The following is a 114,108-nucleotide window of genomic DNA, read 5'->3' as shown; positions in this document are numbered from 1 at the left end:
CTGTCCGTGCTGTACGAGTAGGCATCAGCCATCCTTGTCGCTGGGGAACTCTTGACTCCTGCAGAGTATCCAGCGGCGGTCGACTTCGAACCGATGCCAGGTCAGGCGCCCGGGTCGACGGCGATCACCGACAGGACGTTGCCCGACGGATCGGCGAACCACGCGATGTCGGGGCCGTTCCCCCGCATGACACCCTTGTCGTCCTGCGGCGCCCCGTCGTATCGGACGAACTCGACACCTCGCGCCGTGAGGTCGGCGACCGTGGCGTCGATGTCGCGCGTCGGGATGTTCAGCACGGTGTGCGTGGCCGGTACGTGATCCGGCTTGGGGTAGGCGAGCATGCTGGTGCGTCGGTCGATGCGAATCCACGAGGTACCCATCTCGGACGGCAGTACGCGCATGCCCAGGACATCGCGGTAGAAGCGCGTGGTGTCCTCCATGTCTCGGACCGCGATGCCGGGGAACGGCGTCGTCGGAGCACCCATCTGCGCTTCCATCTCGTCCCGCAGCCGGATCAGCTGGATCCAGTTGCCGTCGGGATCCTTCGCGGTGGCGAACAGGTCCCCGTCGCGGCTCTCGAGGGGACTCACCCACTCGCCGCCGAGCGCGTCGATCCGACCGGCGACGGCCTCCGGATCGTCCGGTTCCACGTTCAGGACGACGCGCGCACCCTCCCGATTCGGGCCCGTCACCTCGTCACGCTTGTCGAACATGACGAAGAAGCCGTCGAGGTCGATCACGGTGTACGGGCCCATCGGCATCGGCGGCGCCTCGAACACCTCCCCGTACCATCGGGCGAGCGCGTCGGGATCGGGGCTGGACAGGAGCATCGAGTTCACGGTTGCAGTAGCCATACCGATACAGACCGGGCGGCGCGGCCGAACTCATCACGGGATCCGTTCCACACAGAACGGGCGGGACCCGTGAGGGTCCCGCCCGTTGCCGTGCGTACGTACTACTCGGAGCTCTCGCCCGACTTCGCCAGGTCGACGGTCAACTCGTCGGGAAGGCTGATCGGCTTCTTCTCGCCGCGGAAGGTGAAGACTGCGTCCTCGCCCTGTCCTTCGCCGTCCCAGTTGTCGACGTCGACCAGCACGATCTGACCCGGCTCGATCTCGCCGAACAGGATCTTCTCGGACAGCTGATCCTCGATCTCGCGCTGGATGGTGCGACGCAGCGGCCGCGCACCCAACACCGGGTCGAATCCACGCTTGGCCAGAAGCGACTTGCCCTTGTCCGTGACCTCGATGGCCATGTCCTTGTTCTTGAGCGCAACTTCCACTCGCGCCAGCATGAGATCGACCATCTGGATGATCTCGTCCTTGGTGAGCTGGTGGAAGACGACGATGTCGTCGATGCGGTTCAGGAACTCGGGGCGGAAGTGCTTCTTCAGCTCGTCGTGCACCTTGAGCTTCATGCGCTCGTAGTTCGAGCCACTGCCCTCACCCGAGGAGAAGCCCAGTCCGACGGCCTTGGAGATGTCCGAGGTACCGAGGTTCGAGGTGAAGATCAGCACGGTGTTCTTGAAGTCGACCGTACGACCCTGACCGTCGGTGAGACGGCCGTCCTCGAGCACCTGCAGGAGCGTGTTGTAGATCTCCTGGTGTGCCTTCTCGATCTCGTCGAACAGGACCACGGAGAACGGCTTGCGGCGCACCTTCTCGGTGAGCTGGCCACCCTCTTCGTAGCCCACGTATCCGGGGGGCGCACCGAACAGACGCGATGCGGTGAACCGGTCGTGGAACTCGCCCATGTCGATCTGGATGAGCGCGTCGTCCTCGCCGAACAGGAAGTTCGCCAGAGCCTTCGACAGCTCGGTCTTACCCACACCGGACGGGCCGGCGAAGATGAACGAGCCGGACGGACGCTTCGGGTCCTTCAGTCCTGCGCGAGTACGACGGATGGCCTTGGAAACCGCCTTGACCGCCTCGACCTGGCCGATGATGCGCTTGTGGAGTTCGTCCTCCATGCGCAGGAGACGCGTGGTCTCCTCCTCGGTCAGCTTGAACACGGGGATGCCGGTCCAGTTGCCCAGGACCTCGGCGATCTCGTTGTCGTCGACCTCGGCGATGACGTCGAGGTCTCCGCTACGCCACTGCTTCTCGCGCTCGGCGCGCTGCGCGACGAGCTGCTTCTCCTTGTCGCGCAGGTTGGCGGCCTTCTCGAAGTCCTGCGCGTCGATCGCGGACTCCTTCTCCCGACGAGCATCGGCGATCTTGTCGTCGAAGTCGCGCAGGTCCGGCGGCGCCGTCATCCGACGGATGCGCATGCGCGCGCCCGCCTCGTCGATGAGGTCGATCGCCTTGTCCGGCAGGAAGCGGTCGTTGATGTACCGGTCGGCCAGAGTCGCGGCTGCCACGAGTGCGCTGTCGGTGATCGAGACGCGGTGATGCGCCTCGTACCGGTCGCGCAGACCCTTGAGGATCTCGATCGTGTGATCGACCGACGGCTCGCCGACCTGCACCGGCTGGAAGCGACGCTCGAGGGCCGCGTCCTTCTCGATGTACTTGCGGTACTCGTCGAGCGTGGTGGCACCGATGGTCTGGAGCTCACCACGAGCGAGCTTCGGCTTCAGGATGGAGGCCGCGTCGATCGCGCCCTCGGCAGCACCCGCACCGACGAGAGTGTGCAGCTCGTCGATGAACAGGATGATGTCGCCGCGGGTGTTGATCTCCTTGAGCACCTTCTTCAGGCGCTCCTCGAAGTCACCGCGGTACCGGCTGCCGGCGACGAGCGAGCCCAGGTCCAGCGTGTAGAGCTGCTTGTCCTTGAGCGTCTCGGGCACCTCGCCATTGACGATGGCCTGCGCGAGGCCCTCGACGACGGCGGTCTTGCCGACACCGGGCTCACCGATGAGCACCGGGTTGTTCTTGGTGCGGCGGCTCAGCACCTGCATGACGCGCTCGATCTCCTTCGCGCGTCCGATGACCGGGTCGAGCTTGCCCTCGAGTGCGGCCTGCGTCAGGTTGCGGCCGAACTGGTCGAGCACCAGCGACGTGGACGGTGTGCCCGCCTCGCCGCGGCTGCTGCCGGACTCGCTGGGCTCCTTGCCCTGGTATCCGGACAGGAGCTGGATGACCTGCTGGCGCACGCGGTTGAGGTCGGCGCCGAGCTTGACCAGCACCTGCGCCGCCACGCCCTCGCCCTCACGGATGAGGCCCAACAGGATGTGCTCCGTGCCGATGTAGTTGTGTCCGAGCTGCAGCGCCTCACGCAGGCTGAGCTCGAGGACCTTCTTGGCACGCGGAGTGAACGGGATGTGCCCGGACGGTGCCTGCTGGCCCTGGCCGATGATCTCCTCGACCTGGCTGCGCACACCTTCGAGGGAGATCCCGAGCGACTCCAGAGACTTCGCCGCCACGCCTTCACCCTCATGGATGAGACCCAGCAGGATGTGCTCCGTGCCGATGTAGTTGTGGTTGAGCATCCGGGCCTCTTCTTGGGCCAGGACGACGACGCGCCGTGCGCGGTCGGTGAACCTCTCGAACATCGCTCTCCCTCACACTGATGACGGGGCAGGCGTCGGACCCTCTAGTCCGAACCTCGAGCCCGACTCTCACTCTAGTTGCCGTGACCTTCGAGTGCCGCTCCGCCGGCGAAGTTCATCCGACGGCGAACGGTGGCTTCCATGCCCTCGGCGCGTCGTTCGGGACGTCACCGGCACCCTGGTATGCAGTCACAACGCACTGCACCGGAGATTCGTTACCACCGGCAGCGGCGGATTCGCCGTTCCCGCCTTCGCCCGCAGCGAACGGCCTACTCCGGATCGGCACGCACGGCAATGGGTCGGCGTGATGAGACGTGACGGACATTTCGCCCATCCATTGGAGTCATTGTCATTCAATCGAATGACAATGACTCCGACAGACAGGACAGAATCACGAAGAAAGTTCCCAGGCCCGCACGATCTCGGACGATATGCGGCCCCGCGCACTGATCTCGAAACCTTGCGCGCGCGCCCATTCCCGTATTGCAGCGCTGCGCGCTCGATCGGCCGCGCCGCGTGTCCGCGTGCCCCCGGACGAGCTCGCGGCCGATCCTCCCCCGGTCGTCCGCGTCGACACCCGCCGCGCGTGCTGGATCCACTGATCCATGACTTTCCGCAGCTCATCGGCGTTCGAGTTGGACAGATCCAACTCGAACCACGTGCCGTCCAACCCGATCGACACCGTCTCGTCAGCCGGCACGTTGTCGACGTCGTCGACCAGCGTGACCGTCACCTTCTTGACCATTCGACGCATTCCCCCCTCCGAACACAGCGACACTTTTCGCCGAGCGAGGTCGATAATAGCGCGCATTACCGAGGCAATGCAGCGTACCGAGTGGAATGTTTCTATTCGCCGTCAGCCGCGGTCGGGACGTACCAATGGAAAGAGGATGGTCTCGCGAATACCCAACCCGGTGAGCGCCATCAGAAGGCGGTCGATGCCCATTCCGGTACCCGTTGTGGGGGGCATCGCGTACTCCATGGCGGTGAGGAAGTCCTCGTCGAGAACCATGGCCTCGTCGTCGCCGGCCGACGCCAGCCGGGCCTGATCGACGAACCGCTCACGCTGCACGACGGGATCGACGAGCTCCGAGTAGCCGGTGGCGAGCTCGAAGCCCCGGACGTAGAGGTCCCACTTCTCCACCACACCGGGCATGCTGCGATGGGCGCGGACCAGTGGCGACGTCTCCACGGGGAAGTTGCGGACGAACGTCGGAGTGTGCAGCTGGTCCCCGCAGCTGTGCTCCCACAGCTCCTCGACCAGTTTGCCGTGGCCCCACCCCTTGTCCCTCGGCACGGCGAGACCCACCCGATCGGCCAGCGCGCGCAGGTCGCCCGGGCTCGTCTCCGGTGTCACCTCGGTGCCGACGGCGGCCGACAACGACGGGTACATCTCGATGGTGGTCCACTCGCCCGCGAAGTCGTACGCGGAACCGTCCGCGAGAGTCACCTGCAGCGACCCGTACACAGCCTGGACGACTTCCTGCACGAGCTCGCGCGTCATCACCGCGGAGTCGTCGTACGTGCCGTAGGCCTCGTACGTCTCGAGCATCGCGAACTCCGGGGAGTGCGTGGAGTCGATGCCCTCGTTGCGGAAGTTGCGGTTGATCTCGAAGACCCGGTCGATGCCGCCCACGACCGCCCGCTTGAGGAACAGTTCGGGGGCGATGCGGAGGAACAGGTCGATGTCGAGCGCATTCGAGTGCGTCGTGAACGGCCGGGCCGCGGCGCCGCCGTGCAGCGTCTGGAGCATCGGGGTCTCGATCTCCAGGAATCCACGGCGCTCGAGCCCGTCACGCAGTGCACGCAGCGCGGCGACGCGGCGGCGGGCGTTCTCCCGCGCCTCGGGGCGCACGATGAGGTCGACGTACCGCTGGCGTACGCGGGACTCCTCGTTCATCTCCTTGTGGGCCACGGGCAGAGGCCGCAGCGACTTGGACGCCATCTGCCACTCGTCCGCCATCACGCTCAGCTCGCCGCGTCGGGAGCTGATCACCTCGCCGTGCACGAAGATCATGTCGCCGAGATCGACGTCCGACTTCCACAGCGCCAACGCGTCCTCGCCGACACCGGCGAGGGAGATCATGGCCTGGAGCTGCGTGCCGTCCCCGTCCTGCAGCGTCGCGAAACAGAGCTTGCCGGTGTTACGCAGGAAGATGACGCGACCGGCCACCCCCACCTGCTCACCGGTGTGCGTGTCCGGCTCGAGCGCGGGATGCGCCGCCCGGACCTCGGCCAGCGAGTGTGTCCTCGCGACGGACACCGGATAGGCCTCGCGCCCCGACTCCAGCAGCCGGGCGCGCTTCTCGCGGCGGATGCGCACCTGTTCCGGAGTGTCGTCGGTGGGAACGGCGGCGGGGTCGGTGTCTGCGCGTGGTGTCTCGGTCACGACTGCCCAGCCTATAGAGAGGTCAGTGCGCGACGAGAGTGCGCCCTTCACGCAGGCAGTGCCGCGCACGTCCCACGACGCCGGTGAGTCCGGCGTCGACGATGGCGCGGTATCCACCGATGACGTCGGAGGCTCGCGTGAGCCCCAGTTCCTGCAGTGCCGCGGCGGCGAGCGAGGAGGTGTAGCCCTCGGAGCACAGGACGATCCACTCGACGTCGTGGTCCACCGCGATGGCCAGGCGTGCACTGCTCGTGGGGTCGCATCGCCACTCGAGGACGTTGCGCTCGATGGCCAGCGCCCCGGGCATCGTCCCCTCCAGCGCGCGCTGGGCCTGGGGGCGGATGTCGACGAGCACCGCGCCGCGGGCGACGGCATCGGCCAGCTCGGAGACATCCGTGCGGCGGTACGTGGACCGTGCGCGCTCGAGCATGTCGTCGATGCTCGATCGGGTGGTGGGTCGAGTCGTCATCACGCATCTCCCTCGGGCAGGTCGGTCAGGACGGACCGGGTGCGGCGCAGAGCACCACGCTCGCCGATCTCGTAGTAGGACATGGCCGTCAACGGCGGCGAGTACGCGTGCACGCTCAGCGTCGGACCGCTCGCGGTCGCCGGGTCCGGTGTCGACGTCGGGGCGTGCGTGACGTCGTGGACCCAGCCCAGCGGGAAGGACGCCTGATCGCCCGCGTCGAGGCGTCGGTGATGCAGACCTTCACCGTTCCAACGGTATTCGCTGAGCGACCCGCTCAGCACGGTCAGTGCGCCGAGCGATCCGGCGTGGTCGTGAAGTTCGGTGGACTTGTCCGGCACCCAGCTGATGAGCCACAGGTCGACCAGATCGTCCGAATGCAGACGGGCACACCACCGTTCACCGGTAGGGAACACACCACCGGGTGGGAGGAGAGCATCATGGCGACCGTCGAGCACATCGGCCGCACCTTGATCGGTGAGGCGCAGCAGGTCGGCGGGACGCAGAGAGGTGGGGGCGACAGCAGAGAGCACGACAGGACTCCAGGGAGGTGTGATGACAGTCAGGGCAGGCGTCAGCCCCGACAACACTCCCGAGCACCCGTGCGATCAGTCACCCAGAAAGTGTGGCACACAGTTCGGCGGTGCGCCACCTCGACCTTCGTGGCCTCGATCAGCGCCGACGAGTCTGATTGCGCTCGTATACCAGCCGGAGTCCCGCCAACGTGAGGTCCGGCTCGATGCGATCGATCGACGAGGAGTCGTCCATGACGAGGGACGCCGTGTCGCCGGTGGCCACCACGACGACGTCGTCGCCGTCGAAGCCGGGCACCTCGCGGCAGACCCGGTCGACGATGCCGTCGACGAGACCGGCGAAGCCGAAGATCGCACCCGACTGCATGGCCTCGACGGTGTTCTTGCCGAGAACGCCTCGGGGCCGGACCAGTTCGACCTTGCGCAGCGCCGCGGAGCGTGACGCGAGCGCGTCCATGGAGATCTCGAGTCCGGGCGCGATCGATCCACCCAGGAACTCCCCCTTGGCCGACACGACGTCGACGCACGTGGACGTCCCGAAGTCGACGATGATGCACGGGGCGTCGTACAGGTGGTGAGCCGCGAGGCTGTTGACGATACGATCGGCGCCCACCTCCTTCGGATTGTCCACCAGCAGAGGAACTCCCGTGCGCACACCGGGCTCGACCACCACATGGGGAACGTGCGACCAGTATCGCCCCAGCATCGTCCGGATCTCGCGCAGGACCGACGGGACCGTCGACAGCGCCGCGACACCCGTGATGGTCTCCACGTCGGGACCGAGGAGACCGCGGAACGTCAACGCGAGCTCGTCCGCCGTCATCGAGGCGTCCGTCCGCATCCGGCGTTGCCGCGTGAGCCGCGCGTGGTCACCGCTGCCGGTGAACACGCCCAACACGATGTTGGTGTTGCGGACGTCGACGGTGAGCAGCATCAGACCGAGACCGTGTCACGCGTGTCCGCGGTGAGAGTGCGCGGCGAGATCAGCCCGGACCCGGCCGGGCTGTCCGCCGGATCGGTGCCCACCTGGACGGGGCGATTGTCGGCGTCGACGAACACCACGTTCGGGGCGTACTCGGCGACCTCGGCGGGATCGAGGATGCCGTAGGCGATGATGATCACCAGGTCGCCCGGATGCACCAGATGCGCTGCGGCGCCGTTGATCCCGACCACACCCGAACCGCGCTGTCCCGCGATGACGTAGGTCTCGAGCCGAGCACCGTTGTCGATGTCCACGATGGTCACCTGCTCACCCTCGAGCAGCGCGGCCGCGTCGAGCAGGTCCTGATCGATGGTCACCGACCCCACGTAGTGCAGATCGGCGTGGGTCACGGTGGCGCGGTGGATCTTCGAGGTCATCATCGTGCGGAGCATGGTGGGTCCTTTGATGGTCGGGCCGGTCGGCTGGTTGGTGCGCACGTCAGGAGTGGCCGAGATGGCGTTGTCCGGCTGCGGATTCCGGATCGCGACCCTGGAATCCGGTACCGAGAGCGACGCCCACGTTGTCGAGCAGACGCGTGGTGCCCACGCGGGCGGCGACCAGCAACCGGCCGTCGCCCTCCTCGGGTGCGTCACGGAGATCGGCTCCGCGTACCTCGAGGTAGTCGACGTCGACCTCCGGCACCGTGTCGAGGACCGACTGCGCCGCTGCGAGAACGGCATCCGAACCACCCTCGGCAGCATGGGTGCCGGCGATCAGCGCTGCCGACAGGGCCACCGCGAGGGACCGCTGGTGCTCGTCGAGGAACCGGTTGCGCGAGGACAGGGCGAGACCGTCGGACTCGCGCACGATGGGGACACCGCGGATCTCGACGTCGATGTTCAGGTCACGTACCATCTGGTCGATGAGGACCAGCTGCTGGTAGTCCTTCTCACCGAAGTAGGCCGTGGTGGGTGCGACGATGCCGAGCAACTTGGCGACCACCGTCAGCATCCCGGCGAAATGGCCGGGCCGCGAAGCGCCTTCGAGTTCGGCACCGAGCGGACCGGGGTGCACCGTCGTCCGCGGTCCGTGCGGGTACATGTCCTGCACACTCGGAACGAAGGCGAGTTCCACCCCGGCTGCGCGCAGCACGTCGAGGTCGGCGTCGAGGGTGCGCGGGTACGCGTCGAGATCCTCCCCCGCCCCGAACTGCAACGGGTTGACGAAGATCGACACCACGACGACGGCGCCGCTCCGCTTCGCCATCTCCACGAGCTGGACGTGACCGGCGTGCAGCGCGCCCATGGTGGGCACGAGCGCGACTCTGCGCCCCGCCGAGCGCAGGGCTCGGGTGACCGACCGGACGACATCGGGTGCGTGATGCACCGTCAGCTCACCCGGTGTGTACGCGCCGTCGAGTGCACTCACGGCTGCCTCCTCATTCGTTGTCCCGCAGGACGTTCATGACGTCGTCACCCGCGTCGGCCCGCTCGGCCGTGCGCAGTGACATCGCGCGATAGCCCGCGGCGATCCGCGGGTCGAGATCGGTCAACGCGTCCAGATGCCTGGACACCGTCGCCCCGTCGCCGCGCGCCACCGGACCGGTCAGCGCGCCCTGCCCACTGCGCAGCACGTTGTCCAACGCCGCCGACAGCAGTGGCGCGAGAACCCGCTCCGCCACACCACCGGGACGCTGCTCCACGGGCTGCTGACCGGGAAGCTCCTCGTGCGCCAACGCGTCGCGCAGCGCATCGAGGGCGTCGACGACCAGGGTGACCAGGTGATTCGATCCGTGGGCGAGCGCCGCGTGGTACAGCGTGCGCGCCTCCTCGGGCACACCCACGGGCTCGCCGCCGATCTCGAGCACCAGTCCCTGTGCGATCGCGACGCCGATCTCGTCGGCCGCCGTGATGCCGAAGCACGCGGTCGCCAGTCGATCGGTGTCCTCGGGTTTGCCGCTGAAGGTCATCGCGGGGTGCACGGCCATCGTCACCACACCGCGGCCCGCCAACGGCGCGAGGATGCCGACACCGTTGGCGCCGGACGTGTGCAGCACGAGAGTTCCGGGCGACACCGCATCGGTGCGCGCCAACCCGCGTACCAGCGCGTCCAGCTCCTGATCCGGCACCGCCAGGATCAGCAGTTCGCTGCGCCGCGCCACATCCGTGGCCGGCATGATCTCCGCGTCGGGAAGGCGGGTCTCGGCGCGACGCCGGGACGCGTCGGAGACCGCGGCGCAGCCGAACACGACGTGACCGACGCGTTCGAGCGCCTCACCCAGCGCGGTACCGACCCGGCCTGCGGACACGACGCCGACGGACAGCCGCGCCGGGGCGGGGTCGGACGTGACTCGATCGGGGGACAAGAAGGGTCCTCTCGGGGATACAGTTCCAGTCCCGCTCCGCGGGTACCGGACTCATCGACGCCCACACTAGTGTCCGGCGTCGACCGACCGCCATGCGACGCCGATCACACCCGAGGCGGGGTGTCTATTCGGCGCGGCGGCGCCGGCGACCCGATCCTGTCGACGCGTCCGCAGTGCCCATTCCCGCGAGGATCTCCGCAACGGAGCGCCCGCTCGAATGTGCTCCCGATCCGGCGTCGACCGGTGCGTCGGACTCGTCGTCCGGCTCCGCAGCGCGCCGTCGACCGCCCGACTGCGCGGGTGCGGCGGGCGCGGGTTCCGGGAACTCGGGCTCGGGCAGTTCCGGCTCGGGTTCGGGTTCGACGTCCAGAGTCGGCAGCGGATCGGGTTCGGGCTGCGGCTCGGGTTCGGGGAGCGGCTCGGGCTCCGGCAGGGGTTCGGGCTCGGGTTCGGGCTCCGGCAGCGGTTCCGGCTCGGGAAAGGGTTCCGGCTCGGGAAAGGGTTCCGGCTCGGGCGTGACGGGGATGCTGTCGGCACGGTGACTCGACGGGTTCCACTCGGGGGTGCGCGACGACTGCTGTGCGGGTGCCGGCTGTGCGGGTGCCGGATGGAAGGTGCCGTCATGATCGAACTCGCCGCCGATGACCGACGTCTCCGCCGTGACCGGGTCGTCGAAAGGAGTGGCGAAACCCGGCCGAGAGTAGGTCGGATCCGGGGCGAAGCTCGGCGGGCGGGTGCGCGATCCCGGAACGTAGAGACCCGACGGCGCCGGCTCGTAGCCGCTGTAGGAACGCTCGGCCAGCTCCCGCATCCGCATCGCCTCGCCGGCGATGGCAGCACGGTCGTCCGGCAACTCACCGTCGAACAGCATCTCGAGGCTGCGGCGCAGAGACGCGAGTTCGGCTCGGAGAGCACGCATCTCGTCTCCGTCGGCACCGATCTCGGCGCGCACCCGCGACTCGACGCCGAGCTCGTACTCGCGACGCGCGGCGATCTCCCGCTCGAGCTGGAGTTCGTAGACGGTCTGCAGATCGCGCGCCTTCATCTGATCCACCGCGGCGTCGCGGCGGTACTTCGTCATCGCGAACGCGCCGAGAACGGCGGCCCACAGCGCTGCCACGATGCCCACCCGCAGCAGCGGAACGCTGTCGCTGAGGATCATGAGAACGCTGGCCACCACGCCCAGCAGAACCAGACCGGCGAGAGCCGTGTGGTTGCCGCCGCGTTTCGTGCGACGGTTCGCCTTGCTCCTGCCGGTGTCCGTCATGAATCCCAGGGTAACGGCTCGGGCGGCTGTCGCACTTCACCATGCACGGACGGGGTGTCCGAGGACGGCCGCGATCGCGTCAGTGGGCGGGCTCGTCGGCTCCGTCGTCCGGTGTCCGGCAGCAGTGCTCGAGCCACAGGGCAGCGGCCGCGGCGACGATCCCGGCGACGAGGCCGACGAGCGCTCCGGGCGTGTCCTCCGAGGCCGCGCGCACCGAGGACCGCAGGGGCAGCAGATGAATCAGCAGTCCGGCCCACACTCCCGCCGCCCCTGCACCGACGAGGGCCGCGGCCTTCGCCAGCGCGACGGCGCGCGCGACCGTGATCGGATGCAGCTGGCCGGGCCCGGGGCCGATCCTGCGGGTACGCAAGCGGGACCGCACCAGCAGACCCACCACCACGAGGACGCCCGCCACCGGAAACAGCGACGCACCGGCGAAGGCCGAGATGGGCGGAACCGAACCGTAGAACGAGGACGCGAGGATCCAGGTGGCCACCACGGCGAACGCTGCGAGCGCGACGAGGTCGCGCACGCGCGTCGGGCTCACGTGGAGTCACCGCCGGCCCGCCCGCAGTGCACCGGGTCCCACAGACGCGTCTCGGTGCGGCGCACACCGGCACGTTCGGACTCGGGCAGCTCGGCCAGCAGGTCGCGCACCGGCCGGCCACGCAGCACGGCGTCGGGATCGGCGTCCAGCCACGGTGCGAGGACGAAGGCACGCTCGTGCGCCAGAGGGTGCGGAAGGATCAGCTCGGGGTCGTCGCTGACGACGTCGTCGCACACCACGATGTCCACGTCGACGGTCCGCGGTCCCCAGCGCTGCACTCGCTCGCGGTGAGCGGCCGCCTCCAACTGCTGTCCCCGTCGCAACCAACCCCGGCAGTCGGTGTGCTCGTCGTCCACGATCACGACGGCGTTGAGGAAGTCCTGCTGGTCGATGCCGCCCCACGGGGCGGTCGCGAACACGGTCGACACCGCGACGACGGCGTCACCGAGACCCTCGACGACGGCCCGCAAGTGCTGTTCGCTGTCACCGATGTTGCTCCCGATCGAGAGCACCGCGCGGGTCACGCAGACCTCGATCGGGTCACCACGACGGCCACGTCGGTGAAGGTCAGGGGGATCGGAGCCGACGGCTTGTGCAGGGTCACCTCGACGCGTTCCACGCGCGGATCCGTCAGGACACCGTCGGCGATCTCGCTCGCGACCGTCTCGATGAGATCGCGACTCGGACCCGCGATCACCGCGGCGGCGGCCTCGGCCAGCTCGCCGTAGTGCGCCGTCTTCGTCAGGTCGTCCGATGCCGCGGCCGGGGCGAGATCCATGTGGACGACGAGGTCGACGAGGAAGTCCTGTCCGTCTCGCTTCTCGTGGTCGAAGACACCGTGATTGCCACGCACGGTCAATCCGCGCAGCTCGATGCGATCGGTCATGTCGTGCCTTTCGGTTCGGTCGGGCCGTGCCACTGCCGGTGCACGGCGAGAGCGTCGAGAGTGCCGACGGCATCGTGGACGCGCACCCCCCAGGCGCCCGCCGCCGCGGACAGCACCGAGATCGCGGCCGTCGCAGCGTCGCGGCCGTGCGCGGGGCGAGGTCGGCCGTCACGGGCGAGCAGAGTGCCGAGGAATCGTTTGCGGGACGCACCCACCAGCACGGGAATGCCCGTGTCGACGAGACGGTCGAGTCGGCGGAGCAGCGCCCAGTTGTGCTCCGCGTTCTTGGCGAAGCCGAGTCCCGGATCGAGGACGATGCGCGAGCTGTCCACCCCGGCGGCCACGGCCGCGTCGACCTGACGGAGCAGTCCGCTGCGCACGTCCTCGACGATGTCGCCGTACTCGTGCTCCTCGGCGGCACCGGGTCGGTGGGTCCAGTCGACGGTGGAACGCCAGTGCATGAGCACCCAGGCAACGCCGGCATCAGCCACGACCCCCGCCATGTCGGGATCGGCGCGGCCACCGGAGACGTCGTTGACGATGGACACGCCCGCACCGATCGCCGCGGTCGCCACGGACGCCCGCATCGTGTCGACGCTGACACACACACCGTGGGAGACCAGCTCGGCGATCACCGGTGTGACGCGCTCCGCCTCGACGGACGGATCGACGCGGTCGGCTCCGGGGCGCGTCGATTCGCCCCCCACGTCGACGATGTCGACACCCGCGGCGTGCAGTTCGAGGCCGTGCCGCACCGCGGCGTCGACGTCGAGGTAGTGGCCGCCGTCCGAGAACGAGTCGGCCGTGACGTTGACGACGCCCATCACCACGGGCCCGTCGGCATGCGGAAGCGTGAACACGAGCGGCGCCTACTTGCGAAGAATGAGATCCAGCGCCTCGGACCGGGACACCGCGCTGGACTGGAACACACCGCGCACGGCGGAGGTGGTGGTGCTGGCGCCCGGCTTACGGATTCCCCGCATCGCCATGCAGAGATGCTCGGCCTCCATCACCACGATGACTCCGCGCGGCTCGAGCTTGCGCATCATCGCGTCGGCGACCTGCGACGTGAGACGTTCCTGCACCTGCGGCCGCTTCGCGTACAGGTCGACGACCCGCGCCAGCTTCGACAGGCCCGTCACCCGGCCCGACTTGCCCGGGATGTAGCCGACGTGCGCGACGCCGTGGAAGGACACCAGGTGGTGCTCGCACGTCGAGTACATCGGGATGTCCCGAACGAGGACGAGTTCGCGGTGCGCCTCGTCGAACGTCGTTCCCAGCACCTCGTCGGGATCGACGAACAGTCCGCCGAACATTTCCCGGTACGCGCGTGCCACTCGAGCGGGCGTGTCCTTCAGCCCCTCGCGTTCAGGGTCCTCGCCCACCGCGAGCAGCAGCTCCCGGACAGCCGCCTCGGCGCGCTCCTGATCGAACGTCCGACCGGACACCACGGACACAGGCTCGTCGATCGACTGATCGGCTTGGTTGACGGACACGGGAGGTCCCTTCGCTGACGGACGCGCTGCCGATGGATCCGGGCAGTCGGAGGTGAGGTGCGGGCGGGTGCGGCCGCACGGACGAGAGGGTCGGACGAGCGACTCTAGCGCGCTTCCGGCCCCTCCCACCGCTGGGTGTTCGGCGGCAGCTGGGGATCCTCGGCCTCGTCACGCGGAGGCTGATACTGCCCCTCCGGGTTCTGCGGGTTGCGGTAGCGCGGCTCGGGCTGAGCCGGCTCCCCCACATCCGAGCCGGGGTACTGCCCGTACGGCTGCGGCTCCTGGTACGGCTCCTGGTAGGGCTGCGGTTCCTGGTACGCCTGCGGTTCCCGATAAGGCTGGGGTTCCTGGTACGGCTGGGGCTCGTCGTAGCCGCGCGGTTCCTGGTACCCACGCGGACCCTGGTAGCCCTGCGGGTCACCCTGACCCTGTGGCTGCCCGTAGCCCTGGGGCTGCCCGTAGCCCTGGGGCTGCCCGTAGCCCTGGGGCTGCCCGTAGCCCTGGGGCTGCCCGTAACCCTGCGGCTGCCCATAGCCCTGCGGCTGGCCGTAACCCTGCGGCTGCCCATACCCCTGCGGCTCCGGATAGCGCGGTGCCTCGTTCTCGCGAGGGGGCCAACCCGGTGCGGACCAGCCGGCGGGTGCGCCGTAGTCGGGCATCGACGAGCCGGGACGGCCGCCGCGATGTGCGCCACCCTGCCCGTTCGGGGTCGACCCGTTCTGGCCCTGCCCGTTCTGACCGTTGCCGTTCTGACCGTTGCCGTTCTGACCGTGCCCGTTTTGGGCATGGCCGTTCTGCGCCTGACCGTTCTGGGACTGGCCGGCGTAGCTCGGCTCCTTGACGATCGAGACGGGAGGCCACGGCTCCCCGCGCTCGGTCGCGAGCTCGCGCGGCGTCTTCACCGGCGGCTTGGACGACGGAACTCGATCACCGAAGTCGTTGAACGCGGTGATGCGGGGACGCTTCTCGACGCCGGTGAAGATCTTCTCCAGATCCTTGCGCGTCAGCGTCTCGCGCTCGAGCAGCTCGGTCGCCAGGATGTCGAGGACGTCGCGGTAATCGTTCAGGATGGCCCACGCCTCGGTGTGCGCGGCCTCGATGAGGTTGCGCACCTCCCCGTCGATCTCCCGGGCGACCTCGTGCGAGTAGTCGGACTGAACACCCATCGAGCGGCCCAGGAACGGATCGCCCTGCTCCTGGCCGTACCGGACTGCGCCGAGCTTGCTGCTCATGCCGTACTCGGTGACCATGGCGCGAGCGATCTTGGTGGCCTGGTCGATGTCGGACGACGCTCCCGTGGTCGGCTCGTGGAAGACGAGCTCCTCGGCAGCGCGGCCGCCCATCGCCATGACGAGGCGCGCGATCATCTCGGAGCGCGTCATCAGACCCTTGTCATCCTCCGGCACCGTCATCGCATGACCACCGGTGCGGCCGCGGGCGAGGATGGTGACCTTGTAGATCGGCTCGATGTCAGGCATCGCCCACGCGGCGAGGGTGTGACCACCCTCGTGGTACGCCGTGATCTTGCGTTCGTGCTCACTGATGATGCGGCTCTTGCGGCGAGGTCCGCCGATGACGCGGTCCACCGACTCCTCGAGGGCAGCCTCGGTGACCACGGTGCCGTTCTCACGAGCGGTCAGCAGTGCGGCCTCGTTGATGACGTTCGCGAGATCCGCGCCCGACATACCGACGGTGCGCTTCGCCAGACCTTCGAGGTCGGCGTCCTGCGCGATCGGCTTGCCCTTCGAGTGCACCGCGAGAATCGCGCGGCGTCCTGCGAGGTCGGGGGCACCGACCGGGATCTGCCTGTCGAAACGACCCGGGCGCAGCAGTGCGGGATCGAGGATGTCGGGGCGGTTGGTCGCGGCGATGAGGATGACGCCGGTGCGCTCACCGAAGCCGTCCATCTCGACGAGCAACTGGTTGAGCGTCTGCTCGCGCTCGTCGTGTCCGCCGCCCAGTCCGGCTCCGCGCTGGCGACCGACGGCGTCGATCTCGTCGACGAAGATGATGCAGGGGCTGTTCTGTTTGGCCTGCTCGAACAGGTCGCGCACACGGGAGGCACCGACACCGACGAACATCTCGACGAAGTCCGAACCGGAGATGGTGAAGAACGGCACGCCGGCCTCACCGGCGACGGCGCGGGCGAGCAGCGTCTTACCGGTTCCGGGAGGGCCGTAGAGCAGCACGCCGCGGGGGATCTTCGCCCCGAGGGCCTGGTAGCGGGCCGGGTTCTGCAGGAAGTCCTTGATCTCGTACAGCTCTTCGACCGCTTCGTTCGCGCCTGCCACGTCGGCGAATGTCGTCTTCGGCATGTCCTTGGTGAGCTGCTTCGCCTTGGACTTGCCGAAGCCCATGACGCCGCCACGCCCACCGCCCTGCATGCGCGACATCACGAAGATGAAGATGCCCAGCAGGATGATCATCGGCAGCAGGAACACCAGGATCGACGTGAACCAGCTGTCCTGCGTCACCTCGGTGTCGTAGCTCTCGGCACCCGAGGCGGCGACCTTGTCGAAGATCTGCTGCGACGCGGCGTCCGGGTACTGCGAGATGATCTGCGTCTCGTTGCCGGTGGCGTCGTTGCCGCTCTTCAGCGTCAGACGAACCTGCTGCTCACGGTCGTCGATCTGCGCGGTCTGCACGTTCTGGTCGTCGAGCTGCGCGACGGCGACCGACGTGTCGACGCTCTTCCACCCCCGCGTGTCGTCGCCGAAGTAGCTGAAGGCGAAGATCACCAACAGGATGCCGGCGACTATCGCCAGGTTGCGGAACAAAGTCTTGCGGTTCATACAGCGTCGCCCTCGATGGCAGTCGGACTCACAGGCAGGTGGTCATGGTTCGCGTCGGTCGGCCGGCAGCAGTTCTCGATCGTTGCCGGTTGCGCACCGGACAAGCCAGGTTACCGCGGATGCGGACGGCCGGGCGGCGCGCACATCTCGGTCAACGCGCCGACACGCGGTGAGGTTCCCGCGCCCAGCCGCGCGTGACGAGTGTTACCGGTCGGCCGCGGTGCGTGGCCAGGGCCGATGCTGTTCGATCTGTGCCGCGAGCGCCAGCAGTCGGCGCTCGGACCCGGGCGGGCCCGCCAGCTGTACGGCCAGCGGAGTCCCCGACTCGGGATGGAGTCCCGCGGGCACGCTCACGGCCGGCCACCCCAGCAGGTTCCACGGTGCCGCGAAGGGCGCGTACCGGATGTTGGCCGCCATGTTGGCCGCCCAACCGCGCTCGCTCCACCGGTCCGCACGGATCGGCGGCGCGGCGAGCGCCGGCGTCAGCACCACGTCGACACTCTCGAAGTACGAGCGCATGCGCCGCGTGAGCGTCTCGGTCTGCGACGGCCGCACGAACCGTGCCGCTCGCCGACCCACGGCGATGTGGCGACGGGTTCGCTTCTGCAGCGCCGACACGTCGAGCCCGGCGGCGTCCGCGGCTCCGCCGGCCGTCCAGCGGGCGAGCTGCCCGAGTGGGCTCGCCGGGTAGGGCAGCGCTGCCGTGCTGGTGCGGTGCCCGATCCGCTCGAGCTCCCGGGCGACGTCGAGTGCGGCCTGCCGGAAATGGGGATCCACTCGCACGACGGGCGACGGCGACTCCACGGCGACCCCGATACGCGTGGTCTCGGGAGCGTCGACGTAGGCGAGATCCGGATCGTCCGCCATGACCGACAGCAGGAGCGCCGCGTCGGCGACGGTCGTGGTCAACGGACCGTTCTCCGCCATGCCGAACCACGAGCCGTTGCCCAGCCGGGACGGGACGAGGCCGAGCCCCGGCTTGATGCCGACCAGTCCGCAGTTCGCGGCGGGGATCCGGATGGACCCCATGCCGTCGTTGCCGTGGGCGACGGGCACCATCCCGGAGGCGACCGCGGCGGCGGCGCCACCGGACGATCCGCCCGGGGTGAGGTCACGGTTCCACGGATTGCGCGCGATGCCGTCGGCACCGTCCGTCGCGCCCCACAGGCACAGCTCGGGAACCGAGGTGAGACCGACGACCACGGCGCCCGCGCCGCGCAGGCGCGCGACCACCGGGTGATCCGCGGCGGCAAGCGTGTCGGACGTCGCGAGCGATCCGTTGCGCATCGGGTAGCCCGTCACCGGGACGTTGTCCTTGATCGCCACCGGGACGCCGGCGAGCGGCAGGGCGCGCAGATCCGCTCGGACGGCGACGGCGTCCGCTTCCCGGAGCACCTCGTCGGGACGCACCACGACGAACGCGTGGAGGTCGTCGTTGCGAGCGGCGATGCGGTCCAACGCTTCTCGGGCGACAGCGGCAGGTTGGACCCGCCCGTTCCGGACGTCGTCCGCGATGTACGTGGCGGTGGGGCCGACCTGTTCCCGCGACATTCGATCAGCCTCCGTAGACCCGTGGTTCCAGCAGTCCGATGTAGGGCAGGTCGCGGTATCGCTCGTCGTAGTCGAGCCCGTAGCCGACGACGAACTCGTTCGGGATGTCGAAGCCGACGTTCGCGACGTCGACGTCCACCTTCACCGCGTCGGGCTTGCGGAGCAGGGTGACCACCTCGAGCGAGGCGGGCTGGCGCGTGGCGAGGTTCTTCATCAACCACGACAGCGTCAGACCGGAGTCGATGATGTCCTCCACGATGAGGACGTGGCGACCGTGGATGTCGCGGTCGAGGTCCTTCAGGATGCGGACGACGCCCGACGAGGACGTCGACGAACCGTACGAACTGACCGCCATGAACTCGAGCTGACTCGGGATCGGCAGTGCGCGTGCGAAATCCGTCATGAACATGATGGCGCCCTTGAGGACTCCGACGAGCAGCAGATCACCCTCGGGAGCCCCCACCGGATAGCGAGCGGCGATCTCCTCGGCCAGCTCGGCGATACGCTTGTCGATCTCCTCTCGGGAGATCAGGATCGATGCGATGTCGCCCTCGTACACGGGTGTCCCTTCACTCGCTCGCGGCCCGGCCGGTCCACCGAACCAGGTCGAGCTTGCCACGTCGTCTCTCGACGACCAACCTCTCGACCGGGCCGCCCCCGGCCACCGCGACGCCGCCCTGCCCGCGCCACGCGCCGACGAGATCGTCCACGGCGCGCACCTGCGCCTCGTTGCGCAACGGCACTCCCCGGTCGGCCAGCCACTCGCGGATCACCCGCCGTCGCAGTGCACCCGGTACCGCCACGAGGGCGGACACCTCCAGCGCGTCGCCGACGCGGGCGGACACCGCGATGTCCGCGGCGAGTGCGTCGAGAACGGCGCCGTCCTCGCGCAGCTGGTCGGCGGTGCGCGCGAGCGCGCCGGCGACACCGCCGTGCAGGACGTCCTCCAACAGTGGAAGCACTTCGCCGCGGAGTCGGACCCGGACGAAGGACGGGTCGAGGTTGTGCGGGTCGTCCCACGCGGCGAGACCCAGTTCGGCACACGCGCCGACGGTGGACTCGCGGCGCACGGTCAACAGCGGCCGACCGCGCGGCGGGTCCCAGGCCGCCATCCCCCGCAGCGATCGGGAACCGGATCCGCGGGCGAGTCCGAGCAGGACGGTCTCGGCCTGGTCGTCCAGCGTGTGGCCCAGCAGGATCGGCCGATCACCGCGGACCGCGTCCAGAGCGGCGTACCGGGCCCGACGAGCTGCGGCCTCGGGTCCGCCCGCCCCGGTCACCGACACGGTCCTCACCTCGGCGCGGGAACACCCGAGGTCTCGTGCCTGCTCGGCGGCCCTGCGCGCCACCTCGGCCGAGCCCGCCTGCAACCCGTGGTCGACGACCACGGCGTGCACCTGCGCGCCCTCGGCCACACAGGCAGCGGTGAGCGCCAGCGAGTCCGCGCCACCCGACAGACCGACGACGACGGCGCGCTCCGGGCAGTGCTCCCCGAACCAGGCGCGCACCGCCCGCCGCACCGTGAGCAGGTGCGGGCCCTCCGGCATCGGGCGGGCCCCGGTCATGCCGGGAGGCCGGTCATCCCAGAACTCGCTGCGTCCACTTCTCCGGCGCCTCGATCTCGGAGAGCAGCGGCAACGTGTCCGCGTCGGTCCACACCGTGTTGAAACGCTCCATGCCCACCTGTCCGACGACGGCGTCGACGAACGCCTTGCCGCGGACGTACTGCGCCATCTTCGCGTCCATCCCGAGCAGCGCGCGGATCACGCGCTGCACCGGGTTCTGCTTCCGCGTCCGACGGGCGTCGAAGGCCTTGCGGATCGCCGAGACCGACGGCACCACCGCGGGACCCACCGCGTCCATCACATGGTCGGCATGGCCCTCGAGCAGCGTTCCGAGCACCAGCAGACGGTCGAGCGCCTCCTGCTGCGCGGGTGCCTGCGTCGCCCGGAGCAGACCGATGATGCCGCCGTCGCCACCGTCCTGCCCGCGGGACCGCACGGCCGCCGCGAGGCGTCCCACGACGTCGGCCAGGGGCTCGTCCGCGCCGCCCTGCAGCGTGGTGACGTTGTCCTTCATGTAGCCCGCGAGCCACGGCGACGACGAGAACTGCACGCGGTGCGTCACCTCGTGCAGACACACCCACAGTCGGAAGTCGCTGGGCCGCAAGCGAAGCGATCGCTCCACGGAGACGATGTTCGGCGCCACCAGCAGCAGCGTGCCGTCCGGCCCGGTGAAGGGGTCGTACTGCCCGAGAATGGCCGTCGACAGGAACGCCAGCATCGCGCCCGCCTGCACGCCGCCCGGTTTGCCGCCGAGGAACGAACTGTCGTCGCCGTCGGAGTCGCTGACCAGGTGCCGCATCGACTCGGACGCCGCGGCGATCCACTCCGGCCGATCGAGCACGCGCGCCGCCGGGACCGGCAGACCGTCGGCGAGTCCCGTGACCTCGCGGACGGGGCCCTCGGCGCGTACCGACGCGTCGGCGAGCTCGCGCAGCGCGGCATCCGCGGTGTACCGCGACGTCTTCGGCCCCCGCGGTGCGAGCCGGGCACCCGTCCGGGCCGCCAGACCCCAATCGATCACACCCGTGTCGGACATGCCCTCACCCCTGTTCTGTCTCGGAATCGACCGGTCAGGTGCAGCCGCAGGAGCGGAGCGTCGACGCGAGTGCGTCCAGGGCCGGACGACCGATCTCGGGCGGCCGGTCGTTGGACATCAACGCGAACGTCAACACCCGGCCGCTCTCGTCGGTCACGTATCCGGCCAACGCACTGGCGGTCGAGAGCGTTCCCGTCTTGGCGCGCAGCCACCCCGCGGCCGTGCGGTCACCCGACGCGTAGCGGGCGGCGAGCGTGCCCGTGGCACCGGCGACGGGCAGGTAGTCGAGCATCGGCCGCAGGTTCTCGGTACCGGACCCGGCGGCCCGAGTGACGAGTGCGCCGAGGACCCGGGCGGGAATGAGGTTGTCGACGGAGAGTCCGCTGGTGTCCTCGAGCGTGACTCCGGTGACGTCGACGCCGTTCTTCTGCAGTGTCTCCAGGACGGCGTCGGTGGCCCCGTCGAACGACGCAGGCCGACCCACCTCCTCGGCGATCTCACGACCGACGGCCTCCGCGAGCACGTTGTCCGAGAATCCCAGCATCTGCCCGAGCCGCTGCCGCAGAGGCGCGGACTGCACCGTCGCGAGGGATCCGGCACCGGACTGCGCACGACCGTCCGTCACGACGGCCGGGTCCAGACCGAGAGCGCGCGCCAACGCCCGACCGGCGTCGAGACCGGGAGTGGCGCTGCGCGGCGACTCGTCGACCGTCGGCACCGAGCGACCACCGTCGAGAGTGATCGGTTCGATGGGAGCGATGTATCCGGCGGCCACGTCGCCGGGGAACCAGCCCTGCGCCTGCTCCGGTCCCGAGTACGCGCCGCCGTCCACGGCGATGGAGGTGACGGTGGTGCCGGACCTGCGGATCTGCTCGGCGAGGTCGTCGATGCGGGCTCCCCCGTCGTAGAACCCGGGTCGTCCGAGCGGCTCCGCCGTGAGCGTGGGGTCGCCGTCACCGACGAGCACCACCTGACCGGCCGCATCGCCCGCCACGACCTTGGTGGTCACGCGGTGGTCGGCGGGCAGCGCCATCATGGCGGCCGCAGCCGTGAGGATCTTGGTGGTCGACGCCGGCGTCATGGGAGTGTCCGCATCGGCGCTCCACAGCACCTCACCGGTGATCGCGTCCGCGACGGATCCGGTGAAGCGGCCGAGATCGGGGTTGCGCAGGGGTGCGGCGAGCACCGCCTCGAGACCCGCCGCGCTCGGCTTCGGCGCGTCGGGCGAGACCGGAACCACCTGTGGGGCGGGCAGAACCGGCGACGGCTCGGGCGAGGTCGCCACGGGCGTCGAGTCCTCGGAGAGCGTCGGGGTGATCAGCGCGACGCCGACGATCGCCAGCACGAGCACCACGACCGAGGCCGCGATCAGCAGCACGCGCGTGCGTAACGGCGTGCCGGACGGCCGCTTCCCTGAGCTCACGTCTCTCCTCCACTCGCGGGTCCGTGGCCGTTCTCCGGCGATGCACCTCTCCTCGCACCCTATCGACGCGGCCGGTTACTGTCTGACCACCGGCGCGTCCTTCGATGCGCCCGACAGACGACTGCACGACAGTACGTGGCCGCCGAGCAGCTAGCCGGGCCACCGAGCAAAGGACAGTGGACGTGAAGTTCGACGTGACCATCGAGATCCCCAAGGGTCAGCGCAACAAGTACGAGGTCGATCACGAGTCCGGGCGAGTACGCCTGGACCGCTACCTCTACACGGCGATGGGCTACCCCGCGGACTACGGCTTCATCGAGAACACCCTCGGTGAGGACGGCGATCCGCTCGACGCGTTCGTCCTGCTGCCGGAGTCCGTGTTCCCCGGCGTCATCGTCGAGGCCCGCCCCGTGGCGATGTTCAAGATGGTCGACGAGGCCGGCGGCGACGACAAGGTGCTGTGCGTACCGGCGGGCGATCCGCGGTGGGACCACATCCAGGATCTCTCGGACGTCTCGCAGTTCGAGCTCGACGCGATCGAGCACTTCTTCCTGCACTACAAGGATCTCGAGCCGAACAAGCACGTCACCGGATCCAACTGGGTCGGTCGCGCCGAGGCCGAGGCGGAGTTCGAGGCATCGGTCGAGCGACTGAAGAACCAGGGCGACCACTAGAGAACTTCGGAAACCCGGATGCGGTGCTGTCCGCTGATAGCATCGCATCCGCGGTCCCCCGGGCCGTGTCAGGACGACGAGCCACGACGTAAGGGTGCGGTACCACCGATGAGTGACGCTGTGAGCGACCGGAGAAATCCCACGTCCGAGGCGGTCTCGACGACGACGCAGTTCCCGTCTCTGCCGGTGACCGTCGTGCTCGACCGCATTCCGTTGGCCGTCCTCGCCGTCGAGCCCGGCGGCACGGTCGTCTTCGCCAACGAGGCCTTCGACGAGCTGATGGGCTTCGACGAGGAGTCCCCTCGGTCGAACGAGACCCTGACACTGCAGGACATTTTCCCGGCCAACGAACCGCTCGGAGTCAACATCGCCGAGACGTTCCTGACCACCGTCGCCACCCGCGCCGACTCGCTCTGGCGCATGACGGACTCGAAGGGCGACATCCTCCAGGTCCGGGCGAGCAAGTCGATCCTGCGCCGCGCGGAGGACTCGGTGGTGCTCGTCGTCCTCGAGGACTTCACCGATCAGTTGTGGAACGACCCGAAGAGCGCCTTCCGCTGATCGGGCCGTTCCACCGGGGTCCCTCTACTTGCCCTGGAATCTCTACTTGCCCTGGAATGACGCGGGGCGCTTCTCGAAGACCGAGGTGATGGCCTCCGTCAGATCCTCGGACGGCAGGAACGCGGCGTTCCACGCGGCGACGTAGCGCAGCGAATCCTGCACTGCCGCAACGCGACCGTGGTCGAGAACCGCCTTGATCCCGTGCACCACGAGGGGCGGGTTCGCCGCGATCTCGGTGGCCGTGGCATGCGCTGCGGCGAGCACAGTCTCCGCGTCGTCGAACACGTCGTTCACGAGGCCGATCTGCTGCGCCCGGGCACTGTCGATGTCCTTGCCGGTCAACGCGAGTTCGCGAAGATGACCGTCGCCGATGATGGCGGGCAGACGGGCGAACGACCCCATGTCCGCCACGATGGCGACCTTCACCTCGCGCACACTGAACTTCGCGTCCGCGCTGGCGTAACGGATGTCGGCCGCCGAGATGAGATCGATCCCACCACCGATGCACCACCCCTGCACAGCGGCCACCACGGGCTTGCGGCAGTCGGCCACCGCGTTGATCGACGCCTGCATGCGCTTGATCATGTCGTGGAACGTGCTGCGCGGACCGGCCTGCGCCTTGTCCCCCATGACCGCACCGAAATCGCCCGCCATGGCGGGCAGGTCGAGGCCGTAGCTGAAGTTGCGGCCCGAGCCGGCGAGCACGATCGCGCGTACCTCCGGATCCGCGTCCAGCGCGGAGAAGACGAGGGGCAGCTCCGACCAGAAGTCGGGCCCCATCGCATTGCCCTTGTTCGGGCCGATGAGAGTCACCGTCGCGACATGGGCGTCGGTCGTCACCGTGAAGGCTTTCCACGCATCCGTGAGTGTCATCGGGTCAGGATAGCCAGCGCTCCCGCTCACCGGATGTCCCGGCGGCGTGGACTGACTATCCTGCGACCATGACGCGGATCCACCATCCCGCTGCGGCACACGTGTCGGACGTTCTGATCGCCCGAGGTCATCACGGCGTGATCGTGACGCAGTCGGAGCCGACGCACACAGCGCGTCAGGCTGCGGCGGTGAGCGGGGCCCCGCTCGGTGCCATCTGCAAGTCGCTGGTGTTCCTGCTCGACGACGACCCGGTGCTGCTGCTGGTGTCGGGTGCGCACAACGTGGACCTCGATGCCACCGGTCGACGTCTCGAGGGCACGCTGACCCGCGCACCGATCGACGTGGTCGAACACGCCACCGGGCAACCGGTGGGCGGGATCGCGCCCGTGGGCCACCCGACGAATCTGCCGACGTTCGTCGACACGGCGCTGGAACGCTTCGATCGGCTGTGGGCAGCAGCTGGGCACCCCGCGACCCTCTTCCGCACGACCTACCCCGAGCTGCTGCGGATCACCGCCGGGCTCGCTGTGGACATGGGCCCCGAGACCCGCGGGGGCTGAGCCTCAGGAGGCGCGCAGGCGCCGAACCTCGAGGGCGGGCACCACCTCGGTGGTGATTGCCCGGACGACGGACTCCCGCGTCTGCTCCACCACCGGACGCAGGGTCACGCCGTCCGCCACGTCGACCGTCACGATGTCGGCGACGAGGCCCACGAGACCCGACGCCGTACCGACGTACTGCAGCGTGCCGGGGCGAGGCTTGCTGTCCGATGCCAGCACCTCGCGGCGCGCGGTCCGGGCGTCGGCGGCGATGTGCACGTCGATGTCCACCACGACACGAGCTCCGGGGTGCTCGGCCTTGAGGGTCGCGTAGCGGCTCTGGGCCTCGGAGAGATCGGCGGCGGAGAAGCGGACGACGTCCGGAGAGGTACCGGAGACGCCGTCGAGGAAGACGAGGGAGTCGGAAGAGACCGTGGTCATGAGTTGTCCAGTCAGTCGTGGGTGCAGCGGAGGCTGTGAGGTGACGTGAGTCGCACGATCACCGGACCGGACAGGCGCTGGAGGTGGCACGGCAGAGATCGACGTGTCGTCGACCCCACAACCTGCTCCTCGTCATGATGCTGATGCTAACGATCCGGTGGTGACGCGATCCCGCAGTGAGAGGCACGTCACACGCACCGCCTCCACGAACCGGTCGACATCGTCGGCGGTGGTCCCCAGCCCGATGCTCGCTCGCACGGCACCGTCGGCCGCGCCCACCCGCGAGAGCAGGGGATGGGCGCAGAACTTCCCGGCCCGCACCGCGATGCCGTGATCGTCGGCCAGCGCGGTGGCGAGTGCACCCGCGTCGACACCGTCGACGGTGAAGGACACGATGCCGACGATGTCGGTGGAATCGCTCCACAGACGGAGCACCGACACACCGGCCAGAGCGGTGAGTCCGCCGAGCAGGGCGTCCGTGCACTCCTGATCGTGGGCAGCGATGGCGCCGTGGCCGATCGCGCCGATCTCGTCGCACGCCGCGGCTATCGCGACGGCACCGAGCAGATTGGGGGTGCCGGCCTCGTGCCGCGCCGGCGACGGCGCCCAGTCGATGTCGACCGACGCACCGAGGACGGACACGCGCCGGGTCGCTCCACCACCCGCGAGGTACGGCTCGGCCACGTCGAGCCAGTCACGCCGTCCCACGAGCACTCCCGCACCGAAGGGCGCATACAGCTTGTGACCGCTGAAGGCCAGGTAGTCGATACCCGCCGCAGTGATGTCCACGGCGCGGTGCGGAACGAGTTGTGCCCCGTCGACGAGGATGCGGGCACCGTGTCGGTGCGCCAGATCCGCGAGTCGATCGAGAGGCAGGACCTCGCCGGTCACGTTGGAGGCACCCGTGACGGCAAGCAGCGCAGCAGGTCTCGACGCGAGTTCGTCGTCGAGCCGAATCAGCGTCTCCTCGACCGAGTCCGCCGATCGCACCACCCGGCGGTTCCGCCACGGCAGCAGATTCGCGTGATGCTCGATGTCGAGCACCACCGTGTCTCCGGGAACGCAGCGCGCCAGGAGATTCAGCGCGTCCGTGGTGTTGCGCGTGAACACGACGACGTCGTCGGAATCCGCACCGCAGAAGCGGTGCACGGTGTTCCGGGCGGACTCGTACTCACGCGTGCAGAACTGCGACTTGTGACCGGCACCGCGATGCACACTCGCGCAGTGCGGCAACACCTCTCGCACTCGATCGACCACCGCGTCGAGCGCGGGAGCGCTGGCCGCGTAGTCGAGATCGATGCTGCGAGTCGTCCGGCCGTCGGCACACGTCACCTGCCGGCCGCGGCCGTGCACGGATGCGATGGGGCGCTGCAGAACTGTGGTCATGATGAATCCCTCCGTCGAGGGATCGACGCACGGCACGAGGGCCGCGATCTGACGAGAGGCGTCGATCCGCGCTTGCCGCCTCCGTCGTCGGAGCGCGGCCAGGTCGTCACCCGGAGCACCCCACCGCGGAGGAGGGTTGCCGACCAGCGAGCCGGGGCTTGATGCTGGTACTCGTGACCTGGAAGCAGGATGGCAAACGGTCGGCCGCGTTGTCAACCGCTCCGCCGCACGCGCGCCGGGTCGGCGGAGTTGTTCACCAACCCGCAAACTGAGCGTGCAATAACGTGTCGTCACACCCGCCAGCGTTCCGTCGTCCCTGTTCGATGCGAGAGGCCGTTCGTCTTGTCACTGCAGACCCGTGTTCCCGAGGCCTACCTCCGTTCCTCCGTGGCGGCCCCGGTGCGCACCCTCGTCGACATCCTCGAGGACACCGCGCGGGCGTTTCCCGATGCGCCGGCCATCGACGACGGCGACACCACCATCAGTTACAGCGAACTGCTCGACAACATCGACGAGGGTGCTCGGTGGCTGTCCCGGCACGGCGTCTGCGCCGGCGATCGCGTCGGGGTCCGCATGCCGTCGGGCAGTTATTCGCTCTACGCGGCCATCCTGTCGGTCATCGCCGCAGGAGCGGCCTACGTCCCGGTGGACGTCGACGACCCGGACGAGCGCGCCGAGCTGGTGTTCTCGGAGGCCGGTGTCACCGCGATCATCGCGGACGGCGGTGTCACCCGAACCGACACCGCGGGCACCGGGCGCCCGGTCGGCCGTCCGACACCCGATGACGACGCCTGGGTGATCTTCACCTCGGGCTCGACCGGCAAGCCCAAGGGCGTCGCGGTGAGCAATCGCAACGCGGCGGCATTCGTGGACGCCGAGGCACGACTGTTCCTGCAGGACCGACCGATCGGCCCGGGTGATCGGGTGTTGGCGGGGCTCTCCGTGGCGTTCGACGCGTCGTGCGAGGAGATGTGGCTCGCCTGGCGTAGCGGCGCCTGCCTCGTTCCCGCGCCTCGGTCCCTCGTGCGCAGCGGCATGGACCTCGGCCCCTGGCTCGTCGCCCGCGACATCAGCGTGGTGTCGACGGTGCCGACTCTCGCGGCGCTGTGGCCTCGCGAGGCGCTCGAGGACGTCCGGTTGCTCATCTTCGGCGGCGAGGCATGCCCGCCGGATCTCGCTGAACGACTGGCTGTTCCGGGCCGCGAGGTCTGGAACACCTACGGCCCCACCGAGGCCACCGTCGTCGCCTGCGCCGCTCTCATGGACGGTGTGGGACCGGTGCGCATCGGGCTGCCGCTCGACGGGTGGGACCTCGCCGTCGTGGGCCCGGACGAGGAGCCGGTCGCGGTGGGTGAGGTGGGCGAGCTCGTCATCGGTGGCGTCGGCCTCGCGCGCTACCTCGATCCGGTGAAGGACGCCGAGAAGTACGCGCCCATGGCGACTCTCGGATGGGACCGTGCCTACCGCAGCGGCGATCTCGTGCGGCTGGAACTCGAGGGGCTGCTCTTCCAGGGCCGCGCCGACGATCAGGTGAAGGTCGGCGGGCGCCGCATCGAACTGGGCGAGGTGGACAACGCCCTGCAGGCCCTCCCCGGTGTGAGCGGCGCGGCCGCCGCAGTGCGCACCACCGGCTCCGGAACACCCGTGCTGGTGGGCTATCTCGCCAGCACCGACCCGGACTTCGACCTCGTCCGCGCGCGCGAGCTCCTCGCGGAACAGCTTCCCGCCGCGATGGTTCCACGTCTCGCACTCGTCGACGAACTACCCACCCGCACGTCCGGCAAGGTCGACCGCGCGGCTCTGCCGTGGCCGCTGCCCAAGCGCGGCTCGACTCCGGACGACGCCTCTCTCGCCGGGACCGCCGGCTGGGTGGCCGAGCTGTGGAGCGACGTGCTGGGCGCCGAGATCGGATCCCTGGACGCGGACTTCTTCGCCGCCGGTGGCGGATCGCTCTCGGCCGCACTGCTCGTGACCCGATTGCGCGAGCGTTTCCCCGAGATCACGGTCGCGCAGCTCTACGACCATCCGCGACTCGGCTCGCTCGTCGCGTTGCTCGACTCGCTCGTCCCCCCGCCGGTGACCGAGAAGCGCATCGTCGTCCCCACACCCCGGAGGGCTCAGGTGGCGCAGGTCCTCGCGACCCTGCCGCTGACCACGCTGACCGGGCTGCAGTGGGTGACCTGGCTCGGCATCATGGCGAACACGTTCAGCTGGTTCGCTCCCCGCCCCTGGCTGCCGACGGTGTCGTGGTGGTGGCTTCTGCTCGGGTTCCTTCTGTTCGTGACGCCCGTGGGCCGGATGGCGATCTCCGTCGCCGGATCGCGGCTCCTCATGCGCGGCGTCACGGAGGGCGCCCATCCGCGCGGCGGCAGCGTGCACCTGCGGCTGTGGACCGCCAACCGGTTGACCGACGCCAGCGGCGCCTCGAACCTGTCGGGCGCGCCGTGGATGGTCTACTACGCCCGCGCGCTCGGCGCGACGGTCGGACGCGACGTCGATCTGCACACCCTGCCCCCGGTCACCGGCATGCTGACTCTCGGTGACGGCTGCTCACTCGAGCCGGAGGTCGACCTGTCCGGCTACTGGATCGACGGCGACGTCGTGCACATCGGCTCGATCGAGGTCGGCGCCGGTGCGACGGTGGGCGCGCGGTCGACCCTGCTCCCCGGAGCCAGGATCGGACGCCGGGCCGAGATCACCGCGGGGTCGGCCGTCTCCGGGAAGGTCAAGGCCGGTCAGCAGTGGTCCGGCTCGCCCGCCGCGAAGGTCGGCAAGGCGATGCACCCGTGGCCGGACGAGGCGCCGCCGCGCGGTCGCGGCTGGGTGCCCGTCTACGGCGTGACATCGCTGTTGCTGTCGGGCCTCCCCCTCCTGTCCATTGCCGCGGGTCTGCTGCTCGTCGCCGTCGGAGTCGCGCACGCGACCACGCTGCCCGGCGCGATCGGCCTCGGGCTGGCGCTGCTCGCTCCCGCCACCGCGGTGTCGTTGCTGGTCTTCGCGGCGGTCACGCTCGTGTCCGTGCGGTTGCTGTCGATCGGGCTGATTCCCGGCCACCACGCGGTGCGCAGTCGCATCGGCTGGCAGGTGTGGGCCACCGAACGCCTGATGGACTCGGCCCGCACGTTCCTCTTCCCGCTCTACGCGAGTCTGCTCACGCCGGGATGGCTCCGGCTGCTCGGCGCGACCATCGGCAAGGACGTGGAGGCGTCGACGGTGCTGATGGTCCCGAAGTTCACGACGGTGGGCGACGGTGCGTTCCTGGCGGACGACACCATGATCGCCAGTTACGAGCTCGGCGGCGGCTGGATGCTGCTCGGCGAGGCGAAGGTGGGCAAGCGCGCGTTCCTCGGCAACTCCGGCATGGCGGCCGCGGGTCGACGCGTGCCGAAGAACGGCCTCGTCGCCGTGCTGTCGGCCGCCCCCGCCAAGGCGAAGTCGGGTTCATCGTGGCTCGGCAGCCCGCCGGTGCGCCTGCGCCGGGCCCCGAACTCGTCCGACACCACCCGGACCTTCGATCCGCCGCGGCGACTCAAGATCGCCCGCGCCGTGGTCGAGACCTGTCGACTCGTGCCCGTCGTCGTGTCGTTCGGCATCGGGTTCGGCGTGCTCGCCGCCCTGACCTGGATCGCCGGATCGCTGGGCTACTGGGCCGCCGCGTTGCTCAGCGGCGTCGTGTTGCTGATCGCCGGCGCCGTCGCCGCCGGGATCTCCGCCGTCGCCAAGTGGTCGCTCGTCGGTCGGATCGGCGCGGTCGAACATCCTCTGTGGAGTTCCTTCGTGTGGCGCAACGAAGTGGCCGACACGTTCGTCGAGGTCGTCGCCGCCCCGTGGTTCGCCCGCGCCGCCGAGGGAACCCCGGTGCTGAACCTGTGGCTGCGCTGGCTCGGCGCCCACATCGGGAAGGGAGTCTGGTGTGAGACCTACTGGCTGCCGGAGGCCGATCTCATCACCCTCGGCGACGGTGCCACCGTCAACAGAGGGTGCGTCGTGCAGACACATCTGTTCCATGATCGGATCATGAGCATGGACACGGTGAGTTTGGGGGCGGGAGCCACGCTGGGCCCGCATTGCGTCGCACTGCCCGCTGCGGGAATCGGGGCAGGTGCCACGGTCGGACCGGCCTCGCTGGTGATGCGCGGCGACACCGTCCCCGAGTCGAGCCGGTGGCAGGGCAACCCCATCGCACCCTGGACCGAGAAGTGATGCCGGACTCTCCCATCGACCCGTACCTGCCGCAGAACGGCAACCGGGGGTACTCGGTCGAGCGGTATGCCCTCGACCTCGAGTACAAGGTGCAGTCGAACCGCCTGTCCGGCAAGGCCGTCGTGCACGCGGTGGCCACCCGGTCGATCACCAAGTTCTCACTCGACATGGGTCCGGCTCTCACCCCGTCCAAGGTCAGTGTCGCCGGCATGCGCGGCGTCCGGTTCACCCATCGGGGCGGCAAGCTGACGGTCACGCTGCAGCGCGCCATCGACGAGGGCGCCTCCTTCACGGCCACCGTCGCCTACAGCGGCAACCCCGCACCGATCCGCAGCGTGTGGGGCGAGGTCGGGTGGGAGGAGCTCACCGACGGCGCCCTCGTCGCGAGCCAACCCAACGGCGCCGCATCGTGGTTCCCGTGCGACGACCATCCCAGTTCCAAAGCGGCGTACACCATCTCGATCACCGCCGACTCCCCGTACCACGTCGTCTCGAACGGCACACTGACGCGGAAGTACGTGAAGTCCTCGCGCACCACGTGGGTGTACGACCAGCCGGAACCGATGGCCTCGTACCTCGCGACCGTGCAGATCGGCCAGTACGAGAAGCACCGGGTCAGCGACTCCCCCGTGCCGATCGACGCGGTCCTGCCGGCGCGTCTGCGCGAGAACTTCGATCACGACTTCGGCCGTCAGCAGCAGATGATGGAGACGTTCGTCGAGTCGTTCGGCCCCTATCCGTTCGAGTCGTACTCCGTCGTCGTCACCGACGACGAGTTGGAGATCCCCGTCGAGGCACAGACGCTGTCGATCTTCGGTGCCAATCACTGTGACGGCGACCGCGAGTACGAGCGACTCGTCGCTCACGAACTGGCGCATCAGTGGTTCGGCAACAGCCTCACCATCGCTCGGTGGAGCGACATCTGGTTGCACGAGGGCTTCGCCTGCTACTCCGAGTGGATCTGGTCGGAGAGTTCGGGCGGGCCGTCCGCGCACCAGGAAGCCACCCGCGCGCACAGCCGCCTGTCGTCCCTGCCGCAGGACATCGTCCTGGGAGATCCGGGACCGGAGGACATGTTCGACGACCGCGTGTACAAGCGCGGAGCCCTTGCCCTGCACGCACTTCGGCGCACCATCGGCAACGCGGCGTTCTTCGATCTGATCCGTGAGTGGACCACGACCTTCCGCCACGCCACCGTGGCGACGTCGGACTTCGTCGGGTTGGCGAAGCAGTACGGCAGTACCGACGAGTTCTGGGAGTCCTGGCTCGAGAAGAAGCGGCTACCCCGACTGCCCTGACGGCAGGTGCGACCGCGTTCTCGTCGCGACGAGCGCCAATGAGATCGCGGCGAGAACCGCACCGGCCGTGAACAGTTCGGGGTAGGTGATCGCGCCGGGGAACTCCTGCACGAGCAGCGCCAGGATCGCCGGCACCGCGAAGCCGAGGTAGGTCACGGAGTAGAACACCGCGGTGAGTCCGGCCAGATCACGCGGTCCCGCGATGCGCTGCACCTCCTGCAGGCCCGACACCATCGCCATGCCGTAGCCGCACCCGAGCACCGCGGCGGCGAGCAGCGCCATCGGGATCGTCAACACGTCGGCGGCCACCGAGACCAGCACCATGCCGACGACGATGATCCCCAGCGCGACCAGGACTGCGCGCGCACTCGACGCGGTGTCGATACGTCGGCCGACGGCCTGGACGGCGAAGCCGGACGACAGCGCGACCACGCCGAGCAGGGCGGAGAACGCGATGGGGAACGCGCCGGAGTGGTCGGCCATCAGACCGGGCAGCACTGCGTACGCGACGCTGGCCGCGCCGAAGACCCACGGCGCCATGGGAAGAACGACGGACACGAACCGACGGTGGCCCGCCGACGGGATGCGCAGATCGGACAGCAGCGAGGCGTCGTCCACCGCACGAGCCCGCGTCTCGGGCACCCCGAGCAGGGCCACGGTGGCCAGCGCGGCCAACGCGACGTGCACCAGGTACGGCAGCACCTCGGGCCATGGCGCCCACTGCGCGAGCACGCCGGCAACCCCTGCGCCCGTGGCGAATCCGCCCGTGAGCGACATCGCGGCGCGGCGGGCGCCCGAGCCGTCCGCGGACAGCTCCTTCAACCAACTGCCGCCGACGGCCATACCCAGCCCCAACGCGATGCCGCTGAGCACGCGGCCGGTCGCGAGGATCGGGGCCGTGTGAGCACCGAGGGCGATGACGAGAGATCCGGCGGCAGCGACGGCCGGCGCGGGCACCATGAGCGGCCGCCGTCCGTAGCGATCCGAGAGCGGGCCGCCGATCAACAGGGCCGGCACGATGCCGACGACGTACGCGAAGAGGAACACGTCGACGACGACGGGCGAGAAGCCGTGACCCTCGCGGTACATCACGAGGAGCGGCGTGAACTCGTTGCCGCCCCAGGCGACGGCGAGCATGCCGAGAGCCACGGGAAGCCAGGTGCGGGTGGTGGTCGTGCGGTCGAGAACGGTCATGGTGGGGTCCTTCAGCGGATTCCGTCGGGCAGGCCGGAGGCTGGTCGCGAGGCACGCGGCAGCGCGTGCGTGGCTGCCATGTGGAGGGAGAGGGTGTCGTCGTACGCGGTGACGTCGCCCTGCTCGACGAGTGCGGTGAGACGGGTGTGGTCGTCGATGATCGACGCCAACACGTCCGGATTGCGCGCCACGGAGTTCGCGGTCATGCGGCGCTGCCGGTCGCGCAATCCTGAGTAGAAGGTCGACAGCAGAGGGTTGTCCCCGTGCGTGACGACGATGGTGTGGAAGTCTGCGTCCTCGGCAGCGAAGCCGAGGGAGTCGCCCGCCTCCGCGAGAACGCGCTGCCGGTCGAGGCTCTCCCGCATCTGAGCGGCGGCGGAGGTCCGGCTGCCCGGATCCTGTGCGAACGCCTCGAGCGATCCGGTCTCGACGAGTCGACGGGCGGCGACGAGATGAGTGGCCTCGTCGGGTGCGACGGGAACCACGAGGGCCCCGCGCTTGGGGTAGAGCCGCATCCATCCTTCGGCCGCGAGTCTGAGGAAGGCCTCACGGACCGGGGTGCGGCTGGTGCCGGTGCGCTCGGCGATCTGCCCCTCGCTGATCAGCTCCCCGCCCGGCAGCTCGCCGGAGACGATGAGCTCTTTCACCGTCGCGTACGCCCGGTCGGACGACGTCTCGGTTGCATCTGTGTTGCGCACATCTTGTATCTAAGCAGTCGCCGCGCGCTGTGACCAGGTACGTGTGACGGGCATTACGCGGTACGCGCTGCTCGCCGCACCGCAGTTCGCCACCCGCACCCCCGATCGGGGGTGCACCGAACGATCCGTGGAGCGCGGGCGCAGCGCCCGGTTCTCTGCACACCGTGGACGGTGCGCGCGGCGACGAGCGGCGCGCCCGGCGAAGCTCGAGCGCACCGCAGTTCCCCACCCGCACCCGCGATCGGAGGTGCACCGAACGATTCCCGGAGCGCGGGCGCAGCGCCCGGTTCTCTGCGCACGGTGGAAGGTGCGCGCGGCGACGAGCGGTGCGCCCGGCGAAGCTCGAGCACGCCGCAGTTCCCCACCCGCACCCGCGATCGGAGGTGCACCGACCGATCCGCGGAGCGCGGGCCCGGCCCTACAGAACCGAGGTGTACCGACCGATCCGCGGAGCGCGGGCGCAGCGCCCGGTTCTCTGCGCACCGTGGAAGGTGCGCGCGGCGACGAGCGGTGCCCCCGGCGAAGCTCGAGCACGCCGCAGTCCCCCACCCCCGCCCTACAGAACCGAGGTGTCGAGGTCCAGCGTCGTACGGTCCAGGTTCTCGAGCAGGTCGAACTGCGGGCCCGTCTTGGGGAGCTCGTACCGGAAGAAGTACCGCGCCGCGACACGCTTGCCGTCGTAGAAGGCGCCCTCCTTGTCGCCGATCGCCCGGAGCTGGTCGAGCCAGAGCCACGCGACGACCACGTGACCGGTCGCCTCGAGATACGCGGACGAGTTGGCCAGCGCCACCTCGGCGTCGCCCTGACCCCACAGCGTGCCGGTGACGGCCACGAGGCGATCCACTGCCGCTCGCAGGGCGTCGGCGTACTCACCCGACATCGCGTCGATGGTCTCCGTGATGGTCTCGACGAGAAGCTGGAGCCCTCGGCCGCCCTGCGCGACAACCTTGCGCCCGAGGAGATCGAGGCCCTGGATGCCGTTCGTTCCCTCGTGGATGGGGTTGAGACGGTTGTCGCGGTAGAACTGCTCGACGTTGTAGTCGCGGGTGTAGCCGTACCCACCGTGTACCTGGATCGCGAGGTTGTTGGCCTCGAGGCACCACTGCGACGGCCACGCCTTGGCGATGGGGGTGAGCACGTCGAGGAGGAACCCGGCACGATCCGCCGCGTCCTGCTCGCCGGTGATCTGCTCATCGACCAGTCGGGAGCAGTACAGACCCAGGGCCAGACCGCCCTCGACGTAGGACTTCTGCGCGAGCAGCATGCGGCGGACGTCGGAGTGGTCGATGATCGGCACCTGCGGGGCAGCCGGATCCTTGTCACCCACGGGCCGGCCCTGTGCACGGTCCCGCGCGTAGGCCACCGAGTGCAGGTAACCGGTGTAGCCCAGCGCGGTCGCACCCATGCCGACGCCGATGCGCGCCTCGTTCATCATCTTGAACATGTACGACAGGCCCTTGTGCGGCTCGCCGACGAGATAGCCTGTGGCACCGCCGTTCTCGCCGAACGCGAGGAGCGTGTTGGTGGTGCCGCGGTACCCCATCTTGTGGTTCAGGCCCACGAGGTTCACGTCGTTCCGCTCGCCCAGCGACCCGTCCGCGTTCACCAGCGTCTTGGGTACGACGAAGAGCGAAATGCCCTTCACGCCCGCCGGACCACCGGGGATCTTGGCGAGGACGAGGTGCACGATGTTCTCACCGAGTTCGTGTTCGCCGCCCGAGATCCACATCTTGGTTCCGGTCACCGCATAGGTGCCGTCACCCTGCTCGACGGCCTTGGTGGTGATGTACGCGAGCGACGATCCGGCGCCGGGCTCGGACAGACACATGGTCCCGTGGAAACGGCCTTCGAGCATGGGCCGGACATAGGCGTCGACCAAGTCCTCGCTGCCGTACTCGATGAGGAGATTGGCGTTGCCGATGGTGAGGAAGGGATAGGTCGCGGTGCCGGTGTTCGCGGCCTGGAACCACGCGAGCGACGCCTTCGACACCGTGGTCGGCAGCTGCATGCCGCCGAGCGAGTCGTCGAACTGCCCGGAGATGAGGCCGGCGTCGTTGAACACCGTCAGCGCTTGCTCGACCTCGGGAATCAGGACGACCTTGCCGTCCTCGCCGACGTGCGGCTCGTTCGCGTCGGCCTTCTTGTTGTGCGGTGCGAAGTGCTTCACCGCGATCTGCTCGCTGAGCTCCATCACCGCGTCGAACGTCTCGCGGGAATGGTCGGAGAAGCGCTTCCGCTCGGTCAACGACTCGACGTCGAGCCATTCGTAGAGGAGGAACTCGAGATCGCGACGAGACAGAACGAGGTGCGCGGGAACATCGGCAGCAGAGGACATGCTTCGAGACTAATACCGCCTAGTAGTTCTGTGTCTCGAGCTCGAGCAGAAGCTGCTTGGCAGCCTCACCGCCGGCGTAGCGACCGGGCGTCCCGTCGGACCGCACCACCCGATGACACGGGATGACCAGGGGCAGCGGATTGCGCGCGCAGGCCGATCCCACGGCGCGCACGGCCTTCGGGCTGGCCGTCTCCGCGGCCACGGCAGCGTAGCTTCGGGTCTCGCCGTAGGGGATGCGCTGGAGATGCGTCAGGACGTCGCGACGGAACCCGGCAGCGAGGCGCAGATCGAGGTCGACGTCGACGACGCGGGACGTCCCGGCGAAGAACGCGTCGAGCCCGCGTACCACCGGGTCGAGCCGGGCCGGCGCTCGGAGCACCCGCGGACTGATGCGGGTGGCCAGCGTCTGCAGGACCGTGTCGTGGTTCTCGACGTCGAAGGCCACGCGCACGACGCCTCGCTCGGTGGCCGCCACGAGGAGCGTGCCGACGGGTGAGTCGAGGGTGCGGTACGCGACGTCGAGCAGTCCTTCCTCGGCGGCGCGGTGCGTCAGCCGCTCGTGGAGCGCGGTCAGATCGGCGGCGGTGGTCACAGCAGCTCACTCCTCGTGGTCGTGCGGCGCAGGGTCGCGATGCCGTCGGCACACGCTCGACGGGCGGCTGTGGTCGAATTCCCCAGCAGCGCAGCGACGTCCGCATGGGGCAGGCCCCCGATGTGGTGGTACGCGACGGCCAGTCGCTGAGTGTCGGGCAGGGCCGCGACCGCCGACCACAGGGCGTGGTTCTCGTCGGGCACCGTCGCGGCGACGTCCGGAACGGAGTCGGTGGGTACGGGCCGACGAGCTGCCGCCCGATGAACGTCGACAGCCTTGCGGTGCGCGATGGTCACCAGCCAGGCCTGCACGTTCGCGTCCTCGGGCAGGTCGGGGTACGCGCGGAGTGCGGCGAGGAAGGTCTCGGACCACGCGTCGTCGGCGTCGACGGGACCGACCACGGCGCGACAGACCCGCAGCACCACGGGGCCGTGGGTGGCCACGACGGTCTCGAACGGAAGCATCACGATCAGTAAACGCGTGGGGCACCCAAAACGTGAGAATGTGCGGGATGTCGGGTGCAGCCGGCCGTGTGCACACCCCCTGCGTCAACCGCACACCCCCACCAGCCTGCGGCAACGGGTGTTCACTTGACGTCAGCCGTGTGCACACCCCTTCCGGCCGGGCGACACACCTTCAGGCAAGGCACCGCGGCGCGAGGTGCAGCGAGCTGTGTGCACACCCCCTGCGTCAACCGCACACACCCTCCGGCCTGCAGCAACGGGTGTTCACCACACGTCAGCCGTGTGCACACCCCTTCCAGCCACCGCAACAGCGCGCGCACCCGGCACTCAGCAGGGGCTGGGTACCCGATCGGCGTAGGACCGGTCGAGCCCGCGCTGCACCATCCACAGTGCGCGGGGGTCGGTGGTCAGTTCCATGTGCCCGGCGGTGTTGCTCGGGCAGCCGTCCTGCACCCAGACGTTGTCCACGGTCGCTCCCGGACCTGCGGCGAGAAAAGTGTTCTCGGGCGGCGTGGAGACGGTGTCCGCGCGGGTGGCGATCGCGGTGTAGTCGACTCCCGGGACTGTGTCGCCGCCCGCGTTGAGCACGTCGAGGAACGGCGAGCCGACCATCTGCTGGACGAACGACGGTCCGACGGCCGCGGAGGCGACCTCGCCGACCGGCAGTCCGAACTGCTGCGCGAGTGATCCGATGAGCTGCCCTGCCGAGAACGTGGTGCCGTGATTGGTGGCGCCGAGGGTGACGAGGGTGTGCACGGCGTCGGCTCCGCCCTCGAACTTCAGGTACTGACGGGCCACGACACCGCCCTGAGAGTGCCCGACGACGTCCACATCGGCTGCGCCGGTGCGTGATCGGACGTCGTCGACGAAGGCACGCAGTTCTCGCGCGGACGCGGCGATGTCGTCGCCGCCGTAGGTCTGCAGCAGGTTCTCGCCGGGTTCGGCGCGGTAGCCGTACTCGAGAGTGAAGACGCAGTAGCCCTCCGCCTCGAGCTGCGGGGTGAGGGTGGACCAGGTGTCCGGGCCGTCGACCCAGGTGCCGTGCACCAGCACGACGGGACGGGGATGCTCGGGCGAGCACGAGCCGGCGGCGGTGTCGGCCGCGGCCGGACCGGCGCCGAGAGGTGCGGTGCCCACGGCCACGGCGAGTGCCGTCGCCGCCGTCAGAAGTGCCCGTCTCATGCCCTGATCGTATCCGAGCGTGGTACTGATGTGACGGACGGGACTCGTCAGTCGCCTTCCGGTCCGAGCGAGATCCCGCGGCCGATCAACCACAGTTCGGGATCCACGTGCTTGTCCGCGACGACGGTCTCGAAGTGCAGGTGCGGCCCGGTGGAATCGCCGCGGTTCCCCATCGTCGCGATCTGCTGCCCCGCCGCGACGCGCTGACCGGCCACCGCGACCAGGGTGTCCACGTGTCCGTAGATGGACACGGTGCCGTCGTCGTGTCGCACGCGCACCCACAGCCCGAAGCCGCTCGCAGGGCCTGCTTCGATCACCTGACCGTCGGCCACCGACAGAATCGGGGTGCCGATCGGACCGGCGATGTCGATGCCGTTGTGCATCGTCCCCCAGCGCGGGCCGAAACCGGAGGTGTACGTACCGCGAGCCGGTGAGGCGTAGCTGCCGATGCGGGCGCCGATCACGGCCGGCGGCAACTCGTACAGTCGGCGATCCTTCTCCTCGGCGCTGGCCGCCGTCGAGAGCACGGCGATGGCGGCCGCGTACTCCTCCTCCGCCGTGGCGCGGTTGACTTTCGCGATCTGGCGCAGCGGGCCCAGGTTGCGCTCCGGTTCCGTCAGGAAGCTCGGCCGCAGATCCGCAGCGGCAACGGCGGCCGCCCCGACGGCCGGCTCCTCGGCCGTCGGCCGGGTCAGGTGGAACACGAGCACCGCGACGGCGAGCACCAGCACGATGGCCAGTGCCTGCGCCGAGACCGTCCGCACCGGAACGGTCGCAGGCGTCGTCACGGGCGGCCGATCGGCCGCCTGTGAGCGCGAGAGCAACTGAACCACCGGAGGAACGCTACCGCTCGGTAGGTCCTCCCGGACCGAGATTCACCGCGCTGGTCGACGCATCAGTCCCCGAGGCGGAGCGGGGCGATGCTCTCGAAGACGTCACCCGGCCCGGGATTGTCCGGGTGCGTCCTTCCGCCGAGGTGGTTCATGACTCCCCACACCGCGTTCAGCGCGGTCTGGATGGCGCCCTCGGCCCATCCCGCCGTCCACGAGATGTCGTCGCCGGCGAGGAAGATCCCGCGATGCCGGGGGGCGAGTTCGTCCTGCACGAAGTGCGAGAACAAGCGTTCCTGATAGCGGTAGTGGCCGGGCAGGTTGGCCTTGAAGGCACCCATGAAGTGGCGCTCGGTCTCCCACGACAGCGTCACCGGAGCGGAGACGATGTGGCTGCGGAAGTCCACGCCGGGATAGATCTCCTCGAGCGACCCGAGCATCAGCGTCAACCGCTCGTCGGGTGAGAGCGGCAGCAGCTTCAGCGAGTCGTCACTCCACGTGTACGACAGACAGATCACGCCGGGCCTATCGTCGCCGTGATCGAGGAGATACGTTCCCCGACTCAAGCGGTCGGTGAGGGTCATGCTGACCAGTTCCCTGCCCGTCTCGGGGTCGATGTCCTTCCAGAACGGCCGGTCCACGAGCACGAACACCTTGGTCGACCCCATGTAGTGAGTGCGCTCGACGGCCGTCCAGTGGTCGATGGGCAGCAGGTCGTCGTCGGTGTCGATGGTGTTGAGGAGCATCCAGCTCTGCGCGGTCACGACGACCGTGTCGAACTCGTCCGTCCGGCCCGACGAGTCGGTCACCGCGAAGGTGTGGCCGCCGGTGGCGTCGTCGGTCCGTCGCCGGATCTCGGTGACACCCGGGCGCGGTGTTCCGCCGTGCAGCGACGCGACCGAGGTGCCCGCCGGCCAGTGCGCCGCGTCCGACACGGCCTCCGACCACAGACCACGCGGCAGGCGGCTGGATCCGCCGACGATGCCGCGGTGGTGGTCGTCCGCCTCCGTGGCCACGACGCGCAGGATCTCGAGTATCGAGTTCGGGAAGTCGGTGTCCCAGCCACCGGTGCCGAAACCGACCTGCCCGAACAACTCTCGACGTGCGAACGACGCGAAGTGGGGTGATCCGACGAGGAACCCGTAGAACGTCGTGTCGTCGAGTCGCACCACGAGGTCGTTCCAGATGCGCTTCACCGCCGCCGCGTCCCGGGCGCGGATGGCGCGCTGAAGAGGAACGAGTTCCGACTGTTCCTCGAGCGTGCGCTGCCAGGCCCTGGCCACCTCGGCGTACTCGTCGGGGAGATCGGTCAGCTGCCGCGCGTAGTGACTGGTGCCCTTGAGATCTATGACGGTGCTGGGCGTCGCCTCGGCGAGTGGGTTGGGGAACGGAGTGGTCTCGATACCGAGGTGGTCGAGGTAGTGGAACAGCGCGGTGGACGACGGCGGGAACCGCATCGCGCCCATCTCGGCGACCGTGTCCGCATGCCCCTCGAACGGGACCGAGTGCATGCGGCCGCCGATCCACCCCGCCTCGTACACCACGGGTTCCAGTCCCATCCGCAGCAGCTCACGGGCGGCGACGGTGCCCGCCAGGCCTGCCCCGACGATGGCGACGCGGGTGCCGCGGCGCTCCGGAGGGACCGACCCGAGCCCGGCCGGATGCGCGAGGAAATCGTCGTAGGCGAAGGGGAAGTCGGGGCCGAACATGGTGACCGGCTGCTCACGGTCCCCTGCTGATCGCTCGTGGACCGAGCTGTCGGGAGTGACGGGCGTGGTCATGGAGTCGTCTCGATTCTGGTTCTGTCGTGGCGGAAGGGCAGGGACGGCGTCAGGACCCACAGCACCGTGGTGTCGACCTCCGCGCGGAAGCTGTGCCGACGACGAGGGTCGAAGGTGATCGCGTCACCGTCGTCGAGCTGCACGGTGCGCTCGTCGAGCGTCAGGATCAGCCGACCGGTGAGCACCAGGACGAACCCGACCTCGGCCGGCAGTTCGTACGACTCGTCGCCGCTGCCTCCCCCGCGCTCGATCCTGCCGTGGATGACCTGCACGCGATGTTCGCCCGGCGGGGTCAGCAGGTACTCCGACTGGGCATGACCCCCGAGGGCGATCGGGGGGTACTCGCCGGCGCGGACGACGTCGCCGTGCGGAACGTCGTCGAACAGCGACCCCATGGGAATCTCGAGCGCGTCGCACCAGCGCACCAGGACGGCGACGGACGCGGACGCGCGGTCGTTCTCGACCTTGGACAGGTACCCCTTGGTCACACCGACGGTCGACGCGAGCGCGTCGAGAGTGAGACGACGGGCGGCCCGGGCGGCCCGCAGCCGGTTTCCGATGGTGGACACGCCGCGATCATGCCCTGCTCCGCGTCAGGAAACAAGTGTTGACCAACCGCCCGAAGTGAGGAAACATCGCTGTTCATGACCGACATCAGGGGACCTCTCGACGGCTCGCGCTACCCGCGATACATGGAACCGTCGACCTTCGCGCGGCTGCCGCGACTCGACGAGGTCTCCCGGGCGGACGTGAGCATCGTCGGAGTCCCCTTCGACTCGGGCGTGAGCTACCGGCCGGGCGCGCGCTTCGGTCCCGGCCACATCCGCGCGTCGTCCAAGCTGCTCCGGCCGTACAACCCCGCGCTGGACGTGTCGCCGTTCGCGCACCGCCAGGTGGCCGATGCCGGCGACATCGCGGTCAATCCGTTCGATATCGCCGAGGCGCTGACGACCGTCGAGCAGGCGATCACCGATCTGCGCGAGGACGGCAGCACGGTCCTCACTCTCGGTGGCGATCACACGATCGCGCTGCCGATCCTGCGCGCGCTGCACCGCGACCACGGGCCGATCGCCGTGCTGCACTTCGACGCCCACCTCGACACGTGGGACACGTACTTCGGTGCGCCCTTCACGCACGGGACACCGTTCCGACGGGCCAGCGAGGAGGGGCTGATCGACCTCGAGCGGTCACAGCACATCGGGATCCGCGGACCGCTGTACGGCAAGAAGGACCTCGAGGACGACGCAGTCCTGGGGTTCCAGATCATCCGGTCCGACGACTACGAGACGGACGGGGTGGCCTCGATCGTCGAGCGGATGCGCCGCCGTCTCGACACGGGCCCGGTGTACGTCTCCGTGGACATCGACGTCCTCGACCCGGCCCACGCCCCGGGTACCGGCACGCCCGAGGCGGGCGGCATGACGTCACGGGAACTGCTGAACACCTTGCGCGGGCTGGTGGGAGCGAACATCGTCGGTGCGGACATCGTCGAGGTCGCGCCCGCGTACGACCACGCGGAGATCACCGGCATCGCCGCGTCCCACGTGGCCTACGAGCTGCTGTCGGTGCTCGCGCTGGGATCGTAGGTCCGCGCCGCGCCCTTCTCGGAGCGATGAGCCCGGACGCGCCACACGATCAGCGCGATCACCACCACCGCGACCACGATGATCGCCGCGTCCCGTCCCACCGTCTTCGCGACCTGTTCGTACGAGTTGCCGGCGACGAACCCGAGCACCACGAACCCCGTCCCCCAGACGAGCCCACCGAGTGCGTTGTACGCGAGGAACTTCGGGTACGGCATACGCGACATTCCCGCCAACGCCGGCATCACCGCTCGGAAGAAGGCGACGAACCGGCCGAGGAAGACGGCCGTTCCGCCCTTGCGTGCCAACAGGTCCCGTGCCTTGTCGAGTTTGTCGCGTCGCTTGTCCAGAATCTTCATGGCCAACAGTCGGGGGCCGAAGTGCTTGCCGATCTCGAAGCCCACCGAGTCACCCAGCACGGCCGCGACGACCACGACCGCCGCCATCGCGACGACACTCACGTGGTCCTGACTCGCCGCGACACCGCCGATGACCGCGGCCGTCTCTCCCGGGATCACGAAACCGACGAAGATCGCGTCCTCGAGGAACACCAGCAGGAAGACGATGAGGAACACCCAGATCGGTGCGATGTCCAGCAGGCGCTCCATCACGGAAGTCATACGACCATGATGGCCCACAACCAGTGAATCGAGGTTCGATGTGGCTCCACGCAATCCGCACGCCATCGCGGACGGCATGATCGTGCGCAGTGTCACACGCCCGGATCGGGTCTTCCGGGTCAGCGGCGATCCCGGCGGGGCTCGGGTCAACTTCGTGGCACTGTCGCCGGGCACACGCACCGTGGTGAACGGCAGCCCTCGCAACTACCGCCCCGAGGCACCGGCCGAGGAGTTCGAGCGACTCGCGGACGCCGGGCGGGACGACGCGATCGAGGACGTCCGTCGGACCGAGCCGGCCGACGATGAATCGGCGGGTATGAGCGCCGTGGCGGACGTGCCGAGCGACGACGATTCCGTCGCCACACTGTGCGTACGCATGCAGGATGCCGTCGCGCGCGTCGCCGACGGCGAGTGCGACCCGGACGACGCCGCCGCGATCGTCAGCGCCGCGGCCGCGCTCAACGCCGCCGTGATCGAAGCGCACGCACGCCGCGGCTGAGCCCACCACACGAAGAACCCCACCGGTGCGCAGGCACACAGTGGGGGTCTCCGAGACATCGGCGGGCTTCTTCACTCGACGGCTCTGGCACTTCGTGATGTCCGGACAACACGAGTACCTGTTGCTTGCGATACCCGCTGGCCACCGAACTCAACCGGAGTCGCTGCCGGGGTCCCCGCGCCGTGCGATGATTCTCAACCGTGGAGAGCAGGGACAGCGCCGTGGCGGCGACAGCGGACTCGGAGCGCGCAGAGGCGGACGAGTCGACGTCGCGTGCGGCGGAGTTGGTCACCGAGGTGGCCACCGGGTCGGTCGCTCCCCGTCGACTCGCTGCCATGCTGAGCGCGGTCGGCGGCAGCGTCCGCGACGACGACCATCTGGCGGTGCTGCTCAAGCGCACCGCGGAGATCGCACACGAGGCCGTCGACGGTGCGTCGAGCGTCGGTGTGAGCATCCTGTTCGGCGGCCTGACGTACACGGCCGTGCACACCGACGACCGCACGCTCGAGGTCGACCGCCATCAGTACGAGATCGGTGAGGGTCCGTGCCTCGAGGCCGCCCGGACCGGCGAGATCGTGCGCGTCGACGTCGATGCGGCGCAGCAGCGCTGGCCGGAGTTCGTGCACGCTGCTCGCGAGGAGGGCGTGCGCTCGTTCCTCGCCGCGCCCCTGCACACCGCCGACATGAAGCTCGGATCGTTCAACCTGTACGGCACCGCCCGCGACGCGTTCGGATCGATCGACGAGTCGATCCTCGAGCTGCTGACGTCCACCGTGTCCACCGCGATCGGCGATTACGCCCGCGTACGGTCGGCCCGCGAGGTCGCGTCGGGCCTGCAGGACGCACTCGAGCACCGCGCCCCCATCGAGCAGGCCAAGGGAATTCTCATGGCGCTGCACGGCGTCGACAGCGATGCCGCGTTCGGCATGCTGTCCGCGGAGTCGCAGCGTGCCAACCGCAAGCTCCGCGACATCGCCCGCGACTTCGTGGAGAGCGTCTCGCGCGGCGAGTGATCAGCTCGCGCTCCAGCCGCCGTCCATCGTGTACGACGCACCGGTGATCATCGACGCCTCGTCTCCGACGAGGAAGGACACCAGTGCGGCCACCTCCTCGGGCTCCACCATCCGCTTGATCGCACTCTCGGTCAGCAGTACCTTCTCGAGCACCTCGGACTCGTCGATACCGTGGACGCGCGCCTGATCGGCGATCTGCTTCTCCACGAGGGGTGTTCGCACGTAGCCGGGGTTGACGCAGTTGCTGCGGACGCCCCGCTCGGCACCTTCGAGGGCGGTGACCTTCGACAGTCCCTCCAGGGCGTGCTTCGCCGTGACGTACGCCGACTTGTTGGCCGACGCTCGGATGCCGTGCACGGACGACATGTTGACGATGCGCCCGTACCCGGACTCGTACATGTGCGGCAGAGCGGCACGCACCAGCAGGAACGGCGCCTCCACCATCAACGTCAGGATGCGACGGAACATCACCGGGTCGAACTGCTCGATCGGCGACACGTGCTGGATCCCGGCGTTGTTCACGAGGATGTCGGTCTCGAGCGTCAGGTCTGCGAGCGCGTCGACGTCGGAGAGATCGACCTGCCACGCCTCTCCCCCGATCTCGCGCGCCAGCGCCGTCGCGGCATCGCCGTCGAGATCGGCGACGGTGACGCGGGCACCGTTCGTCGCGAGAGCGCGGGCGATCGCAGCCCCGATCCCGCTGGCTCCACCGGTGATGAGGGCCGATCGTCCTGTGAGGTCCGTCATGCTCACGAGTGTGTGCCCGTCGGGCACCGTCTTCAATGACGACCTGCGCACCCGGGTCCTGCACAAGTGCAGACTGGACCCATGACTGACGAACGACTCGAGTTCCAGCGCGTGATGCCGTTGCCGGCGGCGGACATCTTCGACGTGCTCTGCGATCCCGACGGCCACGTCGCCATCGACGGCTCGGGCATGTTGATGAGCGCGGACGGCGCACCCGTGACGTCCGCGGGAGACACCTTCGTCGTGCACATGGATCGCGAGGCACTCGGCGACCTCCCGATGGGTACCTACGACGTGGAGGTCACCATCGCGACCTTCGAGCGCGATCGGGACATCTCGTGGACGATCGTCGGCACGGTGCGACCGCCCATCGGCCACCGCTACGGGTACCGGCTCGCGCCGCACTCCTTCGAGGACGGCACGGAGGGCACGCTCGTCACGTCCTACTACGACTGGTCCGACATCCATCCCGACTGGCGAGAGCGTGACATCTTTCCCGTCGTGTCCGGATCGTCCCTGCGCGCGACGCTGGGCATTCTCGAGCGCACCGTGCGCCGCGGTTACCCTCGACCGCTGCGGGTATCCGACACGGTATGAATCTCACACCGCTGTTCCACCCGCTCGAGAAGGCGACGTTCCTCGATCCGGTCAGCGACCCGATCGCCGGAAAGCTCCGATCCGCTCTCGAGGGGACACAGATCGACGGCCTCCTCCGCGGCACCTTCATCGGCCACCCGATGCATCCCATCATGGCCTACTCCTCGGTCGGATTGTGGACCAGCGCAGTCTTTCTCGATGTCACCGGTGGTGACTCCGCGGCAGCGCGGCGCCTCATCGGTGCCGGTCTGGTGACCGCCCCGACCGCACTGGTGACGGGGTGGGCGACGTGGTCGACACTCAGCGCGGAACAACGACGAGTGGGTCTGATCCACGCGAGCACCAACGCCGTCGCCCTCGCACTGTTCACGGCGTCGTACCGCCGGCGCGCGAAGACAGCGGACGCGTCGCCGCCGGACACCACGTCGAAGGCGCTCGCGCTCGCCGGATTCGCCGTCGCCGGCCTGGGCGGCGCACTCGGCGGACACCTCGGATACAACATGGGAGCGGGAGTCGCGGCACGGGCACTCCCGGCGGGCGTATGAGTACCGACGAGGTGTTCGCACAGCTGCGAGCACGCGGTGTCACGGCCGAGGGTGCACGGCGCTTCGCGGACGGCAGTGCCGAGAACCTCGATCCGGAGGCCCTCGCGGCACTCACCGAGGCGAATCTCACCGAGGCGCAGCTGCAGGACTACGTCACGCGGGCGGCGGAGTGACCGTCCGATAATGCTCGGCGATGTCGCCGGCGGTGGTGAACCAGACACCGTCGGCGTGTGACGTCAGGTGATCCAGCGCTCGACGGAAGCGTCTGAGCCGGTGCGGTTGCCCGGTGAGGAACGTGTGCGTGGAGATCGCCAACACCCGCGGTGCGCGCCGCGACTGCTCCTTCAGCTCGTCGAACGAGTCGACGACGATGTGCTCGAAATCCTCCGCCGATCCGTGGTGATGGACGAACACAGGAAGGTCGTTGACCTCGTGCGGGTACGGCACGCTCAGCAGAGGTCCGCCCCGCGTGGCCATCCACACCGGCTGGTCGTCGATCGGCCAATCGAGCGTGTACTCGAATCCCTGCTCCGCCAACAGATCCTCCGTCACCCGGCTCGGATTCGCGCCCGGGCTCATCCAGCCCCGAGGTGGCGAACCCTCGTGTGACTCGATCGCCCGCCGTACCTCCTCGATGGTGCGACGTTCCGCGTCCTCGTCCTGCTGGTTCGGTTGCTCGGCATTGGTGCGGCCGTGAGCGACGACGTCCGCGCCGAGTGCGCGATACGCCGCCACCAGATCGGGCGCATGCTCGTAGATCTCCGCGTTGACGAGAAGAGTCGGGCGAATACCGCTGTCGCGCAACGTGTCGGCCAACGCGAAGCCGCCTGCCCTGTTGCCGTACTCGCGCCAACCCCAGTTGTAGGTGTTCGGCTGGTCCATCCCCGGCGTCCATCCCAGCCCGGGAGCTCCGTCGTCGTACGGGAAGTGCTCGCAGTTGACGGCGACGTACACCGCGAGGGACGCGCCGCCCGGCCACGAGAACGGCGGACGAGACGTGATGGGCGAGTATGGGAATCGGCCGTGCGAGGGTAGCGCCATCACTCGCCCCGACTCGTACGGATCGCGGCGCGAAGGCCGTCGAGGTAGGGCTCCATGTCGGTCTCCGACATCAGCGCCACCGCCTCGACGGGGTGGCGCCGCGCCTCGATCACCACACCGTGGTCGCCCACCGTCGCCGACGCCCACCACCGTTCCTGCCCGCCGTGCATCTCGAAGTCGGTGTCCTCCCCGTTCACCGGCACGACGACGCGGCGCGCCTCCGTGGCCGCGATGGCCTCGCGTCTCCGCTTGTACTCGGGCGACATCGGCGTCAGACCGATCGCCGAGAGCATCGCCTTCAGCGCTGTGCGGTGTGCGTCCTTCGTGGTGGTGGTGACCTCGACGAAGGGGCCGTCGATGCCGTCGCCGTCCCAGTCGACCTCACCGTGCCGCAGTGTCACGCTGGTCAGCACGTCGTTCTCGCGCGACCACGGGCCCATCACCCGCACCCCGTTCCACCCGTTCACCGTGTAGGTCGGGAAGGTGGTCGACTCGGCGCGGATCTGGTCCTCGATCGCGCGTTGCTGGGTCCAGAACTCGTCGGGCGTGAGGTGGCCGGTGATCTCCATGCCTCCAGTGTGCCCACTTCGCCGCCGTACCGAACCGGACCGTGGTCAGGGACGAGCCGTGGCGATCTCAAGGAAGTCGCGAGCGGGCCCTCGCGGCGGTGTCGTCGGGTTCCAGATCAGGCGCAGCTCACGCACGATGGTCAGATCGTCGACGGCGATCCGGACGAGCGAGCCGGCTCTCAGCTCTCCGGCCACGGCCAGCGACGACAGGACGGTCGGGGCATTCGCCGAGAGCACCGCGGACTTGATCGCCGTCACCGAGTTGAGCTCCAGAATCGGTGGCACCGTCGGGCGGACCCGGAGCTCGTACGTGGTGCGCGTGCCCGATCCGGGCTCCCGCTGCACCAACGGTGTCGACCGCAACTCGGCCGGGGTGATCGATCGACCGGCCCACGCATGGTCGGGTCCGGTGACCACGACGAGCTCGTCTCTGCCGACGACCACCGCGCTCAGCCCCGGCGGCTCGTCGGGACCCTCGACGAAACCCAGCTCGGCTCGCCCGTCTCGCACGTGATCGACCACGTCGGCCGAGTTCATCAGCCGCATCCGGGTGTGCACGTCTGGGTGCTGGGCGCGCATGGACACCATCCAGCCGGGCACCAGATGCTCCGCCACGGTCATGCTCGCGGCCACGGTCAGATGAGCATTCTTCTCGCGCAGCAACGACTGCACACCCGTGGCGAATCGGTCCGCCGCCTCGAGCACACCGCCGGCCCATTCCAGGACGGCCACGCCCTCGGGAGTCGGTGCGACACCGCTCGTTCCGCGATCGAACACGCGGACGCCGATGTCGCGCTCCGCGGCACGCACCCGCGCGCTCACCGCCTGCTGACTCAACCCGTGTTCCCGCCCGGCCGCGCTCATGCTGCCGGACCGGGCGACCGACACGAGCACGTCGAGCGCAGCCAGATCCGGGACCCGCGGGGACAGCACCATGCCCCCACCGTAATGATCGACCCGGTGGGGGCACGGAGCGCGGATCAGCTCCCGAAGTCCGTACGGACACCGACCAGTTGGTAGCCGGGATACGCCCACGTCGCCGCGCAGTCCACGAGGATGATGTCTCCCCGCGCGCGGTAGCGCTCCGCCGTGTTCTGACAGTTCTCGCTCGCCGGTATGACGAGCACACCGAACGACTGCCAGTAGATCGGTCCCTGCGCGGGAGCCGCGGACGCCGTGGCACTGCCGGACAGTGCGATGGCGACGGCTCCGGCACCGGCAGCCGTGGCACCGACCAGTGTGCGAGCGAGACGACGAGACATGGGGGACCTCCTGCGAGTCGCCGGGCCCCGACCGCGCCCGGTACGGACATACCATGTGGTCTGTTGGATGGTAGACCCACTCGTGGTGTTCCGCATCACGTCGCCATGGTTGCCCTGATCTCGTTCTTGAGAATCTTTCCCACCTTCGAGCGCGGCAGCACGTCCCAGATCTCGATCACCTTGGGCGCCTTCACACTGCCGATGCGGGACTTGGCGAACGCGATGATCTCGCTCACCTCGGCGTTGTGACCCGAGCGCAGTTCGACCGCGGCCACCACCCGTTCTCCCCATTTCTCGTCGGGAAGTCCCACCACGGCCGACTCCTTGACCGCGGGATGCGCGAGCAGTGCCTGCTCCACCTCGGCCGAGTAGACGTTGAATCCGCCCGTGATGATCATGTCCTTGGCACGGTCGACCACGAAGAGGAACCCGTCGTCGTCGAGGTAGCCGATGTCGCCCGTGTGGTGCCAACCGTGAGCGCCCACCTCCGCCGTCGCCGCGGGATTCTCGTGATAGCCGTCCATGACCAGGGGACCGCGCACGACGATCTCGCCCCGCTCGCCCGTGCCGACGAGGTCGCCCTTCTCGGTCATGATGGCGACCGTGGTCAGGGGTGTCGGACGACCGGCCGAGGTGAGCCGTTCCGTCGCCACCGTGCCGTCCGGACGGAAGTGATCCGCCGGCGCCAGGGTGGCGATCATGTTGGGAGCCTCGGTCTGTCCGAACAGCTGCCCCAGCACCGGCCCGATGCGCGTGAGCGCTTCCTCGAGCCGCGTCGGCGACATCGGTGCCGCCCCGTACCAGAGGCAGCGGAGAGACGACAGGTCCCGCTGATCCAGATCCGGGTGGTCGAGCACGCCGTAGATCACCGTCGGAGGCAGGAATGCATGGGTGATGCGGTGCCGTTCGATCAGCGCCAGGAACTCCCCGATGTCGGGGGCCGCCATGACGACCACCTCGCCGCCGAGACTCAGGATCGGGAACGTCAGCACACCGGCGGAGTGCGTGAGCGGCGCCAGCGCGAGGTACCGCGGCCGCACACCGAAGGGATAGCTCATCAGCGCGAGCGCCGTCGAGGTCATCATGTTGTCCTCGGTCAGCCGCACCCCTTTCGGCTTTCCCGTCGTACCGCCCGTTCCCGCCAGCATCGCGAGCCCGCGCGGCGGCCGCCTGTCGGCGTCGAGCTCGCCGCGATGATCGGCGAGCCACGACTCGAAGGGGATCGACCACTCCGTGGCACCGTCGAGGCAGACCAGTCGCACGAGATGCGGCAGATCACCTCGGATCCGGTCGACCAGATCGGTGAATCGGCTCTGGAAGAACAGGGTTCGGCATCCGAAGAGATCGAACAGCTGGCGGTTCTCGTCGGCCTCGTTCCGCGGATTCACCGGGCACCACACCGCGCCGGCGCGCGAGATGCCGAAGACACACGTCAGCGCCAGCGGATCGTTGCCGGACAGAACGGCGACACGATCGCCGGCCTCGACACCGTCGTGTTGCAGCGCCGCCGCGATCTGAACCGACCGGTCGTACACCTCACCGTAGGTGGAGGTGTCACCCCCGGCCGTGAGACACGGTGCCTCACGGCCGAGCGAGACGCCCTTGTCCAGGTAGTCGGAGAGTCGCATCTCAGCGGTGCACGGTGACGATCGGGTCCAGGACCAGACCGAACGCCCGGAGCGTGCCGAGCAACTCGCGGTGACCGAATGCCTCACAGCTGGAGGCGAATCCGACCTTGCGCGGGGCTCCCTGCAGGAGTGCGGCAGCCCCGTGTGCGTTGAGCAGCGCGGTCTGCTTGTAGTTGCAGTTGCCGTGGATGACGCAGTGTGCGCGGCCCAGCGGACCCGATGCGTACACCGAGTCCAGGGAGGTGTTCAGGCGCGGATTCTCCCGCGGCGGCATCTCGCTGCGGATCGCGGACGACTGCTCGTCGATGATGCGGTACTTCTCCTCGTCAGACTTGCCCTCCATCTGCTCGAGGGCGGCGGCCACCAACATCGGAACCGCCTTCATGAGAGGCGGATTGAAGACACCACCGAGAGCCTTCGCCGTGGTGACCCGAGGGTCGTTCTTGAACCAGACCGGATGCGACGTGCCGCCCCACGGCAAAGCCAGGCCGAGATCGTGCTGACCGGGAACGCTCACGGTGTAGAGCCCGGCGTCGGCGGGCCATTCGACGTACTCGTTCTCCTCCAGGTAGTAGGCCTTGGAGAACGCGGCGTTGGTGAGGATGGTGTTGGTCGAGGCGACGGTGGGGTGCCCCTTCCAGAACACCTGGATGTCGAGGCTGTTCAGACCAGGATTCTCCAGGCAGATGTTCGCGGCGATCTCACCGATGGAGTACATCTGCGCGAGGCCCGGCGTGAGAACCAGTCCCTGCGAGGCGAAATCGGCGCTGTACTGCGCCTCGGCGTCGATCATCCAGTTCTGCTCGCCGTTGGTGTCGGTGTAGTGAGCACCGATGGCCAGGCAGGCCTGCGCCACCTCGTGGCCGTAGCGGGCGAACGGTCCCACGGTGTTGAGGACCACGGTCGCGCCGCGAAAGGCCTCGGTCAGCGCCTCCACCGTGTGCTCGACCTCGACGATCTCGTGCTCGACGGTGTCGATACCCGGGACGGCACTCACAGCGTCCTTCAGGCGGGCGTGATCGCGGCCGGCGGCCAGGAACGGAATGTTGTACTCGCGCAGGTACTCACAGATGAGGCGACCCGTGTAACCGGACGCTCCGTAGACGACGACGCGCTTGTCAGTGGGCATGGTTGATCTCCTGGTTCGAAGTGGGGTGGTCGAGTGGCGTGCTGGTGGGCCGGCGGGTCACATGCCCATGCCACCGTCGACGGGAAGTCCCGCGCCGGTGATGAACTTCGCGGCGTCGGACGACAGGAACACCACGGCGTCGGCCATGTCGTCGACCTGGCCGAGACGACCGAGGGGCGTCAGTTCCACGACGGTCTGCACTGCCGCCTCGACGGAGGGGAACAGGCCGAGTTCGGCGGTGTCGACCGCGAGCTTGTTGCCCATCGCAGTCGGGGTCAGTGCCGGATAGATGCAGTTGACGCGCACGCCGTAGCCGAGCTTCCCCGACTCGGCGGCCGCGACTCGGGTCAGCCGGTCGATGCCCGATTTGGTGGCGGAGTAGAGGCTGATTCCCGGGAACGCGATGGTGGCGGCGACCGAGGCGATGTTGACCACCGATCCGCCCCTGCCTGCCTTGCCGCCCGGGCGCATCGCGCGGAACGCGTGCTTCACGCCGAGTGCGGTGCCGATGACGTTGACCTGAAGCATCGCGGACGCCGCCTCGGCATCGAGATCGGCGATGAGACTGGTGACCTCGATACCCGCGTTGTTGACGACGATGTCGAGCCCGCCCAGTGCGCCGATGGTCGACTCGACCGCAGCCTCCCAGGCCGCGTCGTCCGTGACGTCGAGCTGGACGAACTCCGCTTTCGCTCCTGTGGCCCGCAGCGCTTCGACCGTCTCCTGACCACCCGCGGCATTGATGTCGGCGATGGCGACGGATGCTCCTGCCGCCGCGAGAGCCTGCGCCATTCCTGCGCCGAGGCCCTGCGCACCACCTGTGACCAGTGCCGTTCGTCCGGTCAGGTCATAACTCGTCATGTCCGCTCTCCTTGTTCGAAGCGTTCTGCGTGGGATCACATCCGTCGTCCGGTGTGATGCAGGCAACACTAGGGACACATCTTGACAGTCGTCAAGAAAAATCTTGACGACTGTCAAGGGTTCGTCGATGCGGCGGTATGCTGTCCGGGTGACCCAGACCACCGACCCCCGACTTCGCGTCGAGGAGCGCTCTCGAGACAAGTTCGAGGCGCGTCGCAGCGAGCTCGCACTGGCGACTCTGGCGACGTTGGCGGAACTCGGTTATGCCCGCACCAGCCTGCGCGAGATCGCCCAGAACTCGGAGTACTCGCACGGCGTCCTGCACTACTACTTCTCCAACAAGCTCGATCTCATCGCGCATGCCGTGCGGCAGTACGAGGAGATCTGTGTGACGCGGTACGACGACGTCGTCGCCGGCGCCGAGTCCGCGGAGCAACTGCGACGCTCGTTCACCGAGACCTTCTTCGGCACTCTTCTCGCCGACGCGGCGATCCACCGCCTCTGGTACGACTTGCGCAATCAGAGCCTGTTCGACTCCTCCTTCCGCGCCGACGTTCTCGAGATCGAGTCCCGGCGCGAGGAGATGATCTGGCGTGTCGTCGCGCGGTACTGCGACCTGGTCGGGGCGGCTCCTGTTCTCACGCCGGCCACCGCCTACATCACTATCGACGGCATCTTCCAGCGCGCCCTGCTGAACCAGATCGCCGAGCGCCACCCCGACGTCGACGAGGGCCGGGCTCAACTCGAGGCCGTCTTCGACATGGTGACCGGTGGCGTACCCGCCTCCCACTGACGACCGTGCCGCGGATCCGCTCGGCTATCTCGACATCGTCCGATTGCCCGGTGCCGCAGGCGCTTTCCTCCCCGCACTGCTCGGCCGCCTGGCTTTCGCGATGGTCGGACTGGTCATCCTGTTGGCGGTACAGCGCGCCACCGGATCGTTCGCGGTCGCGGGTTCCGCGACGGGTGCGTTCGGTGTTGCCAACGTGGTGGCGTCGCCGTACCGGGCCCGTCTCGTCGACCGCATCGGTCAGCGCCGAGCCCTGGTCTCGATGGCGGTCGGATTCGCCATGGCCCTGGGCACTCTCGCCGTTCTCACCTATGTCGATGCCCCGGCCTGGCCCCTGGTGCTCGGCAGTCTGGTCACCGGATTCTTCCCTCCCCCGCTCGGTGCCTCGATGCGTGTCGTCTGGAGTTCGCTGACGCCTCCGGGGCCGACCCGCACCCGCGCCTACAGTCTCGATGCCGTGAGCGAGGAGTCGATGTTCACCATCGGTCCCCTCCTCGGCGCCACCCTCGTCACCGCGCTGTCCCCGTCGATCGCACTCGCCGCCACGGGATGCGTCGCCGTCGTCGGCACGGTCGGCATGACCACCAGCCGGCACTCGCGCGGACACGGCCCGCGCACGAGAGGGACCACCCCCTCGTCGCGTCCACTCCGCCGGCCCGGCTTCCTCGGTGTCCTGACGGCGATGGCGGGAGTCGGGGCCGTCCTGGGAACCGTGGAGATCGCCGCCACCGCGTTCGCCGCTCAGCAGGGCTCCATCGGCTCGGCCGGAACGCTCCTCGCGGCCCTCGGAGCCGGAAGTGTCTGCGGCGGACTGCTGTACGGGCGCCGCAGCTGGGCCAGCTCGCTGACCCGTCGACTCCTGACGACCGTCCTGACGATGGCCGTCCTCACCACCGCGCTGTCGCTGGTCTCGACCACGGTGCCGCTGCACGTCGGACTGTTCCTGCTGGGCTTCTGCATCGCCCCCGCCCTCGTTACCGGGTACCTGCTGTCCGATCACCTGACCACCGCGGACGTGCGCACCGAGGCGTCGAGCTGGATCAACACCGCCGTCAACGCGGGTGCCGCCCTCGCCTCCGCGGGCATAGGCGTGGTGGTCGACTCCCGTTCTCCCGGTGCAGGATTCCTGGTCGGTGGTGCCGCGGCGGCGCTACTCCTCGTCCTGGCAGCGGCGACGAGGCCGCGCTCGTGACCGTCGTCGCCGTCACAGCACGGCTCACCCTGCGCACCTATTCCCCGGACGACGAGCACCGGCTCGACTTCTACACCGATCCCGAGGTCTGCCGGTACCTCATGCACGAGCCGTGGACGCCGGAGGACGCGCGAATCGCAGTGCAGAGACGTTGTGAGCGAACGAGTCTCGAGGAGGGGGCACTGAATGCCCTGGTCGAACTGAACGGGCGGGTGATCGGCACCGTCTCCGCGTGGTTCGTCGCCGAGGACACCGTCGAACTCGGGTGGACCTTCGCGCGCGACGTCTCCGGCCACGGCTACGCGACCGAGGCGGTGCAGGCAGTGCTGGACGAGGCACTCGCTCTGGACCGGGTTCGGCGCGTCACCGCAGAGATGGACGCGCGCAATGCGGCCTCGGCTCGGCTCGCTGCACGGGTCGGCTTACGCGAGGAAGCTCTGCAACTGCAGGACTGCTGGTGCATGGGCGAATGGACGGACACGCTCGTGTACTCGCTGGTGCGCCCTTCCCGCTGAGAACCGACCGGCCTCCGGCCGGGCTCCGGCCTTCCCGCTGGCCTTCCGTGTTCCCGTAGGCGTTGCATCTACCGCGGGAACACGAATCGCCCGCGGGAACACGAATCACAGCCGGCCTTCCCGCTGAGAACCGGCCGGCCTCCGGCCTTCCCGCGGGTCACCGCGGAGGAAACCCACCCGCACGCCCGAGGAACCCCGGCACGTCCTTGCCCAGCGCCGAGCCGAGCCAGGTCGCGGCGTCGACCAGCACGTCCATGTTCACTCCCGTCTCGACGCCGGAGCGGTCGAGCGCGTAGATCAGGTCCTCGGACGCGATGTTCCCCGTGGCGGCGGGTGCGAACGGGCACCCACCGAAGCCGCCGATGCTGGCGTCGAGTGCCTGCGCCCCCGTCTCCAGTGCGGTCAGCGCGTTGGCGTAGCCGGTGTTCCGCGTGTTGTGGAAGTGCCAGCGCTGCGGGATGTTCGGGGCGTTCCGAGTGGCGAGCTCCGCCAACCGGCGCACCTGCGCCGGCACCCCCACGCCGATGGTGTCGGCGAGTGCGATCTCGGCCGGTGCACACTCGGCGATCCGTGCCACGAGTTCGCCGACTCGCACCGGATCCACCTCACCGCTGAACGGGCACCCGAAGGACGCGGCGATGGTGACCGTGCCCGGCACCCCCGCGGTACGCGCATCCGTGATGATGTCGTGCGCCGCCGCCACCGCCTCGTCGACGGAGCACCCCTGGTTGCGCCTGCTGAACTCCTCCGTCGCGACGACCACGACGTTGACCTCGTCGACGCCGGCCGCCAGTGCGCGGTCGAGTCCGCGTCGGTTGAGCACCAACCCGATGTAGGAGACGGAGCCGCCACGCGGGACGCCCGCCATGACCTCCTCGGCACCGGCCATCTGCGGCACCCGCTTCGGGTTCACGAAGCTCACCGCCTCGATGCGCGTGGCACCGGAGGCGACGCTGCGCGTGATCAGCTCGATCTTGTCGTCGACGGAGAGGACGGCGTCCTCGTTCTGCAGTCCGTCACGGGGACCTACCTCGACAAGTTGCACCGCAGTCATGGCCCCATCCTGCGCCGACACCTCGTTGTATGCAATAGCGGATCGGAAACCTGAACTTAACCGGGATTACCGAGACACAGCCTCGCGGTGGGCCTACATTGTGAACAATTCACCACCGACCCCAGGGAGTCGCATCCATGGCGAGAGCCGTCGACCGCGTCTACGCGCACCTCCGCGACAGCATCGTGTCCGGGGCGTACGCGCCCGGTGCACGTCTCGGAGAGGTGGAGATCGCCGAACTCACCGAGACCAGCCGGACACCGGTGCGTGAGGCACTTCGTCAGCTCGAGATGGAGGGACTCGTCGAAGTCCTGCCGCACCGCGGGGCGCGGGTGTACCAGTGGACGGCGGACGACCTCGAGGAGATCTACGACCTGCGAATGACGTTGGAGGCCATGGCCGCGGCACGTGCGGCATCACGTATCGGCGAGAAGGACGTCGACCGACTCGCCGAGCTGTGCGACCTCATGGAGACCGCGGCCGCGGACGGAGCGGAACAGCGCCTGGACCTCATGGCGCAACTGAACGACGAGTTCCACGCCATCGTGCGCACCGCGGCGGCCAGCACCCGCCTCATCTCGATGCTCGGAGCGGTGATCCAGCTGCCGTTGGTGATGCGCACGTTCCATCGCTACGCCCCCGTTGATCTCGCACGCAGTCACGCCCACCATCGCGACCTGGTCGCGGCACTGCGCGCCGGCGACGAGACGTGGGCGGACTCGGTGATGCGCGCCCACGTCCGTGCCGCCAAACATGTTCTGCTTCAGGCCCTCACGACCGACGAGACGAAGGAGTCCTCATGAGCGAGGCCCCCACCGGCCCACTGTCCGATCTACGCGTCGTGGAGATGGGTCAGCTTCTCGCCGGCCCCTTCTGCGGACAGTTGCTGGCCGACTTCGGCGCCGAGGTGATCAAACTCGAACCGCCCGGCACCGGCGATCCGATGCGCCAATGGGGTCGGGAGAAGCCGCACGGCAAGTCCCTGTGGTGGCCCGTCGTCGCGCGCGGCAAGAAGTCCGTCACCTGCAACCTGCGCAGCGACGAGGGCCAGGATCTCGCCCGCCGGATCATCGCGGACGCCGACATCGTGGTCGAGAACTTCCGCCCCGGCACGATGGAGCGCTGGGGCCTCGGGTTCGACGCACTGCGGGAGATCAATCCGCGCCTCATCATGGCCAGGGTCACCGGGTACGGCCAGAACGGCCCCTACGCACCACGGGCGGGCTTCGGCTCCATCGGCGAGGCCATGGGCGGAATCCGATACGTCACCGGCAGTCCCGAGATGCCGCCGTCTCGTACCGGCATCTCCCTCGGCGATTCGCTGGCCGCCGTGTTCGCCACGATCGGCGTCCTCACCGCGCTGCATCACCGGGAGAACACCGGACGGGGACAGCTCGTCGATTCGGCCATCTACGAAGCGGTGCTCGCCATGATGGAATCCCTGCTGCCCGAATGGGAGATCGGCGGGTACCAACGTGAGCGCACCGGCTCCGTGCTGCCGAACATCGCGCCCAGCAACGTCTATCCCACCCTGGGCGGTGAGATGATCCTCGTTGCCGCCAACCAAGATTCGGTGTTCGGGCGACTGGTCACCGCGATGGACCGGACCGACCTGATCGAGGACCCCCGCTACCGCGACCACGAGGCGCGCGGGAAGAACATGACCGAGCTCGACGACATCGTCGGGGCCTGGACGTCCGCCCTCGACACCGAGACCGTGCTCGACCTTCTGCACGAGGCCGGGGTCCCCGCCGGACGGATCTACACGGCGCGGGACATGTTCGACGATCCGCACTTCGCCGCGCGCGACGCCATCGTGCGCCTGGCGCACCCGGACTTCGGCGAGATCCCCATGGCGAACGTCGCACCGAAGCTCAGCGACAGCCCCGGCTCGGTTCGGCACGCCGGACCCGAACTGGGAGAACACAACTCCGACATCTACGGCCGACTCCTCGGAGTCACGGAATCCGACCGGGCGGCGCTCGCGGAGCGCGGCATCATCTGACCTTCGCTCCTCTCACCCTCACAGCACGGGAGAACACCATGCGTTATCGACTCGGCGTCGACGTCGGCGGCACCTTCACCGACGTCTTGCTTCTCGAGGAGACGACCGGCACCACCTTCAGAGCCAAGACACCCTCCACCCCTGCGGACCAGTCGATCGGTGTGCTCAACGGCATCGCGAAGGTCTGCGCGGAGGCCGAGATCGAGCCGTCGGAGATCGGGCAGGTTCTGCACGGCACCACGGTCGCGACCAACGCCATCCTGCAGGGACGCGGTGCACGCGTCGGGCTCGTCACCACGGACGGGTTCCGCCAGGTGCTGCAGATCGCCCGATCATTCGTCCCGGGCGGGCTCGCAGGCTGGATCATCTGGCCCAAGCCGGAACCGCTCGCAGCGCTCGAGAACACCGTCGAGGTGGTCGGACGACTGGCTGCCGACGGGTCCGAGATCACCCCACTCGACGAGGAGCAGGCCCGCGCACAACTGCGTCGACTGGCCGGCGCAGGCATCGAGGCGTTGACCATCTCGTTGATCAACTCGTATGCGAACGACGCGCACGAGAAGCAGGTCGCGGCGTGGGCGGAGAGCGAACTGCCCGGCATTCCGATCTCCATCTCGAGCCAGGTGCTGCCCGAGATGCGCGAATACGAACGCACTCTGACGACCGTGGCCAACAGCTACGTGCAGCCGGAGGTCTCACGTTACGTGCGGAACCTCGACCGGTCGCTGCAGGAGAAGGGCATCACCGCGCCGCTGTCGATCCTGCGCAGCGACGGTGGTCTGGTGCAGTCGGCCAAGGCGGCCGAGTCGCCGGTGTCCCTGCTGTTGTCGGGCCCGGCGGGTGGCGTGACCGGCGCGGTGTGGTTCGCCGAGCAGGCCGGCTACACCGACTTCCTGACCTTCGACATGGGCGGCACGTCGACGGACGTCGCACTCGTCCTCGGCGGTGAGCCGCGGATCGGTCGCGAGACCAAGGTCGGCGACCTCGCTGTGCGCGCCACCAGCGTGGACGTGCGGACGGTCGGTGCCGGCGGCGGGTCGATCGCCCATGTCCCCGAGCTCACGAAGGCGCTGCGGGTGGGACCGCAGTCCGCGGGTGCCGATCCCGGGCCCGCGGCGTACGGCAACGGCGGCACGGAGCCGACGGTGACCGACGCCAACGTCGTGCTGGGGTACCTGCCCGCCGCCCTCGCGGGTGGTGAGGTGAGCCTCGATGTCGACGCGAGCAGGACGGCGGTGGCGACCATCGCCGACGCCATCGGACTCGGCAGTCCCGAGGAAGCAGCGTCGGGCATCGTCGACATCGTCAACGAGAACATGTTCGGCGCACTTCGACTGGTGAGCGTGCAGCAGGGCTACGACCCCCGCGACTTCGCACTGGTGTCGTTCGGCGGTGCAGGTCCGCTGCACGCCAACGCACTCGGGCGTCTCACCGGCGCGTGGCCCGTCATCGTCCCGCCGTCACCCGGCGTCCTCTGCGCTTACGGAGACGCCACCACCTGCGTCCGCGACGAGAGCGCCCGCACGATGATCCGTGCGTTCTCCGACACCGACGACGCCGAGCTGCGCACCGCCCTGGCGGAACTCGCGACGTCCGCTGCCGCACGACTGTCGGCCGAGGGTGTGCCCACGGAACAGCAGACGGCGAAGTACCAGGTGGATCTCCGGTACCAGGGCCAGGGCTTCGAGATCCCCGTGGACCTCGACGCGAGCGCACTCGAGTCCGGTGATCTGCTGTCCACTCTGGGAGCGGCATTCGACACCGAACACGAGCGTCTCTTCTCGTTCCTGCTGAAGAACGAACGCGAAGTCATCAACCTGCGCGTCACGGTCAGCGGGCCGCGACCGGACGTGGCGTTCCAGCCGCTCGAGGAGGGCGGTGAAGATCCGTCGGCCGCACTGGTGTCCACGAACGACGTGTGGATGGACGGCGAGTACGCGAAGGCCGGCATCTACGACCGGGCGAAGTTGCTGGCAGGCAACGTCGTCGAGGGACCCGCCGTGATCACCGAGATGGACTCGACCACGTTGGTCCTGTCGGGTCACGCCGCGACGGTCCATTCCAGCGCCAGCCTTCTCATCGCTCCCCGCTGATCCCCTCTCGCCCGGAACTCATCTCAGGAGACCTGATGGCCACGATCATCGAGACCTCGACCACGCCCTTCACCACGGTTCCCGTGGATCCGATCACGCTCGACATCATCGAGAACGCGCTCCGCAACGCGCGATACGAGATGGACGAGGTGCTCTTCCGTACCGCACTCTCGCCCGGAATCCGCGAGCAGCACGACGAGTTCCCGCTCATCGCAGACCCGAGCGGGAAGATGGTCGTCGGGCAGTTCGGTCTGTCCGTGCCCGACTTCCTCGACAATTTCAACGGCACCGTCGGTGAGGGCGACATCCTCCTCACCTCCGATCCGTACGCGTGCGGTGCCGCCATCAGCCACGCCAACGACTGGCTCATCGTGCTGCCGATCTTCCACAGCGGCCGCGTCGTCGGATGGTCGTCGATGTTCGGCCACATGTCCGACGTCGGCGGAAAGACCCCGTCGTCGATGCCCACCGACGCGCACACCATCTTCGAGGAGGGCGTCATCATCCCGCCCTTCAAGCTGTACAGCGAGGGCCAGCTCAACGAGACCGCGCTCGACATCATCCTCAACCAGGTCCGCAAGCCGGACTGGAACCGAGCCGATCTCAACGGCCTCGTCGCCGCGTGTTCGACGGCCTCCAGGCGCATCGTCGAGTTGTGCGACAGGTTCGGTGTCGACGTCTACCTGTCCGCCCTCGACGCACTGCTGGACCGCAACTACCAGGCGATGAAGGTGCTGCTCGCGATGCTCTTCGTCGACGGCGAGACCATCGAGTTCAACGACTTCATCTGCGACGACGGATGTGGTTACGGGCCCTACGAACTCGCGATCACACTGACTCGGCACGGCGAGAAGATCCACCTCGACTTCAGCAAGGCCGCACCGCAGGCGGTCGGTCCGATCAACTACTTCATCAACGAGAACCTCGTCCGGATGTTCTTCGGGATCTACGTCATCACCGTGGCGGATCCGCAGATCCTCTGGAACGACGGCTTCTACCCGTTGATCGACGTCACCATTCCCGAGGACTCGTTCTGGAAACCGCGCTATCCCGCGGCGCTCAACGGCCGCAACCACGGCATTGGGCGGGTGTTCGACCTCTTCGGTGGGCTCCTGGGAAAGAACAACCCCGACATCCTCAATGCCGCCGGGTTCTCGTCGTCACCCCACTTCATGTACTCGGGCCACTACGACGGCGGACCGCGGGACGGTGAGTGGTTCCAGCTGTACTCCATCGGTTTCGGTGGTATCCCCGGCCGCCCGATGGGTGACGGTCCGGACGGTCATTCGCTGTGGCCGTCGTTCGTCAACATCCCGTGCGAATATCTGGAGTCGTACTATCCGCTGCGCATCGAGCGGTGGGAGACGGTCACGGACACCGGCGGCGCCGGTCTGCATCGCGGCGGTAACGGCGTCGACGTGGCCTACTACTTCGAGGAGCCGGGCACCATCGCGATCCACGACGATCGCTGGCTCACCTATCCGTGGGGTGTGAACGGTGGCAAACCCGGTGCACGCGGGCGCAAGTGGCTGATCCGCGCGTCGGGTGAGACGGAGATCCTTCCCAGCAAGATCCACGACGTCGAGGTGTCCCGTGGCGATGTGCTGCACTTCGTGACGTGGGGTGGCGGCGGCTGGGGCGACCCGCTGACACGCGATCCCGAGCTGGTGGCACTCGAGGTGCGCCGCGGCCTCGTCAGCGCCGACGGCGCCCTGACCGGCTACGGCGTCGTCTGCGACGCGGACGGTGTCGTCGACTCCGAGGCATCCGCGGGCCGACGCGAGAGCATGGCAGCCGAGCGGGGCGAGATCGAGGTGTTCGACAAGGGTCCATCACTGGAGGTCATCCTCGAACGGTGCGAGGAGGAGACCGGCCTGCCGGCACCGCGTCCGCCCGTCAATGTACGGAAGGCGGTGCGCGCGTGACGGACACGCTCGGGTCGTATCGCGAGTCGGGTTTCGCCGGCGACCTCGGGCCGGGGCGCAGCGCGGCGGTACTGGTAGTCGACGTCGTGCAGGCGTACCTCGTCGACGGGTCGCCACTGCGCGCTCCGGTGGAGGACGCCGTCGCTGCTGCCGCGACTCTTGTCGCGGCAGCCCGCGAGGCCGAGGTACCGGTCGTCTTCACCCGCGTCAGCTATCAGGCCGGCGGGGCCGACGGCGGGCTGTTCATGCGGAAGATTCCGGCGCTGAACGTGTTCGAGGAGGGCTCGGAGCTCGGCGACTTCCCGTCGGCGCCGCGGCCCACCGCGGGCGAGACGGTGGTGACGAAGCAGTACGCGAGTGCCTTCTTCGGCACGTCGCTCGCCGCGACCCTCACCGCACGCGGTGTCGACACCCTCTACATCTGCGGCCTGACCACCAGTGGCTGCATCCGCGCCAGCGCCACCGACGCTCTGCAACACGGATTCCGGCCACTCGTGGTCGCGGACGCATGCGGTGATCGGGAGGCGGGGATGCACGAGTCGAACCTGCTCGACCTGCGTGCGAAGTACGCGGACGTCCTCACCCTCGACGAGGCGGTGGGGCAGTTAGGTGGAGTCGCCGACTGACGCCTGTGAATCACCGAGCACCGCCGCGAGGCTTGATCCCGTGGGATACCGACTGATCCAGACCGCTTGGGCTGCATGGTAGATGTCGGGCTTCCCGCCCCACACACTCGTCGCCACGGCGTTGTGCTCGTCGAGTTCGTGGTGCCACGATCCGTGCGCTCGGTCGATGTAGCAGTCGGCCGCGTGGTCCCACCACGCGCGATAGTCGTTCTCGTACCGCGCTTCTCCGGTCCACCGCAGCAGCGTCGCGGCGGCGGCGATCGCTTCGCACAGCACCCAGTGCAATCGCTGGGTCACGACGGGCCGGCCGGTCCAGTCGGTCGTGTAGACGAAACCGGGCGTCGACCCTGCCTGCCACCCGTCGGCAGCGGCGCGCCGATACAGCGATCGAGCGACGTCCACATGGTCGTGGCCGCGCGCGCTGGTGGCCACGAGGGAGACCTGCAGCATGAGGCGCGACCACTCGAAACCGTGACCGACCGTCGCACCGTAGGGCGTGAACTGATCCGCCGGATTGTCGGAGTTGTACTCCAGCAGTGGTTCCCAGTCGGTGGAGAAGTGTTCGGGAACGCGCCAGTCGTTGGCCTCGGACCACTCGATGACGCTGTCGCAGATGCGAGCGGCCCGCTCGCGCCACACTGTCGGGGCGCCGGCGTCCACTGCCGCGAGCATCGCCTCCACCATGTGCATGTTCGCGTTGATTCCGCGATAGTCGTCCAGCTCCGACCAGTCGGCATTCCAGGTGTCCACGCACATGCCACTGCGGTCGTCCCAGAACCGGGCATCGACGACGGCGAGTGCCTCGGTGAGCAGTGCAGGTCCACGAGGGTGACCCACCGCGGTGGCCGTCGATGCCGCGAGTACGACGAAGGCGTGCGTGTAGGCCGACTTGGTGGCGTCGTCGGTCGACTCGACCCAGCCGCCGTGACGGCCGTCGCGCAGCACCGTCAGGAGTCCGTCGAACAGTCGGTCGGCTCTGCGGCGAGAGCCCGGATGCCCGAGCAGCGCACCGAGGTACTGCACGTGCACCATGCGCGCGGTGATCCACGTGAACACCGGTCGTGTCAGGTCCGGCTCCCCCGTGTCGTCGAGCCAGGCAGCGCCTCCCGACGGGTGCTGGAGAGCGCGGCCGAAGTCGAGCAACCGAGCGGATTCGCCGTCGAGCCACGACGTGTGGGAAGAGAGCGTCGGCCAGGAGGGACCCGCAGGCATCTCGTTCGAGGACACCGCGTCACCCTACGAGATCGTCGGCGCCTCCCGGCTCGGAACAGCGGCACCGGTGCTGACATGATCGGGTCCCGCATCGAACAGGAGTCCCTCTGATGGCAGCACCCACGCGCGTCCACGTCACCCACACGTTCACGTCCGCACCGGATGTCGTGTTCGCAGCCCTGTCGGAGCACGAGAACCTCGGCCCCCTGTTCGGAGCGAAGATCACGCGTGTTCGTGACGGAGACAGCTCTCGCAACGGTGTCGGCTCCACCCGCGCCTTGAAGCTCGGCCCGCTGCCCGCCTTCCACGAGACGACAGTCGTCTCCGAGCCGAACACTCTCATCGAGTACAAGATCACCAAGGGCTCACCGCTGCGCGGACACTGGGGCACCCAGCGCCTCACCCCGACTGCCGACGGCGGCACCGCACTGGACTACACCATCGGATTCGACGCGCCGGTTCCCGGCCTGGCTCTCGTCGTCGCGAAGGTTCTCACCTCGACCATCTCCGCCAAGATCGGCAACCTCGTTCCCTGACGGGGTCAGAAGGTCTCGTTCCACTCGCGGGCGAACATGAACGCACCGGCGGTGCCCCAGCAGGTCACGCCGAAGTCGACGTCGGACGTGCACACCACTCCCGACGTCGAGAGAACCTCGCCGTACTCGAGCACTCGAGGTGCCGGGCTCGTGTAGATGCCCTGCGTGGTGCACAGGTGGTGTGAGCCGGCATCGTCGACGCGGACCGCGTACTTGTCGTTCGGCGCGTTCGTGCAGACCGGGCCGTCGGCCGGCTGGACACTCGTCTCCGCTTGGCATCCGACCTGGCCCGCGGGTGAGCCACCGGCCCAGATCCCGCACTGCACGTTTCCGCTGGGCGTCGTGAAGTTCGTCAGGCCAGGGGCGGTCTGGAACAGGGCCGGGTCCACCGTTCCGGACTCGGGGCTCGGACGCGGCTGATTCCAGGGAAACAGGTCGGACACCTCCTCCGGGGTTCGCCGCGGCGGGGCGGCCGTGGGCTCATCCGACCCCCCTGCGTCGGGTGGAGGCACCGTCGTCGACTCCACCGCTGGTGTCGTGGTGGTCGGCTCCACCGTCGACGTGGGCGCCGCGGTTCCCACAGTCGACGTTGCCACCGAGGTCCCCGCAGCCGGCGTGTCCGTCGCGGAATCTCCGCCGGAACACCCCACCAGAGCCGACGCACACAGTGCAGCGATCGGAACGACGAATGTCCGCATCGCCGTCATCGGGCCGGCACCTCGAAGGTGGGGCTCGGCGTGTGCGGGGTGTTCGTCCTGAAGGTGACGGTGACGGGGCCTGCACCCGTGTCGATGTCGAGGTAGGGGTTGGTCACGTTGGGCCCCTGGAAACGCCAGCTCGCCACTCGATGTTCGGCGGCGCCGCGAGCGCCGGTGTCGTGATTGTGCCAGTCCGCATACATGGTCACGTAGCACTCGTAGTCGGCCAGCCCCACCCACGCGGGGCTGTACAGATGGGTGGTGAAGTCCGCGTGAATCTCGTCAGGGGTATAGCCGCTGGTCACTCTGACATCGACCGTTCCCCCAAGACACTGGGGAACCTCCGCGAGGGTGTGGATGCGCTGCTCCGGTGAGAAGTACATCGGTTGCGCACCGGCGTTCACGGTGCCACCCACCGTGACGACTGCCGTCAGAGCGCCGGTGACGGCGACTGCGCGAGTGCTGATCGGGCGCTTCTTCATGACCCTCCTCGAGTGGACTGCATGGCCCGTCGAACGTAACACTTTCCGGCATGGAAAGTGTTAGTGTTTCCGTCATGGAAAGCCATCAGTCGCCAGACGATGCTCGTGCCCTGCTGAGTGAGATCCATGCCGACCGAGTCGTTCTCGCCGACCGTCTCGCGGCGCCGGCATGGTTCTATCCGACCTTCGCGGCACTGACCGCCCTGTACGTCGGCACACCCTCCCTGCCCGACGGCCACGCGCGCACGGTGTCGACGTCCGTTCTCGTCGCGGCCGCGGTCATGACGACGGTGCTCTATCCCCGTCTGACGGGGGTACGCCCATCAGGAGTGGGTGTGGTCGGGTGGTGTGTACTCGGTGGGCTGCTGGTGACCGTGCTCGGATCGTTGAGCGTCTCCTACGGTCTGGTGGCATCTCTGTCCGCGTGGTGGGTCCTCGTGCCACAGGCGCTGTGTTTCGCGCTCGTGCTGCTCGGCGGCCGCCTGTTCGACCGCGAGTACCGACGCCATCTGCACGCAGACCTCCGACGCCCGTCCGGCCGACCGCACTCCGGATCACGGTCGTGACCGAGGATCGGGGCCCCGAACCACGATTCGATGCCGTCATTCACGCACCGGTCCGGCTGCGCATCTGCGGGCTTCTACGCCGAGTCGACGAGATCGATTTCGCCATCATCCGCGACACCCTCGAGATCAGCGATGCGTCTCTGTCCAAACATCTCCGAGCTCTGTCGGACGAGGGCTACGTGTCGACGAAGAAGACGACGTCACTCTCCCGCGGCGACTCGCGACTGGTGACGTGGGTCGAGCTGACCCGGGTCGGTCGCGACGCTTTCGACTCACACATCGCCGAACTCGGACTCATCGCGCACGGCCGCCCGGAACAGTCGACGGCTCGGCAACCACTGTCGACGAGACTCCCCCACTTCGGACCGACACCCGAATTCGGCTGACGACCGCCGGAACGCACGGCGCCGTGGACTGATCCACGTCGTATCCGCGTTGTTCACACCGACGTCGACTCACCTGCCGTTCGAGTTCACCGGGGCTCGATATCAATGACCGGTCACCGTCGAACAGCGCAGCGGCACACACAGAATCCGTGTCGCATCCTGTGCGCGAGAAGACCGGTGACGAAACGATCCGAGCGCCCGCCGACACGGGCACCCTGCTCGGCTCAGGCTCCATCGCGGGCGATGGCCGTGGAGAGTTCGGGCTACACCTGGCGCGTTCCCGGGGATGCGCCGCCGACGTCAGCCCGCGACGGATCGACCGGCGCGACGGTCCAACTCACGGCGCACCCGGGTGCACTCGTTGGAGACGGACACCACGTCGTCCGGTGGTGCGTCACGGGCAATGGCGGAACGGCGGTCGGTCACCAGCCGCTCGTACCGTTCCTGCAACAGCACGGTGGACATCTCCGCATAGTTCATCGCCCGACTCAGCTCTTACCGAGAGGGTGACCCGGCAGGTCACACCACACTCCCGATCTCCATGGTCAGGATCCATCACCGGAGAGTCGACCCGGGCATGAATGGTAAATCCCCCGTAGATTACCCATTCAGCCGCTCCATTGTGGCGCCCACTCTCGCGACGCGGTTGACGTGGGGACCGGCCGCGCCTAACTTGGGTGAACCTTCACTCATTGGAACGGGAGCCCCGAGATGGCAGATCCGATCGAGCAGCTGATGCACGCCAACCTCCTGGAGGTGTTCGGTGAACGGGACCCCCGGGCGAGGCGGGCCGCCATCGCACGGACGTACACGGAGGACGTCGTCTTCTCCGATGCCGAGGCTCGGGTGCAGGGCCACGACGCACTCGATGCCAAGGTGCAGGCGATCCTCGACGACGCACCGGGATTCGTCTTCACCGCGGACGGCAGCGTCCACCGCATGCAGGACGCCGCCTACCTGGCGTGGGCACTCGGACCCGAAGGTTCCGATCCCGTCGTCCGCGGAGCCGATGTGGGCATCGTTCGCGACGGCCTCCTGGCGCAGGTGTACACCGTCATCCTCACCTGAGGTCGGTGTTCACGCTCAGGTCGACCGCCGGGTACAACAGGACGATGACCGAGTACGACGTGGCGTCAGAGTCCCCCTACGCCTTCCTCGGCGAGGAGGAGATACGCGCCTGGTACGCGTACATGAAGGTGCACCTGCGGCTGCGCTACGAAATGGATCACCGTCTGCGTGGGGATCACGGCATCTCCCTTGCCGACTACGACGTCCTGGTGGCGCTGGTCAGCGATCCCGGGCGCACGCTCTCGGTGTCCGACCTCGCCACCCGCATCGGCTCCGAGCGCAGCAGGGTCTCGCATCAGCTCCGCAGCCTGAGCACACGGGGACTCGTGAACCTGGCGACCGACCCCGACGACCGTCGAGTGACCCGAGTTGCGCTGTCCGACAGGGGGAACGACACCCTGGCCGACGTGTCACCGCACCACATCGACTTCGTGCGGTCCGTCTTCTTCGACGCGCTCACGCCCCCTCAGGTGCAGGACATGGCGACGATGTTCGAGGGAATCTACGACCAATTGATCCGACACGGGACACTGCCCCGGCCTGCCGACCACCCGTGAGTCGGATCGCTACCGATTCGGACCGACGCGATCGATCGAATTCGAGCGGTCGAACACCCCCCGCACACCGAGAATCGACCGTCAGCGGGATCGCCGTCGCGTGGAGGCCACGAAGCAGACCGGGCGACGAGACAATGCGGGATCGTGATCGTGAGAATGGTGGGTTTGCCCCTTTCGTGGTGCAGAATCGGCCCATGACCACGTCCGTTCCTGCGCGTGCGATGCCGACGCGGTCGGACGTCGCTGCGCTGGATCGAGACCTCCGCAACCGATGCGGTGTCCTGCTCGGCCTGATCGCCGCCGGGGACGACGGGGCGATGGTCGAACTGATGCAGGCCACTCGACCCGTGGTGTTCGCAGCAGCGTTGCGAGTTCTCGGAGACCGTGCGCGCGCCGAGGACACGGCTCAGGAGACGTATTTTCAGGTGTGGACCTCGGCCGGAACGTTCGACTCCGACCGAGGAACACCACATGCCTGGTTGGCGACTCTCGCGCGCCGACGAGCGATCGACCGTTCGCGCTCCGACACGGCGTCGGCGAGGCGGGACACGACATACACCGCATCGCACTTCGACCGCGATCACGACGGCGTCTGGGAAGCGGTGTGGACGAACGCCGACAACGATCTGCTGACGAAGGCGCTGATCGAACTGACCAGTCTGCAGAGGAGCGCTGTCGACCTGGTCTACTTCCAGGGCCTGTCCTGCCGCGAGGCGGCCGAACTACTCGGCGTGCCTCATGCCACCGTCAAGACCCGGGTACGAGACGCCGTGCTGCGCTTGCGACTTCACCTCGCACGCACCGCATGAGCGAACGCTCAGAGGGAGCAACGAGCCCCTTCCGGAGGTGTGGTCAGCTCGACCAGATAGTCGGCCACGATGTCGTTCACACAGGCATTCGCACCGGAGATCGCGATGGTGTGCTGCTCGCCGTCCACGGGGAGCAGCGTTCCACCCAGAGTGTCCGCGAGGTTCACACCTCCTTCGTAGGGCGTGGACGGATCACCGGTGATCGAGATCGTCAGAGTGTCGGGAACGCCCTCGACATCCTGCGCGTAGGGGATTCCGAGAGTCGGCTGCGCCGGCCAGAACTCGCACGGATCACGAGCACCCTCCGGACCGAGTCCCGCGTCCGTGAACGGCGCGATCTCCTGAATTCTCCGTTTGAGCTCGACTTCCTCCTCCGGTGTGTTGCGGTCCTCGTCCATGCAGTTGACGGCGTAGAGCGCTTCGCTGAAGTTGGGGTAGGTGCCGTCCGCGTCGCGGCCGCCGAACACGTCGAGGATCTTCAACAACGTGTCGCTTTGACCCGCAGTGACTTCGGCGATTCCTCGGATGATGGCGGGCCACACCGCCGAGTCGTAGAGTCCCGCGACCACCGCTCCGTATGCAGCGTCGAAGTCGAGGCGCCGACCGCTCTCGGTGATGATGGGATCCTCGACGAGAGGCCTGACGATGTCCTGGAACCTCTCGACCGCCATGCTCGGATCGGGGCCGAGTGGACAGTCCGGAGAGGCCGCACAGGACGCGGCCATCTCGTCGAACGAGCGCTGGAAGCCGGTGAACTGATCGACTCTGCGGTCGGCCGTGCTCTGCGCGGGGTCGATGGCGCCGTCCAGGACCATGGCGCGCACGTTCTGGGGGAACATCTCGGCGTACACCGCACCCAGCCGCGTTCCGTAGCTCTGACCGAGGTACGTCAGCTTCTCGTCGCCGAGCACCTCTCGAAGGATGTCCATGTCGCGTGCGGCATCCCGCGTTCCGACGGCCGAGAGGACGTCGTCGCCGCCCGAGCGCTCGGAGCAGCGTTCGACCAGGCGGCGTGAGTCGTCCGCCGTCAGCGTTCTCGATCCGGTCAGCACCGTGGTGTACGCCTCGCCGGCATCGTTCTCGTCATCGGTGAAGCAGTCGATCGCCGGTGTCGACGCACCGACCCCGCGCGGATCGACACCGATCAGGTCGAAGTGCTCGGTCACCCGACTGTCCGCCAAGGTCTTCGCTCCCGCGGCGGCCATGCTCATTCCCGGCCCACCGGGCCCACCCGGATTCAGCAGCAGTGACCCGATTCGCTCACCCCGCGCGGGCGCCTTCAGCAGGGCGATCTGCGCCGTCCGACCGGTGGGATCGTCGTAGTCCAACGGCACGGTCACGCGAGCGCACTCGAAGGTCGGGTCGGCGGCGAACGCAGTGGCATCGGCCGACGTCACCGCGTACCCGTCGCACTTCTCGAAGGCCACGTCCTGGTCGTGAAATCTGCTCAGATCCGGCTCGGTCCGCGGTTGAGCACACCCCGCGAGCACCAGCGCAGTGACTGCCACGGTGACTCCTGCCGTCCTGCGGCTCACGACAGCGACCCATTCGGTGCCTGGACGGCGGAGGAACTCGCGGAATGCTCGCGCCCACCCAGGTGCTCAGCGAGGAACCGCTCGACCTCACGGTAGAACGCGATGGTGTTCTCGGGGTTGACGAACCCGTGTCCTTCGTCGTCGAAGACGAGGTAGTCGACGTCGACCCCACACGAGCGGAGGGTGGCAACGACGTTGTCGGACTCGGCCCTGGTGACACGAGGATCGTTGGCTCCCTGCGCGATGAGCAGGGGCGCCGTGGACGCGTCCAGCCGTGAGATCGGGGACCGCGCGAGCATGTCCGCTTCCTGCGCCGGATCGCTCGGGTCGCCGACGAATCGGTACCAGTTGTTGACCAGACTCGCCCGAAGGAAGGACGGTTGTGTCCTCATGAAGTTGGCGAGGTCCGAGATGCCGACCAGATCGACCGCCGCGGTGAACACGTCAGGGGTGAAGGTCGCCCCGACCAGTGCGGCGTACCCGCCGTACGAGCCGCCCATGATCGCGACGCGCTCACGATCGGCGTAGCCCTGCTGTACGGCCCAGTCCACCGCGTCGACCAGATCGTCGTGCATCGCGCCCGCGAATTCCCCCACCGCAGCGTTGGTGTGAGCCTTTCCGTAGCCGGTGGAACCTCGGAAGTTGACCTGCAGCACCGCGTACCCACGGTTGGCGAGCATCTGCACCGCCGGATCGAAACCCCACGAGTCGCGATACCAGGGGCCGCCGTGCACGAACAGCACCAACGGCAGCGCGGTCGGGTCGACGCCGAGAGGCAATGTCAGGAAAGACGGCAGCGCACGCCCGTCGCGCGCCTCGATGGTCACCGGCTCCATCGGTGCCATCGCGGTCGGCTCGAGATGTGGATACGGACGGAACAACTGGCGGCTCGCCCCCGTGGTGTGGTCGTAGACGAAGGTGACGGCCGGATCCCGATCGTGGACGAAGCTGACGGTCCAGCGCAGGCCGCTCCGGTCCGAGGACAGTTCGCCGACATCGCCGTCCGAGAGCTGTTCGAGTGCGGCCAGGATCTCTTCGAAGCGCGGGTCGAGCACTCGTATCTCCTGGCGCTCACCCAGGTATCGCACCCCGAGCAGGTCACCGGTCTCGGCGTCGCAGATCAAGGGCGACGATGTCTGTTCGACGGCACGGCGAACCGCGTCGAGTTCCAACGTCGGGTGCGAGTCGACGACGGTCTCCTCGCCGGTGCGGAGGTCTACGCGCACGAGGTGAGTCAGATCGCGCCCGCGGGTCGACCCCATCCACAAACCTCCTCCGTCCGGGGTCATCTGGGTCGGGGTGATCCCGACCGGGTAGTCCGTCGCGTCGATCGACACGATGGGGTTCCGTGTTCCCGACGGAGCGACCCGCGACAGGACCAGGTTGCCGTCGTCGGTCATCTCCTGCTCGACGACCGTGTCGCCCTTCGCGAGCATGAGCAACCGGTCCGTCCCGGCGCTGCGTCCGATCATGGTGATCTCACCCGTCGCGATGTCGATCCTGTGGAGGTCGAACTCGGCAGGGTTCCGCGCGTTGAGCATCACCGTGTAGCTGCCTGCACTCCCGTGCACGGGCAGGAGTTCGATCGCGCGAGCGCCGGGGAACGGTGTGAGATCGACGGCGGGACTGCGGGGATCGTCGAGATCGACCCGGAACACGTGGTGGTTCTCGTCGCCTCCGCTGTCCTGCAGGTACAGCAGCCACCGGGGGTCGTCGGTCCACTGGAAGTTCATGACGCTGCGGGTCTCGTCAGCGCTCACGCATCGGGCATCACCCACCGCGGAGAGATCCGGGGCGATGTCCTGCACCCAGACGTTGAGCCTGTTCCTCCACGGTGCGAGGAAGGCGATTCGGTTGCCTTCCGGAGAGATTCGGGCACCGACCTCAGCGGGCGGGCCGAAGAGGTCGTCGATCGCGATCAGATCGGGTGCAGTGGTCATGGGAGGTCCTTTCCTCTGATGGGGCGGGCAGAGCTGTGTGTCAGTGGTGTCTGTCAGCGGACGAAGTGGGTGGTCGAACGACGGAACGCCCAGACGGTGACCAGCACCGCGACCGCGAACAACGGCGCACCCATCGCGATCTTCGCGACGGCGAGCCAGCCGGTGGCGTCGGTGTCGTACAGCCAGTCCTGTACGAGGTACCGGGCACCGAAGAGCACCGCGAAAGTGAGAGTGGCGATGTCGTGGGCACGGCGCACCGAGGAGTTCCGTCGCCACGCGTATCGATTGCCGTGCAGCGCGTTCCACAGCAGGCCGGTCACCGGCCTGCGGATCACCACCGACGCGAGTACCACGACGCCGGCCACCAGGCTGGTCCAGATGCCGAGGAGGAAGTAGCCGCTCGCACTACCACTCATCGCCGCGACGGCGCCGGCGGCGAGAACGCCAACGAGACCGCCGCTCGCCGCGGCGATCGACTCACCACCTCGGACGCGATGGATGGTCAGTCCCAGTGCGACGATCACCGCGGCGCCGATCGCGACCGGCAGCGTCCAGACCGCGTTGGCGACGACGAACACGACCACCGGTATCGCGGTGCGGATCATGCCGCTGGTGCCGCCCAGACTGTCCACCACCCTCGCGCCGGCATCGGTGGTGGGTGCGTCCTGCGTGCTGTCGTGCGGCTGGTTCGTCATGTCGCCCTCCTCGCGCGTCGGTCGATCCGGTCGAATGGTGTTCATCGACAACCAGAGTCGTCGACAGGACCGACCGCTGCCAGTGCCTGCGTGCACCGGATACGGTGACACTGTCATCGGCCGGTCATGACAGATGTCACGGCGTCGACCGGTGCTCACTGCGTCGCTCGAGGACACCGGGCGTCCTTCTCGGGCAGGGCGCCGTCGACGAGATACTCGGCGACCACCTCTTGCGCGCAGGGGTTGGTTCCGAGTGCGAAGACACCGTGTCCACTGCCGTCGACGGTGAGCAGCCGGGAGCGGTCGCCGAAGCGCTCGTCGAGCAGTTCACCCCCACGCAAGGGCGTGACCGGATCACTTCGATGCTGCGCGATGAGGATGTTCGTCGGTCCGTCGGTGTCGATCGCGACCGGGGGCTCGGCCGGCGCATGGGCCCAGAACGCGCACGGCATGATGTTCGCCGCCGCTGCGCCGAAGAGCGGGTAGTCGACCCTGTCGGCAGCGACGGCCGTCTCGTAGGTCGTCACGTCGTGCGGCCACTCGACGTCGTTGCAGGTGACGGCCAGGAAGACGGACCACGAGTTGTCGCCGGCCGACGGCACCGGAGCCGCCTGCGGCAGGTCCCCACCCTGACCCGCCGCGAGACCGTCCCGGTACGAGACCCATGCATCGGCCGCAGTCTCGTACGTCGCCGGGTTGTACAGCGTGACGAAGGTGGCGAGACGGAACGAGCGACCGTCGACCCCGTTCACGGGCGTGGCATCGAGCCTGGAGGCGATGTCGAAGTACGTCGCCCGTACCTCGTCCTCGGTCGCACCGAGGCCGTATCGATCGTGACGGTCTGCGATCCACCGGGCGAGATCCGGGAAGGTGTCCTCCATCCCTCGGGAATAGCGCCTCATCCCGGCTCGATCGAGATGGGTGTCACCGATGTTGCTGTCCAACACGATTCGATCGGTGCTCTCGGGGAACATCGACGCATAGGCCGCGCCCAGTGCCGAGCCGTAGGAGTATCCGAGGAAGCTCGCGGTGTCCTCACCGAGAGCAGCTCGCACGCGGTCGAGGTCCCGCGCCATGTTCGCGGTGCTCACGTGGCGCAGCAGGCCGTCGTCCTCTTCGGCGCACCGACGCGCGACCTCTCTCGCAGTGCGAACCTGCTCGTCGAAGGCAGCCTGGTCGTACGCGTACGGCGGGACTGCGCCGTAGTAGTGCAGGTCGTCGGTGAAGCCGCAGCTGATGGGACTGGAATGGCCCACCCCGCGGGTGTCCATACCGATGAGGTCGTAACTGTCCAGCACGGACTGCGGCATGCCCTGATTCACCAGGAACGTCGGTTGGTCGAGCCCCGTACCGCCGGGGCCGCCCGGGTTGAGCAACAGCACACCTCGCCGTTCCTCCGGCTTCTGAGAGGGCAGCCGGGAGATCTCGAGGTCGATCTGTTCACCGTCGGGGTCGTCGTAGTCCACCGGCACGGGCACCGACGCGCACTGCAGGCGCGACGGTTCCTCGGCTGGGCCACCGACGCCGTCGGGACATGCGGACCAGTTCAAGTCGGGCATGGAATGGGGTTGCTGCACTTCGGTATCGGGCTTCGACGTGGTCGAGGTCGTCGAGCAGCCGACGAGAACGAGGCAGATCGCGGCCGCCGCAGCGGTACGTGTGTGGTGTCGGTTCACGGGATGTCCATTCGGTAGCAGGGGTGGACGACGGCCGATCAGTTGCCGGCGGCGTCGAGCCAGTGATAACGCAGTCGCAGAGCGCGTTCCGTGCTGCCCACGGCGGCACCGACGGTGGAGGCGACCGTCGACCACGTCGGCAGATCGATCGGTGCGGCGATGACACCGACCGACTCGGCGATCGGCGGAATTCGAGACACCGTCTCGACGAGATACACCGCGAGCGACAGGACTCCGCTCAGGACGAGGGCGATCGAGACGACGCCGATGACCGAACTCGCCGCGGGGTGCCGCCTGTCGAATCGGGCCCGGCGCCCTTCGGCCGAGCGGGGGTCGGGGCTCAGCTGCCGCTCGCTTCCGTCAGCGGAGACGAGATGGCACCGCTTGACCCCGAAACCACTCATCGCGACCTCGATGCGGCCGTCCCCGACGGGGAACGCTGCGGGCAGTGCCGAGCGCGCCTCGCACAGACCGTCTCTGTACAGATCGGCCGTGACAGAGCCGGAGGCCTGGTCCTGCCAGTGTCGGATGTCGACGGACCATTCCGGCTCATGGGGGCCCGACGGTGGGAGATGAAACAGCGCACGTCCCAGCAACTGCCACCATCGGAACGGCTGCAGTGCTCGCCCGTCGCCGGGTCGCACCCGACGAGCCGCGCGGCGGCGCCTGACTCGATCGAACATGATTCGCTCCTCTTCCGCCGGCCGTGCCACTAGCACGCTGTACTGTCGCGAACGATGGCGACGACGCTAGCACACCGTGCTAGCACATTGTGCTGGTCGACTGATCGGTCCTGCTCAGAGCAGGAACGAGCGCAGAGGAACAGAGGGGACGCGATGCCGACACCGGAGGAACCCGGCCCGGACACGCGGGCGCGGATACTCATCGCTGCCTGCGAGATGATCGGTGAGGACCCGGCGTCGACACTCAGCGTGCGATCGGTCGCCGCGCGCGCCGGAGTGAGCATGGGTTCTCTCCGTCATCACTTCCCCACCCAGCGCGCACTGCGGGAGGCCGTACTCGCCACGATCTACGACGTGGTGACACCGGACGCCGACGTCATCCACGACCGATCGATACCGGCTCGGGATCGCCTCGTGCGCTGCCTCGAGCAGGTCCTGGTGCCTGCCGTCGGTGCGCAGGCGCGGCGCGCGTTGATCAGCACCGTCGAGGCGTTCGCAGTACCCGAACCCACCGCAGACATCCGAGCCGCCTACGCGTCCTTCGCCGAGGAAGCGCAACGGAGAGTCGAGCAGTGGCTCGACATTCTCGTCGCCGAAGGTGCAGCGCCACAGGGTGATCAGTCGCTGAACGCCGCCTTCCTCAACACAGTTCTCGACGGCCTGTTCTGGGACCGGGCGATGCCCACCGATCCCGCCACGCTGCACCGAGCGACCGCCATTCTCCAGCATGCAGTGGACTCGGTCCTCACGCCGCCGTGACCACGCCGGGGGCGCCACGGGACGAAACAAGACCGATATTCGGACGTAGCACTAGTTTCATTTCAGATTAGTTTCGATTATGATCTGCTGATGGCAGACACCAGCGACTACGGGGACTGGACTCGTCCAGCACTTCCCCTGTTGTTGCTTCGCTTTCTCATCGAAAGCCCTGCGCATGGCTACGGACTGGTCGAACGACTGCGGGCTGTCGGCATCGACGCACGCGGAGCGACCGTCTACCCACAGCTGAGCAAGTTGCAGGACGCGGGCTGCATCACCAGTCGCTGGCAGACACCCGATATCGGGCCCGCGCGAAAGGTCTTGACCATCACCGAGACGGGCAAGAGACACCATCGAGATCTTCAGCACCAGTGGTCGGACTTCAACGAAACCCTCACCGCGGTCCTCGACGCACTGGACACCCCTTCGGGCCGGGAGGACCAAGCATGAGCTACCACAACGATCTCGCCCATCACCTGCGCCGACGCGGCTGCACCGAAGTCGCCGTCGTCGAGGTTCTGCACACAGTCGACGACGCGGTGAGCGCCACACACAGCGCCCCGGAAGCAGAGTTCGGTCCCGCCGAGGCGTATGCCGCTCAGTTCAGCGGGCCGCGCAGGACGACGCCAGGCCAAGCTGCCTTGCGCGTGTGCGGCGCTCTCGGCCTCGTGGCGATCGCGCTGTTCATCGTCGTACCTCGCCTGTCGGGGATCACCCTGCCGCTTCCCGGACCAGTCCTCGGCGTGATCACGATGCTGGCGCTCATCCTGATCGGATGCGTCATCGGGTCCGCCCGTGACAACGCACTGCCGCGTGGCTACATAGAACGCCGACAGGGCAACCTGCCCGGTGAGTGATCACCACGCAGACCCGACTTCCTCATCGGGAGACGCCTGATCGTGCGTCGAGGTCGCGGCGTGAGTTTGTCCGTTCCAGGCTCGGTCGCTTCCACGCCATCGACGATCCGTCACCCGCCAGGCCGTGGTGATGCCGTCCGCGTCCACCAGCGTTCTGCTCAATCGATGTCGAGGATGATCTTCCCGTAGGTGGTGCGAGAAGCCAACTCCTCGTGAGCCTCCCCGGCGCGATCCAAGGGGTAGCGCGAATTGATACGCGGGCGCAGCACCCCCTTGCCGACGAGGTCGAGCACGGTACGCATCTCGTCGCGTGTCTGGGTATGCGAGGAGATGTACGAGATCTGGCGGCGGAAGAACTCGATGATGTCGAACTCGACGATCTCCCCCGCGTGAGCACCGATCGACACCAGACGACCGTACGGTCGCAGCATGAACATCGACTCGGTGAAGGCTGTCCCTCCCACGGCGTCGAAGACCAGCTCCACTCCTCGGCCTCCGGTGATCTCGTCGACGGCGGTGCGCACATCGGTCGTCGAGTAGTTGACGACGTGATCGGCACCGTCAGCGGTCGCCTGAGCCAACTTGTCGTCTCGGCTGGCCGTTCCGATCACGGTCGCCCCGGCGGCCTTGCAGATCTGGAGTGCAGCCGATGCCACACCGCCCCCGATCGAATGGATCAGCACGGTCTCTCCCAGCTTCACCTCGGCGCGGATCATGAGCGCGTGCCAGGCGGTGCCGAATGCACTGAGCGCGGCAGCCGCCTCACCGAAGTCGACGGTGTCGGGAAGTGTCAGGCAATGGTCGGCAGGTGTCAGAATCTTCTGCGCGTACGTGCCCGGTACGTGCTCGCCGAGCAGCTTGCGATCGACGCAGATGTTCTCCATCCCTCGCAGACACCACTCGCAGTGGCCGCACGTGCGGATGTACGAGACGGCTACGCGCTCGCCGATCCGAGCCGGGTCCACACCGTCACCGACCAGGGAGATGATGCCGGCGCCCTCCAGGCCCAAGGTGTGCGGCATCGCGAAGTCGAAGCGCGAGACGCCCTCGCGCACATCGATGTCGACGTGGTTGAGCGCGGTCGCCTTCAGGTCGACCACGACGTCACCGAATCCAGGAACCGGATCCGGGAGCTCCTCGATCTTCAGGACTTCGGGACCGCCATACTCGCGGAATACCAATGCTTTCATGTCATCTCGCCTCTCGTGGTGCGCGTGGTCAGAGTTCAGGAGTACTGCCCGGCACGAAGCTTCCGAATGCTGTCCCGACCGACCCACTCCCCGTCGTGCACCTCTCAGCCGTCTCCATTGCTGACCTTGCCGGACGAGTGCAGATTCTCACTCGGCGCGAGGTACGTGCGGTCGGGATCGAGGACAACGAGGTCGGGGTCCGCACTCGGGCGGACGACCCCCTCACGACCGTAGATGTCGACGAGGCGTCCGGGAGCGGCGGCCGTCAGTTCGACGAACCGGCTGACCGCCAGGTCGCGCTTCGCGACGCCCTCCCCATCGGCTCTCCGTGTTCGAGCGAGCGGTCGGCCGGGTTCGCTGGAGTGACGAGATCCGGATTCGGCCGCGAACTGGGGAGGTACGGAATCGACGAATTCGTGAACAAGAAACTGATCCGTACCGTCCACTTGCCGCGAGTCGCGGTCGCTGATCGGAGTACCCGAATCCGACACCAGTGGCTCGGTGCCACCGAGCGAGACCTGGGTGACAGCCCGGTTCGTGATGTCGTCGACGGCACCTCCGGTACCGAGTCGACGGCCCGGTAGATTGGGTACGTCGTCGAATCGCTCGGACCATCGAGAGAGTGTAGAAAGCTGACCGTGTCCCGACCCACCTCTCTCGCCGGCAGGCGACGCAAGGATCCCGGGGCTCGACGCGCGGAGATTCTGCAATGTGCCGTGCGAGTAGCCAAAGCAGATGGCCTGGGTGCTGTGACGCTGCGACGCGTCGCGGACGAGCTCGGGATCACACCGAGTCTGTCGAGTCACTATTTTTCGTCACTGGATCAGCTGGTCACTGCCACATTTCGCAGCTACAGCGAAGCAGAGTTGGAGCACTTGGCGGCGGCAATGGCGGCCGCCGACTCTCCAGTCGCCAAGATCGCCCGGTTCCTCCGAGTTCTCGGAACCCCCGGCGCAGGGAGTGCCGCCATCTGGATGGATGTGTGGCGTCTCGGAAGAGACAATGCGTCGCTGCTCGCTGAGCTGGACCGTCAGAATGCTTTGTGGGTGGGAGCTCTGACCGACGTGCTCGAGGAGGGTCTGCGAGCAGGTGTGTTCCGGCTCGCAGACCCTGCCTCGAGTGCATTCAAACTGATCGTCGTCGTCGATGGACTCTCAACTCAGCGGTTGACGCAGGCGGCCGACACCACCACTCTGCTCGAGATGGCTACCACCTTCGTCGATGCGGAGCTCGGGCTTCGATTCCCCCACACGGTCGCTCCGTCGGCGCACCCTGGCTGACAGCGCGATCAGGCAGAGCCCCGCGACGCAGCCCGAGCCGAGGGTGCTCAGATCGATTCCGCCGGCGATACCAGCGAGAGGTCCCACATAGGTCGGAGTGGTCACGGTCAACACACCGAAGGCGGAGCCGATGACCCACGCCAGCACTGCGTCCACGTTCCAGCCGCCCGAGTACCAGTAGATGCCGCCCGTGCGTGCAGCGGCGAAGACCTGGAGATCGTCGGTGTCGTAGCCTGTGTGCCGACGGCGCACCAACCCGATGATCATGATGACGGCCCACGGCGTGACCATGGTGTTGAGGACGACCGACATGGTCGAGACCGAGTCGGCAGCGTCGAACACGAACACACCGAGATACAGCAACGCCACGGCCAGTGCGGCGGTGATCGCTGTCGTGTGCACGCGCTTCAATCTCGGTAGTAGTCCCTCGATATCGAGTCCACTGGCGTAGATGCACAGCACGCCCTGTCCCACACCACCGAGTAGGGCCATGAGCACGATGCCGGCCACGTACCAGCTCGGTGCACTCATCACCAGACCGCTGACGTAGCCGCTGCTGGTCGACCCCACTGTCGCTGAGGCGGTGTAGGCGCCGAAGACGATGGGAATGAGACCACCGGCCAGCAGGCCGATCGCCAACGCCCCGACGATCGACCGATCCTTGTAGCGGGCCGGGGAGATACGCCGCGTGTAATCACTGATCGTGGGTGCGTAGGAGATGGGAGCCGCAGCAGTGAAGACGACTGCAAGGATCCATGATGGCCACAGATCACCCAAGGCGTACTGTCCGGTCGACGACGTCGCGTCGAAGGTGCTGGAGAACACGAAGAAGCCGACGACCATGACCGCCCCCACCACGGGCGCGACCAGCTTCTGTACCGCCACGATCGTCGCGTGGCCGTACAACGCCACCACGGCCATTCCCGCCGCTACGACGGCGTAGCTCGCGGCATGCGCGACACCGGTGTCGGGTGTGCCGAGGAGCCGGGAGGACGCGGCGACCAGAGCGTCCCCGCTCGTCCACACCGTCAAGGCGGCGAAGAGCAATGCGATCAACAACGAGAGCACCGACCCGATGAACCTGCCACGAATTCCGAAGTCAGCGCTGCTGGCGACTGTCATGTTGGTCCCGGTTCGCGGTCCGATCAAAGCGGTCGGTACCACCACCGCAGTTCCGATCACCAATCCCACAGCGCCTGCTGACACTGCCTGCCAGAAATTGAGCCCGAAGCCGATGAACAGCCAGCCCGCCACCGCGCTCGTCAGAGTGAAACCTGCGCCGACGAACACTACCGCCAGATTGCGCGGGGACGAGTCGCGTGCTTCCACAGGTAGGAACTCCACACCTGCTCGCTCGACACGACCGACGCTGTCCTCGGCCAGTTGCGCTGTGTTCATCGAGCACTCCGCTCACACGACGGACGAACCGGGTTGTCACATGCACTGCTACGCAACGTTGTCACGACGGCACTCCTGCGGTCTCCGTGTGTCGTGCGCCTTGCCCGAACAGGGGAACGGGGTTGTCCGGATCGAGTTCGTAGCTTCCTGAGGGCAGCTCGATCTCACCGCGCCGGCGGCGCTCCCGAAGGTAGTGGAAGCTCTGCATGGTCATGGAGTAGAGGTGATCACCGAACACCACTTTTTCGTGGTTGCCGCCGTCGGCGAACTCGGGCAACGGTTCCACCACTGTGTCGTAATCGAGTGCGAAGAAGAACGGGAATGAATACCGCTCGTCTGTGACTTTCCGAACCCGATGCGTCGTGGCGACGAACTGCCCGTTCGTCCACAGTTCGAGCATGTCGCCGATGTTCACGACGAGCGTGTCTGGGATCGGCGGAACGTCGATCCACTCACCTGCCCCGTTCATGACCTCCAACCCCGGGGCGGTGGGCTTGAGGAGGGTGAAGCATTCCATGTCCGTGTGCGCTCCGATGCCGACTGCGTCCACGGCATTGTCGTCGGGCCAGTAGTGAATCATGCGCAACTGACTCACCGGCTTGGTCGCATGACGACTGAACGTGTCGGGATCCTGGCCCAAGCCGATCGCGAAAGCGCTCAGAAGCTCACGTCCCAGTCGATCGATGGCCCGATAGTAGGACGAGACCACCTCCGCGAATCCGTCGATCTCCGGCCAGACGTTCGGCCCCAGCAGAGGGTTACCCCCGAGATGATCAGGATCATCGGCCGGTACTTCCAGAGCGGTGTCGAAAGCTTCTTTGAGATCAGGTGCCGCACCGTTGTCGAAACCTTCTTCGCCGGTGGGCACATAGCCACGGTGATTCTTCGACAAACCGATGTAGTAGCGCATCTTCTCGTCGGTGGGCAGGGCAAAGAACCGCTTGGACATGTCGAGCAGGTCCTCGAACAGCGTCCGATCCAATCCGGTACCGCCGATATAGAAGAAGCCGACGTCGCGAGCGGCCGTCCGCAAAGCGTCGACCACTTGCGCGCGCTCCTCGGAGTCGATCGATCGCAAACCGCTGATGTCGATCACAGGCACCGACGTAAATGCCGAAATAGTGGTCACAGGTCCAGGTTTCCTTCCGAATAAGTGATGTTCCAGTGATGTGCCGATTCAGTGCCGCAAGCGTCTGCGTCGAGCAGCCGCACGATGCCCGGACGCACGACGGGAGCGAGGTGGGCGCCCTCGCGGTACGGGAGCGACGAGACTTCGACGATCCAATTTCCCTCGTGCACCACACCGAGTGCGATCTCGAGGCCATGGACCGCGTTCGGGTCCGACTTCGCCCATCCGAACAAGGAGCCGCAACGGACCAGCACAGCGCGAGCGACGCCCCCGTCGTGAAGTTCGATTGCTCCGCAGTGCTCGGGCGACGAGTACGTTCGCTGCCAGTGCTCGGTGAAGTCCGCGCCGAGCCCGGTTTCCACGAGAGTGCTTGCGTCCCCGCTCATCACTCCTTCATCGATTCGACTCGACGGGTGCAACTCGACGTATCGATTCCACCGGAAATGATTGCCAGTGCGTTGCAGCGTTCCCGCGAAGCCGTCCTGGGTGGCGATCCAGCGACGATGCTCCGGCTGCAGATCGTTCCAGCACTCGACACCCTCGAAATCGGGGCGCTGCACCGGACGACGAAGGTCGACGAACCGCGAGGGGCCTTGCAACCACCGGACGTCCTCGTCACCACCCTCGGGCTCACCGCCGACCCACAGGCCCTTCCGAGCCCACAAGCCCATGACTGTCCCGATATCGGGATCTCGAATGATCTCGTCGGTCACATCGCACGCGCCGTCGATCGGATCCGCGGACGCAGCCGATTCCGAAGCGACGACAGCAACGGGCCCGGACAATAGATGGCCCGGCATGGAACCCCTCTCGTGTATGTCACCCATGCCCGTGAAGCACCGGCATGCAACAACTCGAATCGTTGTTGAAGCAGTATTCAACAACGGAGGAAAGGCCTGGTCAACGCAGAGAGGCACTCAGTCGAAAGTCCTTACACCACCGACATCCGGCGTTAACAATGCCCGCTGAGAAGTGGACATGACCACGAGTGCGCTGCGATTCCTCGCCGTTGGGCACGTGACAACGCAGATGCACAGATCTCCGACCCCAGGGCGCTCGCCGGCGCTGCGAACGATCTCCGACGCGGTGGTCGTCGACGCGCTGCGTGATGCGTTGTGGCGCATCGACGCCGGGCGCCGGCGGATGACGCCGGGAGGGTGTTCATCATCGACGTCTTCTCCCGGCGGATCGCCGCCCGGCACGCCTCGACCTCGAAGTCGGCGTAGCTGGTGACAGTGCCGCTGCGAATGGCGTCGTGGCACCGCTGATGAGGAGGCAGGCCAGCGACAAATGTTGAGCTGGCACATATTTCGGATTCGGTCAGCCAGTACACGTCAGTGACTCGACCGAGAGATCGGCACTCGAGGAGATCGCCTACGGCAACGCGCTCATCGAGTCGGCGGATGCACTCGGTCTCGTAGAGCCCGTTCGTACCGGACGATTGCAGACCTCGAGTTCACGACCGCCGGATGGTGGATGTGCCGGCGCCGTTGATGCCGCGGACCGCGGTGACCTCTCCGGCCGCGAAGGCGACGCGCCCGAGGTCGAGCACCAGGCGTCCTGCCAGGCGGGAGCACATGCCGTCCAGGAGCAGCGTCCCGCTCGGCCCATCCTCCAGATCCCGCAGGTAGCTCGGCATTGACGACCGTGACGCCCGCTCGGGATTCGGGCGATTCAGTCGTGCCGGGTCAGCTGCCAGCCGGTGGCGTCGACGCGTTCGCGCCAGTACCGGGCGTAGGCGCCTCCCGCGGCGAGCAGTTCCGCGTGGCTGCCGGATTCGCGGATGCCGCCTTCGCCGTCGAGCATGATGATTCGGTCGGCGGTCATGATGGTCTGCAGCCGGTGGGCCACGACGATGAGGGTGCGGCCTGTGCGGATCGAGTCGATGGCCTGGCCGATGGCGATCTCGTTGCCGATGTCGAGCGCGCTGGTGGCCTCGTCGAGCAGCACGACGGGTGCGTCTTTGAGGAGAGCTCGGGCGATGGAGATGCGCTGCCGTTCTCCGCCGGAGAGATTCGAGCCGCCTTCACCGACGCGCGCGTCCCATCCGCCGGGGAGGCGTTCGACGATCTCGTCGACGCGGGCACGGGTGGCGGCGGAGATGACCTCGTCGCGGGGCAGGTCTGGGCCGCCGATCCAGATGTTGTTCAGGATGGTGTCGTCGAACAGGTAGACGTCCTGGAAGACGGGGGCCACGGCACGTTCGATCACGTCCGTGCCCAACTCGGGCACGGGGACACCGCCGATGAACACTGTGCCGGCGTCGGGGTCGTAGAAGCGGGCGATGAGTTTGGTGATCGTCGTCTTGCCCGATCCGGAGGGGCCGACGACAGCGGTCATCGCGCCGGTGGGGGCAGTGAAGGACAGCTCCCGGAGCACCGGGGCGCCGTTGTAGCTGAAGGTGACTCCCTGGAATTCGATGCCGAAGTCGGCGGGCGTCGCCGGATGCTCCGGCTCGGGCAGTCTGGGGACGGCCGCGAGCTCGTCGAGCTGATCGATCGTGGTTTTCGCCACGGCGACGCCGCCACCGAGGTCGCCCGCGGCGACGATGGGCTCGTTGAACCGCACCCCGAGCACGAGCAGTGCGATCAGGGTCGCGATGTCGACGGTGCCGCCGGTGGCGAGGACCGCGCCGACGACCAGGAGCGCCGTGATCGAGAGTTGGACGAGTCCCGCGAACACAGCGATGGCCGAGCCCCCGGTGATCACCACACCTCGGTACTGGTCGTGCTGGTCTTGCAGAGCCTGCTCGACGAGCCGATCGGCGATCGAATCGTGGCCGGCGGTGCGGAGGGTGGGCTGGGCGCGGGCGAACTCGACGACCCGGTTGGAGGCTTCTGCGACCGCGACCGAGTGTGCCTTGTCGCCGCGGCCGATGGCTCGGCTGAGCCAGCGGTAGCCGATCGCGATGATCGGCACCATCACTGTCATCGTCAGGGCGAGTCGCCAGTCGAAGAAGTACATGCCGAGCAGGACGGTGCCGGGAGCGATGAACCCGGCGAGGATCTGCCGCAGGATGGCATAGGGCATCGTCGAGACGAACATCGCGCCCTGCGTCGCTACGCCCGTGATCAGTCCGGTCCGGTCGGTGGAGAACCACGACACCGGCAGCGACACAACGCTGTCACCGAGCCGCTCCAGCAGCGAGTCGAGTACTACGGTCGATGCTTTCATCCCGATCTGGGATGCGAACCACGAAGCGGCGACATAGCCTGCGGCGGTCCCGCCGACGGCGATCAGCCACCCCCGGGACGTGTCGAGGTCACCGATGAACAGCGACCGCAACAGGGGGACGAGCAAGAGGAACGCGATGCCTTGCAGCACCGCGGCGACCACAACGAGGCTGAGCTCCACGATCACCAGTCGGCGCGCGCGGGGCGAGCAGTAGTGGAGCAGGCGGCGGATCATCATGCTCCTGTTCCTTCCGGGAGAGAGCGGGCATGGTTGGCCTGGTAGTCGGCCCACATCTTTGCGAACCGGCCCCCGCTCGCGACGAGCTCGGGATGCGTGCCTCGCTCGATGATGCGGCCGCCGTCGAGCACGAGGATCTGATCCGCTGCGACGATCGTGTGCAGTCGATGGGCGATCACGAGCACAGTGCGGTCTGCCGCGAGGGTGGAAAGCGCCTGTTGGATCGCCGCTTCCGAGTCCGGATCGGCGAACGCGGTCGCCTCGTCGAGCACGAGGACAGGAGCATCGGCCAGTAGCGCGCGGGCGATCGTGACCCGCTGGGCCTCACCGCCGGAGAGGTTCGCGTCGTCGCCGATCACGGCGTCGTAGCCACGATCGAAGCGCAGAATGCGCTCGTGGATCTGGGCGGCGCGGGCCGCGTTCTCGACCTCGGCGTCTGTCGCGTCGGGCCGAGTCAGCCGGATGTTGTCTCGCAGGCTCGCACGTAGCAGCTGAACGTCCTGGAACACGAAACCGACCTGCTGATACAGCTTTCCGGACGCGATCTGGCGCACGTCCACTCCGCCGATCTCGACCGCACCAGCGTCGACGTCGTAGAACCGGGGAACGAGCTTTGCCAGCGTCGACTTCCCCGAGCCCGAGGTGCCGACGAGGGCGGTCACGGTACCCGGGGCGCAGGACAGGGTGACCTCGTGAAGCACACGGTGCTCGCCGTCGTAGCTGAAGGACGCATCGCGGAAGCCGACAGAGTGGACCTTCGGTGTCTGCGGAACATCCGGCTGGGCGGTGGGAGGAAGAGCGAAGAACGCAGCGAGAGACTGCCGGGCCTTGCCTGCGGTGCGCAGGAACTGGCCCGAGGCCCCGAGCTTCATCAGCGGCGCGGTGAGCCCGAGCCCGAGGAGGATACCGGGGAGCACATCGACCGGAGCTGCCCCGCCACTCGCGACCAACCACATCGCGGCGGTCAGCAACCAGGCGAGAACGACGATCGGCGAGGCGAGCAGTTCGATGATCGTGAACAGCACAGCCGTTTCGCGGGTCCACTCGCCGACGAACTTCGAGTATTCCGCGGTCGCGTCTCGATAGCGGCGATGGCTGCGTCCGGTCTGCCCGAAGCGCTTGACGACGGTGATGCCTTGCACGAACTCCACTGTCGCGTTGGACAGGGCATGTGTCGCCGCGTCGTACTGCTGGTACTTCTCATCCGCGCCCCGCATCAACAGCGGGTAGAGGAGGAAGATCAGCACGAGCGGCACCAGCGCAGCGAGTGCCATCCGCCAGTTCACGATGAAGAGATAGGCCAGGCTGATGAGGGGCACCATGATCGCGGTCAGGACATCCTGGATCGAGTGCGCGACCAACTGGTGCAACGCGACGACGTCGTTCTCCACGAGCTTGCGCGCTGCCCCGGAGCTGCGCTGATCGAACCAGCCCAGCGGCAGGCGTTGGAGGTGGCCGACGATCCTCCGGCGCAGCGAGTGCTGCAGCGTGGCGTCTGCGAAGTGACCGACCAAGCCGGACAGGAAGGCTGCGCCGAAGCTCACGATCAGCGCGATCACTGCAACCGCGACGATCGCCCAGATCCGACCCGCGTCGACAGGTGCTCCGTCCATCGACGGGAGCAACGTGCGAGCGAGCTCGACGATGGCGATGAACGGGATCACGCTGCCGGCCGCGCTCAGCACAGTCAGAGCAATGACCCCCGCAAGATTGCCCCGCACCGGCGCGAAGATCGAACCTTCCTCCGCCACAACGTCACTCCGCGCCACGCTCATCGCACCCCTTCCATCAACTTAATGAAAACGATTATCACATACTACGTTGAACAGCGTTCTGATGACGTGTCGACAACTGACGGGAGGCACAGTGACGACGACGGACCCGGCAAGATTCCATGTGGGGACGAGTCCGGAGGTGGTCATCGGCGCTGCGGTCGAGTTGACCCGTGAGTCGCATCTGATGAGCTGGTCGCTCCGTGACCTTGCCGCGCGGCTCTGCGTTGCCGCCTCGGTGATCTATCACCACGTCGGGGGGAAGGATCTCCTGTACCGCCGGGTCGTGGAGCGGATGCTCGGGAGGATCGAGCCGCCCGACGCGGGGTTGCCGTGGCAGGAGTGGTTCCGCGCGCTTCTGGGCTCGGCCGGACCCCTCGCTGCGGAGTATCCGGGCTCGGCGAAGTGGATGCTCATGCACGGCCCGACGCTTCCCGCGGCAATGCCCGTCCTCGAGGCTGGTATGACCGTTCTGCACCGCGCGGGCTTCGCAGGCCGTGCGGATTTCGCCTGTGCGGCGCTCCTCAACAACGCCATGATGACGGTATCGATAGGCGACGATCGACTTCAGCACGAGGGTGACGGCCATCGTGATCACGCCACGATGATGGCCGAGTTCGCTCAGATACCCACTGCCTCCGCGGAGGTCCGCGCGTTTGGCTAGACCTTCATCCGCCCCTTCGCCGAGGCGGCGAGACCGCCACCCGAATGCGTTGGGACTATTACCGTTTCGTCGTCGACACCACCATCACAGGCCTCGACGTGAGTCTGCGGGAGCCGACGACGTAAACCGCGCGTCACCGGTCGCGCGGGCGGGCGGGCCGTTGCACGCGAAGCGGGGCCCGAAGCGGTCGCGGCACCGAAACCCGACGCCCCGGATCAGACCCCGGGACGGAGTCGGCGTTGCGCCCGGTCATGGGCTTCCAATCCACGCCGTATCCGCAGGTCGGACGCACGAGACGAGTGAGCTGTGAGTGACCGAGAACGGCGCATCGGGCGCAATTCTAACGACAACAGCGGCTATGCAAGTTGCATAACCGCTGGTCAAAGCTGGGTGGAGCCGCCTAAGAGAATCGAACTCTTGACCTTTTCATTACGAGTGAAATGCTCTACCGACTGAGCTAAGGCGGCGTGGCTCCCTGAGGAGCCTTCGCAAGTTTAACCGGTCCCCCCGCCCGAACCCAAAACGGGGGTCAGCGTGCCGCCGAGCCCAGTGTGGCGACCATCGCGTCGACCGCGAACTTGGGCTTGACGTTCATCTCCAGCGCTTCGCGACACCGGAGGATCGCCTCGATGCACTGCAGCAACGACTCGGGGCTCGACACCGAGGCGAGGCCGCGGGCCTGATCCTCCATGTCGGGGTGCGTCATCGTCGACGCGGCACCGTACGACTGCGCGAGAGCGTCGCGGTACAGCCCGGCGAGGTCGATGAGCGCCCGGTCCAGCGAGTCACGACCGGTACGAGTGCGCCTCGACTTCTGCCGCTGTTCCAGTTCCTTGAGCACGCCGGCGGATCCGCGCAGCGCGCCCGCTGCACCCTTGCCGGTGCCGCCGGCGCCCAGGGACGTCCGCAGTTCGTCGGTCTCCCGCTCGTCGCGGTCGGCGTTGAGCTGCACCGCGTCGGACTCGGCTGCCTTCACCAGCTCCTCGACCACCGCGTACTGGGTGGCGGGGCGGAGCGCCGCCTTGGCGATGCCCAGTGCCCGCTGCCGTCGCTCGCGCGCCTCCGGATCCGTCGCCAAGCGACGTGCGCGGCCCACGTGCCCGCCGCCCACCGAGGCGGCCCACGCGGCGGTCTTCTCGTCGAGGCCGTCGTTCTCCCGCAGCACGCGCGCGATGTCTTCGGGCTTGGGCGTCACCAGAGCCACGTGCCGGCAGCGCGAACGGATGGTGACGGCGATGTCCTCCGGATCCACGGACGGTGCACAGAGCAGGAAGATGGTGCGGGCCGGCGGCTCCTCGACCGCCTTGAGGAGCGCGTTGTAAGCGCGCTCACCCAGCCTGTCCGCGTCCTCGATGACCACGATCTGCCACGTCCCCGTGGTGGGGCGACGCGCTGCCATCTGCACCACCTCGCGCATCTCCTTGACCGAGATGCTGAGGCCCTGCGGCACGATGCGGCGCACGTCGCCGTGGGTGCCGTGCATGGTGGTGGTGCAGGCGTGGCAGTGGCCGCACCCGATGAGGTCCGGATCGGTGCACTGCAGCGCGGCCGCGAAGCAGACAGCGGCGATGGAGCGGCCGGACCCGGGAGGCCCGGTGAACAGCCACGAGTGCGTCATGCGGGAACCGATGTCACCCTCGCGCGCGGCCGCCGCGGCGTCGGACAGCTCGGCGACCACCTCGTGCTGACCGACCAGCCGTTCGAACACTCCCGCCATGGGAGGAAAGCTTAGTGCTCCTGTGCGACAGCCCCACCGCGACGCTTGGCCAGCAGCGAGGACACTCCGGTCATCATGGCCACGACGATGGAGCCGACCACGAGACCGATCAGCGCGGATGCCAGCGTGTTGACGATCCACGCCAGCACACCCCCGATACCGGCGACGTCGTGGACCGCGTCCTCCATGTGGTGGACGAACTCGTAGATCGGGTGGAAGCCCAGCTCGTCGATGCCGTTGAGCAGGATGTGGCCGCCGACCCACAGCATCGCCGCGGTGCCCACCACGGACAGCACCGCCATGACCTTGGGCATGCCCTTGACCAGTCCGCGCCCGACGGTCTGCGCGATGCCCGACGAGGTGTCGGCCAACCGGAGACCGATGTCGTCCATCTTCACGATGAGACCCACCACGCCGTAGACGAGGACGGTGATCACCACCGCGACGACGGCCAGGATGATCAGCCGGCTCCAGAAACCCTCGGCGGCGATGGTGTCGAGCGCGATGACCATGATCTCCGCGGAGAGGATGAGGTCGGTGCGCACGGCTCCGGCGACGACGGTGTCCTCGTCGCGAGGTCCGTCCTCGTCGTGGTCGTGAGCGCCGTGTCCGGAGATGGCGCCCCAGATCTTGTGCATCGCTTCGTAACTGAGGTAGGCACCGCCCACCATGAGGATCGGCGTCAGCAGCCACGGCAGGAACTGGCTGAGCAGCAGCGCGATCGGCAGGATGATCAGCAGCTTGTTGCGGAGCGACCCGATCGCGATGCGCCGCACGATGGGCAGCTCGCGTTCGGCGGCCAGACCGCGCACGTACTGCGGCGTCACGGCCGTGTCGTCGATGACCACACCGGCGGCCTTGGCCGTCGCCTTGCCGGTCGCGGCGCCGACGTCGTCGATGGACGCCGCCGCCAGCCTGGCAAGTGCTGCCACGTCGTCGAGCAGGGCTACCAGTCCGCCGGCCATCAGTACTCCCGAAGTAGGTCAGTGGTTCGAGAGTGAGAGTACCGCTCCGGGGGTCGGGTCAACCGCGCATCGCCTGTGGCCGATGCACCGGGTGCACACACCCTCTCCGTGATGCGCACACCCCCTGCAGCCTGCTATAACCGGTGTTCACCTACTGCACCCTGTGTGCACACCCCGTGCGGCGGGGCCCGCGTCTAGAACTCCAACCCCATGTCTCCCGCCACCACACCCATCGTCGACTGCCCGTCCAGAGCCTCGCGGATGATGTCGGCGTGCCCGCTGTGGTGGGCGATCTCGCGCAACAGGTGCAGCAGTACGCGCCGCGCGGTCCACCAGATGCGCTCCGGCGCCCACGGTGCGGTGGGCTGTGGAATCAGATCGTCGAGGCTGCCGAGCGCGGCGATGCACTGCTCCAGCGCGCGGCCGGCGGAGTCGAGTTCGGCCAGCACCTGCTCGATCGACTCGGGCGCCTCGGGCTCGCCCGATCCCGAGAAGTCGACGGTCGAGTTCTCGTCGCGCTCCTCGAGCATGGTCACGTTCCCGCGGATCACCGACGCGACGTGCGCGATCAGCGAGACGAGCGTGAACTCACTGACTGTCGTGCGCCGGCGCGCCTGCTCGTCGGAGATCCCCCGCGCCGTGATCGCGAGCATCCCGCGCTGATCCGCCAGGATGGTGACCAGATCGAGCTTCTCGCCCGTGACGTCGACCGACGGCCCCACGGATGTGTACGTCCCCGCCATGATGTGCCCCTCTCCTCGTGTGTGAGGAGAACGGTAGGAGCAATCGCGGACAGATGCGGTCCTCAGGACTCCGCGGGCGGAGTCTTCTTCGCAGCGGTCTTCTTGGCAGCCGCCTTCTTCGCGGGAGCCTTCTTGGCCGGCGTCTTCTTTGCTGCCGCCTTCTTCGCGGGAGCCTTCTTCGCGGGAGCCTTCTTCGCCGGAGCCTTCTTGGTGGCCTTCTTCTTCACGGGCCCGCGAGCGCGGCGATCCGCGAGGAGTTCCATGGCCCGCTCGTCGGTGATGGTGCCCACCTCGTCACCCTTGCGCAGGCTGGCGTTGGCCTCACCGTCGGTGACGTACGGACCGAAGCGGCCGTCCTTGATCACCATGGGTTGACCGCTGACCGTGTCCACACCGAGTTCGCGCAGCGGCGGCGTGGCCGCACCCTGACGTCCGCGACGCTTGGGCTCGGAGTAGATCTTCAGAGCCTCCTCGAGGGAGACGGTGAAGATCTGGTCCTCGGTGGCCAACGAGCGGGAATCGGTGCCCTTCTTGAGGTAGGGACCGTAGCGCCCGTTCTGCGCCGTGATCTCTTCCTTGCTCTCGGGATCGACGCCCACCACGCGCGGCAACGACAGCAGCTTCAGCGCGTCGTCCAGCGTGACCGTCGCGAGGTCCATCGACTTGAGCAACGAGCCCGTTCGCGGCTTCGGTGCGGTCGCCTTCTTCGCGGCCTTCTTGGCGGGAGCCTTCTTCGCCGCCTTGGTGGCCACGGCGGTGCCGCCGCCCCCGTCGGACGAATGCTGTTCCACCGGAACGATGTCCGGGGTGGGCTCGGGCTCCTCGGGGATGATCTCGGTGACGTACGGCCCGAATCGTCCTTCCTTGGCGACGATCTCGTGACCCGACAGCGGGTCGACACCGAGCTTGCGCCCCTCCTGCGGAGTCGCGAAAAGCTTCTCGGCGAACTCGAGCGTCAGCTCGTCCGGCGGAAGGTCGTCGGGCAGGTTCGCACGCTGCGAGATCGGATCCCCGTCGGGATCGTCCGGGTTCTGCACCATCCGTTCGAGGTACGGACCGTAGCGACCGACGCGGACGTGCACGTCGCGACCCTCGGAGTCGTCGAACAGGTGGATCGAGTTGATGACGCGAGCGTCGATGTCCTCGAGGTTCTGGCCGACCATCTTCTTCAGTCCGCCGGACCGTGCGACCGACCCCTCCGTGCCGTTCTCCCCGCCGAAGTAGAAGGCGGACAACCAGTCTCCACGTCGTTCGCGGCCACCGGCGATGGCGTCGAGGTCGTCCTCCATGCCTGCGGTGAAGTCGAAGTCGACCAGTCGGCCGAAGTGCGCCTCCAGCAACGCGATCACGGAGAACGCCACCCACGACGGCACCAGGGCGCTGCCGCGCTTGTAGACGTACCCGCGGTCGAGAATCGTCTTGATGATCGACGAGTACGTCGAGGGGCGACCGATGCCGAGTTCCTCGAGCGTCTTGATGAGCGACGCCTCGGTGAAGCGGGCCGGCGGGTTGGTGGTGTGACCGTCGGGATCGAGACCGGTGGCGGTGACCGCCTGTCCCTGCTCGAGAACCGGCAACCGGGACTCGGCATCGTCGGACTGTCCACCGGCCTGATCGTCGACACTCTCGACGTAGGCCTTGAGGAAGCCGGCGAACGTGATGGTGCGTCCCGACGCGGCGAAGGTGCACTCCTCACCGGTACCCGCGGTGCCCGAGATACGCAGTGACAGAGTGGTTCCGCGCGCATCCGCCATCTGCGATGCGACCGTGCGCTGCCAGATGAGTTCGTAGAGGCGGAACTCGTCGGTGTCCAGCGAGCTGTGCAGCTGGCCCGGCGTCGCGAAGGAGTCACCGGCGGGGCGGATGGCCTCGTGCGCCTCCTGCGCGTTCTTCACCTTGCGGGTGTACTGCCGCGGGCTGTCGTGCACGTACTCGGGGCCGTACAGCTCGGTGGCCTGGCGACGTGCGGCATCGATCGCCGACGCCGACAGGTTCGTCGAGTCGGTACGCATGTAGGTGATGTAGCCGTTCTCGTACAACCGCTGCGCGATACGCATGGTGCGCTCGGAGGACATACGGAGCTTGCGCCCCGCCTCCTGCTGCAGGGTCGAGGTCATGAACGGCGGGTACGGACGACGTGTGTACGGCTTGGACTCGACCGACGCGACGGTCAGATCGACACCGTCCAGCGCCTCGGACAACCGGCGTGCGCGTGCCTCGTCGAGGACGGTGACGCCCTCGGACTTCAGCTTGCCGTCGGCACCGAAGTCGCGACCCGACGCGACACGCGAACCGTCGACGTTGACCAGGCGCGCACCGAACGCCCGCGGCGTCGCCTCGGCGCCGGCGTCGAGCTGCGCCGAGATGTCCCAGTACTCGGCCGACCGGAACGCCATGCGCTCACGTTCGCGCTGCACGATGACACGTGTGGCCACCGACTGGACACGGCCCGCCGACAGCTTCGGCATGACCTTCTTCCACAGCACCGGCGAGACCTCGTAGCCGTACAGGCGGTCGAGGATGCGGCGCGTCTCCTGGGCATCTACGAGGTCGGTGTCCAGTTCGCGCGTGTCGGCGGCTGCGGCGAGGATGGCCGGTTCGGTGATCTCGTGGAAGACCATCCGTCGAACCGGAATCTTCGGCTTGAGTGTCTCGAGGAGATGCCACGCGATGGCCTCGCCCTCGCGGTCGGGGTCGGTGGCGAGGTAGAGCTCGTCGGCGTCCTTGAGCAGGCTCTTGAGCTCGGCGACCTTGCTCTTCTTCTCCGGGCTGACGACGTAGAGGGCCTCGAAGTCGTGATCCACGTCGACACCGAGACGAGCCCAGGACTCGCCCTTGTACTTGGCCGGGACGTCTGCAGCACCACGCGGGAGGTCTCGGATGTGCCCGACCGAGGCCTCGACCACGTAGTTCTTGCCCAGATAGGGCGCGATCTTCTTGGCCTTGGTGGGTGACTCGACGATCACGAGACGCCGAAGCCCGGACGCGCCGGACGACGAGTTCCCCGTGCTGTCTCCTGCTGCCACCTGCTGCCGAACCTTCCTGGCCCCCGCAAGAGGGAACCCGTTCACCTGCGTCGATACCCCGAACCGTTCGAAGCCGACACACTACAGAGTGACACACACGTGCAACTCGCATGTGACACCGCGGCCCATCGACCGTCGGTGACCCCTGTCCGAGTCCCCCTGTTCCTCTACACGAGGACGGGCCACCCGCCCGCGGCGAGAGCGCCCGGTGGCGGCTCGCCGATGTTCTCGAGAAGCCTGGTCACCCGTCGGCGACCGGTGATCCGGAGTGCCGGCGACCCTCCGTGGGTTCCCACCAGAGTCGGCGCCACACCTGCGCGCATCAGCGACTGGGCGAGTACCGGGTGCGTGTCGGGTGCGTGCGGATCGAGTCCGAGGACGAACCTGGCCCCGCCGGCCTCCTGCCGTCCCGCCGCCACCACCCAGGCCCGCAGGGCGCGCGGCCCCGGCACCCAGCCTCCGGGCACCGCCTTCACCGCTCCCCGGACCCACTCCGCGGCGAGCGACGCCAGTTCGGGCACCGGCTCGGTCCGGACCAGGGGTCGTCCCTCGTCGGTCGTCGTGATCTCGGCGTCGAAGCCGCACGACTCGATGAGGTCGGCCACCGCGTGGGCGCGCCAGGTGGCGTCGACGACGACGGAGATGCGCGTGCGCCCGGACACGATCACGGGCTGACCCTGCGCAGCCAGCAGCCCGGCGAGGTCGGCCGCGTCGGGCGGCGTCGACTCGGCGGAGAAGAAGGACAACTGGCTCACGATCGCGACAGTAAGCCACGAACGCCCCGCCGGCGTGGTGTCCGCGACGCAGTGTCACGGAAACGAGACGTCCCCCGCCACCTCGAGAGGCGACGGGGGACGTGTCGGTAGAGACTGTCCGATCGAGATCAGACGGCGCGGACACCCGTGGCCTGGGGGCCCTTGGTGCCCTGTCCGACCTCGAACTCCACGCGCTGGTTCTCCTCGAGGGTGCGGAAGCCGCTGCCCTGGATCTCGGAGTAGTGGACGAAGACGTCAGCGGAGCCGTCCTCGGGTGCGATGAAGCCGAAGCCCTTTTCGGCGTTGAACCACTTCACAGTTCCCTGTGCCATGCTTGTCTATCCTTTTCTTGAACACCGGATGCGATGAACGGCACTTACAGTCCATCGGGCCGGTTCCGACCGCTGTGATGATCCCCCCCAAGAGTCACCCCGTGGGCAGAGCTTCACGCACCGCGCCCGCAACATTAGATCCTGCGAGCGTGAAAACGAACACAGAAGCTGCGACCGAGAACAGTGAACCACGTCGGACGGCGGCGCGACAGTCGACGAGACAACAACTTCGTAAAGATCCTCGCGGGCGCTGTCCGCCCGTTCTTCTACGATCGACACGAGCACCGAGGGAGTGAGGGACAGTGAGCACGACGACCGACGCACCGGCCTCCTCGTTCGGCGCAATGCTGCTCGGACGAGCGCTGGCCGGAACGCCGCCGGGAGAGTCTCCGCTGACCCACGCGGCGGAGCTGCCGGGACGTGAGTCCCGGTACGCCGCATGGCCGCAGTGGCTCGAGCCCGCCGTCGTCGAGGTCTTCCAGGACTGCGGGATCCCGCAGCCGTGGACCCACCAGGCAGAGGCCGCATCGCTCGCGTGGTCGGGCCGCAACGTGGTGGTCTCGACGGGCACCGCGTCGGGCAAGTCGCTGGCCTACCGGATGCCCGTACTGTCCCGTCTGTCGACCGACCCGCGCGCCACCGCGCTGTACCTCGCGCCCACCAAGGCGCTGGGGGCAGACCAGCTTCGAGCCGCGGTGGACATGACGGACTCGCTCGCCGCGCGGGGCTTCCCGGACATCGCACCGAGTGCGTACGACGGCGACACACCCCTCGAGGTGCGCCAGTGGGCCCGGGCGAACTCACGGTGGATCTTCACCAATCCCGACATGCTGCACATCTCGCTGCTGAAGGGCCATCAGCGGTGGGCGCACTTCTTCCGCAATCTGGCGTACGTCGTCGTCGACGAATGTCATTCGTATCGCGGGGTGTTCGGCTCCAACGTCGCCCTGATCCTGCGACGACTCCGGCGCATCGCCGCGCGCTACGGCGCCTCGCCCATCGTCGTTCTCGCCAGCGCCACCGCGTCGAATCCCGGGGCCGCGGCCAGTCGTCTGGTCGGTGCACCGTGCGAGGAGATCACCGAGGACGGATCTCCGCACGGTCCCCGGACCGTCGCCCTGTGGGAGCCACCACTTCTGGACGTCACTGGTGAGAACGGGGCGCCGATCCGGCGCGCCGCCGGTTCCGAGGCCGCACGCATCATGGCCGACCTCGTCGTCGAGGGCGCCCGGACCCTGACCTTCGTCCGTTCCCGACGCGGCGCGGAGCTGACGGCACTGAGCACCGCGCGGCTGCTCGCGGACGTCGATCCCGATCTGCCGCAGCGCATCGCGGCCTACCGGGCCGGATACCTCGCCGACGACCGCCGCCAGCTCGAGCGCTCGCTGTCCGACGGCACCCTGCTCGGCGTGGCCACCACCAACGCACTCGAGCTCGGCGTCGACATCGCGGGGCTCGACGCCGTCGTCGTCGCCGGCTTCCCGGGAACGGTCGCGTCGTTCTGGCAGCAGGCCGGTCGCTCCGGTCGCCGCGGCCAGGGGTCGCTGGTGATCCTGGTAGGCCGGGACGACCCGCTGGACACGTACCTCGTGCACCATCCGGCCGCGTTGCTGGACAAGCCCATCGAGGCGACGGTCACCGATCCCACCAACCCCTACGTGCTGGGGCCGCAGCTGCTCTGCGCGGCCATGGAACTCCCGCTGACCGACGACGAGGTCATCGAGCTCGGCGCTCAGGACGTCGCGCAGTCCCTCGCTGACAGGGGTCTGCTCCGCCGTCGGCCGCACGGGTGGTACATCACCGCGGATGCGACGCCCCATGCGGCGGTGGACATCCGGGGCGGCATCGGGTCACAGATCGCGATCGTCGACGGCTCCACCGGCCGCATGCTCGGTACCGTCGACGCCGGCCGCGCGCCCTCGACGACCCACCCGGGCGCCGTCCACATCCATCAGGGTGAGTCGTTCGTCGTCGACACGCTCGACTTCGAGGACGGCCTCGCGGTGGTGCATCCCGAGGAACCCGAGTGGACAACCTCGGCGCGCGAGGTCACCGACATCGTCATCGAGGACGTGCACGAACAGCAGTCGTACGGTGAGGTCGACGTCGCGCTGGTGCAGGTCCAGGTGAGCCACCAGGTGGTCGGGTACCTCCGCAGACTGCCGTCCGGCGAGATACTCGACTCCGTGGAACTCGACATGCCGATGCAGGAACTCCACACGCGCGCAGTCATGTACACGATCACGCCGGAGTTGCTCGAGTCCGCCGGCGTGACCGCCGAACGGGTTCCCGGGTCGCTCCACGCGGCGGAGCACGCGGCCATCGGTCTGCTGCCCCTCGTCGCGACGTGCGACCGCTGGGACATCGGCGGCGTGTCGACGGCACTGCACGCCGACACCGGCCTGCCGACGGTCTTCGTCTACGACGGATACGACGGCGGCGCCGGATTCGCCGACCGCGGCCACGCCGTCATCGGCACCTGGCTCTCCGCGACCCGCGAGGCCATCGCGTCGTGCGAGTGCGTCTCGGGGTGCCCGTCCTGCGTGCAGTCACCCAAGTGCGGCAACGGGAACGATCCGTTGGACAAGGACGGCGCCGTGCGCGTGCTCGATGCCGTCCTCGCCTGTCTGGAGGGTTAGGCCGACACGGTGGCCGGTTCGCCGAGCGCCACCGGTAGCGTGCGGAACCCGTGCAGCACACGGGTGTCCCGCTTGATGCCGGTGCCGGCGGACGACAGATGCGGGAAGCGGTCGAACAGCGTGCGCAGTCCCACCTCGCTCTCGGCGCGCGCGAGTGCGGCGCCGAGGCAGTAGTGGCGCCCACCCGAGAACGACAGATGCTTGTTGGCGTTGGACCGACCGACGTCGAAGGTGTCGGCGTCGTCGAAGACCTGCGGATCCCGATTACCGGCCGCGAGAACGCACACCACCAGATCGCCGGCCTCGAGGTCCATGCCCTCGAGGGTGACGGAACCCTTCGCCACGCGCGCCGTCATCTGCACCGGCGACTCGAGCCGCAGCATCTCGTCGACGGCCGTTCCCCACAGTGACGGATCGTCCTGCAGTCGCGCGAGCTGGTCGGGGTTGTTCATCAGCAGATTGATGCCGCTGCCGAGCAGATTGACCGTCGTCTCGAACCCTGCCGCCAACACCAGGCCTGCGGTGGCGCGGAGTTCCCGGTCGTTCAGGTACACCCCGTCTTCGGACGCCGCGATGAGCTGACTCATCAGATCGTCGCCCGGATTGTCGCGCAGTCCCGCGATGTGGGTGGCGAGCCAGCCATCGAAGCCCTCGAGACCCTGCTCGACCTCGCGGAACTGCGACCACGTCAGACCGACGTCGAGACTGGGCGCCGCGAGTTCACCGAACTCGAGCACCTTGTCGCGGTCCGCCTCCGGCACGCCGAGGATGTCGCCGATGACGGCGACCGGGAGCTTGGCGCAGTACGACGACACGATGTCGACCGTGCCGCCGCCCGCGGCCACGAGTTCGTCGAGAAGCGTGTCGGCCACCTGTTGCACGTTGTCGCGCATCGCGTTGACGGCGCGCGCGGTGAACACCGACGACACCAGCTTGCGGTAGCGGGTGTGCGAGGGCGGCTCGACCGACAGCAGCGACGGCGGTGCCAGCGGGTGCAGTGCAGCGGTGCGGGTGCGGCGCTCGATCGCCCGTAGCGGCTTCGGGAGATTGCCGCCCACGACGACGGTGCGGTAGTCGTCCGAGCGCAGGAGGTCGAAGATCAGCCCGTGGTCGACGGTGAGGTAGGCGACGCGACCCTTGACGATCTTTCCCCGGTCACGAATCTCCTGGTAGACGACACCGGGGTTCGCGCGGGTCACCGGATCGGCGATGAGCTTGGCCTGCGGGTCACCGATCTTGATGCCGCGTTCGGCGAAGAAGCGCACCACTCCGTGCACCGCGAACCACCGCAGCCGCGATCGTGCCTCGTCCTTGACGTCCGCCACTCTCGACATTCCCGATTCCCCCGATGCTCGGCAAGCTGTAACTCGGTTGCGCGTTACCGCACGTCACACGTGTGACTCACCTCATGATGCGCCGGTCACGACGCCGGTGTCTACCGTCGTGTCATGACCCTGCGTCGGAGCGTCGCCTCCTTGTGGATCGCCACAGTCCTCTACTGGCCGATGCAGGTGATCGTCTCGCGCTCCTGGACCACCCCGTACAGCTGGCGTGACGACGTCATCAGCGCCCTCGGAGCGGCGACGTGCACCGACTACTGCTCGCCCGATCACGTCGTCATGAACGCGACGTTCGTGGCCGTGGGCGGCGCCACCGCAGCAGGTGCGGCGCTCCTGGTCCGCCCCTCCGCCGGTGTCGCCCGGACGGGGTGGATCCTCGTGGCGCTCTCCGGTCTCGCGACGTGCGCGGTCGGGTTCCTCCCGATGGATGTCGCGCCGGTCCCCCACACCGTCGCGGCGCAGGTGCACTTCGGCCTGCAGCTCGCCGGAATGCTCTGTGTCGCACGATCCGTCGGTCGAGTGGCGTCGCGATTCACCTACGCCTGCAGCGCCCTCGCCGTGGTGGGCGGCATCGCCTTCCTCAGCCCCGGGAAGTGGGGACTGGGCTCGGGTGTCACCGAGCGGCTCGCACTCGACACCCTGAACGTGTGGACCATCGGCATGGGCGTGCTCCTGCTCGCGCGATCGTGGAATCCAGGCCCCGGAATCCGGGGTCGATAGTCCACGATCACCGAGGCCCCAGTTGCGGCCGAAGAGTGTCGGACTGCTGATTTACTGTTCGGCCGCTGGAAGAACTTCGGAGACGTTCGGTAGCGACGGGGGGGCATCGGTGCCGGCACAGGCATGGGTCACGCTCGTCATCGGGCTGATCGCCACGATCGGTGTGATCGTCACGTGGCAGCAGAAGAACTCGGCAGATCGTCGTTCCGAGTGGTGGCGTCGAACGACATGGGCATGCGAGCGAACCTTCAGCGACTCCGACGTGGAAGCGGAGTTGGGATGGAGGGTGCTCGAAACGCTCGTCGGATCTAAACTGGTCACACGCAGCGACTCGGACCTGGTCCAAGTCATCGCAGAGCAGGGCGCAGCGGGAGTACGCGACAACGGGGAGGACGTTCACGGTGACGACAGAAGCACGTGACGAGAAGCCGCAACCTCCGATTCGCAGTGTCGCTGTGAGGCGGGCAGCTGCACGAGCCGCCGTGGCCGCCAGCGCGAAGACCGGCCGCCCCGTCGCACCGGAAGTACGCAGGCTCGCCGAGTCGCGCTGACCGACATACCGAGTCGCTGGTCCACGATCACTCCTCCACCGGCCCCGCCCGCGCGGAGGCCACCGCATCCCTCTCCCTGAAGCGCAGCAGCGCGATCCGCACCCGCACCCGGACCTGCACGTCCCACTCCTCCACCGCGCATCCGTCCAGCACCGCGTCCATCCGGGCTGCCGACGCCGTCGCCGCCGCGCACCCCGCCTCGGACCCCGACGTCAGTGCCGCAGCACCCGCCAGCGCGGCGAGGTCCGCCGCCGACTGCGCCTGATGACGGGCCGAGACGGCGGCACCCACCGAGACCACCGCCGCGGTCACCACCACCAGCGCCGCCGTGACGAAGGCTCCCACCACCGTCGCCGAACCGCGGTCATCCATCCGTCGGTTCCGCCGTCGCCACTGCACTCGCCGACACCGTCAATCCGGGCAGCGGCGACGACGCCTCCACCCGCACCGTCACCAGATCGCCGATGCGCGACACCGTCACCCGCGCACCGGGCGGCGCCACCACCGTCGCCGACCTCACCGCGCTCTCGTCTCCGAGCGCCGAGAGCCGGGCACCCTCCCGCGCCGCGTCGATGCACCGGATGTGCTCGGTGACCGTGACCAGCGCACCGAGACACAGCACCAGGACGGCGACGATCGACGAGATCGCCAGCGCAGCTTCGACCGTCACCGCCCCTGCATCACCCGTCAGACCTGCGTCTGCAGCGCCTTGTCGATGATGGACGTCAGCGCAGTCACGATGCTGTCGCCCGTCACCACGGTGTAGAGCACGGCACCGAATGCCGCCGCCGCGATGGTGCCGATGGCGTACTCGGCCGTCGACATCCCGTCGTCCTCCCGCATCACCATCAGTATCCGCGCGCCCACCTCGTTCAACACCCTGTTCATGTTCTCCCCCTTCGTGTTCCGAGGAGGACGTTCCTCCTCGGCGTTCTCGGGCGGGGGTCACATCACCCCGCCGTTCAGGACGGATCCGGCCAGCCCGATCACCACGGGCACGATGCCGAGGCAGACGAACGCGGGCAGGAAGCACAGCCCCAGCGGTCCGCTCACCATGACTCCGGCGCGTTCGCCGGCCGCAGCGGCGGCATCGTCGGCCCGCACGCGCAGATCGGCTGCAGCCTCGGCGGTCGCGTCGGCCATCGAGGTTCCCGATCGCGCCGACCGGAGGATGACGCGTGCCACCGACTCGGTGTCGGGATGCGCCGACAGTGCCGACCATGCCGCATCGGGATCCGCTCCGAGAGTGAGCAACTGCGCAGCGCGGCGCAGTGCCGACGCCATGGGTTCCGGCGCGACGGAGGACACCGCCGAGGATGCGCTGCCGATGTCGAGTCCCCCGCGGAGACAGGCGGACAGCAGATCCAGCGCGCCCGCGGTGGCGTGGTGATCGGTCGGCGCCACCCCCACCGATGCGGAACCGTTCGACCCGGGCACCCGGAGCCGGGCGCGCACACCGACGGCGGGCGGCAGCGCGAGCACCGCTGCGGCGAGGAGGACGAGAGTGATCGTCACGGTGCCACCTTCGCGACGATGACGTCGGTCCAGAGCAGCCCGGCGCAGGCGAGGGCCACTCCGACGACCAGCATGATGCCGCCGGCGCCGCCCCCGGTGAGAACCGCGAGGGGCGCCGCTCCCATGGCCTGGCCGAGCAGGACGCCGACCGCGGGGAGCGCAGCGAGAACCATGGCCGTGGCGCGCGGGCCGGCCATGGACGCCTCGATGCGCCGGGCCGAGCGTCCGCGATCACGCAGATCGGAGCGCACCGCGTCGAGCAGAGCCGCGAGACCCAGCCCGTGCACCTCGGCCACGCGCCACACAGCACCCACCCGGTCCCACGCGGGCCCGTGTCCGCCGGAACGCACGGCCTCCGACATCGTGCCGCCCAGTTCCGCACGGGCCGCGGCCGCCGCGAAGACGGTGCCGACCGGTCCGGGGTGCTCGCGCGCAGCGGTGCGGCAGGCCGTGGCCGGGTGGGCTCCCACACGGAGTTCGGCCACCACCGTCTCGAGCGCCGCCGCCAGGGTGTCCCCCGCGCGCCGCCGGTCCGCCCGCACAGCGCCTCGGCCGCGCCGCAGGGCCACGGTTCCCAGCACGACGGCCACCGCGGCCCCCACCGCGGCACCGAGGGCCAACGCTGCCGCACCCGCCGCCACGGGTATCCAGGCAGGCGCCGGCACTCGCACGGACCCGAGCGAGCGGCGGCGCACCGGTCCGAGGCGCCGGCGCGCGTCCGTGCACGGGAGCACCAGCAGAGCCACCGCGAGACAGGCCGCCGCGAGCATCACACGTCCCCCTCGCGCCGACGCAGGATCGCGGTGAGAGCATCGAGTCCGGGACCTCGTGCTCGCGTGCGCGACCAGGCGTCGACCACGGTGCACAGCCCGCGATCGTCCCGTTCGAGCACGCCGATGGACGACAGCACGCGCTGCCCGTTCGGTGTGCGGGCAGTGTGCAGCACCACCTGTACCGCGGCGGCGAACTGACTGTGCAGCGCCGCCCGGTCCATACCGCCGAGGGCCGCCAGCGCTTCGAGGCGTGCGGGTACCTCGTCGGGAGAGTTGGCGTGCACAGTGCCCGCGCCGCCGTCGTGTCCGGTGTTGAGCGCGGTGAGCAGGTCCACCACCTCGGCACCGCGGACCTCGCCCACCACGATGCGATCGGGGCGCATGCGCAGGGCCTGACGCACCAGATCGCGCACTCCCACCTGGCCCACTCCCTCCACGTTCGCGGGCCGGGCGACGAGCCGCACCACGTGGGGATGGGAGGGCGCCAGTTCGGCGGCGTCCTCGACACAGATGATGCGCTCGGCCGCGTCCACCTCGCCGAGGAGTGCCGCCAGCAGCGTCGTCTTGCCGGTTCCGGTACCACCGACCACGAGGAAGGCCAGACGTCCGGACACGATGCGGCGCAACAGGTCCTCGGCGCCGTCGGCGAACGCCCCGGTCGCTGCGAGAGCTGCGAGCCCCTGCGTGGCAGGACGAAGCACGCGGAGCGACAGGCACGTGCCGCCCTGCGCCACCGGCGCGAGAACGGCGTGCAGGCGCACTCCGAACGATCCCGGATCGATGCCGGGCAGACGACCGTCCACCCACGGCTGCGCATCGTCGAGCCGCCGCCCGGCCGACAGTGCCAAGCGTTGCGCGAGGCGGCGCACCGCGGCCTCGTCCCCGAAGCCGACGCCGGCTCGCCGCAGACCCTGGCCCCGGTCCACCCACACGTCGTCGGGTCCGGTGACCAACACGTCGGTCACGCCGGGCTCGCGCAGGACGGCGTCGAGCACGCCGGCACCGCGGAACTCGGTGTCCAGGAGATGCAGTGCGCGCAGCAGATCCGCGTCACCGAGCACGCCGCCGGCCTCGGCCCGGAGCGCCTCCGCGATGAGGGCGGGCGTCGGATCCCGGTCGGCGTCGACGAGGCGCACCCGGACGCGATCGAGCAGGTCCGTCGACACCCAGCCCGTCATGTCGTGGGCACCGAGGTGAGCAGCGCCAGGACGTCCCCGGCAGCTCGCGCCAGGGGTGATCGACGGCCGAGAACCAGTCCGCGCCCGTCGAGCATCGCGGCGAGTCGACGCTCGGGGCGTACGGAGGCGAGCAGTGGAAGACCCACCACATCGGCCACCTCCGCGGCCGTCAGTCCGGACGGCGCGGGACCGCGGACCACCACTCCCACGTTGGCCGACGTCGAGGTGATCGACCGGGCGAGACACTGCGCTGCCGCGGCCGATCGCACCGTCGCAGGAACCAGTACGACCACCAGATCCGCTGCCTCCACCGACATCTCGTGAATCGGGCCCGCGCGCGGCACGTCGCACACGACCACCTCGCCGGCCGTGACACCGGCGTCGACGACCGCGCGCCACGCCGCTGCCGTGATGGTGTTCGTCTGCTCGCGCCGGGTCGAGAGCACCGCGAGATCGCCGCGCCCGGGCAGCGCGTGATGCAGTGCGTCCGCCGTGACGGTTCCGCCGTCGATCACCAGTTCCGGCCAGCGCAGGCCCGGCGTTCCGTCGAGCCCCGTGACGAGGTCCATCCCACCGCCCGCCGCGTCCCCGTCCATCAACACTGTGCGACCGGACCGGGATGCGACGACAGCCGATGCCGCGGCGAACACCGACGCACCGGCGCCGCCGCAACCGCCGACCACCGTCACCACCACCCCACCACCGACGGGGACGCGGGCAGCTGCGGACAGCACTCCCATGAGATCGGCCTCCTGCGTCGGCAGCGCGAGCACACGGGAGGTGCCGAGCCGCGACGCGCTCTGCCAGGCCTCGACGTCCGCCGGTCCGTCGGTCACGACGACGACACCGGGATGCCTCGGAAGATGTTCCCGCACTGCTCGTTCGGCGGCTGCCGTTCCCAACACGACAATGTCCGAGGCCTGCCACAGCGCACGGTCCGGCAGGGCGCCGAGGTGCGTCGACTCCCGACCCGCGGCGGCGGCGATGCGCCGGACACGATCGGAGAGTGCGGTGTCGGGCACGATCACCAGGAGTGCTGCGTCGAGGTCGGTCACGCCGTCGATCGTGCGGTGTTCGCACCCGGGTCACCAGAGCGGCGAGCCGAACCTGTGGACAACTCGGCACCCGGGGACGGCGCCTGCACGAGCGCCGAGAAGGTGCTATCGCACCGGAAGTTAGGGGACGACCCCCGCCAGGGGGGGAGGAGGCGGGGGTCGTCGGAGTTCAGCCCCGGGGGGTCGGGCTGAACACGCCCGGTTCGAGACCGGGTAGCCGAAATCTTACACCGCCGACCAGTCGCACCGACACGGACGACCGTCGGTCCGTCGCGCCGTCGAAGCAGGTGGAGACACCGCGACCCGTGATCCGCGTCCGGGCACCCTTAGGCTGACGGGGTGAGCACACCCCTCCGCCCGGACGCCCCCGGCCGCGTCGCCGCGTTCTTCGATCTGGACAAGACGATCATCGCCAAGTCCTCGACGCTGGCCTTCAGCAAGCCCTTCTTCGACGGGGGTCTCATCAACCGCCGGAGCGTGCTCAAGAGCAGCTACGCACAGTTCCTCTTCCTGGTGTCGGGAGCGGATCACGACCAGATGGAGCGGATGCGCATCCACATCGCCAACATGTGCACCGGCTGGGACGTCGAGCAGGTGCGTGCGATCGTCGCCGAGACGCTGCACGACATCGTCGATCCGCTGGTCTTCGCCGAGGCGGCCGACCTCATCGCCGACCACAAGCTGCGCGGCCACGACGTCGTCATCGTCTCAGCTTCCGGCGAGGAGGTCGTGGCGCCCATCGCGGAAGCTCTGGGGGTGGACCACGACATGGGCACCCGGATGGCCGTCGAGGACGGCAAGTACACGGGTGAGCTCTCGTTCTACTGCTACGGGCCCGGCAAGGTCATCGCCATGGAGGAGTTGGCCGAACGCGAGGGGTACGACCTGTCGCAGTCCTACGCCTACTCGGACTCGATCACCGATCTGCCGATGCTCGACGCGGTCGGACATCCCACCGCGGTGAACCCGGACCGCGGCCTGCGCCGCGAGGCGTCGGCCAGGGGATGGCCCATCCTCACCTTCTCCGACCCGGTCTCGCTGCGCGCCCGGTTCCAGGCCCCGTCGTCCGGCACGGTGGCCGGCATGGCCGCCGTCTCGTTCGGAGCCCTGGCCGCGGGCGCCGCGACGTACACGCTGCTGCGTCGACGACGCTGAATCGATCGGGTTCGCGAAACCCTTGCTGTGGCGCGAGTCACAGAGTACAAATGGTCGTACGGGAAGACGGAAGGCCAAGAGCGGGCCGGAAGAGAAGGATCGCTCTCCCAGCCGGGCTTTCCCCAGCACGACCGATCAGTACCCACGCGTAGCGCGCCGCTATGATGGCACAAGCGTTGTGGGCCTGCGAAAGTCGCGCATCAGGGATGAGAACTTCGCACTGGTTGCGGACACGAGTCCCGGGCGCACGATTTCTCGCCGAGGCCTCGCGGAGTCCGCTCCGCCGCAACCCACTCTGCACGCCTGGTAACCGACGTTCGTGCTGACGGGCGACGTCGTCGAGGTGAGAACTCGGCAGCGTCGCCCGTTTCATGTGTCAGACGGAGTTGTCGGCGATGGTGGTCGCCTCAGCTGCTCCGGCCTCGAAAGTGCCGCAGCACAACAGCACCCAGCTCCCCACTCCCTGCTCGGTGCCGCGGGCGAAACCGTCGGCCCCGGTGCGGTACGCGGCGAGCCGCTTCGCCCAACTGATCTCCGGGACACCGAGATTGTGGGGGTCGAAGCCCGTGGACACGGCCACGAGCCGCGAGGCCGCGCGGGCCACGATGCCGTCGGCCGTGCCGAACGGCTTCAGCGCCAACAGTTCTCCGTGCACCACGGCGGCCAGCACCGGGGCGGGCGCCTTCGTGGCGCCGGTCACGAGATCCGCCAGGAACGCCAGGCGGTCGGCTGCGTCCGCACGGGGTCGTCCGAGATCGTCCTGTGTCGTCGCCAGGTCCGCGGCGGCCAGGAGGTGCAGCCGTGCCAGTGCCTGCAGCGGCGCCCGCTGCCAGACGCCCACCATGATCGGCAGGGAGTCACCGTCGAGAGCCTGGGCCACCCGGAGCGCGCCGGCGAGCAGGGGCGGGGCGGCCTCGCCCTCCTCGGGCATCGCCGTCGAGGACCCCTCCATGGCGGCGGAGGCCCGCGCGGCCCGGACCGCCGCCTCGGCCGCCGTCGCCTTCCATCCGCGCCGGTTGGCCTTGTGCCGGTGCACCTCGCCCAGCGCGTTCCGCGCCCGCTCGGCGGCGTCGCGCACCCCCTCGAGCTCCAGGATCGGGCCGAGGGGATCTGTGGCTGAGCTGGTCATCCGGTCAGGCTATCGGTGGTCCTACGTCGCGGTGGATCCGGCGTTCCGCTCGGCAGCCATCAACTCGGCACGCTCGCGGCGCCGGACGGCCTGCTGCTCCGGGTCCGGAACGGGCACCGCGGCGAGCAGCCGCTTCGTGTACGGGTCGGCCGGCGAACGCAGGATGGTGTCGGTCCGATCGAACTCCACCAGCTTGCCCGCACTCATGACGGCGATGCGGCGGGCCAGCACCTCCACCACGGCGAGGTCGTGGCTGATGAACAGGCACGCGAAGCCGTACTCACGCTGCAACTCCTGGAAGAGCTCGAGCACCTTGGCCTGCACGGACACGTCGAGCGCGGACGTCGGCTCATCGGCGACGAGGAGGGTGGGTTCGAGAGCCAGCGCACGGGCGATGCCGACACGCTGGCGCTGACCACCCGAGAGCTGATGCGGGTAGCGGTTGCGCATGTCCCGAGACAGGTGCACCTGATCGAGCAACTCCTCGATCTTGGTGTTGCGCTGACCACGGTCCATCTCGGTGTGCAGCAGCATCGGCTCGCCGATCGACTGGCCGATGGGCCACCGCGGGTTCAGCGACGAACCCGGATCCTGGAACACGATGCCGACCTTGCTGCGCACCGGACGCAGGTCGCGGGTCGACATCGACGTGATGTCGGTTCCGGCGATGGACAACGACCCCGAGTGCAGCTTGAGCAGGCCGACGGCAGCCTTGCCGATGGTCGACTTGCCCGATCCGGACTCACCGACCAGACCGACCACCTCACCCGGCTCGATGGTGAGGCTGACACCGTCGACCGCGCGGAAGCCACCGGAGCGACGCGCACCCGGGTACTCGATGACGGCGTCGACGAGTTCGAGCGCGTACCGCACGTCGGGGGTGTCGTCGGTGCCCGCCTGCCCGGTCCGGGAACCGAGGTGGGGCACCGAGGCCAGGAGTTCGCGGGTGTAGGCGTGATCGGGGCGATGGAAGATGTCGCCGGAGGTGCCCTGTTCGACGATGTCGCCACCGCGCATGACGAGGATGCGGTCGGCCATGTCGGCGACCACGCCCATGTCGTGGGTAATGAGAAGGATCGCCGCGTTCACCCGACCGCGGAGGTCGCGCATGAGCTGCAGGATCTCGGCCTGCACGGTCACGTCGAGTGCCGTGGTCGGCTCGTCCGCGATGAGCACGGAGGGCTCGGATGCCAATGCCTGGGCGATCATGGCGCGCTGACGTTGACCGCCGGAGAGCTGGTGCGGGTAGTACTTGACGCGCTTCTCGGGTTCGGGCATCTCGACGAGCCGCAGCAACTCGATGACACGGTCCTTGGCCTGCGCCTTGCTGAGCTCGCTGTGCGCGCGGATGGCCTCGGTGATCTGCCACCCGATGGTGTAGACGGGGTTGAGAGCCGTCATCGGCTCCTGGAAGATCACGGCGATATCCTTGCCGCGCACCGAGTTCAGCTCGCGTTCCTTGAGACCGGTCAGTTCACGGCCGTTGAGCGTGATGCTGCCGCTCACGCGGGCGTTGTCGGCCAGCAGGCCGGGCACCGCCATGGCGGTGGTCGACTTGCCCGAGCCGGACTCGCCGACGATGGCGAGGATCTCGCCGCGAGCGAGGTCGAACGAGACATTCCGTACGGCCGTACGCCACGTCTTGTCGACTTCGAAATCGATCGTCAGATCCGAGACTCCGAGAATGGGGCCGGTCTTGTCGTCACTCATGTCCGTCAGCTCCGTTTCGGGTCGAGCGCATCTCGCAGCGCATCGCCCATGAGGATGAAGGCCAGCACGGTCACCGACAGGAACCCGGCGGGGAAGAGCACCAGGTGCGGCGAGGTGGAGATGTAGTTCTGGCCGAGGTTGATCTGCAGGCCCCACGAGATCGCCGGCAACTGCAGCCCGATACCCAGGTAGGACAGCGTGGCCTCGGCCGCGATGAACGTGCCGACGGCGATGGTGGCGTACACGAGCACGGGTGCGAGGGCGTTGGGCAGGATGTGGCGGACCAGGATGCGGAACGTGCTCGCGCCCAGTGCCTGTGCAGCCTGCACGTACTCGCTCTGCTTGATCGAGATGACCGACGAGCGGACCAGTCGCATGGCCGTCATCCACCCGAAGGCGATGAGGGCGAGCGCCACCGTGGTGACGGTCCGCTCGCTCGTGACGGTCAGCAGGACCAGCGCGCCGAGCAGGAGCGGGATGCCGAAGAAGATGTCGGTGAAGCGGGCGAGAAGGCTGTCGAGCACGCCGCCGAAGTACCCGGCGAGTGCACCGATCAGGACGCCGATGACGAGCACCCCGATGACGGCGAGCAGTCCGATGGTCAGCGAGATGCGGGCGCCGTAGATGACGTTGGCGTAGTAGTCGCATCCCTGCAGGTCCGTTCCGAACCAGTGCTCGGAGCTCGGCGACAACCGCGTGTCCGACAAGGTGCAGGCACGCGGATCGATGCCGCGCGCGAACAGCTGAGGCACGACGGCCATCAGGACGAGGACCCCGGTGATGACGGCACCGAACCAGAAGAAGACACTGCGGCGTAGCTTCTTCCACGCGTTGCCCCAGAGACTGGCCTGGCCGACCAGTTCCTGTGCCTCGCCGGTCACGACGTTGCCCGGCTCGCCCTCGGCGGCGGCATGCTGTGCATCGTTGGTCATAGCGCCTACTCGTATCGAATTCGGGGGTCGAGGAGCGCGTAGAGCACGTCCACGACGAGATTGAAGAAGATGTAGAAGAAGACCATCAGTGTGACGATGCCGACGACCACCGCGCCTTCCTGCCTCTGCACGGCGTCGAAGATCGCGCGTCCGAGGCCCGGCAGATTGAACACCGACTCGGTGACGATGGCGCCGCCCAGCAAGGAACCGATGTCCGCGCCGATGAACGTCACGACGGGAATCATGCTGTTGCGCAGCGCGTGACGCAGGACGATGCGTCGGTACCCCACGCCCTTGGCACGCGCGGTACGGATGTAGTCGGCCGCCATGGACTCCGACACCGCGGACCGCGTGAGTCGCGCGACGTACGCCATGGACAGTGACGCCAGGACCAGGCCGGGCAGCAGGTAGCTGTACCACCCGTCGTTGATACCGGCGATGGGGAACAGGTCCAGCTTGTAACCGAGCAGGTACTGCGCGACGAAGCCGAAGACGAACACGGGAATCGAGACGAGCAGCGTCGACGACACCAGGACGAGGTTGTCGAAGAACGAGTTGCGGCGCAGGCCCGACAGCACGCCGGCCGCGATACCGATGACCGCCTCGAAGACGATGGCCACGACGGTCAACCGCACCGTCACCGGAAGGCGCTGGGAGATGGTGTCCAGCACCGGGCGTCCGGAGAAGTCGGTACCGAAGTCGCCCTGCAGCAACCCGCCGACATATTTGGCGTACTGCACCAGGAACGGATCGTCGAGGTTGTACTGCGCACGCAACTGCGCGACGACGGCCGGGGCGAGCGGGCGATCACCCGCGAGCGCGCGGATGGGATCGCCCGGGAGGGCGTACACCATCGCGAAGATCAGGAACGAGGCGCCGATCAGGACCGGGATGGTCAACAGCAATCGGCGCGTGATGAAGCGACCCACTGGGTTCTCCTCTTCGGGGTCTCACGGTTCACGCGTCGGTGGGGCGCCCTGCGTCTGCACGGCGCCCCACCGAGTCGAGAGTGAGGTCAGCTGACCGTGACGTCCGCGACCTCGATGTCACCGAACAGGTCGATCTTGACGTTGTCGACCCGCTCGCTCCACACGGCCTGGTTCAGACCGTAGAAGAGCGGAGTGGCCGGCAGGTCGCGGATCAGGATGTCCTCGGCCCGCTGGTACTCCGTCGTCGCCTCGTCCGTGCTCGCCGCATTGTTGCCCGCGGAGAGGGCTGCGTCGAAGTCCGGGTTGTTGTAGAACACGTAGTTCGAGCCGGCGGGCGGCGTGGCCGGGATGCTGTACAGCGGCGACAGGAAGTTGTACAGCGACGGGTAGTCCATGATCCAGCCCGAACGGAACGGGCCGGTCATGCCCTTCGAGTCCTGCAGCGGAAGGTACTGAGCGAACTGCAGGTCACCGCGGAGCACGTAGTCGACCCCGAGGTTGGTGCGCAGCTGGTTGCCGATGGCGGTCATCCAGGTGTCGTGTGCCGCACCGGCGTTGAACCACAGGTCGACGGGCTGTGACCGGTCGAAGCCGGCCTGATCGAGCAGCGCATTGGCCTGATCGACGTTCAGCTCGCACTTGGCGCCGCAGGCGTCGTCCCGGTAACCGTCGACGACGGGCGAACCGAAGGAGTTGGCCGGCGTGCGGGTGTTGGTGAAGATGGCCTCGGTGATGGCCTTACGATCGATTGCCATCGAGAACGCCTCGCGCACACGGGGATCCGAGAAACGCGGATCGTACGTCGGGAATCCCAGCGACGTGATGTCCGGGCGAGCTCGTTCGCCGTACCGGTCACCGAACTGATCGCGGGCGGTGGCCCAGGCGTCCGACGGCAGGTCCAGCATGATGTCGAGACCACCGGCCTGAACGTCCGTGTAGCCGGTGCTCAACTCGGTGTAGACCTTGAACTGCACGCCCTGCGCCTGTGCTGCGTCCGGGCCCTTGTAATCGTCGTACTTGGTCAGGGTGATGCCCTGGCCCTCGACGAAGTCCTCGTCGGCCTTGAACGGGCCGTTGCCGATGGGACGACGACCGAAGGCGTCGGGATCGGTGAAGAACGCCTCGGGCAGCGGCGAGAACGCGCTGTAGCCCAGCGTCACCGGGTAGATCGCGAACGGCTCCTTCAGCTCCACGCGAATGGTGCTGTCGTCGACCGCTTCCAGGCCGGACATCGCGGTCGCGGAGGGCTCCGCACCGTCCGCCGCCTGCAGGTCGTCGTAGCCGACGACGTTCTCGAAGAAGTACGAGGCACCGAAGGCGTTGGTGCTCAGCGCGGTGTAGTTCCACGCGTCGACGTAGGACTTCGCGTTGACGGGCGTGCCGTCGTGGAACGTCCAGTCCGGCTTGAGCGTGATCGTCCAGTTCTTCTGGTCGTCCGACTCGACCGACTCGGCGACGCCGTCGTACTCCACCTCGCTGGTCTCGTCGTTGTAGGTGACCAGCGGGCTGAACAGGGCCTTGAGGACCTGGTTGCCTTCGCTCTCGGTGGTGTTGCCGGGAACGAGCGGGTT

The 114,108-nt window shown here is 68.2% G+C and carries 114 protein-coding genes, 1 tRNA gene, 1 pseudogene and 1 riboswitch (2 of these 117 cut by a window edge); of the genes and pseudogenes, 34 read left to right on the top strand and 82 right to left on the bottom strand.

Going from position 1 to position 114,108, the window contains the following annotated elements; all coding sequences use genetic code 11:
• From JOE30_RS05820 to dacB, 23 genes are all read right to left on the bottom strand, one after another.
• Positions 1-25: the start of an OsmC family protein gene (locus JOE30_RS05820; protein WP_204869754.1), read on the bottom strand. 413 nt of this gene lie to the left of the window's left edge; the window shows 25 of its 438 coding nt (coding positions 1-25); it begins with the start codon at positions 23-25; its stop codon lies beyond the left edge, outside the window.
• Positions 26-101: 76 nt separating this feature from the next.
• On the bottom strand, positions 102-854 hold the full coding sequence (locus tag JOE30_RS05815) for a VOC family protein (protein ID WP_204869753.1): 753 nt from the start codon (positions 852-854) through the stop codon (positions 102-104).
• A gap of 101 nt (positions 855-955) precedes the next feature.
• On the bottom strand, positions 956-3,490 hold the full coding sequence (locus tag JOE30_RS05810; protein ID WP_204869752.1) for an ATP-dependent Clp protease ATP-binding subunit: 2,535 nt from the start codon (positions 3,488-3,490) through the stop codon (positions 956-958).
• Positions 3,491-3,878: 388 nt separating this feature from the next.
• Positions 3,879-4,232 carry an Lsr2 family protein gene (locus JOE30_RS05805; RefSeq protein WP_204870812.1) on the bottom strand — a complete coding sequence of 118 codons (354 nt, stop codon included), beginning with the start codon at positions 4,230-4,232 and terminating at the stop codon, positions 3,879-3,881.
• Between the two features lie 111 nt (positions 4,233-4,343).
• Positions 4,344-5,876, bottom strand: a complete 1,533-nt coding sequence (gene lysS, locus JOE30_RS05800) for a lysine--tRNA ligase (protein ID WP_204869751.1) — start codon at positions 5,874-5,876, stop codon at positions 4,344-4,346.
• A 22-nt stretch (positions 5,877-5,898) separates the two neighbouring features.
• A complete protein-coding gene (locus JOE30_RS05795) occupies positions 5,899-6,345 on the bottom strand; it encodes a rhodanese-like domain-containing protein (protein ID WP_204869750.1) in 447 nt (148 codons plus the stop codon).
• Positions 6,345-6,875 (bottom strand): cysteine dioxygenase, encoded by a 531-nt coding sequence (locus JOE30_RS05790; RefSeq protein ID WP_307806079.1) that lies wholly within the window; start codon positions 6,873-6,875, stop codon positions 6,345-6,347. Before JOE30_RS05790 ends, JOE30_RS05795 begins: the two co-directional genes overlap by 1 nt.
• A 139-nt stretch (positions 6,876-7,014) precedes the next feature.
• A complete protein-coding gene (locus JOE30_RS05785) occupies positions 7,015-7,809 on the bottom strand; it encodes a type III pantothenate kinase (protein WP_204869749.1) in 795 nt (264 codons plus the stop codon).
• Positions 7,809-8,249 (bottom strand): aspartate 1-decarboxylase, encoded by a 441-nt coding sequence (gene panD, locus JOE30_RS05780; protein WP_027506465.1) that lies wholly within the window; start codon positions 8,247-8,249, stop codon positions 7,809-7,811. Before panD ends, JOE30_RS05785 begins: the two co-directional genes overlap by 1 nt.
• A 46-nt stretch (positions 8,250-8,295) precedes the next feature.
• Positions 8,296-9,225, bottom strand: coding sequence for a pantoate--beta-alanine ligase (gene panC, locus JOE30_RS05775; RefSeq protein WP_204869748.1), 930 nt, complete (start codon positions 9,223-9,225; stop codon positions 8,296-8,298).
• A 10-nt stretch (positions 9,226-9,235) separates the two neighbouring features.
• Entirely contained in the window at positions 9,236-10,162 is a 927-nt protein-coding gene (locus JOE30_RS05770) for a Rossmann-like and DUF2520 domain-containing protein (protein ID WP_204869747.1), read from the bottom strand.
• Positions 10,163-10,286: 124 nt separating this feature from the next.
• Positions 10,287-11,429 (bottom strand): DUF6779 domain-containing protein, encoded by a 1,143-nt coding sequence (locus JOE30_RS05765; RefSeq protein WP_204869746.1) that lies wholly within the window; start codon positions 11,427-11,429, stop codon positions 10,287-10,289.
• A 79-nt stretch (positions 11,430-11,508) separates the two neighbouring features.
• Positions 11,509-11,976 (bottom strand): DUF3180 domain-containing protein, encoded by a 468-nt coding sequence (locus tag JOE30_RS05760; RefSeq protein WP_204869745.1) that lies wholly within the window; start codon positions 11,974-11,976, stop codon positions 11,509-11,511.
• Positions 11,973-12,500, bottom strand: coding sequence for a 2-amino-4-hydroxy-6-hydroxymethyldihydropteridine diphosphokinase (gene folK, locus JOE30_RS05755; protein ID WP_204869744.1), 528 nt, complete (start codon positions 12,498-12,500; stop codon positions 11,973-11,975). Before folK ends, JOE30_RS05760 begins: the two co-directional genes overlap by 4 nt.
• Positions 12,497-12,862, bottom strand: a complete 366-nt coding sequence (gene folB, locus JOE30_RS05750) for a dihydroneopterin aldolase (RefSeq protein ID WP_204869743.1) — start codon at positions 12,860-12,862, stop codon at positions 12,497-12,499. The genes folK and folB overlap by 4 nt, the downstream gene beginning before the upstream one ends.
• Positions 12,859-13,686 (bottom strand): dihydropteroate synthase, encoded by an 828-nt coding sequence (folP, locus tag JOE30_RS05745; protein WP_204870810.1) that lies wholly within the window; start codon positions 13,684-13,686, stop codon positions 12,859-12,861. Before folP ends, folB begins: the two co-directional genes overlap by 4 nt.
• Positions 13,687-13,731: 45 nt before the next feature.
• On the bottom strand, positions 13,732-14,358 hold the full coding sequence (gene folE, locus JOE30_RS05740) for a GTP cyclohydrolase I FolE (protein ID WP_027506473.1): 627 nt from the start codon (positions 14,356-14,358) through the stop codon (positions 13,732-13,734).
• Between the two features lie 104 nt (positions 14,359-14,462).
• A complete protein-coding gene (ftsH, locus tag JOE30_RS05735) occupies positions 14,463-17,150 on the bottom strand; it encodes an ATP-dependent zinc metalloprotease FtsH (protein ID WP_371831709.1) in 2,688 nt (895 codons plus the stop codon).
• 204 nt (positions 17,151-17,354) lie between these two features.
• Positions 17,355-18,701 (bottom strand): amidase, encoded by a 1,347-nt coding sequence (locus tag JOE30_RS05730; RefSeq protein WP_204869742.1) that lies wholly within the window; start codon positions 18,699-18,701, stop codon positions 17,355-17,357.
• A gap of 4 nt (positions 18,702-18,705) precedes the next feature.
• Positions 18,706-19,260, bottom strand: coding sequence for a hypoxanthine phosphoribosyltransferase (hpt, locus tag JOE30_RS05725; RefSeq protein ID WP_027506476.1), 555 nt, complete (start codon positions 19,258-19,260; stop codon positions 18,706-18,708).
• 10 nt (positions 19,261-19,270) lie between these two features.
• Positions 19,271-20,266, bottom strand: a complete 996-nt coding sequence (tilS, locus tag JOE30_RS05720) for a tRNA lysidine(34) synthetase TilS (protein WP_204869741.1) — start codon at positions 20,264-20,266, stop codon at positions 19,271-19,273.
• 13 nt (positions 20,267-20,279) lie between these two features.
• Positions 20,280-21,302 (bottom strand): zinc-dependent metalloprotease, encoded by a 1,023-nt coding sequence (locus JOE30_RS05715; RefSeq protein ID WP_027506478.1) that lies wholly within the window; start codon positions 21,300-21,302, stop codon positions 20,280-20,282.
• 34 nt (positions 21,303-21,336) lie between these two features.
• Complete coding sequence (gene dacB / locus JOE30_RS05710; protein ID WP_307806078.1) at positions 21,337-22,725, bottom strand: D-alanyl-D-alanine carboxypeptidase/D-alanyl-D-alanine-endopeptidase; 1,389 nt, start codon at positions 22,723-22,725, stop codon at positions 21,337-21,339.
• Between the two features lie 182 nt (positions 22,726-22,907).
• Between dacB and JOE30_RS05705 the strand changes: the two genes are divergently transcribed.
• Positions 22,908-23,399 carry an inorganic diphosphatase gene (locus JOE30_RS05705; RefSeq protein WP_204869740.1) on the top strand — a complete coding sequence of 164 codons (492 nt, stop codon included), beginning with the start codon at positions 22,908-22,910 and terminating at the stop codon, positions 23,397-23,399.
• 108 nt (positions 23,400-23,507) lie between these two features.
• Positions 23,508-23,960 (top strand): histidine kinase, encoded by a 453-nt coding sequence (locus JOE30_RS05700; RefSeq protein WP_027506481.1) that lies wholly within the window; start codon positions 23,508-23,510, stop codon positions 23,958-23,960.
• Positions 23,961-24,002: 42 nt separating this feature from the next.
• On the opposite strand, the gene JOE30_RS05695 is transcribed toward JOE30_RS05700, so the two are convergent.
• Positions 24,003-24,833: a crotonase/enoyl-CoA hydratase family protein gene (locus JOE30_RS05695; RefSeq protein ID WP_204869739.1), complete on the bottom strand. Its 831-nt coding sequence runs from the start codon at positions 24,831-24,833 to the stop codon at positions 24,003-24,005.
• Positions 24,834-24,901: 68 nt separating this feature from the next.
• Here JOE30_RS05695 and JOE30_RS05690 point away from each other — a divergent pair, with 68 nt between their 5' ends.
• Positions 24,902-25,393 (top strand): YbaK/EbsC family protein, encoded by a 492-nt coding sequence (locus JOE30_RS05690; protein WP_204869738.1) that lies wholly within the window; start codon positions 24,902-24,904, stop codon positions 25,391-25,393.
• Between the two features lie 3 nt (positions 25,394-25,396).
• Here the strand turns inward: JOE30_RS05690 and JOE30_RS05685 are convergent, their stop codons facing one another.
• Genes JOE30_RS05685 through JOE30_RS05680 form a run of 3 tightly spaced genes read right to left on the bottom strand, consistent with a single transcriptional unit; the run spans position 25,397 to position 27,199 of the window.
• A complete protein-coding gene (locus tag JOE30_RS05685; protein WP_204869737.1) occupies positions 25,397-25,813 on the bottom strand; it encodes a hypothetical protein in 417 nt (138 codons plus the stop codon).
• A 58-nt stretch (positions 25,814-25,871) separates the two neighbouring features.
• A complete protein-coding gene (locus tag JOE30_RS21795) occupies positions 25,872-25,949 on the bottom strand; it encodes a putative leader peptide (RefSeq protein WP_371831743.1) in 78 nt (25 codons plus the stop codon).
• Positions 25,946-27,199 carry an aminotransferase class V-fold PLP-dependent enzyme gene (locus tag JOE30_RS05680; protein WP_204869736.1) on the bottom strand — a complete coding sequence of 418 codons (1,254 nt, stop codon included), beginning with the start codon at positions 27,197-27,199 and terminating at the stop codon, positions 25,946-25,948. Before JOE30_RS05680 ends, JOE30_RS21795 begins: the two co-directional genes overlap by 4 nt.
• 63 nt (positions 27,200-27,262) lie before the next feature.
• Positions 27,263-27,378, bottom strand: a riboswitch (SAM riboswitch).
• A 163-nt stretch (positions 27,379-27,541) separates the two neighbouring features.
• Here JOE30_RS05680 and JOE30_RS05675 point away from each other — a divergent pair.
• Entirely contained in the window at positions 27,542-31,402 is a 3,861-nt protein-coding gene (locus tag JOE30_RS05675; RefSeq protein WP_239532497.1) for a Pls/PosA family non-ribosomal peptide synthetase, read from the top strand.
• Complete coding sequence (locus JOE30_RS05670) at positions 31,402-32,700, top strand: M1 family metallopeptidase (protein WP_204869734.1); 1,299 nt, start codon at positions 31,402-31,404, stop codon at positions 32,698-32,700. Before JOE30_RS05675 ends, JOE30_RS05670 begins: the two co-directional genes overlap by 1 nt.
• On the opposite strand, the gene JOE30_RS05665 is transcribed toward JOE30_RS05670, so the two are convergent.
• The 9 genes from JOE30_RS05665 to JOE30_RS05625 all read right to left on the bottom strand — a co-directional run bounded on the left by JOE30_RS05665 (position 32,683) and on the right by JOE30_RS05625 (position 42,345).
• Positions 32,683-33,894 (bottom strand): MFS transporter, encoded by a 1,212-nt coding sequence (locus JOE30_RS05665; protein ID WP_204869733.1) that lies wholly within the window; start codon positions 33,892-33,894, stop codon positions 32,683-32,685. The genes JOE30_RS05670 and JOE30_RS05665 overlap by 18 nt on opposite strands.
• 11 nt (positions 33,895-33,905) lie before the next feature.
• Positions 33,906-34,592, bottom strand: coding sequence for a GntR family transcriptional regulator (locus JOE30_RS05660; protein WP_204869732.1), 687 nt, complete (start codon positions 34,590-34,592; stop codon positions 33,906-33,908).
• Positions 34,593-35,148: 556 nt separating this feature from the next.
• On the bottom strand, positions 35,149-36,927 hold the full coding sequence (locus tag JOE30_RS05655) for an acyl-CoA dehydrogenase (RefSeq protein WP_204869731.1): 1,779 nt from the start codon (positions 36,925-36,927) through the stop codon (positions 35,149-35,151).
• 19 nt (positions 36,928-36,946) lie between these two features.
• Positions 36,947-37,519, bottom strand: coding sequence for a methylated-DNA--[protein]-cysteine S-methyltransferase (locus tag JOE30_RS05650; protein ID WP_204869730.1), 573 nt, complete (start codon positions 37,517-37,519; stop codon positions 36,947-36,949).
• Positions 37,516-37,983, bottom strand: coding sequence for an RNA polymerase sigma factor (locus JOE30_RS05645; RefSeq protein WP_204869729.1), 468 nt, complete (start codon positions 37,981-37,983; stop codon positions 37,516-37,518). The genes JOE30_RS05650 and JOE30_RS05645 overlap by 4 nt, the downstream gene beginning before the upstream one ends.
• 327 nt (positions 37,984-38,310) lie before the next feature.
• Positions 38,311-39,165, bottom strand: a complete 855-nt coding sequence (locus JOE30_RS05640; protein ID WP_204869728.1) for a triacylglycerol lipase — start codon at positions 39,163-39,165, stop codon at positions 38,311-38,313.
• 47 nt (positions 39,166-39,212) lie between these two features.
• Positions 39,213-39,998 carry a M23 family metallopeptidase gene (locus JOE30_RS21790; protein WP_371831708.1) on the bottom strand — a complete coding sequence of 262 codons (786 nt, stop codon included), beginning with the start codon at positions 39,996-39,998 and terminating at the stop codon, positions 39,213-39,215.
• Positions 39,999-40,060: 62 nt separating this feature from the next.
• Entirely contained in the window at positions 40,061-41,776 is a 1,716-nt protein-coding gene (locus JOE30_RS05630) for an NAD(P)/FAD-dependent oxidoreductase (RefSeq protein WP_204869727.1), read from the bottom strand.
• Complete coding sequence (locus tag JOE30_RS05625; protein ID WP_204869726.1) at positions 41,773-42,345, bottom strand: helix-turn-helix domain-containing protein; 573 nt, start codon at positions 42,343-42,345, stop codon at positions 41,773-41,775. The genes JOE30_RS05630 and JOE30_RS05625 overlap by 4 nt, the downstream gene beginning before the upstream one ends.
• 75 nt (positions 42,346-42,420) lie before the next feature.
• Here JOE30_RS05625 and speB point away from each other — a divergent pair, with 75 nt between their 5' ends.
• Entirely contained in the window at positions 42,421-43,362 is a 942-nt protein-coding gene (gene speB, locus JOE30_RS05620) for an agmatinase (RefSeq protein ID WP_204869725.1), read from the top strand.
• Here speB and JOE30_RS05615 read toward each other — a convergent pair.
• A complete protein-coding gene (locus JOE30_RS05615; RefSeq protein WP_204869724.1) occupies positions 43,326-43,979 on the bottom strand; it encodes a DedA family protein in 654 nt (217 codons plus the stop codon). The two genes, speB and JOE30_RS05615, sit on opposite strands and share 37 nt — an antisense overlap.
• Positions 43,980-44,019: 40 nt before the next feature.
• Between JOE30_RS05615 and JOE30_RS05610 the strand changes: the two genes are divergently transcribed.
• Entirely contained in the window at positions 44,020-44,478 is a 459-nt protein-coding gene (locus tag JOE30_RS05610; protein ID WP_204869723.1) for a hypothetical protein, read from the top strand.
• Positions 44,479-44,699: 221 nt separating this feature from the next.
• Positions 44,700-45,491: a GAF and ANTAR domain-containing protein gene (locus JOE30_RS05605; protein ID WP_204869722.1), complete on the top strand. Its 792-nt coding sequence runs from the start codon at positions 44,700-44,702 to the stop codon at positions 45,489-45,491.
• Here the strand turns inward: JOE30_RS05605 and JOE30_RS05600 are convergent, their stop codons facing one another.
• Positions 45,492-46,238: a 3-hydroxybutyrate dehydrogenase gene (locus JOE30_RS05600; RefSeq protein WP_204869721.1), complete on the bottom strand. Its 747-nt coding sequence runs from the start codon at positions 46,236-46,238 to the stop codon at positions 45,492-45,494. It lies immediately after the preceding gene.
• 81 nt (positions 46,239-46,319) lie between these two features.
• Between JOE30_RS05600 and JOE30_RS05595 the strand changes: the two genes are divergently transcribed.
• Genes JOE30_RS05595 through JOE30_RS05585 form a run of 3 tightly spaced genes read left to right on the top strand, consistent with a single transcriptional unit; the run spans position 46,320 to position 47,553 of the window.
• Complete coding sequence (locus tag JOE30_RS05595) at positions 46,320-46,835, top strand: polyketide cyclase (protein WP_204869720.1); 516 nt, start codon at positions 46,320-46,322, stop codon at positions 46,833-46,835.
• Positions 46,832-47,380, top strand: a complete 549-nt coding sequence (locus tag JOE30_RS05590; protein WP_204869719.1) for a DUF2231 domain-containing protein — start codon at positions 46,832-46,834, stop codon at positions 47,378-47,380. The genes JOE30_RS05595 and JOE30_RS05590 overlap by 4 nt, the downstream gene beginning before the upstream one ends.
• Positions 47,377-47,553: a hypothetical protein gene (locus JOE30_RS05585; protein WP_204869718.1), complete on the top strand. Its 177-nt coding sequence runs from the start codon at positions 47,377-47,379 to the stop codon at positions 47,551-47,553. The genes JOE30_RS05590 and JOE30_RS05585 overlap by 4 nt, the downstream gene beginning before the upstream one ends.
• Here JOE30_RS05585 and JOE30_RS05580 read toward each other — a convergent pair.
• The 7 genes from JOE30_RS05580 to JOE30_RS05550 form a co-directional block, all read right to left on the bottom strand.
• The gene (locus tag JOE30_RS05580; RefSeq protein ID WP_204869717.1) at positions 47,534-48,421 is read right to left on the bottom strand and encodes a polysaccharide deacetylase family protein; all 888 of its coding nucleotides are present in this window, start codon (positions 48,419-48,421) and stop codon (positions 47,534-47,536) included. The genes JOE30_RS05585 and JOE30_RS05580 overlap by 20 nt on opposite strands.
• On the bottom strand, positions 48,421-48,990 hold the full coding sequence (locus JOE30_RS05575; RefSeq protein WP_204869716.1) for a hypothetical protein: 570 nt from the start codon (positions 48,988-48,990) through the stop codon (positions 48,421-48,423). Before JOE30_RS05575 ends, JOE30_RS05580 begins: the two co-directional genes overlap by 1 nt.
• Positions 48,991-49,035: 45 nt before the next feature.
• Complete coding sequence (locus JOE30_RS05570; RefSeq protein ID WP_204869715.1) at positions 49,036-49,926, bottom strand: LysR family transcriptional regulator; 891 nt, start codon at positions 49,924-49,926, stop codon at positions 49,036-49,038.
• 44 nt (positions 49,927-49,970) lie between these two features.
• The gene (locus JOE30_RS05565; RefSeq protein ID WP_204869714.1) at positions 49,971-50,252 is read right to left on the bottom strand and encodes a hypothetical protein; all 282 of its coding nucleotides are present in this window, start codon (positions 50,250-50,252) and stop codon (positions 49,971-49,973) included.
• A gap of 95 nt (positions 50,253-50,347) precedes the next feature.
• A complete protein-coding gene (locus tag JOE30_RS05560) occupies positions 50,348-51,880 on the bottom strand; it encodes an AMP-binding protein (protein ID WP_204869713.1) in 1,533 nt (510 codons plus the stop codon).
• Between the two features lies 1 nt (position 51,881).
• Entirely contained in the window at positions 51,882-53,009 is a 1,128-nt protein-coding gene (locus JOE30_RS05555) for a DUF5938 domain-containing protein (protein ID WP_204869712.1), read from the bottom strand.
• A 57-nt stretch (positions 53,010-53,066) separates the two neighbouring features.
• Positions 53,067-53,870, bottom strand: coding sequence for an SDR family NAD(P)-dependent oxidoreductase (locus JOE30_RS05550; protein WP_204869711.1), 804 nt, complete (start codon positions 53,868-53,870; stop codon positions 53,067-53,069).
• Between the two features lie 127 nt (positions 53,871-53,997).
• Between JOE30_RS05550 and JOE30_RS05545 the strand changes: the two genes are divergently transcribed.
• The 3 genes from JOE30_RS05545 to JOE30_RS05535 are packed head-to-tail and all read left to right on the top strand — an operon-like array spanning position 53,998 to position 56,367.
• Complete coding sequence (locus JOE30_RS05545) at positions 53,998-54,663, top strand: TetR/AcrR family transcriptional regulator (RefSeq protein ID WP_204869710.1); 666 nt, start codon at positions 53,998-54,000, stop codon at positions 54,661-54,663.
• Entirely contained in the window at positions 54,641-55,852 is a 1,212-nt protein-coding gene (locus JOE30_RS05540) for an MFS transporter (RefSeq protein ID WP_204869709.1), read from the top strand. Before JOE30_RS05545 ends, JOE30_RS05540 begins: the two co-directional genes overlap by 23 nt.
• Positions 55,849-56,367 (top strand): GNAT family N-acetyltransferase, encoded by a 519-nt coding sequence (locus tag JOE30_RS05535; RefSeq protein WP_204869708.1) that lies wholly within the window; start codon positions 55,849-55,851, stop codon positions 56,365-56,367. The genes JOE30_RS05540 and JOE30_RS05535 overlap by 4 nt, the downstream gene beginning before the upstream one ends.
• Before the next feature lie 157 nt (positions 56,368-56,524).
• Here the strand turns inward: JOE30_RS05535 and JOE30_RS05530 are convergent, their stop codons facing one another.
• Positions 56,525-57,421 (bottom strand): hydroxymethylglutaryl-CoA lyase, encoded by an 897-nt coding sequence (locus JOE30_RS05530; RefSeq protein WP_204869707.1) that lies wholly within the window; start codon positions 57,419-57,421, stop codon positions 56,525-56,527.
• 137 nt (positions 57,422-57,558) lie between these two features.
• Between JOE30_RS05530 and JOE30_RS05525 the strand changes: the two genes are divergently transcribed.
• Genes JOE30_RS05525 through JOE30_RS05505 form a run of 5 tightly spaced genes read left to right on the top strand, consistent with a single transcriptional unit; the run spans position 57,559 to position 64,070 of the window.
• Positions 57,559-58,224, top strand: coding sequence for a GntR family transcriptional regulator (locus tag JOE30_RS05525; RefSeq protein WP_204869706.1), 666 nt, complete (start codon positions 57,559-57,561; stop codon positions 58,222-58,224).
• Positions 58,221-59,426: a CaiB/BaiF CoA-transferase family protein gene (locus JOE30_RS05520; RefSeq protein ID WP_204869705.1), complete on the top strand. Its 1,206-nt coding sequence runs from the start codon at positions 58,221-58,223 to the stop codon at positions 59,424-59,426. Before JOE30_RS05525 ends, JOE30_RS05520 begins: the two co-directional genes overlap by 4 nt.
• A 38-nt stretch (positions 59,427-59,464) precedes the next feature.
• Entirely contained in the window at positions 59,465-61,519 is a 2,055-nt protein-coding gene (locus JOE30_RS05515) for a hydantoinase/oxoprolinase family protein (RefSeq protein ID WP_204869704.1), read from the top strand.
• 35 nt (positions 61,520-61,554) lie between these two features.
• Entirely contained in the window at positions 61,555-63,444 is a 1,890-nt protein-coding gene (locus tag JOE30_RS05510; RefSeq protein ID WP_204869703.1) for a hydantoinase B/oxoprolinase family protein, read from the top strand.
• Entirely contained in the window at positions 63,441-64,070 is a 630-nt protein-coding gene (locus tag JOE30_RS05505) for an isochorismatase family protein (protein WP_204869702.1), read from the top strand. Before JOE30_RS05510 ends, JOE30_RS05505 begins: the two co-directional genes overlap by 4 nt.
• Here the strand turns inward: JOE30_RS05505 and JOE30_RS05500 are convergent.
• A complete protein-coding gene (locus JOE30_RS05500) occupies positions 64,050-65,297 on the bottom strand; it encodes an AGE family epimerase/isomerase (protein WP_204869701.1) in 1,248 nt (415 codons plus the stop codon). The genes JOE30_RS05505 and JOE30_RS05500 overlap by 21 nt on opposite strands.
• Before the next feature lie 95 nt (positions 65,298-65,392).
• On the opposite strand from JOE30_RS05500, the gene JOE30_RS05495 reads away from it, so the two are divergent.
• On the top strand, positions 65,393-65,818 hold the full coding sequence (locus tag JOE30_RS05495) for an SRPBCC family protein (RefSeq protein WP_204869700.1): 426 nt from the start codon (positions 65,393-65,395) through the stop codon (positions 65,816-65,818).
• Between the two features lie 5 nt (positions 65,819-65,823).
• On the opposite strand, the gene JOE30_RS05490 is transcribed toward JOE30_RS05495, so the two are convergent.
• Together JOE30_RS05490 and JOE30_RS05485 are read right to left on the bottom strand one after the other, a co-directional pair.
• Positions 65,824-66,414 (bottom strand): hypothetical protein, encoded by a 591-nt coding sequence (locus JOE30_RS05490; protein ID WP_245217936.1) that lies wholly within the window; start codon positions 66,412-66,414, stop codon positions 65,824-65,826.
• A gap of 107 nt (positions 66,415-66,521) precedes the next feature.
• Positions 66,522-66,998: a hypothetical protein gene (locus tag JOE30_RS05485; RefSeq protein WP_204869699.1), complete on the bottom strand. Its 477-nt coding sequence runs from the start codon at positions 66,996-66,998 to the stop codon at positions 66,522-66,524.
• A 74-nt stretch (positions 66,999-67,072) separates the two neighbouring features.
• Between JOE30_RS05485 and JOE30_RS21220 the strand changes: the two genes are divergently transcribed.
• The gene (locus JOE30_RS21220) at positions 67,073-67,564 is read left to right on the top strand and encodes a poly-gamma-glutamate biosynthesis protein PgsC/CapC (protein WP_239532495.1); all 492 of its coding nucleotides are present in this window, start codon (positions 67,073-67,075) and stop codon (positions 67,562-67,564) included.
• Entirely contained in the window at positions 67,561-67,950 is a 390-nt protein-coding gene (locus JOE30_RS21215; protein ID WP_222650631.1) for a transcriptional regulator, read from the top strand. The genes JOE30_RS21220 and JOE30_RS21215 overlap by 4 nt, the downstream gene beginning before the upstream one ends.
• A gap of 300 nt (positions 67,951-68,250) precedes the next feature.
• On the opposite strand, the gene JOE30_RS05475 is transcribed toward JOE30_RS21215, so the two are convergent.
• Positions 68,251-68,415 carry a hypothetical protein gene (locus tag JOE30_RS05475; RefSeq protein ID WP_204869697.1) on the bottom strand — a complete coding sequence of 55 codons (165 nt, stop codon included), beginning with the start codon at positions 68,413-68,415 and terminating at the stop codon, positions 68,251-68,253.
• A 246-nt stretch (positions 68,416-68,661) separates the two neighbouring features.
• Between JOE30_RS05475 and JOE30_RS05470 the strand changes: the two genes are divergently transcribed.
• The 3 genes from JOE30_RS05470 (at position 68,662) to JOE30_RS05460 (ending at position 70,384) form a co-directional block, all read left to right on the top strand.
• Positions 68,662-69,018: a nuclear transport factor 2 family protein gene (locus JOE30_RS05470; RefSeq protein WP_204869696.1), complete on the top strand. Its 357-nt coding sequence runs from the start codon at positions 68,662-68,664 to the stop codon at positions 69,016-69,018.
• Positions 69,019-69,062: 44 nt separating this feature from the next.
• A complete protein-coding gene (locus JOE30_RS05465) occupies positions 69,063-69,575 on the top strand; it encodes a MarR family winged helix-turn-helix transcriptional regulator (RefSeq protein ID WP_204869695.1) in 513 nt (170 codons plus the stop codon).
• 194 nt (positions 69,576-69,769) lie between these two features.
• Positions 69,770-70,384 (top strand): sigma-70 family RNA polymerase sigma factor, encoded by a 615-nt coding sequence (locus JOE30_RS05460; protein ID WP_204869694.1) that lies wholly within the window; start codon positions 69,770-69,772, stop codon positions 70,382-70,384.
• An 8-nt stretch (positions 70,385-70,392) separates the two neighbouring features.
• On the opposite strand, the gene JOE30_RS05455 is transcribed toward JOE30_RS05460, so the two are convergent.
• The 5 genes from JOE30_RS05455 to JOE30_RS05435 form a co-directional block, all read right to left on the bottom strand.
• Positions 70,393-71,892 (bottom strand): alpha/beta fold hydrolase, encoded by a 1,500-nt coding sequence (locus JOE30_RS05455; RefSeq protein ID WP_307806076.1) that lies wholly within the window; start codon positions 71,890-71,892, stop codon positions 70,393-70,395.
• A gap of 23 nt (positions 71,893-71,915) precedes the next feature.
• Positions 71,916-73,859: a S9 family peptidase gene (locus JOE30_RS05450; protein WP_204869692.1), complete on the bottom strand. Its 1,944-nt coding sequence runs from the start codon at positions 73,857-73,859 to the stop codon at positions 71,916-71,918.
• A gap of 53 nt (positions 73,860-73,912) precedes the next feature.
• The gene (locus tag JOE30_RS05445) at positions 73,913-74,554 is read right to left on the bottom strand and encodes a DUF3159 domain-containing protein (RefSeq protein WP_239532494.1); all 642 of its coding nucleotides are present in this window, start codon (positions 74,552-74,554) and stop codon (positions 73,913-73,915) included.
• Between the two features lie 155 nt (positions 74,555-74,709).
• Complete coding sequence (locus tag JOE30_RS05440) at positions 74,710-76,230, bottom strand: alpha/beta hydrolase (RefSeq protein ID WP_307806075.1); 1,521 nt, start codon at positions 76,228-76,230, stop codon at positions 74,710-74,712.
• 38 nt (positions 76,231-76,268) lie between these two features.
• Positions 76,269-76,913 carry a hypothetical protein gene (locus JOE30_RS05435; RefSeq protein WP_239532493.1) on the bottom strand — a complete coding sequence of 215 codons (645 nt, stop codon included), beginning with the start codon at positions 76,911-76,913 and terminating at the stop codon, positions 76,269-76,271.
• A 153-nt stretch (positions 76,914-77,066) separates the two neighbouring features.
• On the opposite strand from JOE30_RS05435, the gene JOE30_RS05430 reads away from it, so the two are divergent.
• The 3 genes from JOE30_RS05430 to JOE30_RS05420 all read left to right on the top strand — a co-directional run bounded on the left by JOE30_RS05430 (position 77,067) and on the right by JOE30_RS05420 (position 78,529).
• Positions 77,067-77,672: a TetR/AcrR family transcriptional regulator gene (locus JOE30_RS05430; protein WP_204869690.1), complete on the top strand. Its 606-nt coding sequence runs from the start codon at positions 77,067-77,069 to the stop codon at positions 77,670-77,672.
• Positions 77,673-77,762: 90 nt separating this feature from the next.
• Entirely contained in the window at positions 77,763-78,122 is a 360-nt protein-coding gene (locus JOE30_RS05425; protein ID WP_204869689.1) for a PadR family transcriptional regulator, read from the top strand.
• Complete coding sequence (locus JOE30_RS05420; RefSeq protein WP_204869688.1) at positions 78,119-78,529, top strand: hypothetical protein; 411 nt, start codon at positions 78,119-78,121, stop codon at positions 78,527-78,529. Before JOE30_RS05425 ends, JOE30_RS05420 begins: the two co-directional genes overlap by 4 nt.
• A gap of 158 nt (positions 78,530-78,687) precedes the next feature.
• On the opposite strand, the gene JOE30_RS05415 is transcribed toward JOE30_RS05420, so the two are convergent.
• Positions 78,688-79,719 (bottom strand): zinc-binding dehydrogenase, encoded by a 1,032-nt coding sequence (locus JOE30_RS05415; protein WP_204869687.1) that lies wholly within the window; start codon positions 79,717-79,719, stop codon positions 78,688-78,690.
• Positions 79,720-80,357: 638 nt separating this feature from the next.
• Here JOE30_RS05415 and JOE30_RS21785 point away from each other — a divergent pair.
• Positions 80,358-80,891: pseudogene (locus JOE30_RS21785) on the top strand (TetR/AcrR family transcriptional regulator); the annotation flags it as partial.
• Here the strand turns inward: JOE30_RS21785 and JOE30_RS21210 are convergent.
• From JOE30_RS21210 to JOE30_RS05385, 6 genes are all read right to left on the bottom strand, one after another.
• Positions 80,874-82,397, bottom strand: a complete 1,524-nt coding sequence (locus tag JOE30_RS21210; protein ID WP_239532492.1) for a cytosine permease — start codon at positions 82,395-82,397, stop codon at positions 80,874-80,876. The pseudogene JOE30_RS21785 and the gene JOE30_RS21210 overlap by 18 nt on opposite strands.
• Before the next feature lie 61 nt (positions 82,398-82,458).
• The gene (locus tag JOE30_RS05405) at positions 82,459-83,526 is read right to left on the bottom strand and encodes an isopenicillin N synthase family oxygenase (protein WP_204869685.1); all 1,068 of its coding nucleotides are present in this window, start codon (positions 83,524-83,526) and stop codon (positions 82,459-82,461) included.
• Positions 83,523-84,443: a hypothetical protein gene (locus tag JOE30_RS05400; RefSeq protein WP_204869684.1), complete on the bottom strand. Its 921-nt coding sequence runs from the start codon at positions 84,441-84,443 to the stop codon at positions 83,523-83,525. The genes JOE30_RS05405 and JOE30_RS05400 overlap by 4 nt, the downstream gene beginning before the upstream one ends.
• A gap of 539 nt (positions 84,444-84,982) precedes the next feature.
• A complete protein-coding gene (locus JOE30_RS05395) occupies positions 84,983-85,165 on the bottom strand; it encodes a hypothetical protein (protein ID WP_204869683.1) in 183 nt (60 codons plus the stop codon).
• 35 nt (positions 85,166-85,200) lie between these two features.
• Positions 85,201-86,937, bottom strand: a complete 1,737-nt coding sequence (locus JOE30_RS05390; RefSeq protein WP_239532491.1) for an ABC transporter ATP-binding protein — start codon at positions 86,935-86,937, stop codon at positions 85,201-85,203.
• Complete coding sequence (locus JOE30_RS05385; protein WP_307806074.1) at positions 86,934-88,688, bottom strand: ABC transporter ATP-binding protein; 1,755 nt, start codon at positions 88,686-88,688, stop codon at positions 86,934-86,936. Before JOE30_RS05385 ends, JOE30_RS05390 begins: the two co-directional genes overlap by 4 nt.
• Before the next feature lie 115 nt (positions 88,689-88,803).
• Between JOE30_RS05385 and JOE30_RS05380 the strand changes: the two genes are divergently transcribed.
• Positions 88,804-89,373 carry a TetR/AcrR family transcriptional regulator gene (locus tag JOE30_RS05380; RefSeq protein ID WP_204869681.1) on the top strand — a complete coding sequence of 190 codons (570 nt, stop codon included), beginning with the start codon at positions 88,804-88,806 and terminating at the stop codon, positions 89,371-89,373.
• A gap of 391 nt (positions 89,374-89,764) precedes the next feature.
• On the opposite strand, the gene JOE30_RS05375 is transcribed toward JOE30_RS05380, so the two are convergent.
• The 7 genes from JOE30_RS05375 to JOE30_RS05345 form a co-directional block, all read right to left on the bottom strand.
• Positions 89,765-89,840: transfer RNA gene (locus JOE30_RS05375), tRNA-Thr, on the bottom strand.
• A 62-nt stretch (positions 89,841-89,902) separates the two neighbouring features.
• Positions 89,903-91,090 carry a DNA polymerase III subunit delta' gene (locus tag JOE30_RS05370; protein ID WP_204869680.1) on the bottom strand — a complete coding sequence of 396 codons (1,188 nt, stop codon included), beginning with the start codon at positions 91,088-91,090 and terminating at the stop codon, positions 89,903-89,905.
• 11 nt (positions 91,091-91,101) lie between these two features.
• Positions 91,102-92,055 carry a DUF808 domain-containing protein gene (locus tag JOE30_RS05365; protein ID WP_204869679.1) on the bottom strand — a complete coding sequence of 318 codons (954 nt, stop codon included), beginning with the start codon at positions 92,053-92,055 and terminating at the stop codon, positions 91,102-91,104.
• A gap of 194 nt (positions 92,056-92,249) precedes the next feature.
• On the bottom strand, positions 92,250-92,798 hold the full coding sequence (locus tag JOE30_RS05360) for a DUF664 domain-containing protein (RefSeq protein WP_204869678.1): 549 nt from the start codon (positions 92,796-92,798) through the stop codon (positions 92,250-92,252).
• A gap of 62 nt (positions 92,799-92,860) precedes the next feature.
• Positions 92,861-95,824 (bottom strand): type I DNA topoisomerase, encoded by a 2,964-nt coding sequence (topA, locus tag JOE30_RS05355; RefSeq protein ID WP_204869677.1) that lies wholly within the window; start codon positions 95,822-95,824, stop codon positions 92,861-92,863.
• Positions 95,825-95,991: 167 nt separating this feature from the next.
• A complete protein-coding gene (locus tag JOE30_RS05350; RefSeq protein ID WP_204869676.1) occupies positions 95,992-96,579 on the bottom strand; it encodes a hypothetical protein in 588 nt (195 codons plus the stop codon).
• 128 nt (positions 96,580-96,707) lie between these two features.
• Positions 96,708-96,911, bottom strand: coding sequence for a cold-shock protein (locus JOE30_RS05345; RefSeq protein ID WP_005248460.1), 204 nt, complete (start codon positions 96,909-96,911; stop codon positions 96,708-96,710).
• Between the two features lie 344 nt (positions 96,912-97,255).
• Between JOE30_RS05345 and JOE30_RS05340 the strand changes: the two genes are divergently transcribed.
• Complete coding sequence (locus JOE30_RS05340) at positions 97,256-99,550, top strand: DEAD/DEAH box helicase (RefSeq protein ID WP_204870804.1); 2,295 nt, start codon at positions 97,256-97,258, stop codon at positions 99,548-99,550.
• Here the strand turns inward: JOE30_RS05340 and JOE30_RS05335 are convergent.
• Complete coding sequence (locus JOE30_RS05335; protein ID WP_204869675.1) at positions 99,547-100,884, bottom strand: cytochrome P450; 1,338 nt, start codon at positions 100,882-100,884, stop codon at positions 99,547-99,549. The genes JOE30_RS05340 and JOE30_RS05335 overlap by 4 nt on opposite strands.
• A gap of 114 nt (positions 100,885-100,998) precedes the next feature.
• Between JOE30_RS05335 and JOE30_RS05330 the strand changes: the two genes are divergently transcribed.
• On the top strand, positions 100,999-101,610 hold the full coding sequence (locus tag JOE30_RS05330) for a DUF998 domain-containing protein (RefSeq protein WP_204869674.1): 612 nt from the start codon (positions 100,999-101,001) through the stop codon (positions 101,608-101,610).
• 109 nt (positions 101,611-101,719) lie between these two features.
• On the top strand, positions 101,720-102,031 hold the full coding sequence (locus JOE30_RS05325) for a hypothetical protein (RefSeq protein WP_307806073.1): 312 nt from the start codon (positions 101,720-101,722) through the stop codon (positions 102,029-102,031).
• Between the two features lie 157 nt (positions 102,032-102,188).
• On the opposite strand, the gene JOE30_RS05320 is transcribed toward JOE30_RS05325, so the two are convergent.
• From JOE30_RS05320 to ssd, 7 genes are read right to left on the bottom strand one after another with little or no spacing between them, the layout of a single operon-like run.
• Positions 102,189-102,533 carry an Rv3654c family TadE-like protein gene (locus JOE30_RS05320; RefSeq protein WP_204869673.1) on the bottom strand — a complete coding sequence of 115 codons (345 nt, stop codon included), beginning with the start codon at positions 102,531-102,533 and terminating at the stop codon, positions 102,189-102,191.
• Positions 102,526-102,831, bottom strand: a complete 306-nt coding sequence (locus tag JOE30_RS05315) for a TadE family type IV pilus minor pilin (RefSeq protein WP_204869672.1) — start codon at positions 102,829-102,831, stop codon at positions 102,526-102,528. Before JOE30_RS05315 ends, JOE30_RS05320 begins: the two co-directional genes overlap by 8 nt.
• A 17-nt stretch (positions 102,832-102,848) precedes the next feature.
• A complete protein-coding gene (locus JOE30_RS05310; protein ID WP_204869671.1) occupies positions 102,849-103,049 on the bottom strand; it encodes a DUF4244 domain-containing protein in 201 nt (66 codons plus the stop codon).
• A gap of 57 nt (positions 103,050-103,106) precedes the next feature.
• Positions 103,107-103,676, bottom strand: coding sequence for a type II secretion system F family protein (locus JOE30_RS05305; protein ID WP_307806072.1), 570 nt, complete (start codon positions 103,674-103,676; stop codon positions 103,107-103,109).
• Positions 103,673-104,446 (bottom strand): type II secretion system F family protein, encoded by a 774-nt coding sequence (locus JOE30_RS05300; RefSeq protein ID WP_204870802.1) that lies wholly within the window; start codon positions 104,444-104,446, stop codon positions 103,673-103,675. Before JOE30_RS05300 ends, JOE30_RS05305 begins: the two co-directional genes overlap by 4 nt.
• A complete protein-coding gene (locus tag JOE30_RS05295; RefSeq protein ID WP_204869670.1) occupies positions 104,446-105,627 on the bottom strand; it encodes a TadA family conjugal transfer-associated ATPase in 1,182 nt (393 codons plus the stop codon). Before JOE30_RS05295 ends, JOE30_RS05300 begins: the two co-directional genes overlap by 1 nt.
• Positions 105,624-106,682 carry a septum site-determining protein Ssd gene (ssd, locus tag JOE30_RS05290; protein ID WP_204869669.1) on the bottom strand — a complete coding sequence of 353 codons (1,059 nt, stop codon included), beginning with the start codon at positions 106,680-106,682 and terminating at the stop codon, positions 105,624-105,626. The genes JOE30_RS05295 and ssd overlap by 4 nt, the downstream gene beginning before the upstream one ends.
• Before the next feature lie 339 nt (positions 106,683-107,021).
• On the opposite strand from ssd, the gene JOE30_RS05285 reads away from it, so the two are divergent.
• Positions 107,022-107,837, top strand: a complete 816-nt coding sequence (locus JOE30_RS05285) for an HAD-IB family hydrolase (protein ID WP_204869668.1) — start codon at positions 107,022-107,024, stop codon at positions 107,835-107,837.
• Between the two features lie 376 nt (positions 107,838-108,213).
• On the opposite strand, the gene JOE30_RS05280 is transcribed toward JOE30_RS05285, so the two are convergent.
• From JOE30_RS05280 to JOE30_RS05260, 5 genes are all read right to left on the bottom strand, one after another.
• Complete coding sequence (locus JOE30_RS05280; RefSeq protein ID WP_204869667.1) at positions 108,214-108,966, bottom strand: oxidoreductase; 753 nt, start codon at positions 108,964-108,966, stop codon at positions 108,214-108,216.
• A 21-nt stretch (positions 108,967-108,987) separates the two neighbouring features.
• On the bottom strand, positions 108,988-110,676 hold the full coding sequence (locus tag JOE30_RS05275) for an ABC transporter ATP-binding protein (RefSeq protein ID WP_239532490.1): 1,689 nt from the start codon (positions 110,674-110,676) through the stop codon (positions 108,988-108,990).
• Positions 110,677-110,681: 5 nt separating this feature from the next.
• On the bottom strand, positions 110,682-111,608 hold the full coding sequence (locus tag JOE30_RS05270; RefSeq protein WP_204869666.1) for an ABC transporter permease: 927 nt from the start codon (positions 111,606-111,608) through the stop codon (positions 110,682-110,684).
• 5 nt (positions 111,609-111,613) lie between these two features.
• Positions 111,614-112,537: an ABC transporter permease gene (locus JOE30_RS05265; RefSeq protein WP_204869665.1), complete on the bottom strand. Its 924-nt coding sequence runs from the start codon at positions 112,535-112,537 to the stop codon at positions 111,614-111,616.
• A gap of 86 nt (positions 112,538-112,623) precedes the next feature.
• On the bottom strand, positions 112,624-114,108 hold the 3' portion of the coding sequence (locus JOE30_RS05260) for an ABC transporter substrate-binding protein (RefSeq protein ID WP_204870796.1). 132 nt of this gene lie beyond the right edge of the window; the window shows 1,485 of its 1,617 coding nt (coding positions 133-1,617); its start codon lies off the right edge, out of view; it ends in the stop codon at positions 112,624-112,626.

The organism is Rhodococcus sp. PvP016 (genome assembly GCF_017832185.1).
Lineage (GTDB): Bacteria > Actinomycetota > Actinomycetes > Mycobacteriales > Mycobacteriaceae > Rhodococcoides.
This window is presented reverse-complemented; position numbering and strand designations above follow the sequence as displayed.

Excerpts from the sequence above, each read along its gene's own strand:
- JOE30_RS05815 (WP_204869753.1), bottom strand. The coding sequence starts at position 854 with ATGGCTACTGCAACCGTGAACTCGATGCTCCTGTCCAGCCCCGATCCC.
- JOE30_RS05810 (WP_204869752.1), bottom strand. The coding sequence starts at position 3,490 with ATGTTCGAGAGGTTCACCGACCGCGCACGGCGCGTCGTCGTCCTGGCC.
- JOE30_RS05805 (WP_204870812.1), bottom strand. The coding sequence starts at position 4,232 with ATGGTCAAGAAGGTGACGGTCACGCTGGTCGACGACGTCGACAACGTG.
- JOE30_RS05795 (WP_204869750.1), bottom strand. The coding sequence starts at position 6,345 with ATGACGACTCGACCCACCACCCGATCGAGCATCGACGACATGCTCGAG.
- JOE30_RS05785 (WP_204869749.1), bottom strand. The coding sequence starts at position 7,809 with ATGCTGCTCACCGTCGACGTCCGCAACACCAACATCGTGTTGGGCGTG.
- panD (WP_027506465.1), bottom strand. The coding sequence starts at position 8,249 with ATGCTCCGCACGATGATGACCTCGAAGATCCACCGCGCCACCGTGACC.
- JOE30_RS05765 (WP_204869746.1), bottom strand. The coding sequence starts at position 11,429 with ATGACGGACACCGGCAGGAGCAAGGCGAACCGTCGCACGAAACGCGGC.
- folB (WP_204869743.1), bottom strand. The coding sequence starts at position 12,862 with ATGACCGATCGCATCGAGCTGCGCGGATTGACCGTGCGTGGCAATCAC.
- folP (WP_204870810.1), bottom strand. The coding sequence starts at position 13,686 with ATGGGCGTCGTCAACGTCACGGCCGACTCGTTCTCGGACGGCGGCCAC.
- ftsH (WP_371831709.1), bottom strand. The coding sequence starts at position 17,150 with ATGAACCGCAAGACTTTGTTCCGCAACCTGGCGATAGTCGCCGGCATC.
- JOE30_RS05730 (WP_204869742.1), bottom strand. The coding sequence starts at position 18,701 with ATGTCGCGGGAACAGGTCGGCCCCACCGCCACGTACATCGCGGACGAC.
- tilS (WP_204869741.1), bottom strand. The coding sequence starts at position 20,266 with ATGACCGGGGCCCGCCCGATGCCGGAGGGCCCGCACCTGCTCACGGTG.
- JOE30_RS05715 (WP_027506478.1), bottom strand. The coding sequence starts at position 21,302 with ATGTCCGACACGGGTGTGATCGATTGGGGTCTGGCGGCCCGGACGGGT.
- JOE30_RS05700 (WP_027506481.1), top strand. The coding sequence starts at position 23,508 with ATGAGTGACGCTGTGAGCGACCGGAGAAATCCCACGTCCGAGGCGGTC.
- JOE30_RS05695 (WP_204869739.1), bottom strand. The coding sequence starts at position 24,833 with ATGACACTCACGGATGCGTGGAAAGCCTTCACGGTGACGACCGACGCC.
- JOE30_RS05690 (WP_204869738.1), top strand. The coding sequence starts at position 24,902 with ATGACGCGGATCCACCATCCCGCTGCGGCACACGTGTCGGACGTTCTG.
- JOE30_RS05685 (WP_204869737.1), bottom strand. The coding sequence starts at position 25,813 with ATGACCACGGTCTCTTCCGACTCCCTCGTCTTCCTCGACGGCGTCTCC.
- JOE30_RS21795 (WP_371831743.1), bottom strand. The coding sequence starts at position 25,949 with ATGACGAGGAGCAGGTTGTGGGGTCGACGACACGTCGATCTCTGCCGT.
- JOE30_RS05680 (WP_204869736.1), bottom strand. The coding sequence starts at position 27,199 with ATGACCACAGTTCTGCAGCGCCCCATCGCATCCGTGCACGGCCGCGGC.
- JOE30_RS05670 (WP_204869734.1), top strand. The coding sequence starts at position 31,402 with ATGCCGGACTCTCCCATCGACCCGTACCTGCCGCAGAACGGCAACCGG.
- JOE30_RS05665 (WP_204869733.1), bottom strand. The coding sequence starts at position 33,894 with ATGACCGTTCTCGACCGCACGACCACCACCCGCACCTGGCTTCCCGTG.
- JOE30_RS05655 (WP_204869731.1), bottom strand. The coding sequence starts at position 36,927 with ATGTCCTCTGCTGCCGATGTTCCCGCGCACCTCGTTCTGTCTCGTCGC.
- JOE30_RS05645 (WP_204869729.1), bottom strand. The coding sequence starts at position 37,983 with ATGCTTCCGTTCGAGACCGTCGTGGCCACCCACGGCCCCGTGGTGCTG.
- JOE30_RS05640 (WP_204869728.1), bottom strand. The coding sequence starts at position 39,165 with ATGAGACGGGCACTTCTGACGGCGGCGACGGCACTCGCCGTGGCCGTG.
- JOE30_RS05630 (WP_204869727.1), bottom strand. The coding sequence starts at position 41,776 with ATGACCACGCCCGTCACTCCCGACAGCTCGGTCCACGAGCGATCAGCA.
- speB (WP_204869725.1), top strand. The coding sequence starts at position 42,421 with ATGACCGACATCAGGGGACCTCTCGACGGCTCGCGCTACCCGCGATAC.
- JOE30_RS05615 (WP_204869724.1), bottom strand. The coding sequence starts at position 43,979 with ATGACTTCCGTGATGGAGCGCCTGCTGGACATCGCACCGATCTGGGTG.
- JOE30_RS05600 (WP_204869721.1), bottom strand. The coding sequence starts at position 46,238 with ATGACGGACCTCACAGGACGATCGGCCCTCATCACCGGTGGAGCCAGC.
- JOE30_RS05595 (WP_204869720.1), top strand. The coding sequence starts at position 46,320 with ATGACTGACGAACGACTCGAGTTCCAGCGCGTGATGCCGTTGCCGGCG.
- JOE30_RS05590 (WP_204869719.1), top strand. The coding sequence starts at position 46,832 with ATGAATCTCACACCGCTGTTCCACCCGCTCGAGAAGGCGACGTTCCTC.
- JOE30_RS05585 (WP_204869718.1), top strand. The coding sequence starts at position 47,377 with ATGAGTACCGACGAGGTGTTCGCACAGCTGCGAGCACGCGGTGTCACG.
- JOE30_RS05580 (WP_204869717.1), bottom strand. The coding sequence starts at position 48,421 with ATGGCGCTACCCTCGCACGGCCGATTCCCATACTCGCCCATCACGTCT.
- JOE30_RS05575 (WP_204869716.1), bottom strand. The coding sequence starts at position 48,990 with ATGGAGATCACCGGCCACCTCACGCCCGACGAGTTCTGGACCCAGCAA.
- JOE30_RS05570 (WP_204869715.1), bottom strand. The coding sequence starts at position 49,926 with ATGGTGCTGTCCCCGCGGGTCCCGGATCTGGCTGCGCTCGACGTGCTC.
- JOE30_RS05565 (WP_204869714.1), bottom strand. The coding sequence starts at position 50,252 with ATGTCTCGTCGTCTCGCTCGCACACTGGTCGGTGCCACGGCTGCCGGT.
- JOE30_RS05560 (WP_204869713.1), bottom strand. The coding sequence starts at position 51,880 with ATGCGACTCTCCGACTACCTGGACAAGGGCGTCTCGCTCGGCCGTGAG.
- JOE30_RS05555 (WP_204869712.1), bottom strand. The coding sequence starts at position 53,009 with ATGCCCACTGACAAGCGCGTCGTCGTCTACGGAGCGTCCGGTTACACG.
- JOE30_RS05550 (WP_204869711.1), bottom strand. The coding sequence starts at position 53,870 with ATGACGAGTTATGACCTGACCGGACGAACGGCACTGGTCACAGGTGGT.
- JOE30_RS05545 (WP_204869710.1), top strand. The coding sequence starts at position 53,998 with ATGCGGCGGTATGCTGTCCGGGTGACCCAGACCACCGACCCCCGACTT.
- JOE30_RS05530 (WP_204869707.1), bottom strand. The coding sequence starts at position 57,421 with ATGACTGCGGTGCAACTTGTCGAGGTAGGTCCCCGTGACGGACTGCAG.
- JOE30_RS05525 (WP_204869706.1), top strand. The coding sequence starts at position 57,559 with ATGGCGAGAGCCGTCGACCGCGTCTACGCGCACCTCCGCGACAGCATC.
- JOE30_RS05520 (WP_204869705.1), top strand. The coding sequence starts at position 58,221 with ATGAGCGAGGCCCCCACCGGCCCACTGTCCGATCTACGCGTCGTGGAG.
- JOE30_RS05515 (WP_204869704.1), top strand. The coding sequence starts at position 59,465 with ATGCGTTATCGACTCGGCGTCGACGTCGGCGGCACCTTCACCGACGTC.
- JOE30_RS05510 (WP_204869703.1), top strand. The coding sequence starts at position 61,555 with ATGGCCACGATCATCGAGACCTCGACCACGCCCTTCACCACGGTTCCC.
- JOE30_RS05495 (WP_204869700.1), top strand. The coding sequence starts at position 65,393 with ATGGCAGCACCCACGCGCGTCCACGTCACCCACACGTTCACGTCCGCA.
- JOE30_RS05485 (WP_204869699.1), bottom strand. The coding sequence starts at position 66,998 with ATGAAGAAGCGCCCGATCAGCACTCGCGCAGTCGCCGTCACCGGCGCT.
- JOE30_RS21220 (WP_239532495.1), top strand. The coding sequence starts at position 67,073 with ATGGAAAGCCATCAGTCGCCAGACGATGCTCGTGCCCTGCTGAGTGAG.
- JOE30_RS05475 (WP_204869697.1), bottom strand. The coding sequence starts at position 68,415 with ATGTCCACCGTGCTGTTGCAGGAACGGTACGAGCGGCTGGTGACCGAC.
- JOE30_RS05470 (WP_204869696.1), top strand. The coding sequence starts at position 68,662 with ATGGCAGATCCGATCGAGCAGCTGATGCACGCCAACCTCCTGGAGGTG.
- JOE30_RS05465 (WP_204869695.1), top strand. The coding sequence starts at position 69,063 with ATGACCGAGTACGACGTGGCGTCAGAGTCCCCCTACGCCTTCCTCGGC.
- JOE30_RS05460 (WP_204869694.1), top strand. The coding sequence starts at position 69,770 with ATGACCACGTCCGTTCCTGCGCGTGCGATGCCGACGCGGTCGGACGTC.
- JOE30_RS05450 (WP_204869692.1), bottom strand. The coding sequence starts at position 73,859 with ATGACCACTGCACCCGATCTGATCGCGATCGACGACCTCTTCGGCCCG.
- JOE30_RS05445 (WP_239532494.1), bottom strand. The coding sequence starts at position 74,554 with ATGACGAACCAGCCGCACGACAGCACGCAGGACGCACCCACCACCGAT.
- JOE30_RS05435 (WP_239532493.1), bottom strand. The coding sequence starts at position 76,913 with ATGTTCGATCGAGTCAGGCGCCGCCGCGCGGCTCGTCGGGTGCGACCC.
- JOE30_RS05430 (WP_204869690.1), top strand. The coding sequence starts at position 77,067 with ATGCCGACACCGGAGGAACCCGGCCCGGACACGCGGGCGCGGATACTC.
- JOE30_RS05425 (WP_204869689.1), top strand. The coding sequence starts at position 77,763 with ATGGCAGACACCAGCGACTACGGGGACTGGACTCGTCCAGCACTTCCC.
- JOE30_RS05420 (WP_204869688.1), top strand. The coding sequence starts at position 78,119 with ATGAGCTACCACAACGATCTCGCCCATCACCTGCGCCGACGCGGCTGC.
- JOE30_RS05415 (WP_204869687.1), bottom strand. The coding sequence starts at position 79,719 with ATGAAAGCATTGGTATTCCGCGAGTATGGCGGTCCCGAAGTCCTGAAG.
- JOE30_RS21210 (WP_239532492.1), bottom strand. The coding sequence starts at position 82,397 with ATGAACACAGCGCAACTGGCCGAGGACAGCGTCGGTCGTGTCGAGCGA.
- JOE30_RS05395 (WP_204869683.1), bottom strand. The coding sequence starts at position 85,165 with ATGCCGAGCTACCTGCGGGATCTGGAGGATGGGCCGAGCGGGACGCTG.
- JOE30_RS05390 (WP_239532491.1), bottom strand. The coding sequence starts at position 86,937 with ATGATGATCCGCCGCCTGCTCCACTACTGCTCGCCCCGCGCGCGCCGA.
- JOE30_RS05370 (WP_204869680.1), bottom strand. The coding sequence starts at position 91,090 with ATGGCGGGAGTGTTCGAACGGCTGGTCGGTCAGCACGAGGTGGTCGCC.
- JOE30_RS05365 (WP_204869679.1), bottom strand. The coding sequence starts at position 92,055 with ATGGCCGGCGGACTGGTAGCCCTGCTCGACGACGTGGCAGCACTTGCC.
- JOE30_RS05360 (WP_204869678.1), bottom strand. The coding sequence starts at position 92,798 with ATGGCGGGGACGTACACATCCGTGGGGCCGTCGGTCGACGTCACGGGC.
- JOE30_RS05345 (WP_005248460.1), bottom strand. The coding sequence starts at position 96,911 with ATGGCACAGGGAACTGTGAAGTGGTTCAACGCCGAAAAGGGCTTCGGC.
- JOE30_RS05340 (WP_204870804.1), top strand. The coding sequence starts at position 97,256 with ATGCTGCTCGGACGAGCGCTGGCCGGAACGCCGCCGGGAGAGTCTCCG.
- JOE30_RS05335 (WP_204869675.1), bottom strand. The coding sequence starts at position 100,884 with ATGTCGAGAGTGGCGGACGTCAAGGACGAGGCACGATCGCGGCTGCGG.
- JOE30_RS05330 (WP_204869674.1), top strand. The coding sequence starts at position 100,999 with ATGACCCTGCGTCGGAGCGTCGCCTCCTTGTGGATCGCCACAGTCCTC.
- JOE30_RS05320 (WP_204869673.1), bottom strand. The coding sequence starts at position 102,533 with ATGGATGACCGCGGTTCGGCGACGGTGGTGGGAGCCTTCGTCACGGCG.
- JOE30_RS05310 (WP_204869671.1), bottom strand. The coding sequence starts at position 103,049 with ATGAACAGGGTGTTGAACGAGGTGGGCGCGCGGATACTGATGGTGATG.
- JOE30_RS05300 (WP_204870802.1), bottom strand. The coding sequence starts at position 104,446 with ATGCTCGCGGCGGCCTGTCTCGCGGTGGCTCTGCTGGTGCTCCCGTGC.
- JOE30_RS05295 (WP_204869670.1), bottom strand. The coding sequence starts at position 105,627 with ATGACGGGCTGGGTGTCGACGGACCTGCTCGATCGCGTCCGGGTGCGC.
- JOE30_RS05280 (WP_204869667.1), bottom strand. The coding sequence starts at position 108,966 with ATGACCAGCTCAGCCACAGATCCCCTCGGCCCGATCCTGGAGCTCGAG.
- JOE30_RS05275 (WP_239532490.1), bottom strand. The coding sequence starts at position 110,676 with ATGAGTGACGACAAGACCGGCCCCATTCTCGGAGTCTCGGATCTGACG.
- JOE30_RS05270 (WP_204869666.1), bottom strand. The coding sequence starts at position 111,608 with ATGACCAACGATGCACAGCATGCCGCCGCCGAGGGCGAGCCGGGCAAC.